Origin of the sequence: Rhodococcus spelaei (genome assembly GCF_006704125.1) — a bacterium.
Taxonomy (GTDB): Bacteria; Actinomycetota; Actinomycetes; order Mycobacteriales; family Mycobacteriaceae; genus Rhodococcus_G; species Rhodococcus_G spelaei.
Genome location: NZ_VIGH01000005.1, coordinates 280,338 through 395,680, shown reverse-complemented (window position 1 = coordinate 395,680; position 115,343 = coordinate 280,338). Strand labels below are relative to the sequence as shown.

The window sequence follows — 115,343 nt, the reverse complement described above, 5'->3', positions numbered from 1 at the left end:
AAGACGATGAGGGCGAAGTAGATGAGGATGTAGACCGGGTTGGCGGGGTTCACCAGGTACTGCTGGATGAGCCGCTGCCACCAACTCGGGTCGGTCGCGGTGCTCGCGCCGGTCAGCTGCGCGATCAGGTTCGGCAGGTACAGCAGCGAGGACGCGAAGATCACCGGGATCACGCCGGCCTGGTTGACCTTGAGCGGCAGGTACGTCGACGAACCGCCGTACATCTTCCGCCCGACCATCCGCTTGGCGTACTGCACCGGGATGCGGCGCTGACCCTGCTCGACGAACACCACGCCGGCGATGATCGCGAGCGCTGCCAGGCACACCAGGCCGAACACGAGGCCGCCGCGGCTGTCGAGGATGCCCTTGCCCTCCGACGGAATGCGGGCGGCGATGCCCGAGAAGATCAGCAGCGACATGCCGTTGCCGACGCCCCGCTCGGTGATCAGCTCGCCGAACCACATCACCAGCGCTGCACCGGCGGTCATCACCAGCACGATGATGACCAGACCGAAGATCGACTGGTCCGCGATGATCTCCTGCTGGCAGCCCTGCAGCAGCTGACCGCGAGCGGCCAGCGCCACGATGCCGGTCGACTGCAGGATGGCCAGCGCGATCGACAGGTAACGCGTGTACTGCGTCATCTTCGCCTGGCCCGACTGGCCCTCCTTCTGGAGTTCCTCGAACCTGGGGATGACCACGGTGAGCAGCTGCACGATGATGCTCGCCGTGATGTACGGCATGATGCCGATCGCGAACACCGACAGCTGCAGCAGCGCGCCACCCGAGAACAGGTTGATCAGCGAGTAGATACCCGCAGAGTCACCGCCCGAGACTTGGTCGATACACGCCTTGACGTTGGCATAGTCGACGCCCGGCGAGGGCAGGGTGGCGCCGAAGCGATACAGCGCGATGATCCCGAGAGTAAAGAGGATCTTCCGCCTCAGGTCTGGAGTCCTGAGGGCCGAGACGAAGGCGGAAAGCAAAGATCCTCCTGGGCACGACGGGGTGAGTGCGAGCGGAAATGCTCGACGGGTGCAATGAACGCTAGAACTTTAGCAGTGGCCCCCGAGCAGACAGTCGGGCAATGCCACATTGATGCTCTTGGACCGGAACTGCCACAAGACCGATGGCCGCAGCACCGCCCGCGAGGGGCTGCGCTGCGGCCATCGTGACCTTGTCAGAGCCTGATCACAGCTCGGTGGCGGTGCCACCTGCAGCGACGATCTTCTCCTTGGCGGATCCGGTGAACTTGTTCACGGTGATCTGAACGGCAACCGTGAGCTCTCCGTCGCCGAGAACCTTGACGAGCTGGTTCTTGCGAACCGCGCCGGCCTCGACGAGCTCGGCAACGCCAATCGTTCCACCGTTGGGGAACAGTCGGGCGATGTCGCCCACGTTGACGACCTGGTACTCGGTCCGGAACGGGTTGGTGAATCCCTTGAGCTTGGGCAGACGCATGTGCAGCGGCATCTGTCCACCCTCGAAGGCGGCGGACACGTTCTTGCGGGCCTTGGTGCCCTTCGTGCCACGACCGGCGGTCTTGCCCTTCGAGCCTTCACCGCGACCGACGCGAGTCTTGTCGGTCTTGGCACCCGGCGCGGGGCGGAGGTGGTGCAGCTTGATGGTCATGGTTAGACCTCCTCAACTGTGACGAGGTGGCGCACCACGTTGATCAGACCGCGGTTCTGCGCATTGTCCTCGCGGACGACGGTCTGACGGATGCCCTTGAGACCCAGCGTGCGCAGAGAATCCTTCTGGTTCTGCTTGGTCCCGATGATGCTCTTGGTCTGCGTGATCTTGAGCTCTGCCATTACTTCACGCTCCCAGCCTGTGCGCGTGCGCGCAGCATGCCGGCCGGGGCCACGTCCTCGATCGGCAGACCGCGACGAGCGGCCACCTCCTCGGGACGCTGCAGACCCTTGAGGGCGGCAACAGTTGCATGCACGACGTTGATCGCGTTGTCGCTACCGAGCGACTTGGCGAGGATGTCGTGGACACCCGCGCACTCGAGCACGGCACGCACCGCGCCACCGGCGATCACACCGGTACCCGGGCTGGCCGGACGCAGCATGACGACACCAGCCGCTGCCTCGCCCTGAACCGGGTGGGTGATGGTGTTGCCGATGAGGGGCACGCGGAAGAAGCCCTTGCGAGCCTCCTCGACACCCTTCTGGATGGCCGCGGGAACTTCCTTGGCCTTGCCGTAGCCGACGCCAACGAGTCCGTTGCCGTCGCCCACGATCACCAGGGCGGTGAAGCTGAAGCGCCGACCACCCTTGACGACCTTCGACACGCGGTTGATTGCGACAACGCGCTCGAGGTGATCCGACTTCGGGGCCGACTGGCCGCCGCGACGATCGTCACGGCCGCCGCCACGGCGGTCGCCGCCGCCGCGGTTGTCCCCGGTGTTGGGGCCATTCTGTCCGGCGGGTCCGCTGCCGCCGTCACGCCTCTGACGTCCCGGCATCAGACTGTCCTTCCATTCGTGAGCTTCATCATCAGAACTTCAACCCGCCTTCGCGAGCAGCGTCCGCCAGGGCCGCGATGCGACCGTGGTAGCCGTGTCCGCCGTGGTCGAAGACGACAGCCTCGACGCCGGCGGCCTTCGCGCGCTCGGCGATCAGCTGACCGACCTGCGCGCTGAGGGCCTTCTTGTCGCCCTCGGCCGCACGCAGGTCCGCCTCGGTGGTCGACGCCGCGGCCAGGGTGCGGCCGGCGAGGTCGTCCACGAGCTGGACGTGGATGTGGCGAGAGGACCGGTTCACGACCAGGCGCGGACGCTCGGGCGTGCCGGAGACCTTCTTGCGCAGACGGAAGTGACGACGCGTCTTCGCGAGACGACGCGTGGTGGACGCATCCTTGCCCAGCGGAATCCGCTTGGCTTTCTGGTTTGCAGTCTGGCTCATATCACTTACCCGTCTTTCCGACCTTGCGGCGGATCTGCTCACCCTCGTAGCGAACGCCCTTGCCCTTGTACGGGTCGGGACGACGCAGACGACGGATGTTGGCCGAGATCTGGCCGACCTTCTGCTTGTCGATGCCGGAGACCGAGAAGCGGGTGGGCGACTCGACCGCGAAGGTGATGCCTTCCGGCGCCTCGATCGGCACGGGGTGGCTGTAGCCCAGCGCGAACTCGAGGTCGTTGCCCTTGAGTGCGACGCGGTAGCCGACGCCGTGGATCTCCATCTTGGTGGTGTAGCCCTCGGTCACACCGGTGATGAGGTTCGCGACCAGGGTGCGCGACAGACCGTGCAGCGCACGGCTGCGACGCTCGTCGTCGGGACGGGTGACCAGGAGGGCACCGTCCTCGCCCTTGGCGATTGCGATCGGCTCGGCGATGGTCAGCGACAGGGTGCCCTTGGGACCCTTGACCGACACGTCCTGGCCGTCGATGTTGACGTCAACGCCCGCGGGGACGGTGACCGGAATCTTTCCAATACGCGACATTGTGGTGGCCTCCCTTACCAGACGTAGGCGAGGACTTCGCCGCCCACGCCCTGCTTGGCCGCCTGACGGTCGGTGAGCAGGCCGGTGGACGTGGAGATGATCGCCACGCCCAGGCCGCCCAGGACCTTGGGCAGATTGGTGGATTTCGCGTAAACCCGGAGGCCGGGCTTGGAAACACGCCGGACGCCCGCGAGGCTGCGCTCACGGCTGGGTCCGTACTTGAGGTCGACGATGAGGGTCTTGCCCACCTCGGCGTCCTCGGTGCGGAAGTCGGAGATGTAGCCCTCACGCTTGAGGATCTCGGCGATGTTCGCCTTGATCTTCGAGTGGGGAAGCTTCACCTCGTCGTGGTACGCCGAGTTGGCGTTGCGCAGACGCGTCAAGAAGTCTGCGATCGGATCGGTCATGGTCATGAGATTGACCTGTTCACCTTTCTCGCAGCGGTTCCCATACAACGCCGGTCCGCCACCGTAGCGGTGGCGGCCGGCCGTGGGCCTACAGCGAAGGGGTTTTCCTGCGGCCTGGCGCACGGATGCGCGCCAGAAGTTTCAGCTGGTGGCTTACCGAGCGAATCGTCGCTCGGCGAGCCTCGCTACCAGGAGCTCTTGCGAACGCCCGGCAGCTCACCCGCGTGCGCCATCTCGCGCACGCAGATTCGGCAGAGGCCGAACTTGCGGAACACCGAGTGCGGACGGCCGCACCGCTGGCAGCGGGTGTAGGCGCGGACCGCGAACTTCGGCTTCTTGTTGGCCTTGTTGACCAGTGCCTTCTTCGCCATGGCTCAGTTCTCCTTGAACGGGAAGCCGAGGTGCTTGAGCAGGGCACGGCCTTCTTCGTTGTTGGTCGCGGTCGTCACGACGGTGATGTCCATACCGCGCGGGCGATCGATCTTGTCCACATCGATCTCGTGGAACATCGACTGCTCGTTGAGACCGAAGGTGTAGTTGCCGTTGCCGTCGAACTGCTTGCCGGACAGGCCGCGGAAGTCCCTGATGCGGGGCAGCGCGATGCTGACCAGGCGGTCGAGGAACTCCCACATGCGGTCGCCACGGAGGGTGACGCGCGCGCCGATGGGCATGCCTTCGCGAAGCTTGAACTGCGCGATGGACTTGCGGGCCTTGCGGATCTCCGGCTTCTGGCCGGTGATCAGCGCGAGGTCGGCGACCGCGCCGTTGATCAGCTTCGCGTCGCGGGCGGCGTCACCGACACCCATGTTGACGACGACCTTGACCACGCCGGGGATCTGCATGACGTTGGCGTACTTGAACTCTTCGTTCAGCGCGTCCTTGATCTCGGCGCGGTAGCGCGCCTTGAGCCGGGGCTGAATCTTCTCGGTGCTCGTCATATCAGATGTCCTTCCCGTTCTTACGGGAGATCCGAACCCGCTTGCCGTTCTCGTCGGTGCGGTAGCCCACGCGAGTGGGGTTTCCGTCCGAGTCCACGACCGCGACGTTGGAAACGTGGATCGGGGCCTCCTGCGTGACGATGCCGCCGGAGGAGGCGCCACGCTGGTTCGCGGAGACCGCGGTGTGCTTCTTGATCCGGTTCACGCCCTCGACCAGGACCTTCTCGGTCGCCGGGTAGGCCTGAATGACCTTGCCCTTGGCGCCCTTGTCCTTGCCGGCGATGACCAGAACGGTGTCACCCTTGTGCACCTTCATCACAGCACCTCCGGGGCGAGCGAAACGATCTTCATGAACTTCTTGTCGCGCAGCTCGCGGCCCACGGGGCCGAAGATACGAGTGCCACGGGGATCGTGATCAGGCTTGATGAGAACGGCAGCGTTCTCGTCGAACTTGATGTACGAGCCGTCCGGACGGCGGCGCTCCTTGGTGGTGCGGACGATGACGGCCTTGACGACCTCGCCCTTCTTGATGTTTCCACCCGGGATGGCGTCCTTGACGGTGGCGACGATGATGTCGCCGATCCCGGCGTAGCGACGAGACGATCCACCGAGAACGCGGATGCAGAGAATCTCCTTGGCACCCGTGTTGTCGGCGACACGCAGTCGCGACTCCTGCTGAATCACTGATCTCTCCTAGACCTGGATTTACGAACGCAGCGGATTACCGACCCGATGCGCGCGGTCTGCCACCCCGCCCGCCGCCCGAATGTGGGCATGCGGAGGCAAAGGCAACCGCTCTAGTGTAGGGAATGCTCCGGGGGATTCCAAATCGCCCCGAACAGGCAAAGCGGCCCGCTCCCCATGGGGAACGGGCCGCTTCGTCATTGCGCTCTTACTTGGCCTTCTCGAGCACCTCGACCAGACGCCAGCGCTTGGTCGCCGACAGCGGTCGGGTCTCCATCAGCTGGACGCGGTCGCCGATGCCGGCGAGACCGTTCTCGTCGTGCGCCTTCACCTTGGTCGTACGGCGGATGATCTTGCCGTACAGCGGGTGCTTCACACGATCCTCGAGCTCGACGACGATCGTCTTCTCCATCTTGTCGGAGACGACGTAGCCGATGCGGACCTTGCGGGTCCCACGCTCTTCAGTCACTGCGTTGTCCTTCTCGTTCTCACTCATGCCGCGTCACCCGCATCCGGGCCGGCGGCGAGGCCGAGCTCACGCTCGCGCATGACGGTGTAGATGCGCGCGATCTCGTGACGAACGGTGCGCAGACGACGGTTGTTGTCCAACTGACCGGTCGCCATCTGGAAGCGAAGGTTGAACAGCTCTTCCTTCGACTCGCGGAGCTTGGTGACAAGCTCCTCTTCGTTGAGCTCGCGGAGCTCGGCTGCGGGGGTTCCGGTAGCCATCAGAACTGCTCCTCCCTCGTGACGATCCTGCACTTGCACGGGAGCTTGTGCATCGCGCGACGCAGGGCCTCGCGCGCAATCTCCTCATTGGGGTAGGTCATCTCGAACAGCACCCGACCGGGCTTGATGTTCGCGACCCACCACTCCGGCGAACCCTTACCGGAACCCATTCGAGTCTCGGCGGGCTTCTTGGTCAGCGGGCGATCCGGGAAGATGTTGATCCAGATCTTGCCGCCACGCTTGATGTGGCGCGTCATGGCGATACGAGCGGACTCGATCTGCCGGTTGGTGATGTAGGCAGGCTCGAGAGCCTGGATGCCGTAGTCACCGAACGTCACCTTGGTGCCGCCCTTGGCCGCACCCGAACGGCTCGGGTGGTGCTGCTTGCGGTGCTTGACCCGACGTGGGATCAACATGCGTCAGCCCTCCTGATTCGATTCGGTAGAGGCCGGGGCCTCGGCGGTGGCGGTCGCTGCGCGGCCCGCCTCGGTGCTGGTCGCGGTGGTGCCCGAAGCACCGGAACGACGCGGACGGCTCGGACGCTCGCGACGCGGGCGATCGCCGGCCGGGGCGGCGTTGGCGGTCAGCTCGCGCTTGCCACCGACGATGTCGCCCTTGTAGATCCAGACCTTCACGCCGATGCGACCGAAGGTGGTCTTGGCCTCGTAGAGCCCGTAGTCGATGTCCGCACGCAGGGTGTGCAGCGGCACGCGACCCTCGCGGTAGAACTCCGAACGGGACATCTCCGCGCCGCCGAGGCGACCGGAGCACTGGACCCGGATGCCCTTGACGTTCGGCTGACGCATCGCCGACTGGATCGCCTTACGCATGGCGCGACGGAACGCGACACGGTTCGACAGCTGCTCGGCAACACCCTGGGCCACGAGCTGGGCCTCGGCCTCAGCGTTCTTGACCTCGAGGATGTTGAGCTGAACCTGCTTGCCGGTCAGCTTCTCGAGCTCGGCGCGGATGCGATCGGCCTCGGCGCCGCGGCGACCGATGACGATGCCCGGACGCGCGGTGTGGATGTCGACGCGAACCCGGTCACGGGTGCGCTCGATCTCCACCTTCGCGATGCCGGCCCGCTCCATGCCAGTGGCGAGGAGCTTGCGGATGGCGACATCTTCCTTGACGTACTCCGCGTACTGCTTGTCTGCGTACCAGCGAGACTTCCAGTCGGTGGTGATGCCGAGGCGGAAGCCGTGCGGGTTGATTTTCTGGCCCACTATCGAGCACTTCCCTTCCGGCGATTACGGGTCGCGGCGCCGGCCTTGGGCAGGCTCTCCACGATGACCGTGATGTGGCTGGTGCGCTTGCGGATCCGGAACGCACGACCCTGTGCACGCGGCTGGAACCGCTTCAGGGTCGCACCCTCGTCCACGAACGCCGTCGCGACGACGAGCGTGCTCGGGTCCAGGTCGAGGTTGTTCTCGGCGTTCGCAGCAGCGCTGGCGATCACCTTGGCGACCGGCTCGCTGGCGGCCTGCGGCGCGAACCGCAGGATGTTCAGCGCGTCCTCGACGGAGCGCCCGCGAACCAGGTCCACGACTCGACGCGCCTTCATCGGCGTCACGCGCACGTGGCGCGCGACGGCCTTGGCGGTCGGGTTGGCGGTTTCGGTGTTACTCATCGCCTCTTCGCCTTCCGATCATCCTTGATGTGACCCTTGAACGTGCGGGTCGGTGCAAACTCTCCGAGCTTGTGTCCGACCATCGAGTCGGAGACGAACACGGGGACGTGCTTGCGGCCGTCGTGCACCGCAAACGTGTGGCCGATGAAGTCCGGAATGATCGTCGAACGACGGGACCAGGTCTTGATGACCTGCTTGGTTCCCTTTTCGTTCTGCACATCCACCTTCGCGAGGAGGTGATCATCGACGAACGGGCCCTTCTTAAGGCTGCGTGGCATCCTTCACCCCTCCTAGCGCTTGTTCTTGCCGGTACGCCGGCGACGGACGATGAGCTTGTCGCTCGGCTTGTTGGGCTTGCGGGTACGGCCCTCAGGCTGGCCCCACGGGCTGACCGGGTGGCGACCACCGGAGGTCTTGCCCTCGCCACCACCGTGCGGGTGGTCGACCGGGTTCATCACGACACCACGGACGGTCGGGCGCTTGCCCTTCCAGCGCATACGGCCGGCCTTGCCCCAGTTGATGTTCGACTGCTCGGCGTTGCCGACCTCGCCGACCGATGCGCGGCAGCGCACGTCGACGCGACGGATCTCGCCGGAGGGCATACGCAGGGTCGCGTAGGGGCCTTCCTTGCCGAGCAGCTGGATGCTGGCACCGGCCGAGCGGGCCATCTTGGCGCCGCCACCCGGACGCAGCTCCACCGCGTGGATGGTGGTACCGGTCGGGATGTTGCGCAGCGGCAGGTTGTTGCCCGGCTTGATGTCGGCACCGACACCGGACTCGACCCGTGCACCCTGCTTGAGGTCCTTCGGCGCGATGATGTAGCGCTTCTCACCGTCGGCGTAGTGCAGCAGCGCGATGTTCGCGGTGCGGTTGGGGTCGTACTCGATGTGCGCGACCTTGGCCGGCACGCCGTCCTTGTCGTTGCGACGGAAGTCGATCAACCGGTAGGCGCGCTTGTGTCCGCCGCCCTTGTGCCGGGTGGTGATACGACCGTGCGCGTTACGTCCACCGCGACCGTGCAGCGGGCGAATGAGCGACTTCTCGGGGGTCGACCGAGTGATCTCGGCGAAGTCCGAGACGCTCGAGCCACGACGGCCCGGAGTAGTCGGCTTGTACTTACGGATTCCCATGAGTCTTCTCGTCCTCTATGTCTCGTCAAGTCCCGATCGCCTAGGCGACCGGTCCTCCGAAGATCTCGATGGGCTTGCTGTCGGCCGAGAGGGTCACGAGCGCGCGCTTGGTGTCCTTGCGCTTGCCGTAGCCGAAACGGGTCCGCTTGCGCTTGCCCTGACGGTTGGCGGTGTTGACGCTGGTCACGGTGACGCCGAAGACCTTCTCGACGGCAATCTTGATCTGCGTCTTGTTCGAGTCCGGGTGCACCAGGAAGGTGTAGGTGCCTTCCTCGATCAGTCCGTAGGACTTCTCGGAGATGACCGGAGCCAGCAAGATGTCGCGGGGGTCAGCGATGGTGCTCACTTGCTCTCCTCCTTGCTTGCCTGGGCGGACTCGGCCGGCCCGTGGATGAACGCGTTGAGAGCCTCGACACTGAACACGACGTCATCGCTGTTGAGCACGTCGTAGGTGTTGAGCTGGTCGGGTGCGATGGGGTGCACGCCTTCCAGGTTCTGCACGCTCTTCCATGCCGCGATGTCCTCGCGACCGACTACGAGCAGAAGCTTCTTGCGATCCGAGATCTCGCCGAGGAACTTCTTCGCGCCCTTGGTGGACGGAGTCTGTCCGGCGACCAGCTCGGTGATCACGTGGATACGCTCGCTGCGCGCCCGGTCGGAGAGGGCTCCGCGCAGGGCGGCGGCCTTCATCTTCTTGGGGGTGCGCTGGGTGTAGTCGCGCGGCTGCGGGCCGTGCACGATGCCACCACCGGCGAACTGCGGGGCGCGGGTCGAACCCTGACGGGCGCGGCCGGTTCCCTTCTGACGGTAGGGCTTCTTGCCACCGCCGCGGACCTCGCCGCGGGTCTTGGTGGAGTGCGTGCCCTGGCGTGCCGCGGCGAGCTGCGCGACGACGACCTGGTGCATCAGAGCGATGTTGGCCGTGGCGTCGAAGATCTCGGCGGGCAGGTCGACGGTGCCGTTGGTGCCGCCGTCGGCGGTACGGACGTCGAGAGTGAGCTTGGTTGCGGTCTCGGTCATGCGGACGCACCACCCTTCACTGCGGTCTTGACGATCACGAGGCCGCCCTTGCGGCCGGGGATCGCACCCTTGATAAGCAGCAGACCGTTCTCGGCGTCCACCTTGTGGACCGAGAGGTTCTGCGTGGTGATGCGGTCGCTACCCATGCGACCCGACATGCGCATGCCCTTGAACACGCGGCCGGGGGTGGCGCAGCCACCGATCGAGCCGGGGCGACGGTGCACAGCCTGTGCGCCGTGCGAGGCGCCCTGGCCGGCGAAGCCGTGCCGCTTCATGGTGCCGGCGAAGCCCTTGCCCTTGGAGGTGCCGGTGACGTCGACGTACGCGCCGTCCTCGAAGACCTCGGCGGTGAGCTCCTGGCCGACCTCGTACTCGGAGGCGTCCGCAACGCGGAGCTCCACGACGTGGCGACGGGGGGTGACACCGGCCTTGGCGAACTGGCCGGATTCCGGCTTGTTCACCTTGCGGGGGTCGATCGCGCCGAACGCGAGCTGCACGGCGCTGTAGCCGTCGCGCTCCTCGGTGCGGATCTGGGTGACGACGTTCGGTCCGGCCTTCACGACGGTGACCGGAACGACCCGGTTGTTCTCGTCGAAGACCTGGGTCATGCCGAGCTTGGTGCCCAGGATGCCCTTGATCTTGTTCTCAGTCATTGTTTTTGTCTCCGCCGCGCTCACTGGATGTTGACATCAACGCTGGCCGGCAGATCGATGCGCATGAGGGCATCGACCGTCTTGGGCGTCGGGTCGAGGATGTCAATCAGCCGCTTGTGGGTACGCATCTCGAAGTGCTCGCGCGAGTCCTTGTACTTGTGCGGCGAGCGGATGACGCAGTACACGTTCTTTTCGGTCGGCAACGGCACCGGTCCAACGACACGGGCCCCGGTACGGGTCACCGTCTCGACGATCTTGCGCGCTGACGCATCGATCGCCTCATGGTCGTAGGCCTTGAGCCTGATGCGGATCTTCTGTCCCGCCACGCTTGTGTCCTCTTCCTTGCCGTGATTAGGCCCTTGTAGACCCGGAGGGGCTACTCGAGTTGCTGTAGTCCCTGGATGGGCTACCTCGTCTGCACAGTTCCCGCCCAGTCCGTGACGGCAAAGAACATTGGCGATCAGGAAGACCCGATCTCGATCAGGAGATACCCCGACCCGCTGCCGCTGTTCATCTGTCATGGATCTCCGGTCCACGCGGTCGGGCGTGTCGCCCTCCCACTCATTCCCCGACCCGCATTGACACACGGATCGGACTGCGGAATGTGCACCGGATGCGCTCACAAGGAGCACTGGTGGTTACTGCTTCCGTCTTGCTTCGGTTTCGGCCAGGGCAGCCCGTTTCGGGATGCCTGACTCTCGACCCTCTTCTCGCCCGACCGCAGGCCGCAACAGAGCGCGTCCCGGGCCAAGGCAACCTGAACAGTATGCCGCAGGCAGGCGGTTACTTCAAATCCACCTCGAAACACCGCCACACACCGATCTTACTTGGAAGTAAGATCGGCCTATGGCCACCCAGACCCCGACCTACCGCAGCTGGCTGCGGCTTCCGTCCAATCGCCTTGGCTCCACACTGTTCTCGGCCGGCATGTGCCTCCGAGTGCCCTACTTCGCGACCGTGCTCCCCCGCGTCACCGAGCTCGCGCCCGGACGCTGTGAGGTGCGGTCCCCGAAGTGGTGGGGCGTGCACAACCACATCGGAACTTTCCACGCGATCGCAGCCTGCAACCTCGCCGAGACCGCCATGGGCATGCTTGCCGAGGCGACGGTCCCGACCACCCATCGCTGGATCCCGAAGTCGATGACGACCCAGTACCTGGCCAAGGCGGACACCGGACTGCGCGCAGTCGCCCAACTCCCCCAGTTGCCCTCGTTCGACGACATCACCGGCGGCACCGAACTTGTCGTGCCGGTCGCGATCTACGACCGGGCCGGGACCGAGGTCGTGCATGCCGACATCACCATCTGGGTGACGCCACGCTGAACGGGCCGGCCCCGGACACCGGCCGCGCGCTCCTGCTCGGTGCCGTACACGACGGCGTATATATAGGTCATCGTCGTGCAGTGGCGATCAACCGCCCGACACGCGAAGTCATTGTGGGCGCTCCGCGGCCGGCGACCTGCAGCGGGATCGCCCGGCCACCGTGCAGTGGATGATTCCTTCGCCGACGACATCTCAGATGTTGACTGCCGCAAGCCTCATGGACCGATGGAGTACCCCCCCTTGCTTGACTCGCCGTGGGCTTCGGGAACCGAACCTTCCCACTTCCCGGCCGCGGGCACCCAGTAACTAGCGCCCCGGCTCGTCCACCGCGTCCACCAGCTGCGCGAATGACTCGCGCAGCAGGTCGGAATAGTGATCGATCTCCGGAAGCGCCCCGACATCGGCGGTGACGCCGATTGTGAGGTCCCGCCCGACCGAGGTCACGAAGTGGTTCAGGCCATTGCCGTCCGCCAGTGTGAGGAGCCCAAAGCCCCCAACCACCGGTGCGCCGCACACAGTAAGCGCCGCGTCGGAGCGGCGCACATTCGAGATCATTGTGCTGCCGCCCGCAACCATGTCAGGAATCTCGCGGGCCGAGCGCCGGTGCACGACCATCATCAGTTTCATGAGTACGAGCGGGACCGTTTCGCCCACACCCTCGACTCCGCGCACCGTTTCATCCGCGCAGCGAGCTTTCTCCGACAGCATCGCTGTGTGGATGAACTCGAGCCGCTTACGTTGATCTGTCGCGTGCGCACCCAGATCAACCGAGGCGAGCGCGAATCGGTTGTTCGCATCGGATTCTTCAACCTTGCGAAGGGAGATCGGTACTTTGGCTCCCATCGGACCCTCCGGATGCTCACCCTTCTCTTCCAAGTACGTTGACATCGCACCGGCGATCACAGTCATAACCACGTCATTCACGGTCACCCCGGGCATTCGCCGGCAGATCTGTCGGACTGCGGCAAGGTCGAAGGAAACGACATCGACAACAGACGAACCCGAGAACATGACATTGAATCGTGTCTTCGGCCATGCAGTAGGTGGCAACGCCAGTTCCCGGACGTCGACCTTGTCCCTCAACTTGCGCTGCGCGCGCCGCGAATCGCGCATTCCCATCCCGAATCGGATGATCGCGTGCGGAGCTGTGGCGATCGCGCGGACCAGTGCGACGAGCCTCGAATTGACCTGAGTCGCTGGTCCGACAGCAGGGTCGTCGGTCCCGTCGATCCGCGAACCGAACATCCGCTCGGCGAGTTCCGCCGTGGTCATCGCGTCGCCGACCGAGTGGTGAAACTTCAGGACGGCAATCGCGTCTCCCTCCGTGATGCCTAGGACTCCGCGGACGTTGGTGAACACGTACAGGTGCCAGGGTGATACGGACAGGTCCATCGGACTTGCCAGCAAACCCCCGAGTTCGTGCCTCAACGACTCCTTGCCGGGGTTCCCGACCTCGACCACGGTGACGTGCTCGGCAATCGCGAAGCCTGGGTCCGGATCCCAGGCAGGGTAGTCCAAGTCGAGGGGTACGCGACTCAAACGGGAGGTCAGTATCGGCGAACTGCGCAACCGGGGTTCGAGCCACGCACAGATCCCCGAATGACTGAGGTCATGCTCGCTCGCACCGAGGACGTAGGCATCGAGCACGCTCGCCTGATTGCGGTCGTCCTCCGCATAAATGTGCGCCGCGTCGCGCGGATGCAATGTTGCAACCATGACAACCCCCTCCGAATTGCATTGCTTAGGCAAACGAATGCTAAGGGTAGTGTCACGCTCCCTAGACGTGGCAGGGACACCCGGAGGGGACGAGAGGAAGCCGCAACCAGGACGTTTGTCCAACATCGTGTTCCACCCGCTGTGCGTTACGCTCCTGCTGGCGACCAGATCGAAGTCATCAGTTCACCCGCAGCGACCCTCGTCACAAGACGAGCCATGACATACTCGCGTGCATGCCTTCACCACACCCCGCCGTCCTGGTCGAGGGGATCCGGAAGTCCTTCGGTGACGTGAACGCGCTGCGGGGGGTCAGCTTCGAGGTACCTCGAGGCACTGTGCTCGGCATTCTCGGGCCTAACGGCGCGGGAAAGACGACCACCGTCAACGTGCTGTCGACCCTGCTGCGCCCTGACTCAGGGCGCGCGCTCGTCGCAGGCCACGACGTGGTCACCCAGTCCGCCGACGTGCGGCGGTCGATCATGATGACCGGCCAGTACGCCGCGCTCGACGAGTCCCTCACCGCCCGCGAGAACCTCATCCTCTTCGGAAGGCTGATGGGGCTGAACCGGCAGTCGGCGAAGGCCCGAGCCGAGCAGCTGCTCCGCCAGTTCGACCTGGTGTACGCCGCGGACCGCAAGGTCCGCGGATTCTCCGGCGGCATGCGCCGGCGCGTCGACATCGCCTGCGGGCTGGTGACCCGGCCGGAGGTGGTCTTCCTCGACGAGCCGACGACCGGACTCGACCCACGTAGCCGGCAGAGCGTGTGGTCGCTGGTCTCGTCACTCAAGGCCGAGGGCATCACCATCCTGCTCACGACGCAGTACCTCGAGGAAGCGGACGTCCTGAGCGACAACATCGTCGTGATCGACAAGGGCACCGTCATCGCGGAGGGCACCGCCGACCAACTCAAGGAGCGGACGGGGGGCAGCTACTGCGAGGTCGTGCCGCTTCGACTCGCCGACCTGCCGAGGGTGTTCGCCGTCCTGACCAGTCTGGTGCCGCCGGAGTACGTCTCCGAGACGGGCCACGATCGGCTCTCGATCCCTGCGCAGTACGGCGCGCAGACCCTCGCCGAGGTGTTGCGCCGGCTCGACATCTCTCGGATCCCGCTCGCCGACATCGCGCTGCGACGACCGTCGCTCGACGACGTCTTCCTCGCCCTGACCGGCGGCACCGCCACGGACAGTAGTCAGGCCGACGAGAGCCAACCGGCATGACCGCAATCGCGGCCCGGACCGCACGCACCTCCAATGGTGGCCCGCCGCCAGAACCGCAGTCGAAGACGATCGTCCGCACCGGCCGCCACCGCAAGCCGGAACTGTCCGCAGTACAGCAGTGGCTGGCACTCTCGGGACGCAGCCTGCGCGGCATGTGGACGTCCGGCCAGTTCTTCATCGCGGTGCTCGCGCCGGCCATCTTCACCATCGGCTTCTATCTGCCGCTGAGATTCGTGATGAAGTTTCAGGGCATCGACTACGCACAGTTCGTGATGCCGATCATCGCCCTGCAGGCGATGGCCTTCACCGCGATCTCGGCAGCAGGCCGGGCCGCCTTCGAGGCGTCGAACGGCATGAACGACCGGTTCCAGACCATGCCGATCTTTCCGGGCGTGCCACTCGCCTCTCGGATGACGGCCGCGATGGTTCACTGCACCGTCTCGCTGGCCGCGGCGCTCGCCTACGGCTTCATGATCGGCTTCCGATTCAGCGGCGGGGCGGTCAAGGCCACGTTGTTCATCGTGATGGCACTGGGCATCGCGATGACGTTGTCCCTGATGGGCGACCTGATCGGCACCCTGAGCAAGAGCCCCGAGATGACCAGCCAGGCCTTGACCCTGCCGCAGCTGATCCTGGGTATGTTCTCCGCGGGCTTCGTACCGGTCACCCAGTTCCCGAGCTGGTCGCAAGGTTTCGTGCGCAATCAGCCGATCTCCCAGTTCTCGATCTCGATGCGCTACATCGCAGACGGAACGATCACCATGCACATGCTGATGCCGTCGCTGCTCTGGATCGTCGGCCTCGCCGTGGTGTTCACCCCACTGACCGTCTGGGCGAATGTGAGGCGCGGATGACGAATGTCAATGCCCCGGAACGCCTGGACGAGTCAGTCTCGGCGATATCCGAGTTCCCCGAGCCGACCGAGGTTTACCCGGAGAAGTCGTGGCAGGCCCTCGCGACCCACAGCGTGGTGCAGACCCACCGACTGCTGCTCCGCGAGTTCCACGACCCCTTCACCGTCCTGCAGGCGATCATCTACCCGGCCCTGATGCTGGTGATGTTCTGGGCCGTGCTCGGCATCTCGGTGACCCGGGCGACCGGCATCAACAGCGTCTACGGGTACGTCCCGATGATCTCCCTGGTCGGCGCGATGTTCGGCTCGATCGCCAGCGGCATGGGCCTCAAGGAGGAATGGCGCAAGGGCCTGCTGGCCCGGTTCTGGATCTTGCCGATGCATCGCGCTGCCGGCATCACCAGCAGGTTGCTCGCTGAGTCGGTCCGAATCCTGATCACCACCGTCCTGCTGGTCGGCGTGGGTTTCATGCTCGGATTCCGGTTCACCCAGGGCATGTTGGCGGGGCTCGGCATGCTGCTGGTGCCGCTGTTGATGGGCGTCGGCTTCGCCACCCTGGTGACTGCGCTCGCGGTGAGTTCCGCGAAGCTTCCGCTGGTGGAGTTGCTGTCGCTGGTCTGCACCCTCCTGATGTTCTTCAACTCCGGATTCGTCCCGACGATGGCGTACCCGACCTGGCTTCAGGGCTTCGTCCAGAACCAGCCGATGTCGACCGCGATCGACGCCATGCGGGGGCTCAGTCTGGGTGGGCCGGTGGCCGAGCCGCTGATCAAGACGGCGATGTGGTCGATCGGTGCGGTTGTCGTCTTCGGGTGGCCTGCGATCAAGGGCTACCGAAAGGCAGCCGGCAACCCGATCTGACCGGGACCGGTCGGCCGTCACGGCGAATCGCCGCCGATCACCACCTGCCACCAACGAAGGCCCCGTCACACAGCGTGTGACGGGGCCTTCGCCGTACTCGGTCAGTCCCGGATGCCGCGCAGGACCGCGTCGAGCACCGGGCCGATCTCGGCGAGCGCCTCCGGTGTCGTCATCGCGTTGTGGTCGGCGTCGACGTGGTGCGTGGTGATCGACTCCACCGCACCCGCCCACTGGCCCGCTCCGTCGGTGCCGTCCCGGCTTGCGACGAAGTAGTCCACCTGCCCGTCGAATCGGCGCGGGCGGTACGCCTCGATCTGCGCTGCCGCTCGGCCTGCACTGTCGAGCACCCGGGTCAGGCGTTCCGCGGTCAGGCTCGCCGGGAAGCCCGGCACCTCGCGCAGGAGCTCGACCGCGTCCTGTGCCGACATGCCGGTGGCATTCGCCCCCAGATCGATGTCGATGCCGAGACCGCCGAGCACTCCGCGAATGTTGTCGTCGGCGGAGTCCTCGCCGTCGATGAGCTCGAGGTGACTGTCGAGCAGCGCCACCGTGTCGACCTGCTCCCCCGCCTCCCGCAACTGCACTGCCATCGCGTGTGCGACGACGCCGCCGAACGACCAGCCCAGCAGGTGGTACGGACCCTCCGGCTGCACGCCGCGGATGTGTTCGAGGTACAGGGCCGCGATCTCCTCGACCGTGTCCGGCAACTGGCCGCCGCTCAGGGCGGGCGACTGGATGCCGTAGACCGGGCGGTCGACGCCGACGTACTGCGTCAACCCGCCGTACGACCAGGACAGGCCGATGAACGGGTGGATACAGAACAGCGGAGCCTCGGCGCCGGTGCTGCGCAGCGGCAGCAGCACACCGAATGCCTCGCCACCGATATCGGCGCCCGCACGTGCGGCGTCGATCCGGGCCGCGAGCCGGCGCGGGGTCGGGTCGGTGAACATCCACTGCAGCGAGACATCGATGTCGGCGTCGTCGCGCAGCAGCGCGATCAGCCTCGTCGCCAGCAGCGAGTGTCCGCCGAGGTCGAAGAAGCTGTCGTCCACGCCGATGTCCCCGATACCGAGGATCTGCTCGAACGCCTCGACGACGGTCTGCTCGGCCTTCGTGCTCGGCGCCACGTACTCGGCCCGCTCGGTGAACTGCGGTTCCGGGAGCGCCGCACGGTCGACCTTGCCTGCGCCGGTCAGCGGGATCTCGGCGATCGGCATGATCGCAGCGGGCACCATGTACGCGGGCAGCCGCTCGCCGACGAAGTCCGCCAGCACCCGCGGCTCGACGGTCTCGCTCCCCGCAGGCAGCACGTAGGCGGCCAGTGCGGTCGCCCCGCCCGGTCCGGGTGCGCCGATCACGTACGCGAACTCGACCGACGGATGCGCCGACAGAGCCGACTCGATCTCGCCGAGCTCGATGCGGTAGCCACGAATCTTGACCTGGAAGTCGGAGCGGCCCAGGTAGTCGATGATCCACGTGTCCGCACCCGACCGGTTGCGCCCGCGGATCCACTGGACCACGTCACCGGTGCGGTACATCAGCGAGCCAGGCGCACCGTACGGGTTCGCGACGAACCGCTCGGCGGTCAATCCACTGCGCTGGTGGTAGCCGCGAGCCAGGGAGGGACCAGCGATGTACATCTCGCCGGGCACGCCTGCAGGCACAGGACGCAGCGCACCGTCGAGCACGACCACCTCGACGCCCCGCAGCGGTTCGCCGATGGTGACGTGTTCGTCCGCGGAGAGGGCCTCGGTGCAGGTGACCCAGATCGTCGTCTCGGTCGGGCCGTAGGCGTTGATGAACCGGCGTCCGGGCGCCCAGCGGGCGACGAGGTCCGGCGGGCAGGCCTCGCCGCCGACGACGACGACACCGAGGTCGTCGAGTCCGTCCGGGTCCACCGAAGCCAGTGCGCCCGGCGTCACGAACGTGTGGGTGACGCGTTGCTCGCGCATCAGGTCGGCCAGTTCGGCTCCGCCGAACACCGACCCTGGTGCGATCACCATCGTCGCCCCGGCCCCGAATGCCATCAGGTACTCGAGGACCGACGCGTCGAAGCTCGGCGAGATCACGTGCAGCACACGCGCGCCGGGCACCAGGTCGAAGCGGACCCTCGCTTCCTCGGCCGTGGTGTACACGTCACTCTGGGTGACGACGACGCCCTTCGGCAGACCCGTCGACCCGGAGGTGTAGATCATGTACGCCGCGCTGGTCGGGCGGATCGGGTGCGGCCGGTCCGCGTCGGTGACCGGTGCCGCGGACCGCTGCGCGATCACCTCGGCGACCGCGGGTTCGTCCAGCACGATCCATTCCGGTCCGGACTGCAGGGAAGCGCTGTGCGCGCCGACGGTCAGGCCGAGTCGGGTGCCCGAGTCGGTGAGCATGTGCTCGATCCGGTCGGCCGGGTAGCTCGGGTCGATCGGCAGGAAGGTCGCGCCGGCCTTCATCGCGGCCCAGATCGCGGTGACCGACTCGATCGACCGCGACAGCGCGATCGCCACGACCGTCTCCGGACCCGCACCGCGCTCGAGCAGCACCCGGGCCAGTCGGTTCGAGTACTCGTCGAGGTCCCGGTAGCTGACCACGTCGGCCCCGGCCACGAGCGCATCCGCGGACGGATCGTGCGCGACCGCCGCAGCCAGGATCTCGGGCAGCGACCGGAATCCGGCCGCCGGACCGCTGGTGGCGGGCACGAGCTCGGCGCGCTGCGCCGGGTCGAGCAGGTCGACGGCGGTGATCCGCTGGTACGGGTTGCGGGCCACTTCGGCCAGTATCCGCCCGAGCATGCCGAACACCTCTTCGGCGCGGTCACCCGTCACCGCACCATCGAGGTACTTCATCCGCACGGTCAGGGCGCTGCCGTACTCCGCGACCACGGCCAGCGGGTAGTGCGTCGAGTCCTGTCCCTCCATCCCGGCGACGCGCATGCCGTCGATGTCCGCGGCCTGCGCGACGTCGCCGGCCTCGACCGGGAAGGACTCGAACACCGCCAGGGTGTCGAAGCTCGCTCCCGGCCCCGCCACGGACTGGACGTCCGGCATGCCCAGGTAGTGGTGGTCGAGCAGGTCAGCCTGCTCGGCCTGCACCCGGACCAGCAGCTGGGTCAGCGTCTCGGACCGGTCCAACCGCACCCGCACGGGCAGGGTGTTGATGAACAGGCCGATCATCTCCTCGACACCCTCGATGTACGGCGGTCGGCCGGACACGGTGGCACCGAAGACGACGTCGTCCCGGCCGGTGAGCGTGGCCACGACCAGCGCCCACGCGGACTGCACCACGGTGTTCAGGGTGAACCCGTGCTCGCGGCCCAACGCGACCAGAGCGTCGGACGCCTCGGCGTCGAGCTCGACCGACAGCTCCCGCGACCTACCGGCATCGGCCCCGGTGTCGCCGACCACGACGGTCGGCTCGTCTACCCCGTCGAACGCCTGCTTCCAGGCGGCCAGGGACTCGCCGCGGTCCTGCTGCGACAGCCACACCAGGAACTCGCGGTACTCGTGCACCGCGGGCAGGTACGTGGTCTCACCGTGCGTGGCGTACAGCGTGAAGAGGTCCTTGAGCAGCAGCGGCGTCGACCAGCCGTCCATCAGGACGTGATGGTTGAGCATGAGCAGCGTGAACTTCTCGTCCGCGAGCTTGACCATCGTGAACCGGATCAGCGGCGCGGACTGCAGGTCGAAGCCAGCGGCCCGGTCGGCCTCCCGCAGCTCGACGAGCGCGGACTCCTGCTCGGTGGCAGTGAGACCGGTCAGGTCGACCTCGGACCACGGCAGCGTCACCTCCGACTGGATGATCTGCGCCGCGATGCCCGCCTCGTAGGTGAAGGCGGCCCGCAGGTTCGGGTGCCGGTCGAGCAGTGCCTGACCGGCCTTCCGGAACCGCTCGGCGTCGACGCGGCCCTCGAGGCTGAGGGCGATCTGGACCTGGTAGAGGTCCTCCGCGTCGCCGCTGAGCTGCGACTGGAACAGCAGGCCTTCCTGCAGCGGCGAGAGCGACCACACGTCGGTGACGGTCGGGAAGCGCCGCTCCCAGCGCGCGATCTGTGTCTGGTCCGCCGGGACGAGCGGCAGGTCGGACGGGGTGAGGCCACCGGCGGGGATGGCACGGGCGTGCTCGGCCAGTTCGGCCAGGCAGTCCCGCCACAGGCCGGCGATTTCCTCGACGTCGGCACGCGAGAGCACGCCCGTCGCGTACGACAGGGTCGCGACCAGCGAGGTGCCCGCCGTGGTCGTCACTGCGGCCGCGTTGATGTCGAGCAGCGCGGGAACGACCATGTCGTCGTTGCGTGCGCCCGCGAGGTTCACGGACTCGTCGCCCGAGCGGATCGCGGTGGCGTCCATCTCGGCGCCGCCGCGGCGACCGAGGTAGTTGAACCCGATCTGCGGGGTGCGCAGCGCCGCCAGCTCCGCCCCGGACTCGCGGTCCAGGTAGCGCAGCATGCCGAAGCCGATGCCGTGGTCGGGCACCGCGAGCATCTGCTCCTTGACCCGCTTGACCGCGTCGCCGAGTGCCCACTCCGCGCCGAGGTCGATGCCGTCGAGGTCGAGTCGCACCGGGTACTGGGTGGTGAACCAGCCGACGGTATGGCTCAGGTCGGCGCCCGGGAGCACCTCCTCCTCGCGTCCGTGGCTCTCCATCATGACGAGCGCCGACGCCGCGTCGACGCCGCGGGCGGCACGCCAGCGGGTCAGTGCCAGGACCAGTCCGGTGAGCAGTCCGTCGTGGCCGGCCGCCCGGTACTTCATGGGCAGCGTGGTGAGCACGTCCTCGACGATCGACGCGGGCATCTCGACCGTGAGGTCCTGCACCGTCGCGACCGTGTCCAGGTCGGGGTCGAAGGCCCGGGAGCCGAGGTCCGGATCGTCCGGGGTCAGCGTGGCGCGCCACAGTTCGAGTTCGGCGGCACGCTCGCCCGCCCGCGCCTGGTCCACGAGGCCGTGCACCCAGCGCCGCATCGACGTGCCACGCTCACCGAACTCGACCGGCTGGCCACTGGCGATCCGGCCCCACGCCGTGACGAGGTCCTGGAGCAGGATCGGCCAGGACACACCGTCGACAGCGAGGTGGTGGACGAGCACGAGCAGGTGCCCCTGCTCCCCCTCGTCGTCGCCGAGCATCCACACCAGTTCGACGAGTCGGCCGTCCACCGGACGGAGGCGGTCCGCAGCGGCGTCGAGTTCGACGGCCGCGGCCGCGGTGAACTCGCCCTCGTACCGCACCACGCGCACCAGCTCGGCGGCCTCGACCGCGGTGACCGCGGGGATCTCGAGGCGACGCTCGCCGTCCAGAACCAGTCGCGCCCTGAGCATGTCGTGCCGATCCAGCACCGCGGCGACCGCCGCGGTCAGGTGGTCGACGTCCAGATCCCGCGGCAGGGTGAGGATCTCGGCCTGCGAGAACCGGTCGTAGCTGCGCCCGTGCTCGACCATCCAGTGCATGATCGCGGTGAGCGGCACGGTGCCGACTCCCCCACCCGGCAGCTCGTCGAGGGTCGGTTGGTCGGCGCCGAGGGCGGCGACCCGCGCGAGCGAGGCGACGGTCTTGTGCTCGAACACCAGCTTCGGGGTGAGCACGATGCCCACTGCCTTGGCCCTCGCCACCAGCTGGATCGACATGATGCTGTCGCCGCCGAGCGCGAAGAACGAATCGTCCACGCCGACGGTGTCGAGCCCCAGCAGCTGCGCGAACAGCCCGCACAGCGCCGACTCGACTTCGGTCGCCGGCGCCCGCGAGGCGCTGACCCGAGACGAGTAGTCGGGCGCAGGCAACGCCTTCCGGTCGAGCTTGCCACTGCGGTTGAGCGGGAACGCCTCGAGCGTCACGAACACCGCCGGGACCATGTACTCCGGCAGGCGCCTGCCCAGCGCGGCCGCCAGCGCGGCCTCGTCGATCGTCGCACCGGGTACCGCGGTGACGTACCCGACCAGCACCTGCTGACCCGGCTTGTCCTCGCGCACCAGCACGGCGGCCTGTGCCACCGAATCCTGCTCGTGCAGAACGGCTTCGATCTCGCCGAGCTCGATCCGCAGCCCGCGCAGCTTGACCTGGAAGTCGGCGCGGCCTAGGTAGTCCAGCTCACCGGCGCTCGTCCAGCGCACCAGGTCGCCGGTCCGGTACATGCGGGAACCGCTGTCGCCGAACGGGTTCGCCACGAACCGGTCCGCCGTCTGCGCGAACATCGCGCCGTAGCCGCGGCCGACGCCGACACCGCCCACGTACAGCTCACCGGTCATGCCCGCGGGCACCAGCTGCATACGGTCGTCGAGGACGAACAGGTCCAGGCGCGGAATCGGCGTGCCGATCGGGACGCGGCCGTGCTCGTCGAGACCCACCTCGTGGAAGGAGACCACGTCGGACGCCTCGGTCGGGCCGTAGCTGTTGAACACCCGCAGCCCGCCGTCGATCAGCTCGCGCAGCGGCGTCAGCTTCACGGCCTCGCCGCCGAGGAACAGCATCCTCAGCCGCGACAGCACGCCGTCCGCGTCGGAGTCCACGACCGCCTCGAACGCCGACGGTGACATGTTCGCCACGACGACCGAGCCGTCGGAGACGATCGCGAGGATTGCGGCGGGGTCGAAGCCCTCCGGCGCCAACCGGACCGTAGCGCCGGACGTCAGTGCCGCCCAGACGTTCTTCTGCGTCAGGTCGAAACTCGGCGAGGAGGCCACCAGCACACCGTCGCCGGGTTCGAGCGCCAGCTCGCGGCGGTACCAGTCGACGGTGTTCGCGATGCCGGCCATCGGCACCAGCGTCGGCTTGGGTCGACCCGTCGAACCGGAGGTCGAGATCACGTAGCCGAGGCGGGCACCCGCACCCGACTCGGTCCACCGGTCCGCAGGCGCGGACGCGGACTCGCCGGTCGCCTCCACGAGCACCACGGCCGCGGTCGCCAGCGACGCGCCGAGATCGTTCGCCCGTACCCACTCGCCGGTCGCGACCAGGCAGCGCGCCTGGGTGTCTGACAGCAGCGCCGCGATCCGGTCCACCGGATGCGCGGGGTCGACCGGCGCGTAGGCGGCGCCGACCTTCCATGCCGCGAGCATGCCCACGATCCAGTCCGACGACCGGCCGAGCGCGAGCGCGACCACGTCGTCGGGACCGGCACCCGCGGAGGTCAGCTGTGCCGCAAGCGCATTCGCCCGTTCATCGAGCTCGCGGTACGAGACCGCGGCACCCTCGAACGTGACCGCGACGGCCTCCGGGGTGCGCACAGCGCACTCGGCGAACATCGCGACGAGCGACCGCTCGTCGACCGCGGCGGCCGCACCGCGCGAGAGCGTGAGCAGCTGCGCCCGCTCCGCCGCGTCGACCAGGTCGATCGCGCCGACCGGCACCGCCGGGTTCGCCGCGACCTGGGTGAGCAGCAGGGCGAACCGGTTCGCGAACCCGCGGACGGTCGCCTCGTCGAACAGGTCGGTCGCGTAGCTGAAGGACGCGGCGATCTCGGCGGGTGCGCCGTGCTCGTCGTAGCCCTCCTGCAGCCCGAGGGTGAGGTCGAACTTGGCCGCCTCGGGACCCGAGTCGACCGCACTGACCGTGAGTCCGGGCAGCTCGAAGCTGGCCTGCTCGAGGTTCTGGAAGGTCAGCATCACCTGGAACAGCGGCGAGTGGGCCGTAGAACGCTCGGGTTCGAGCACCTCGACGAGCCGCTCGAACGGGACGTCGGTGTGCCCGAACGCCTCGAGGTCGCTGCCGCGAACCGCGTCGACCAGGTCGGCGAAGGTCCGGTTCGGGTCCACCTCGGCGCGGAGCACCAGGGTGTTGACGAACATGCCGACCAGGTCGTCGAGGGCGGCGTCGCCGCGGCCGGCCGACGGGGTGCCGATTGCGATGTCGGTCGTGCCGCTGAGCTTGGCCAGCAGCACCGACAGGGCGGCGTGCATGACCATGAACACGCTGGCGCCGCGATCGCGGGCGATCGCGACCAGGTGTGCATGCGTGGCCGCGTCGATCGAGAACTCGACGGTGTCACCGCGCAGGGACTGCACCGGCGGCCGGGGCCGGTCGGTGGGCAGCTCGAGCTGGGTGGGCAGGTCCGCGAGGGCGTCACGCCAGTGCGCGATCTGCCGGGCCGCGATCGAGTCCGAGTCGGCCTCGTCACCGAGGACGGCGCGCTGCCAGATCGCGAAGTCGGCGTACTGCACCGCCAGCGGCGACCACTGCGGCACGAGACCTTCGGCGCGGGCGGCGTACGCGACCATCACGTCGCGGGCCAGCGGTGCCATCGACGAGCCGTCGCCGGCGATGTGGTGCACGACCACAACCAGGACGCGCTCGGTGTCGTCGACCTCGAACAGTCCGATCCGCACGGGCGGCGCGGCGGTGACGTCGAATCCGGTGTTGCCGAAGGAGATCGCCTCGGCGACGAGGGTCTCCTCGCTCACCCGGCTCGGCGTGAGCTCCGTGAGCACCTCGACCGCGGGCAGGACCACCTGGTAGGGCTCGCCGTCCACGGCGGGGTACACCGTGCGCAGCGACTCGTGGCGTTCGAGCACGTCCGCGACGGCCTGCCGCAGGGCCCGCACGTCCAGTTCGCCGGACAGTCGGACCGCCAGCGGGATGTTGTAGGCCGCGGACTCGGTGTCGAACTGGTTGAGGAACCACATGCGACGCTGCGCCAGCGACAACGGAATCCGCGCCGGGCGCGGCCCTGCGGTCAGCGGGATCCGCGAACCACCCTGGGCGCGAGCAGAATCCACGAACGCAGCCAACTGACCGACCGTGGACGCCTCGAACACCTCACGCACCCCGACGGACAGGCCGAGGACCGCGCCGAGCCGGGCGGTGACGCGGGTGGCGACCAGGGAGTTGCCGCCGAGGTCGAAGAAGTCGTCGGTCGAGCCCACTCGCGCGACCCCGAGAACCTCGCCGAACACGCCGGCCACGATCTCCTCGGTGGGGGTGCGCGGCGCGACGTAACCCGTGGTGACCGCGACGATCTCGGGTTCGGGGAGGGCCCGCGCGTCGAGTTTGCCCGCCGGGGTCAGCGGAATCTCGTCGAGCACGGTGACCGCCGACGGCACCATGTACGCCGGCAGCGATGCGGCGACATGCTCGAGCAGGTCGCCGACGCTGACCGTCTGGTCCTCCGCAGCGAGCACGTAGGACACCAGCGAGGTGTCCCGCGCCTCGTTCGTCCACCCGACGGTGTGCGCGAACGCGACCGACGGATGCGTGGACAGCGCGGCGCTGACCTCGCCGAGTTCGATGCGGAAGCCGCGGATCTTGACCTGGAAGTCGGAGCGGCCGCGGTACTCGAGGGTCAGCTCGCCTGCGACGCCGGGCACCCAGCGCACGACGTCACCGGTGCGGTACATCCTTGCGCCGCCGCCGCCGAACGGGTTGGCGACGAACCGGTCCGCGGTGAGCACGGTCCGGTCGTGGTAGCCGCGGGCCAGGCCGGGTCCGGAGACGTACAGCTCGCCGGGCACGCCGACGGGCACGGGCTGGAGCCGGGAGTCGAGGACGTGCGCGACGACGCCGCGGATCGGCCGGCCGATCGCGACCGGGTGACCGACCTGCAGCGGACCCTCGACAGTGACCTCGATGGTCGCTTCCGTCGGTCCGTAGGCGTTGTACATCCGCCGGCCGGGCGCCCAGCGAGCGACCAGTTCCGGCGGGCACACGTCGCCGCCGACCACGATGGTCTCGAGCGAGTCGAGGCCGTCCGAATCGACGGAGGCCAACGCCGCCGGTGTCACGAAGGCATGGGTGACCCGCTGCTCGCGGATCAGGGTGGCAAGTTCCATGCCGCCGAATACCGAGCCGGGCGCGATCACCATCGTCGCGCCCGCCCCGAACGCCATCAGGTACTCGAGCACGGACGCGTCGAAGCTCGGCGAGATCACGTGCAGCACACGGGACTCGGGCTGAGTGCGGTAGCGCTCGCGCTGCTCGTCCGCAAAGGCCTGTAGCCCACGGTGGGTGACCACGACACCCTTCGGCACACCGGTGGAGCCGGACGTGTAGATCAGGTACGCCGGGTGCGCGAGCGAGACGGGAGCGGCCCGATCGGCCGCCGTGACGGCCGCGGTGTCGGCGGCCGCGATCTGAGCCACGACTGCCGGGGCGTCCAGCACGATCCAGTCGGTCGCGGCAGGCAGGGCGGCGAGCTCGCCGCGCACTGTGATGCCGTGTGCCGCACCGGAGTCGGTGAGCATGTGCTCGATCCGGTCGGCCGGGTAGTTCGGGTCGACCGGCAGGAAGGCGGCGCCGGACTTGGCGATCGCCCACATGGCGGTCACCGAGTCGATCGACCGGGTCATCCCGAGTGCGACGTAGTCCTCCGGACCGACGCCGCGCCCGATCAGCACTCGCGCCAGGGCGTTGGACCGCTCGTCGAGGTCGCGGTAGCTGACCTCGACGCCGTTGTGGACCAACGCGACCCGGTCCGGATCCTGCTCGGCCGCGGCCGTGAGCAGCTCGGCGAGGGTGACCTCGGCGGGCGCCTGCGGGCCCGCCACCGCGACCAACTCGGCGCGTTCGGTGTCGTCGAGCAGGTCGATGTCGGACACGACGACCTCGCCGTCGGCCGCGACCGCGTCGAGGATCCGGACGAACCGGCGCGCGAACGAGTCGACGGTGTCGGCGTCGAAGATGTCGGTTGCGTAGCCGAAGGTCACGGCCAGTCCGTCGGTGTCGGGCCTGCTGCCGTAGGACACCTCGAGGTCGAACTTCTCGACGTGGCCGTCGAAGTCGACGCCGGAGACGGTGAGGCCGGGCAGTTCGAAACGAGCGTCGGCGTCGACGTCCTCGGTGGAGAGCACCACCTGGAACAGCGGCGTGTGCGAGGTGGACCGGGCGACACCGAGCAGGTCGACGAGCCGCTCGAACGGCAGGTCGGCGTGCGAGTACGCGGCCAGGTCGGTCTGCCGGGCGCGGGCCAGCAGCTCGGCGAATGTCAGGTCGGGCTCGACCTCGGTCCGCAGCACCAGGGTGCCGACGAACATGCCGATCAGGTCGCCGAGGACCTCCTCGTTGCGGCCTGCGATGGGCGTACCGACCGCGATGTCGGTGGTCGCGCTGAGTCGGGCGAGCAGCACCGCGAGCGCTGCGTGCACGACCATGAACGTGGAGGCACCGTGCGCGTTCGCCAGCCCCCGCAGCGCGGCCGCGGTCTCGGCGGAGACGGGAACCTCGACGGAGGCGCCCTGCTGGGTGCGCTGAGTCGGACGCGGGCGGTCGGTCGGCAGGTCGAGGACCTCCGCGACGCCCGCCAGCTGGCCGCGCCAGTACTCGGCCTGCGCGGCGGCGAGCGAGCTCGGATCCGATTCGTCGCCGAGCAGTTCACGCTGCCAGAGGCTGTAGTCGGCGTACTGCACCGGCAGCGGCGCCCAGCCGGGCGCCTCACCGGAGGTGCGGGCCAGGTACGCGACCATCAGGTCGCGGGCCAGCGGGGCGGTGGACGCGCCGTCGCCGGAGATGTGATGCACGGTCATGGCCAGCACGTGCTCGGTGTCGGTGACCCGAATGAGCTTGGCGCGCAACGGCAGTTCGGCGGCCACGTCGAACGGGGCGAGCGCGAACTCCTGCACCGCGGCCGGGACGTCGGCCGGCTCGACCGAGACCGGAACCAGGTCGAGGGGGACCTCGTCCGCGGACAGGATCTGCTGGTACGGGCCGGACTCCGAGTTCGGGAACAGGGTGCGCAGCGACTCGTGCCGGTTCGCCACGTCCCGCACGGCCGCGGTCATCGCGGGCAGGTCGAGCTGCCCGGTCAGCCGCACCGCGAACGGGATGTTGTAGGCGGCCGACGACGTGTCGTACTGGTTGAGGAACCACATGCGCTGCTGCGCGAGCGAGAGCGGGATCCGCTCCGGTCGCGGCTGGGCGGTCAGCGCGACCCGGTCGGTGGCTGTGCCGGACCGCTCGACGAGCACGGCCAGTTCCTCGACGGTCGGGGCGTCGAAGAGCACCCGGACACCGAGTGCGGTGCCGAACTCGTCGTTGATCCGGGACAGCACGCGCACGGCGAGCAGCGAGTGGCCGCCGAGTTCGAAGAAGCTGTCGGTGGCACCCACCCGCTCGGCGCCGACCACCTCGGCGAAAACGTCGGCGACGATCTCCTCGACCGCCGTGCGCGGCGCGACGTGCGCGGCCGTGCTCGCCTCGATCTGCGGGGCGGGCAGGGCTCGGCGGTCCAGCTTGCCGGAGCTGTTCAGCGGCATCTCGTCGAGAACCACGAACGTCGCCGGGACCATGTAGGACGGCAACCGCCCGTTGAGGTGCGACTTGACCGCGGCGATGTCGAGACCGGTGCCCACGACGTAGGCGACGAGCTGCTCACCGACGTGCGGGTCCCGATGCAGGACGACCACGCACTGGTCGAGCCCCGCGACGTCGAGCAGCGCTGCCTCGATGTCGCCGAGTTCGATGCGCAGACCGCGCAGCTTGACCTGGAAGTCGGTGCGGCCCAGGAACTCCAGCTGACCGTCGGCGTTCCACCGCACGAGGTCGCCGGTCCGGTACATGCGGTCCCCCGCGCCGCCGAACGGGTTCGCGACGAACCGGTCGGCAGTGAGGTCGGCACGACCGTGGTACCCACGGGCCAGCTGGACACCGCCGTGGTAGAGCTCGCCGGCAACGCCGGCAGGCACCGGCTGCAGTCGCGCGTCGAGCACGTACGAGGTGGTGTTCCACACCCCACGACCGATCGGGACGACCGCGCCGTCAGCGATGTCGGAGGCATCGAAGTTCGTCGTGGTGATCGCGGCCTCGGTCGGGCCGTAGGTGTTCTCGATCCGGACGCCGAGCCCGGCGACCCGCCGCGTGGTCTGCGGGGTCAGCGCCTCGCCGCCGCCGAGGACCTGCCGCATCGAGGCGGGAAGGGTGGCGTCGTCGTCGGGCAGCAGCATGTCGAGCAGCGACGGCACGAACTCGGCAACGGTCACCGAGTACTCGTCCATGACCTTGGCCATGTACGCGGGGTCGCGGTGACCGTCCGGCCGCAGGATCACGACCGAACCGCCGATTTCCAGGAGCGCGAAGCACTCCCACACCGAGACGTCGAATGTGACGGGGGCCTTCTGCATGGTCCGGTCCGCCGCGGTGAGACCGAAGTATCCGTGCATCCAGCGGGTCTGGTTGGTGATCGCACGGTGCGAGACCGCCACACCCTTGGGCCTGCCGGTCGATCCCGAGGTGTACAGGACGTACGCCGCGTTGTCCGGGCGGAGCGGGGACCGGCGCTCGGCGTCGGTCACCGACTCGTCGCCGTAAGACGACAGGTCGAGCAGGTCGAGGGCCACCACATCGGTGCCGGCAGGCAGCGCCGCACCGGTGTCGGTGCTCGTCAGGACGCACACGGGCGCCGACGAAGAGAGCACGTACGCGATGCGATCCGCCGGATGCTCCGGGTCGATCGGCACATAGGCGCCGCCGGCCTTGACGATGGCGTACATCGCGACGAGCAGCTCGAACGAGCGGTTCAGGCACAGCCCGACCAGGGTGTCCGGTCCGACTCCCAGCTCGATCAGCGCGCGAGCGAGACGGTTCGCCCGGGCGTCGAATTCGGCGTAGGTCAGCTCAGCGCCCTCGAAGACCAGCGCGACCGCGTCCGGCGTGCGCGCGACCTGCTCGTCGAACAACGCGACGAGCGTCGTGGGCTCGGTGTCGACCGCCGTGTCGTTCCACTGCCGCAGCACCAACTCCCGCTCGGCCTCGTCGAGCAGCACGATGTCGCCGACCGGTCGCGACGAGTCGTCGGCCGCGGCCTCGAGAATGCGGACGAAACGCCGCGCGAGCGAGGCAATCGTCGACTCGTCGAAAAGGTCTGTCGCGTAGACGAAGTACGCGTACATTCCGGTCGGCTCGCCCAGCTCGTCGATGCTCTCGCCGAGGGTGAGGTCGAGGTCGAACTGGGTGACGTTCGCCTCGGTGTCGAGCGCACCGACGGTCAGTCCGGGCAGTTCGAGGACCGCCCGCTCCTGGTTCTGCAGGGCGAGCGACACCTGGAAGAGCGGGTTGTGTGCCTTCGATCGCGCCGGGTTGAGGGCGTCGACGAGCTGCTCGAACGGCACGTCCATGTGCCCGAAGGCCCGAACGTCGGTCGAGCGGACCGACCCGAGCAGGTCGGCGAACGACGCGGCGGCGTCGACCTCGGTCCGCAGGACCAGGGTGTTGACGAACATGCCGACCAGGTCGTCGAGTGCGGCCTCGCCGCGACCGCCGACCGGTGTGCCGATCGCGATGTCCGACTCCCCGGACAGTCGCGCCAGCAGCACGGACAGCGCCGCATGCAACACCATGAACGGCGTCGCGCCAGCGGCGGTCGCGAGGTCGCGGATCGCGCGCGTCGTGCGCTCGTCGATCGCGAATTCGTACCGGGCACCGCGCATCGACTGCTCGGCGGGTCGCGGCCGGTCTGTCGGCAGGTCGAGCGCCGCCGGCAGTGCCGCGAGCTCGCGGGTCCAGAACGCGAGTTGCTGTGCGGCCAGGCTGGTCTCGTCCTCCGGCGAACCCAGGACCTCGTGCTGCCACAGCGTGAAGTCGGCGTACTGCACGGGCAGCGGCGCCCAGGCGGGGACTGTGCCCGCGGCACGGGAGATGTAGGCGACCATGACGTCGCGAGCGAGCGGCGCCATCGACATGCCGTCCGCACTGATGTGGTGCACGACCATCACCAGCACACGATCGGTTTCCGACACCTCGTACAGACGCGCCCGTACCGGCGGCGCGACACGTACGTCGAAGCCGGCGGACAGGAACTGCGCCGCGGTGGCGAGCAGCGCGGACTCGTCGACCGACACCGGTGCGAGATCGAGCGCGACCTCGGCGGCAGGCACGACGACCTGCGCCGGACCGTGCTCCGACTCCGGGTACATGGTGCGCAGCGATTCGTGCCGAGCCAGCACGTCTGCCACCGCAGCCTGCAGCGCCGCGACGTCGAGTTCGCCGGTCAGCCGCACGGCCATCGGGATGTTGTAGCCCGCGGAGTCGGGATCGAAGCGGTTGAGGAACCACAACCGCTGCTGGGCCAGTGAGAGCGGAACGTGCGCCGGGCGCTCACCCGCGACGAGCTCGGGGCGGGCGGCACCGGGGTCGCCGGCCCGCTCGACCCGCAGCGCGAGTTCGGCGACCGTCGGGGCCTCGAACAGTTCCCGGACGCCGACGCGCACGCCCAGCGCCGCGTTGATCCGCGCGATCACCCGGGTCGCGACGAGCGAGTTGCCGCCGAGCGCGAAGAAGCTGTCGTGCACGCCGATGCGCTCGATGCCGAGCACCTCGACGAAGACCGCCGCGATGGCCTCCTCGACCAGATTCCTCGGTGCGACGAATTCTGTTGCAGTCGAGGCGAAATCGGGTGCCGGGAGGGCACGGCGGTCGAGCTTGCCGTTCGCCGTGAGCGGGAACTCGTCGAGCACCACCAGAGTCGACGGCACCATGTAGGACGCAAGGAACTCGCCGACGTGCGCCAGCACCGCGTCCGGATCGAGGCTCGCACCCTGTTCCGGCACGACGTAACCGACGAGACGGTCGCCGGTGCGCTCGTCCGAATGCACCAGCACCGCGGACGCCGCGACACCCTCGAAGCGCAGCAATGCCGACTCGATCTCGCCGAGTTCGATCCGGAAACCGCGCAGCTGCACCTGGAAGTCACTGCGCCCCAGGTACTCCAGCTGACCGTCCGCGTTCCAGCGCGCCAGGTCGCCCGAGCGGTACATCCGGTCGCCGACCGCACCGAACGGGTCCGCCACGAACCGATCCGACGTCAGGTCCGGCCGACCCAGGTAGCCACGAGCCAACTGGCCGCCGCGGACGTACATCTCGCCGGTCACGCCGACCGGGGCCGGCTGCAGGCGGGAGTCGAGCACGTACACGCCCATGCCGGGAAGACCGCGGCCGATGACGCTGGCCTTCGACTCCCGCGCGAACTCACGATCGAGCGCCAGGTAGCTGACGTGCACGGTTGTCTCGGTGATGCCGTACATGTTCACCAACCGCGGAGCGGTCTCGTCGTGTCGCGCGTACCAGCGGTCGAGCTGGCCCAGGTCGAGCGCCTCGCCACCGAAGATCACATACCGCAGGCTCAGCGGTCCGAAGACAGAGCTCTCCCCTGTGCCGGAGACAGACCTCTCCCCTGCGACATGGCCCGAGGCTTCGCCCGGGGAGTGGACCCGATCCGCCTCGGCGAGCTGGTAGAACGCCGACGGAGTCTGGTTGAGCACCGTGACCTTCTCGGCGCGCAGCAGTTCGAGGAAGTCCTCGGGTGAGCGCGAGGTCAGGTAGTCCACGATCACCAGGCTGCCGCCGAACAGCAGCGGCCCCCACAGCTCCCACACCGAGAAGTCGAAGGCGTAACTGTGGAACATCGTCCACACGTCGGATTCGTCGAACCCGAACTCGAGCTGGGTGTTCGCCATCAGGGTGAGCACGTCCGAGTGCGGGACCACGACGCCCTTGGGCCGGCCGGTCGAACCCGACGTGTAGATCACGTACGCCGGGTGCGCAGGGGACAGCGGAGCGACCCGGTCGGCATCGGCGAGCGGCGCGTCGGACACCTCGGACAGCCGAGCCACCAGCTCCGGCGAATCCAGCAGCAACGGTCGAACGTCGTTGTCCGGCAACGCAGACACGTCGACGACGGTCGAGATCACGCACACCGGAGCCGCGTCCTCGAGCATGTACGCGAGGCGGTCCTGCGGGTAGGTGACGTCCACCGGCACGTAGGCACCACCGGCCTGCAGCACGGCGAGCAGGGCGACGACCAGGTCCACGGTCCGGGGCATCGCGACCGCGACCATCGACTCGGGGCCGACACCCTCGGCGACGAGCACCCGAGCGAGGCGGTTCACCCGCGACGACAGCTCGGCGTAGGTCAGACGCTCGCCCGCCGCGACGACCGCGGTGCGGTCGGCGTGTGTGTGCGCGCGCTCGCCGAACACGTCGATGAGCGTCCGATTCGGCACTCCCACGCCGGGGACGGTCCAGCCGGCGAGCAACTGCGCGCGTTCGTCGGCCGCGAGCAGTTCGAGCTGCGCGATGGGCGTCGAGGTATCGGCCACAACGGCGTCGAGGACGCGATGCAGACGGTTGACGAGGGTCCGTACCGCAGCACTCCCGATCAGCTGCTCCTGGAACTTCAGATCGATATGGAGTTCGCGGCCCACTGACGCGATCAACGTGAGCGGGTAGTGCGTCGAGTCGAGGCCGTCGACACCGACCACCCGCAGCCCCGCCGTTTCAGTGGTGTCGCTGAGTCCCTCCTGGTCGAAGGGATAGGACTCGAAGACAGTGAGAGTGTCGAAGAGCGCGGACAAGCCGGTGGCCGACTGGATCTCGGTCAGCCCGACGAACTGGTGATCGAGCAGTTCGGCCTGCTGAGCCTGCAGTCGGGTGAGGACGTCGACGATCGTGTCCGCCGGTTCGAGAGTGACACGGACCGGAAGCGTGTTGATGAACAGACCGATCATCTGCTCGATACCGTTGATCTGCGGCGGACGACCCGACACGGTCGCACCGAAGACCACGTCCTCAGTTGCGGTCGCCTGGCCGAGCACGACGCCCCACGCTGCCTGGACGATCGTGTTCAGCGTGACGTCGTGGTCGCGAGCGACCCCGGCAAGTGCAGCCGTGTCTGTCTCGGACAGGGTGAGCCGCAGCTCCTGCGGCACCGCCGGATCGTGCGACTGCACGTCGGGCACGAGCAAGGTCGGAGCCTCGACACCCCTCATCGCCGCAGCCCAATCAGCAAGCGAGGCAGCATGATCCTGGGAAACGAGCCATTCGAGGTAGTCCCGGTAGGACCGGACAACCGGCATCGCCGAGTCGTCACCACCGGTGATGTACAGGATCAGCAGGTCCTGGATCAGCAGTGGTGAAGACCACCCGTCGAGAAGGATGTGGTGGTGCGTGACGACCAGCCGGAACCGCTGCTCCGCGGTCTTCACCAGCAGCAGGCGGACCAGTGGCGCCTCGATCATCCGGAACTGGGTGCCCAGGTCTTGCGCGAGCACTCGGTCCAGTTCCTCACGCTGCTCGTCGCCGGCCAGACCCGACAGGTCGACCTCGCGCCATGGCAGTGTCACGTCGCCGAGCACGATCTGCGCCGGCTCGCCGTTGCCGTAGGCGAACACGGTCCGCAGGTTCGGATAGCGGTCGAGCAGTGCCTGACCGGCACCGTGCATCCGCGCCGCGTCGACTCGACCCTCGAGTTCCACCACGAACTGCCCGGTGTAGATGTCGACGGCGTCCTCGGCCATCGTGGCATGGAAGAGGAAGCCCTGCTGCAGAGGAGTCAGCGGCCAGATGTCGACCAGTGACGGGTAGGTCGCCTCCCAGCGCTGCAGGTCCTCACGACTGACCGATACGAGATCGAAGTCGGAGGACGTGAAGCCGCCGAAGTCGCGGTTCTCCGCGTGTGCAGCCAAGGCCGTTGCGGTCTCGACCCAGAGTTCCGCGAAGGCGCCCGCATCCTGGGCAGACAACACACCGGTCGGGTAGGACACCGTCACCTGGAGAGTGGGCCCGTCCGCACCGACGGTCGTGCCGGCGTTGACGTCAAGGACCGAGGTGACCGGCATGTCGTCGTTGCGGGCTCCACCGACGCTGCCGGCGTTCGCATCCGGCAGCCACCCGTAGGAGTTCTCCTCGGTGATCGACGACGTTGCGAAACGTCCCAGGTAGTTGAAGCTGATCTGCGGGGCACTGAAGGACGACAGCGTCGCGGAGGTCTCGGCGTTGAGGTGACGCAGCAGGCCGTACCCGATGCCGTGGTCCGGCACCGCACGCAAAGCCTCCTTGACCGACTTTGCCGCTGTTGCCGCGGCCGCCGGATCCGTCAGGACCGCATCGGGATCGACGCCCAGCAGCGACAGTCGCATTGGGAACTCGCTGGTGAACCAGCCGATTGTGCGGGCGAGATCCGCGCCCGGCACCGTCTCGGCCTCACGGCCATGCCCCTCGAGTACGAGGTAGGTCTCCGGCGCCTCGACGCCGCGCCGGCTACGCCACCGCGCGGTGGCAACCGCGAGGACCGTGAGCAGGATGTCGTTGACCTCACCGTGGATGCGCGCAGGCAACGCAGTGAGCAAGGTGTCGGTGACCTCGGCGGGCAGGGCGACGACGACCTCGTCGACGGTCGAAACCGTATCCAGGCCGGGGTCCAGTGCTCGATCACCGAGCAGCGGATCGACGCCGTCGACCATCGCGGTCCACAGGCCGAGTTCGGCGACGCGCTCGTCCGAATGCGCCGCCTCGACCAGTCCACGCGACCAGCGGCGCATCGAGGTGCCGATGGCCGGGAGCACGGGTTCCTCGCCGTTCTCGACCATCGACCACGCCGTGGCGAGGTCGGGAACGATGATTCGCCAAGACACACCGTCGACGGCCAGGTGATGGACGACGACAAGGACACGACCGCCGCGCTCCGGCTCGCCGTCCGCGGCCGGGTCGAACCAGACGACCTGCAGCATGGCGCCCCGTGCCGGCGACAGCCTGGCCGAGGCGAGGTCGAGCTCGCGTTCGGCGAGCGCCTTGAACTCGTCGCTGCCGTTCGCGCAGTCGAATTCGACGCGGTGGATGTGCTCGCCTACCTGGACACTGCCGACCGGGGCGACCGTGAGTTCGCCGCCGTTGTCGGTCATGAACGCAGCACGCAACATGTCGTGCCGGTCGACGAGAGCCTGCACCGTGCTGGTCAAGGACTCAGTGGTCAGGTTCCGCGGCGCGGTGAGTACCGCGGCCTGCGAGTAGCGGTCGAAGCTGCCGCCCTGCTCGAGCAGCGCATGCATGACCGGCGTCAGGTCCACCGACCCGATTCCGCCGCCCGGCAACTCGTCCAAGGTGACGGCCTCAGCCGCACCGCGCACCGCAACCTCAGCGAGCGCCGCGACAGTCTTCCGGGAGAAGACGTCCTTCGGAGCGAACACGATGCCGGAGGCCTTGGCGCGTGCCACGAGCTGGATGGAGACAATGCTGTCGCCGCCGAGCGCGAAGAACGAGTCGTCGATGCCGACCTGCTCGAGGCCGAGCACCTCGGCGAACAAGGCACAGAGCTGTTCCTCGATCTCGGTGCGCGGACCCCGGTAGGTGGACACCGGTCGAGTCAGGTCCGGTACGGGAAGTGCCCGACGATCCAGCTTGCCGTTGACTGTCAGCGGCAAGACGTCCAGCACGACGAACGCGGTCGGGACCATGTACTCCGGCAGGTGTGCCGCGACGTGGTCCTGAAGCGCTGTGACGTCGATCGTTTGCCCCTCCGTGGGGACCACGTACCCGACCAGGTACTGCTTGCCGGGGCCGTCCTCGCGGACGATGACCACCGCCTGCGCCACTGCGGCGTGAGAGGCCACCGCGGACTCGATCTCACCGAGCTCGATGCGGAATCCGCGGACCTTGACCTGGAAGTCGGTGCGGCCGAGGTAGTCGATATTGCCATCGGGCAGCCACCGGACGAGATCGCCGGTCCGGTACATCCGCTCACCGCCGGCGCCGAACGGGTTCGCCACGAAGCGGTCCGCGGTCAGGTCAGCACGGCCGTGGTATCCGCGGGCAAGCTGCAGACCCGCGAGGTACAGCTCGCCCGGGACGCCGACCGGAACCGGCTGCAGTCGTGCGTCCAGCACGTAGGCGTCGGTGTTCCACACGGGGCCACCGATCGGGACGGATGCACCGTGGTCCCCGACGCACTCGAAGTAAGTGGTCGTGACTGCTGCCTCGGTCGGGCCGTAGGTGTTGTCGAGCCGCACGCCCCGCGCGCGCAGGGTGGCAGTCAGCCGCGGCGAGATGGCCTCACCGCCGGCGAGGAGGTGCCGCAGTGAGGTCGGCAGCGACGCCGACTCGCTCGCGACGAACACCTCGAGCATCGAGGGGACGAACTCGGCAACCGTGATCCCGTGCCGGTGCATCAACGCGGACAGATAGGCCGGGTCCCGATGCCCGTCCGGTTCCGCCACGATCAGTGGGGCACCGACGAGGAAGGGCAAGAAGCATTCCCACACCGACACGTCGAACGTGAACGGCGTCTTCTGCATGATGCGGTCAGCGGCGGTGACCGCATACCGGTCGGCCATCCACTCGAGCTGGCTGACGATGGCCTGGTGGGGAACCGAGACGCCCTTCGGGTTTCCGGTCGAGCCCGACGTGTAGATCACGTACGCGACGTGATCGGGGCGCAACGGACGCACTCGGTCCGCGTCGGCGACAGGAGCGTCCGAGTACGCCACGGTGTCGAGCTCGTCGATCGTGAGCACCGTAAGAGCCACGGGAAGCGCGACGCCGTCGCGGAACGACTCGATATCGGCGGTGGTCGTGAGGACCACCGGCAGCTCCGCCTGCGTGAGGACGTATTCGATGCGATCGTGCGGGTAGTCCGGATCGATCGGAACGTACGCCGCGCCCGCCTGGGTGATGGCATGCATACCGACGAGGAGTTCGACCGAGCGCCGAGCGGCCAGGCCGACACGGTCCTCGGGTCCGACGCCCATCGCGATCAGGTGCCGCGCGAGCCGGTTGACGCGAGCGAAGAACTCGCCGGCAGTGAGCTCGACCTCGCCGAACACGAGGGCGAGCTCGTCCGGGGCGGACACCGCGCGATCGGCGACGCGCTGCGCCAGCGTACCGTCGGCGATCGCGACCTCACGCCCATTCCACCCGCGCACGAGCTGTTCCTGCTCGCCCTCGGCGAGCAGGTCGAGGTCGCCGACAATCAGCGTCGGATCGGCCGTGACCGCGTCGAGCAGCCGCATCCAGCGCGCCGCCAGGACGCGCATCGCGGACTCGTCGAACAGGTCGGTCGCGTAGACCAGTGAGGCGTCCGTACCGGACAGAACGCCGTCCACGTAGCGGTCGCTGAGCGTCAGGTCCAGATCGAACTGACTGGTCGTCGCCTTGCCGTCGAGCCCGGTGATCGTCAGGCCCGGCAGCTGCAGTTCGGCCCGCTCATTGTTCTGCAACGTCAGCGAGACCTGGAACAGCGGGTGATGCGCCATCGTGCGGACCGGATCGATGATCTCGACCAAGCGCTCGAACGGCAGGTCCGCGTGCCCGTAGGCGTCGAGATCCACGGCCCGCACATGACGCAACACGTCGGCGAACGACGCCGAGGCATCGATCTCGGTACGCAGGACGAGGGTGTTGACGAACATGCCGACGAGCGCCTCGAGCGCCTGCTCGCCCCGACCGGCGACCGGGGTACCGATCGCGAGGTCCGAGGTACCGCTCATGCGCGAGAGCAGCACTGCGAGTCCTGCGTGCACGACCATGAAGGGCGTCGCACCGCTTCTACGCGCAAGGTCGTCGATGCGGGTCCGCAGCTCGTGGTCGATGACGAAGTCCACCGAGGCCCCGCCCTGGGACTGCTCCGCCGGCCGCGGTCGATCGGTCGGCAGGTCCAGCAGGTCCGGCATTGCGGCCAGTGCGGATCGCCAGAACCCGACCTGCTCGAAGGCGACGGATGCCGGATCGCTCTCGTCGCCGAGTGCGCCGCGCTGCCAGATGGCGAAGTCCGCGTACTGCACCTCGAGCGGCGACCACATCGGGGCGATGCCGTTCGACCGTGCCGCGTAGGCCGTCATGACGTCCTTGGCGAGCGGCGCCATCGACGCACCGTCCGCGGACACATGGTGAACGATCCACAGCAGAACGTGCTCGTTCTCAGACAGCTCGAACAGCGTCGCACGCGTCGGCACTGAGTCGGTGACGTCGAAGCCGAGCGCACACCGCTGCAGGACCTCGAGCCGCAGCGCCTCCTCGTCCGCGACGGGCACCGGGGTCAGGTCGGGAACCGCGTCCTCGGCGGGCAGCACGACCTGGCACGGCCCGGTATCGGAATCCGGATACACCGTGCGCAGGGTCTCCTGCCGCTCGATGACGTCGAATGCCGCCTGCTGCAACGCTTCCCGGTCCAACGCGCCCGACAGCCGGATACCGAGCGGGATGTTGTAGGCCGCCGAGCTCGTGTCGAACTGGTTCAGGAACCACATGCGCTGCTGCGCGGGCGAGAGCGGCACACGTGCCGGACGATCGGCACGCACGAGGGGTGCCCGACCGGTTCCGGTCGTGCGCTCGACCTGCTGTGCGAGCTCGGCAACGGTCGGGTTGTCGAACAACGCGCGCACGCCGAGGTTCACGCCGAGCGCGGCGTTGACCCGCGCGACCACCTTGGTCGCGGACAGCGAGTTGCCGCCCACCTCGAAGAAGCTCTCGGCCACGCCGACCCGATCGAGCCCGAGCACCTCGGCGAAGATGCCCGCGACGAGCTCCTCGGTGAGCGACCGCGGCGCGACGTAATCGACTGTGGCGGTGGCGAAGGCGGGTGCGGGCAGGGCCCTGCGGTCCAGCTTGCCCGCGGGGGTGAGCGGTACCTCGTCAAGGGCGACCACAAACGACGGGACCATGTACGCCGGCAGGAACTCGGCCGCGAAGGACCGCAGCACCTCCTGGTCCACCTCGCGTCCGGCGGCGGGCAGCACGTACGCGACGAGGACGGTGCCGCCGTCGGGGGCGGTGACGCCCTCCGTGGTGACGAAGCCGACGCTGTCGTGGCACGCGAGGGCGCCGCTGATCTCGCCGAGTTCGATGCGGAAACCGCGCACCTTCACCTGGAAGTCGGCGCGGCCGACGTACTCGAGGTTGCCGTCGGCGGTCCACCGGACCACGTCGCCGGTGCGGTACATCCGCTCCCCCGGCGCACCGAACGGGTTGGCGACGAACCGTTCCGACGTGAGGACGCCGCGGGCGTGGTAGCCGCGTGCCAGCGCGGGCCCGGACAGGTACAGCTCACCCGCGACGCCGACCGGCGCGGGGTTCAGACGGGAGTCGAGGACCGCGACCCGGAAGCCGCGGGTCGGCGCACCGATGGTGATCGGGGCACCCGCCACCAGCGGCTCCGACACCGTCGCCCACACCGTGGTCTCGGTGGGGCCGTACAGGTTCAGCATCGTCCGGCTCGGCGCCCAGCGGGCCACGAGCTCGGGCGGGCAGACGTCACCGGCGACGGCGAGCACCCGCAGGTCGTCGAGACCCTCGGGGTTCGCGGCCGCCAGCGCGGCGGGGGTGATGCACGCATGGGTGACGCGCTGCTCGCGCAGGAAGGTCGAGAGCTCCTCGCCGCCGTACAGATCGGCGGGAGCGATCACCAGTGTCGAGGCACTGCCGAACGCCATCATCATCTCGAACACGGACGCGTCGAAGCTCGGCGAGGCGAACTGCAGTGTGCGCGAGCCCGCTTCGATCAGCAGGTGGTCGTGTTGCTCGGCGACCAGGTCGGCGAGGCCGCGGTGCGTGACCACGACGCCCTTCGGCTGGCCGGTGGAGCCGGAGGTGTAGATGACGTACGCCGCGTCGTCGACCCGGATCGGGCGGGTGAACTCGGTCAGGTCCAGTGGGTCGGCGGAGGCGCCCGCGACCAGCTCGCCCGCGTCGGCGCCGTCGAGGATCAGCCAGTCGACGTGGTCGGCCAGCGCAGGCCGATGGTCGCCGGTCGTGATGCCAACGGCCACACCGGAATCGGTGAGCATGTGCGCGATGCGGTCGGCGGGGTAACTCGGATCCACCGGCAGGAAGGCGGCACCGGTCTTGGCGATCGCCCAGACCGCGGTGACAGTGTCGATCGACCGCGGCATCGCGACCGCGACGAAGGTGCCGACGCCGACGCCGCGGTCGCGCAGCACCCGCGCGAGACGGTTCGAGCGGTCGTCGAGCTCCCGGTAGCTGACCCGGAGGCCCGCAGCGTCCACGGCCGCCAGATCGGGGTCGACGGCCACGGCCGCACCGAGGATCTGCGGCAGGGTCCGCGCCGCCAACGGCTGCGCGCCCGCCACGCCCGCGAGCGCGTGCTCCTCGGCGGGGTCGAGGATCGGCACGTCGCCGACCGGAACCGTCGGGTCGACGACGACCGTCGACAGGATCCGCACGAGACGCTCGGCGAACGTGCGGACGGTCGCGGCGTCGAACAGGTCGGTGGCGAAGTCGAACGACGCAAGCATGCCGTTCGGACGACGGTCGACGTCCACCTGCTCGGCGAGCGAGAGCTGCAGGTCGAACTTGGCGACGTCCGCCGCGATGTCCTCCGGCGTGACCGTCAGACCCGGCAGGTCCAGCCGCAGGTCCTGCGCGTCCTGGAAGGCGATCGCGACCTGGAACAGCGGGTGGTGCGACTGCGACCGGGACGGGCTCAGCACGTCGACGAGCCGCTCGAACGGAATCTCGGTGTGCGCGTACGCGCCCAGGTCGGTGGCCTGCACGTGCGCGAGCAGGGTCGCGAAGTCCGTCTCCGGCTCGACTCGGCTGCGCAGCACCAGGGTGTTGACGAACATGCCGACCAGACCGTCGAGCTCTCGCTCGCCGCGGCCCGCGATCGCGGTGCCGATCGCGATGTCGGACGTCGAGCTCAGTCGGGCCAGCAGCACCGCGAGGGTCGCGTGCATGACCATGAAGACCGTCGCGCCGTGCGCCCGGGCGATCTCGGTGACCGCGCGGTGCACCTCGGCGTCGATGGTGAACTCGACTCGGCCGCCGCGCATCGACGCCTGAGCCGGCCGCGGCCGGTCCGTGGGCAGGTCCAGCTGGTCCGGCAGCCCGGCCAGCGCGTTCGTCCAGTAGCCGAGCTGCGAGGCGGCCCGCGAGGACGGGTCACCGGCGTCGCCGAGCAGCTCGCGCTGCCAGATGGCGTAGTCCGCGTACTGCACCGGCAGCGGCGTCCACTGCGGCGCAGCACCGTTCGTGCGCGCCGAGTATGCGGTCATCAGGTCCGCGACGAGCGGCGTCAGTGAGACGCCGTCGGCCGCGATGTGGTGGAGGACGAGCACGAACACGTGCTCGGTGTCCGAGACGGTCAGCAGTGCGGCACGCACCGGCACCGCCGCGGTGACGTCGAAACCGGCCGTTGCCAGCGCGGCCACGCGCCCGTGGATCTCGGCCGCGCTCACCGCTGCGGTCTCGAGTTCGAGGCCGGCGGCGTCGACGGTGAGGACCACCTGGTGGCCCCCGTCCGCCGAGTCCGGGTAGACGGTGCGCAGGGTCTCGTGCCGGGCGACCACGTCGCTCAGCGCGGCCCGCAGCGCGTCACCGTCGAGCGTGCCCGACATCCGGACCGCCAGCGGAATGTTGTACGCGGCCGAGGTGGCGTCGAGCCGGTTGAGGAACCACATGCGCTGCTGCGCGAGCGAGAGCGGCACGACCTCGCCGCGCGACTGCGGGACCAGCGCGGGCCTGCCCTCGTCGCCGCCGCGGACGACGCGCGCCGCCAGCTCGCCGACTGTGCGGGCCTCGAACAGGTCTCGCACCCCAAGGTCCGCGCCGAAGGCCTGGTTGACCTGGCTGACGACCCGGGTCGCGATCAGCGAGTTGCCGCCCAGGTCGAAGAAGTCGTCCGTCGCGCCGACGCGCGAGGCGTCGAGGATGCGCGCGAAGACATCGGCCACACCGGACTCGATCTCGTCGCGCGGTGCGACGAACACGCCCGCCCCGCCGAACTCGGGTGCGGGCAGGGCCGCCCGGTCGAGCTTGCCCAGCGGCGTCAGCGGCACCTCGTCGAGGACCATGATCGCGGCCGGAACCATGTACGACGGGAGGGTGCCCGCGACGAACGCGGACAGCGCCTCGCTGTCGGAGGACGCGCCGTCGACCGGCTTGACGTAGGAGACGAGTACCAGGTCCCCGGCCGGGCCGGGGCGGCCGACGGTCGCGGCGAGGGCCACGTCCGGGTGGGCGTTCAGGGCCGCGTCGATCTCGCCGAGTTCGACGCGGAATCCACGCACCTGCAACTGGAAGTCGGAGCGGCCGACGTAGTCGAGCTCCCCCGCGGCCGTCCACCGCACGACGTCACCGGTGCGGTACATCCGCTCCCCGGCCGCGCCGAACGGGTTGGCGACGAACCGCTCGGCGCTCAGCGCGGGCCGTGCCAGGTAGCCGCGGGCCAGACCCTCGTTGGTGACGTACAGCTCGCCGGGCGTGCCGACCGGCACCGGCCGCAGCCGGGAGTCGAGCACCAGTGCGTGGACGCCGCGCATCGGCGCGCCGATGGTGATGTCGACGCCGGCCGCGAGCGGCTCGGTGATCGTGACGATGACGGTCGTCTCGGTCGGTCCGTAGGCGTTGCGCAGCCGGCCGCCCCACCGGGCCGCCAACTCCGGCGGGCACACGTCGCCACCGACGACGACCCGCTCGACGGTCTCGAGACCTGTGGCGTCGATCGTCTGCACCGCCGTCGGGGTGCTGACGAACATGGTGATCGACTGGTCGCGGATGAAGCCGGCCAGCTCGACTCCGCCGTACAGGTCGGTAGGTGCGATGACCATGGTGGCGCCGGCCGCGAAGGTCGACAGCATCTCGCCGACGGCAGCGTCGAAGCTGATCGCCGCGAACTGCAGGACGCGTGAGGCAGCCGTCGTTCCGTAGTACTCGAGCAGGTCCTCGGTCAGCGCGGCGATGCCGCGATGCGTCACCGCGACGCCCTTGGGCAGACCGGTGGTGCCGGACGTGTAGATGACGTACGCGAGGTGGTCCACCGCCAGCGGGGCGACCCGCTCGGCATCGGTGACCGCAGCCGCGGATCGGGACACGACGGACGCCGCGACGTCGGGGTCGTCGAGCTCGACCCACTGCGCGCCCGTTCCCGAACCCACGGGCAGGGCGTCCCGGAACTCCGAAGTGGTCAGGCCTACGAGCGCACCGGAGTCGGTGACCATGTGCGCGATGCGCTCGGCGGGCAGCTTCGGGTCGATCGGCAGGTAGGCGCCACCGGCGGCGGCGACCGCCCAGATCGCGACCATGGCGTCGATGGAACGCGGAATCGCCAGGGCGACAACCGCGTCCGGTCCGACACCACGCTCGATCAGGTACCGCGCCAGGCGGTTCGACCGATCCGTCAGCTCGCGGTAGGTGACCGTCTGGTCGCCGGCCTCGATCGCCGCGCGATCGAGGTGCGGTCGCGCGCCGTCGGCGAGAATCGCGGCCAGGGTGCGGGGCGCAGGCGCGTGCGCGCCGCGGCGGTCGACCAGGTGTGCGCGCTCCTGCGCGTCGAGGACACTCAGGTCCCCGACCGCACCCTGGGGCGCGCCGAGCGCGGTCCGCAGCAGGTGGCGCAGGTTCTGCGCGAACCGCGCCACCGTCGACGGGTCGAAAAGATCGGTGGCATAGGTGAACACGGCACTCGCGCCGCCGTCCGATCCCTCCAGGACGGTGAGCATGAGGTCGTACTTGGCGGAGTCGGTCGGCACGTCCAGTGCCGACACCTCGAGGCCCGCGAGCTCGAGCCGAGTGCTCGACTCGGACTGGAACGAGAGCGCCACCTGGAACAGCGGCGAGTGCGAGGTCGCCCGCGGCGCGCCGAGCGTGTCCACGAGCTGCTCGAAGGGGATCTCCGCGTGCTCGAACGCCGCGAGGTCCGTCGTGCGGATCCGCGCGACCAACTCGTCGAAGCTCTCCGCCCGGTCGATCACGGTGCGCAGCACGAGAGTGTTGACGAACATGCCGACCAGGTCGTCGAGCACCCGCTCGCCGCGACCGCCGACCGGCGTGCCGATCGCGATGTCGTCGGCGCCGGACAACTGCGCCAACGTCGCTGCGTACGCGGCGTGCACGACCATGAACGGGGTGGCGCCGTGGCTACGGGCGTAGTCGGCGATCGCACCGTACAGGTCGGCGTCGAGGTCGAACCGGTGGTCGGCACCGCGCATCGACTGCGAGGCGGGGCGCGATCGGTCGGTCGGCAGGTCGAGCTTGTCCGGCAACGCCGCGAGCGCGCCGCGCCAGTAGGCGATCTGCCGGGCCGCGACCGACTCCGGATCCTTCTCGTCGCCGAGCACCGCGCGCTGCCAGATGCTGTAGTCGGCGTACTGGACGGGCAGCGGGCTCCAGCTCGGGGTGTCGCCGGCGACGCGGGCACTGTAGGCGACCATCACGTCTCGGGCGAGCGGGCCCATCGACAGACCGTCGCCCGAGATGTGGTGCAGCACGAGGACGAGCACGTGCTCGCGGCCGGAGACACGGAGCAGGCGTGCGTGCAGCGGCACCTCGACCGTGACGTCGAAGCCGCGCAGCACCGTCTCCGCGATGGTGGCAGGCAGCTCGCTCTCCGCGACGTCGACCGGCGTGAGGTCCGGCACCACCTCGGCCGCGGGTACGACCACCTGGTGCGGCCCGGCGTCGGAGTCCGGGAACATCGTGCGCAGCGACTCGTGCCGCTCGATCACGTCGAGGACCGCGGCACGCATGGCGTCCACGTCGAGCGCCCCGCTCAGCCGGACCGGCAGCGGCAGGTTGTAGGCGGGCGAGGACGGGTCGTACCGGTTGAGGAACCACATCCGCTGCTGCGCGAGCGAGAGCGGGGTCCGCTCGCCGCGCTCCTGCGGGAGCAGTTCGGCGCGGTCGCGACCCTCGTCGCGGAACTCGAGACGGGTGGCCAGTTCAGCGACGGTCGGGGCGTCGAACAGGTCACGCACGCCGACCCGGACACCGAGCGCCTCGCCGACCTTGGCGGTGACGCGGGTGGCGACGAGCGAGTTGCCGCCGGCGTCGAAGAAGCTCTCCACCGCGCTGACCCGGTCCACACCGAGCACCTCGGCGAACACCCCGGCGATGATCTCCTCCACCGGGTTGCGGGGCGCGACGTACTCCGCGCCAGCGAGGTCGAACACCGGGTCCGGCAGGGCCTTACGGTCGACCTTGCCACTGCCGTTGAGCGGGAACTCGTCGAGCACCATGACCGCGGCGGGAACCATGTACGACGGCAGCGTCTGGGCGGCGTGCGCGGCGACGGTCTCGGCGGTGATCGGGTGCGCACCGCTCGGCACGACGTAGCCGACGAGCTGGTCGCCGGTGTGCGGATCGGTGCGGACCACGACGACGGCCTGGCTGACGCCGGGCGCGGTGGCCAGTGCGGACTCGATCTCGCCGAGCTCGATCCGGTTGCCGCGCACCTTGACCTGGAAGTCGGTGCGGCCGATGTACTCGACGATGCCGTCGGCACGCCTGCGCACCAGGTCGCCGGTGCGGTACATGCGGGACCCGGCAGCGACATTCCCCGTCGCTTCGCTCGCCTCGGCGACATTCCCCGTCGCTCCGCTCGCCTCGGCGACATTCCCCGTCGCTCCGCTCGCCCCGGAAAACGGGTCCGCCACGAACCGGTCGGAGGTGAGGTCGACGCGGCCGTGGTAGCCGCGGGCCAGCTGGACGCCCGACAGGTACAGCTCACCCGCGACACCGACCGGAACCGGCTGCAGACGCGAATCGAGCACGTACAGCTTGGTGTTCCACATCGGTACGCCGATCGGCACGGTGCCGCGATCGGCGTCGGTACACGGCCAGGTCGTCACCGCGAGCGACGCCTCGGCCGGACCGTAGAGGTTGTCCAGCGGCGCGGCCGCGAGGGCGCGGAACCGCTCGGCGGTCTCGATCGGCAGCGCCTCACCGATCGCGATGACCGCACGCACCGAATCCGGAATGCGCGCAGACGAACTCGAGACGAACATCGCCAGCATCGACGGCACGAACTGGACGACCGTGACCCGCTGATCAACCATCAGGGCGGACAGGTACTCCGGGTCGCGGTGCCCGTCGGCCCGCGCGATCACCAGGCGCGCACCGGTCTGCAGGGTCCAGAAGAACTCCCACACCGACACGTCGAAGGTCATCGGGGTCTTGAGCATCACCGCGTCGTCGGTGGTGAGCTCGTACTCGTCCTGCATCCACAGCAGCTGGTTGACCAGGCCCGCGTGCGGCACCGCGATGCCCTTGGGCCGGCCGGTGGAGCCGGAGGTGTACATCAGGTTCGCCGGGTGCTCCGGGCGCAACCGCGTGATCCGGTCGGCGTCGGTGACGGGGGCGCCGCTGCGCTCCGAGACGTCGAGCCGGTCGATCTCGAGCACGACGGCGGTCTCGGGCAGCGACACCCGGTCGCGCGCGGTGGTCAGCACGCAGACCGGCTCGGCACTCTCGAGCACGTAGCCGTTGCGTTCGGCAGGGTGGTCCGGGTCGAGCGGCACGTACGCGCCACCCGCCTTGAGGATGGCGTACATGCCGACGAGCAGCTCGAACGACCGGCGGATCGACAGACCGACCACCGACTCCGGGCCGACGCCGAGGTCGATGAGGTGCCGGGCGAGCCGGTTGGCGCGCGCGTCGAACTCTCCGTACGTCAGCTCCTCGCCCTCGAACACGAGGGCCACCGCATCCGGGGTGCGTGCCACCTGCGCGTCGAAAAGCGCTGCGAGCGTGTCGAATCCGGCCTCGACCTCGGCCACCGTGTGGTCGGTGGCGTTCCAGGTGTCGAGCACGAGGGTGCGCTCGTCGGCGGACACCAGCGGGATGTCTCCGACCACCACGGTCGGGTCCGCCGCGACGGCCTCGAGGATCGCGGTCAGCCTGTCGGCGAACGACTCCGCGCCGGAGCGCTCGAAGAGGTCCGTGGCGTAGGTCAGGACCATGTCCACCGGCCCGGGTGCGCCGTGGGCGTCGGTGGTGTCGGTGACCGTCAGCTGCAGGTCGAAACGGGCCACGCCCGACTCGAACTCCACCGGTGCCACCGTGAGTCCGGGCAACTCCAGGCTGGCGCGGTCGATGTTCTGGAACCACAGTGAGACCTGGAACAGCGGATGGTAGGCCGCCGACCGGGTGGGGTTGAGTGCCTCGACGAGCCGCTCGAAGGGCACGTCGGTGTGCGTGAACGCGGCCAGGTCGCGGGCGCGCACCTGGGTGAGCAGGTCCGCGAACGGAACGTTCTCGTCGACCTCGGCGCGCAGCACGAGGGTGTTGACGAACATGCCGACGACGTCGTCGAGCGCGGCCTCGCCGCGACCGGCGATCGGTGTACCGACCGCGATGTCCTCGCCGCCGCTGAGCCGCGCGAGCAGCACGGACAGTGCGGCGTGCACGACCATGAACAGGGTCGAGTTGCTCGACCGCGCGACCTCGAGCAGGCGCGCGTGCAGGGCCGCATCCATCGTGAACGCGACGTCGCCGCCGCGGAACGACTGCTGCATCGGGCGCGCGTGGTCGGTCGGCAGTTCGAGTTGGTCGGGCAGGTCCGCCAGCGCGGTCCGCCAGAAGTCGAGCTGACGGGCCGCGAGCGACTCGGCGTCACGCTCGTCGCCGAGCAGTGCGCGCTGCCAGATCGCGAAGTCTCCGTACTGCACCGGCAGCGGCGACCACGCCGGCGCCGCACCGCCGGAGCGCGCGACGTACGCGATCATCAGGTCGCGCGCGAGCGGCGCCGAGGACCAGCCGTCGAAGGCGATGTGGTGCAGGACGAACACGAGGACGAACTCGCCCTCGCCGACCGCGAACAGTCGGATGCGCAGCGGCGCCGACGCGGTGACGTCGAAGCCGGCGGTCGCGAGCCCCACGATCTCGGACTCGAGCTCGTCGCGTCCGATCCGGGTGACCGCCAGATCCGTTGCGGCGGCGATTGTCTCGACCGGCAGCAGCACCTGGTGCGGGCCGGAGGCAGAGTCCGGGTAGTAGGTCCGCAGCGCCTCGTGCCGCTCGACGACGTCACCCATCGCGGCGGTGAGCGCCGCGACGTCGAGGTCGCCGGTGAGCCGGATCGCGAACGGCATGTTGTAGGCCGCGGAGTCCCGGTCGAAGCGGTTGAGGAACCACATCCGCTGCTGCGCGAGCGAGAGCGGCACCTGGCCGGTGCGATCCTGCGCGGCCAACGCCGGCCGGTCGCGCCGCTCCGCTTGCTCGACGAGCCTGGCGAGTTCTGCGACGGAGGGCGCCTCGAACAACTCACGCACGCCCAGGGACGCACCGGTGGCCTCGTTGAGACGGGAGATCACCCGGGTGGCGACGAGCGAGTTACCGCCCAGGTCGAAGAAGCTCTCGACGACGCTCACCTGGTCCACGCCGAGGGTCTCGGCGTAGATGCCCGCGACGATCACCTCGACCGGGTCACGCGGGGCGACGTGCTCACCCGCACGCGCGTCGAACACCGGCGCAGGAAGCGCCTTGCGATCGAGTTTGCCGCTGGCATTGAGCGGCATCGCGTCCAGCACGACGATGGCCGTGGGCACCATGTAGCGGGGCAACAGATCGACGAGGTGCTCGGTCAGGACGGTTTGGTTCAGGTCGACACCGCCACGCGCGACGACGTAGCCGACGAGTTGGTCACCGGTGTGCGCATCGCTGTGCAGCACCACCACGGCCTGCTCGACATCGGGGTGGCCGACTAGTGCCGCCTCGATCTCACCGAGCTCGATTCGCTGACCACGCAGCTTGACCTGGAAGTCCGTGCGGCCCAGGTATTCCAGCTGCCCGTGGGCATTCCACCGGACCAGGTCGCCGGATCGGTACATCCGCGAGCCGGCCTCGCCATACGGATTCGCTACGAAGCGATCGGAGGTCAGATCGGCTCGCCCCTGGTAGCCACGGGCCAACTGATCGCCCGCGAGGTACAGCTCACCCGGGACACCGATCGGAACCTGATTCAGACGCCTGTCGAGCACGAGGGTCGCCGTGTTCCACACCGGACGACCGATCGGCACGATGGCGGTACCGTTCGCGTCCGCGGTGTCCCAATAGGTCACGTGCACAGCGGTTTCGGTCGGGCCGTACAGGTTGTGCAACTCGGCGCCGAACAGTTCGCGGAAACGGGTGATCGCCTCCGAGGCCAGCGCCTCACCGGCAGCGAACACCACTCGCAGCGACTTGCATTCCTGCGACGAAGCCGTGCTGGTGAACAGTGCCAGCATTGACGGCACGAAGGACGTTGCGGTGACGCCCTGTTCGGAGATGATCGCCGCCAGGTAAGCCGCATCGCGATGACCGTCGGGCGTCGCGACGACCATTCGGCCACCGGTCACCAGTGGAACGAACAGCTCCCACAGCGAGACGTCGAACGTCGTCGGAGTCTTCTGCAGGACGACGTCGTCCTGGCCGAATCCGTATTCGGCGGCCAGCCACTGGATCTGATTCGCGATCGCCGCCTGCGACACCGCGACGCCCTTCGGCCGCCCCGTCGATCCGGACGTGTAGATCACGTATGCGGAATGCTCCGAGCGCAGCGGTGCCAGGCGGTCGGCGTCCACCACGGGTGCGCCTTCGACGCAGAGCAGTTCGAGCCGGTCGACCTCGAGCGTCCGGTAACCGTCCGGTACCGCCGAGGATTCGGCGACTGTGCTCAGTACGCAGACCGGTGCGGCCGATTCGAGCACGAATGCGGTGCGCTCGGCCGGATGATCCGGATCCACCGGGACGTAGGCGCCACCGGCCTTGACGATCGCGTACATCGCAACGATCAACTCGAGCGAGCGGCTCATCGCCAGGCCCACCCGGGTCTCCGGGCCGACTCCCTCTTCGATCAGCACCCGCGCGAGCTTGTTCGACTGAATATCCAGCTCGCGGTAGGTCAGCGAAGTGCCCTCGAAGACCACCGCGACGGCATCCGGGGTTCGCGCGACCTGCGCGCCGAAGAGCTCTGCCAGCGTCTCGCCGAACACCGGGGTGGCCGTGTCGTTCCATCCAGCCAATGTGCCGAGCTCGGCCTCGTCGAGCAGCGCGAGATCCCCGACCGCGGCGGTCGGCTCCGCGAGCACCCCGTCGATCACCTTGACGTAGCGGTCCGCGAACGAGCGCACGGTCGGTTCGTCGAAGAGATCTGTGGCGTAGAGGAAGGTCACCTCGTACCCGGCTCCGCCGCGCTGCTCCGAAACGGTCACTTCGAGGTCAAACTTCGAGACGGCGACCTCGATGCCCTCGGCACCGACGGTCAGGCCGGGCAGCGTCAGGGTCGGCTCGGCAAAGTTCTCCAGCGCGAACTGGACCTGGAACAGCGGCGAATGCGCCGTGGAGCGAACCGGATTGAGCACCTCGACGAGGCGTTCGAACGGCACGTCGGCGTGCTCGAATGCCGCCAGGTCGCTGGTGCGCACCTGCGCCAGCAGGTCCTCGAAGGTGACGGCGCCGTCGACCTGCGCACGCAGCACCAGGGTGTTGACGAACATGCCGACGAGGTCGTCGAGTTCGCGTTCGCCGCGGCCGGCGACGGGCGTACCGATCGCGATGTCCTGCTCGCCGGACAGCCTGCCCAGCAACACCGCCAGCGCGGCGTGCAGCACCATGAACGGCGTCGAGCGGTTGAGCTGCGCGAGCTGGTCGACGGCGCGACGCGTGCTCGCAGGGAGCGGAACCCGCACCCGCGCACCGGCTCCCGACAGCATGGCCGGGCGCGGCCGGTCGGTCGGCAGGTTCAGCACGTCGGGCAGGCCGGCGAGCTCGCGCGACCAGAAGTCGATCTGGCGCGCCGCGAGCGACTGGCCGTCCGCGTGGTCGCCGAGCAGTTCGCGCTGCCAGATCGCGAAGTCCGGGTACTGCACCGGCAGCGGAGCCCAGGCCGGCGGCACCGATCGGGTCCGCGCGGTGTACGCGACCATCAGGTCACGGGCAAGCGGCGCCAGCGACCAGCCGTCGGTGGCGATGTGATGCATGACCAGCGCCAGCACGTGCTGATCGGGCGCGATCTCGAAAAGGTGTGCGCGCACCGGGATCTCGGTGGTGACGTCGAACCCGACCGAGCCGAGCTCGAGCGCCCGCGCGGGCAACTCCTGCTCGGTCACCGGGATCGGAGTCAGCGCGAGGTCGATCTCGGCCAGCGGCAGCACGACCTGCTCTGCGCCGGTCGCGGTCTCCGGGAACACGGTGCGCAGCGCCTCGTGCCTGCCGAGGACGTCGCGCAGCGCCGCCGCCATCGCGGTCACGTCGAGCGCACCGGACAGTCGCACGGCGAGGGGCACGTTGTAGGTGCCCGCCGACGGGTCCATCCGGTTCAGGAACCACATGCGCTGCTGCGCGAGCGAGAGCGGCAACTCCTCCGGTCGCGCGACCGCGGTGAGGGCGGGGCGGTCGGTCGACCGCGACGCCGCGTGCTCGGCACGCAGGGCCAGCGCGCCGACCGTCGGCGCCTCGAACAGGTCTCGGGCACCGATCCGGATGTCGAGGGCCGCGTTGATCCGTGCGGTCACCTTGGTGGCGACCAGCGAGTTACCGCCGAGCGCGAAGAAGTCGTCGGTCAGGCCGACCCGCTCGGCTCCGAGGACTTCCGCGAACACCTCGGCGACGATCTCCTCGACCGGGTTGCTCGGAGCCACGTATTCCGTTGCGGCAGTGACGAACACCGGCGCGGGCAGCGCAGCGCGGTCAAGCTTGCCGACCGGGGTCAGCGGGATCTCGTCGAGCACGGTCAGCGAGCCCGGCACCATGTACGCGGTCAGCGACTCGCCGACGAACGCGAGCAGGTCGGCCGGGTCCACCACGGCGCCCGGCGCCGGGCGGACATACGCCGCGAGCTGGGTGTCGCCGTGCTCGTCGGTCACGCCCAGGGTCGCCGCGAAGTCGACCGACGGGTGCGCCACCAGGGCGGCGTCGATCTCGCCGAGTTCGATGCGCAGGCCGCGCACCTTCACCTGGAAGTCCGACCGCCCGACGTACTCGAGCGTCATCTGGTCCGTCCACCGCACCAGGTCGCCGGTACGGTACATCCGCTCGCCCTGGGCGCCGTACGGGTTCGCGACGAACCGGTCCGCGGTCAGCGCGCCGCGCGCGTGGTAGCCGCGGGCAAGGCCGAGGCCGGAGATGTAGAGCTCGCCGACGGCGCCCGCCGGGACCACCCTCAGTCGCTCGTCGAGTACCAATGCCGACGTGCCGCGGATCGGGCCACCGATCGTGATCGGCTCGCCGACTGTCAGCGGGGAGCTGATCGCGACCATGATGGTCGTCTCGGTCGGGCCGTAGCCGTTGTAGAGCTTGCGACCCGGCGCCCAGCGCTCGACGATGTCGGTCGGAACCGCCTCGCCGCCCGCGACCAGGTGCGTGAAACCGTCGAGGCCGGTCGGATCCACCGAGGCCAGCGCCGACGGCGTGACGAATGCGTGCGTGACGCCCTCGCGCGCGATCAGGTCGTGCAGCTCGCTGCCACCGAAGACGGTCGGCGGCGAGACCACCAGCGTCGCACCCGCGCCGAAGGCCATCGTGTACTCGAGAATCGACGCGTCGAAGCTCGGCGAGGACACGTGCAGCACCCGCGAGGTCGCGCTCACGTCGTAGCGTTCGCGCTGCTCGACCGCGAAGTTGTGCAGACCCACGTGGGTCACGACGACGCCCTTGGGCTGGCCCGTCGAACCGGACGTGTAGATCATGTACGCCGCGGCGGACGCGCTTCCGAGTCCCGACTCGGCGACGGTCAGCGGCGCCGAGGACAGTCCGTCGACCTCCGCGGCGAACGCGGGTTCGTCGAGGACGAGCCAGCCGGTCTCGGCTGCGGGCAGCAGGTCGCGCTCGGCGGCGACCGTCACGCCGACGCGCACGGCGGAGTCCGACAGCATGAACTCGATGCGGTCGAGCGGGTAGTTCGGGTCGATCGGCACGAAGGCCGCACCGGTCTTCGCGATGGCCACCATCGCGAGCACGGACTCGAGAGAACGGGTGAGCGCGAGCGCGACGAACTGCTCCGGCCCGACGCCGCGCCCGATCAGCGCGCGGGCGAGCCGGTTCGTCCGGTCGTCGAGCTCGCGGTAGGTCAGGTTGCGACCCTCGAAGCTGACCGCGATCCCGTCCGGTGCGGTCGCCACGGCATCGGCGAACAGCGCGGGCAGCGTGTCGGGCATCTCGCCCGCGCGGCCACGTACCGGCGCCAGCCGGGCCAGTTCGTCGGCGCCGAGGATGTCGATCGCGCCGACCGGCGTCGACGCGTCAGCGGCCATGACGCCGAGTACCCGGACGAACCGGGCCGTCAACGCCTCGACCTCTGCCGTCGGCAGCAGCGGCGGCAGGTACTTGACGGTGAAGTGCAGCTCCGGATCCTGCAGTGCGACAAGGGTCAGCGGGTAGTGCGTCGCGTCCTCGACGGCGACGTCACGGACGAACATTCCGGCGATGTCGGTGTCGGCGGTCAGTCCCGCCCGGTCCACCGGGTAGGACTCGAACACGGCGAGCGTGTCGAAGAGTGCGGCGAACCCGGTCTCGCGGTGGATGTCCGGCAGTCCGAGGTAGTGGTGGTCGAGCAGGGCGGACTGCTCGACCTGCAGGCGTGCGAGCAGGCCCTCGATCGACTCGTCCTCGTCGATCTGCACTCGGACCGGCAGCGTGTTGATGAACAGGCCCACCATCGACTCGACACCGGGCAGCTGCGGCGGCCTGCCCGCGACGGTCGCGCCGAACACGACGTCGCGACGGTTCGTCAGGCGCGCGAGCATGATCGCCCAGGCCGCCTGCACGACGGTGTTGACGGTGACGCCGAGCTGCCGGGCGAGCCCGACCAGTCCGGTCTCGACCTCCGGGTCGAGCGCCAGGGCGATCTCCTCGGGCACCGGCACCACGGTCAGCTCCCGGCCGGCCGCGAGCATCGTCGGGGCCTCGAGACCGGCGAAGGCCTCGCGCCACACCGCGAGCGACTCGGAACGGTCCTGCTGCTCGAGCCATTCCAGGAAGGCCCGGTAGGACGGGGCCGTGGGCAGCGCGATGTCGTCCGATCCCGCGGCGTACAGCACGATGAGGTCGCGCAGCACCAGCGGCAGCGACCATCCGTCGATGAGGATGTGATGGTTGGTCAGCGCCAGCCGGTACTCCTCGGCACCAGTGCGCACGAGCAGGAACCGCACGAGCGGCGGCTGGGCGAGATCGAAGCGCGTGACCCGGTCGACGGCGATCAGGGCGCTCGCATCGCCGGTCGGGTCGCCGGTGGCGCCGTCATCACCCTCGGTCAGGTCGACGTACACGAACGGCACGTCGACCGCGGAGGTCACCAGCTGGGCGGGGCTGCCACCCTGGTCGTAGACGAATGCCGACCGCAGGTTCTCGTGCCGGTCCAGCAGTCGCTGCGCGGCGGTCCGCATCCGGTCGACGTCGACCCGGCCGGCGAGCTCGAGCACGATCTGCGCGGTGTAGAGGTCCACCGACGTCTCGCTCAGAGTCGCGTGGAACATCATTCCCGCCTGCAGCGGCGAGAGCGACCAGATGTCGGTCAGCGCGGGGTAGCGCTCCTCCCACCGGTCGATCTGGGACTGCGTCACCGCGGCGAGCGGGACGTCGGACGGCGTCAGGCCGCCCGCGGCCGGAGACGCGGCGTACCGGGCGAAACCGTCGAGCACCGCCACCCAGCGGCGGGCGAGGTCCGCGACGTCGGACTCGTCGAACAGTTCGGAGGCGTACCCGAAGGTCGCGGTCAGGACGGCGCCGGCGCCCGCGTCGGTGGCGATCGCATCGACGGTCAGGGCAGCGGCCAGCGGCATGCCGGGGTCACGGTGCGCGCCGGTGGAGAGGGCGTCTCCGTCGGGCATCCATCCGAGCCCGCGGAACTGCTCGGGAATGTCGCCGGCGGAGAGCCTGCCGAGGTAGTTGAACGCGATCTGGGGGGTGGACCATCCACGCAGGATCGGCGCGGTGTCCGGGTTCAGGTGCCGGAGCAGTCCGAAACCGAGACCCCTCCCCGGGACCTCGAGCAACTGCTCCTTGACCAGCTTGAGCGCCGTGCCCGCGGATTCCCCACCGAGCCGGGCGTCGTCCAGGTCCACACCCGCGACGTCGAGACGAACCGGGTGCACGCTGGTGAACCAGCCGACGGTGCGGTGCAGGTCCGCGCCGGGAACGGCGGACTCGTCACGGCCGTGACCCTCGATCGACAGCAGGGTCGAGGACTCGCTGACCCCACGCGCCTTGCGCCAGTCGGCGACCGCGACCGCGAGCGCGGCGACCATCGCGTCGTTGACCCCGCCGCGCAGCGTCGCGGGCAGGTCGGTGAGCAGTGCGGCGGTGGTGTCCGCCGACACGGTGACCTCGACGGTCCGCTCGGTGGCCGCGACATCGCGCTGCGGGTCGAAGGCGCGCGCGCCGAGCAGCGGATCGGGACCCTCGACGATCGCCCGCCACGCATCGAGCTCGGCGACCCGTTCGGGGCGCACCGCGTCGTCGGCGAGGCCCTGCGTCCAGCGTCGCACCGAGGTGACGACGTCGGGCAGCGCGACGATCGGCGCCCCGGCCAGCACCTGCGCCCAGGCGGCCGCGAAGTCGGGCACCAGCACGCGCCAGGACACGCCGTCGACGGCGAGATGGTGGATCACCACGAGGATGCGACCGTCGCCGGACTCGCCGGCCGGGAACCAGACGAACCGAGCCAGGACTCCGTCGGCAGGCGCGAGGGTGCGCGCCGCCGCGGCCGAGGTCGCCGCGACGTCGGCCCCGGGGTCCGCGACCGTGATCAGGTCGTCCGCGTCGACGGAACCGACCGGGCGAACCCGGAGCACGGGCTCGCCCGCCTCCACGGTCAGCTGCGCGCGCAACATGTCGTGCCAGTCGACGACCGACTGGATCGTCGCCGCGACCTGTTCGCGGCGTGCGTCCGCCGGGATCGTCAGCAGCAGTGCCTGCGCGAATCCGTCGTAGTGGCCGTCCTCGACCATCGCACGGACGATGGGGGCCGCGACGACGTCACCGACTCCGCCGCCGGGCAGCTCGGTGAGCGTCGGGACGGCAGCCTCCGCGCCGACCGGGTTCGCGGCGGCCGCGATCGCCGCAATCGTCTTGCGTTCGAACACGTCCCGGGCGGTGAAGGACAGTCCGGCGGTCTTCGCCCGGGAGACCAGCTGCATCGAGATGATCGAGTCGCCACCGAGCTCGAAGAAGCCGGCCGTGGCGCTGACCTCCTCGAGACCGAGCACCTCCGCGACGATCCGCGCGAGGACCTTCTCGGCGTCGGTCCTGGGTGCGACGTATTCGGCGGGTGCCGCACCGAAGTCCGGGTCCGGCAACGCCTTCCGGTCGAGCTTGCCGTTGACCGTGAGCGGCATCTCGTCCAGGACGACGATCGCGGCCGGCACCATGTACGAGGGCACGAGCTGCGCGACGTGTGAGGAGAGGTCTGCGACGTCGACGTCGGCCCCGTCCGCGGCGAGCAGGTACGACACGAGCCGGTCGTGGCCGGCCGCGCTCGTACGCGCCTCGGTGGTCGCGAAGCCGACCGCCGGGTGCGATTCGAGTGCGGCGTTGATCTCGCCGAGTTCGATGCGGTAGCCGCGGATCTTGACCTGGAAGTCGGACCGGCCGACGTACTCGAGTGCGCCCTGGGGCGTCCAGCGGACGAGATCGCCCGTACGGTAGAGCAACTCACCGGGTTCGCCGTACGGGTTCGCGACGAAGCGCTCCGCGGTCAGCGACGGGCGGCGGTGGTAGCCGCGCGCCAGGCCCGCACCGTGGACGTACAGCTCGCCGACGACGCCGATCGGGCTGGGCGCCAGCGTCGAGTCGAGGACGTACAGCGACACGCCCGCCATCGCCGAGCCGATCGTCACCGGCTCACCCGCCGGCAGCGGCTCGCTGGCGGTGACGATGACGGTCGTCTCTGTCGGGCCGTAGGCGTTGACGAGGCGACCGTCCCAGCGCGCTGCCAGCTCGGGCGGGCACACGTCGCCACCGGTGACGATGCGGCGGACACTGTCGAGCCCGGCGGGGTCGAGGGTCTGCGCGGCCGGCGGGGTCGAGACCATGGTGGTGACGCGGTGGTCGCGGATCACGGCTGCCAGCTCGTCGCCGCCGAGGACGGTCGGCGGGACGATGACGAGTGCGGCGCCGTGCGCGAACGCGGCGAGCATCTCACCGAACGCGGCGTCGAAGCTGGGCGAGGCGAAGTGCAGCTCACGCGCCTGCGGGTGCATGAGGTAGCGGTCGCGCAGGTCGGCGGCGAGGGTGCTGAAACCCCGGTGGGTGACCACGACGCCCTTGGGGCGCCCGGTCGATCCGGAGGTGTAGATCATGTAGGCCGCGTTGTCCGGGCGGACCGGACGGGTCAGCTCGTCGGCGGCCACCGGCAGCGCGGACTGTTCGCCGACGGTGGCGAGAGTGTCGGCATCGTCGAGGACCAGCCACCGCACCGAATCCGGCATCTCGCTCGCATGCGCGGTCAACGTCAGTCCGGTGTGCACGCCGGAGTCCGCGACGATGTAGTCGATGCGCTCGGCTGGGTAGCTCGGATCGATCGGCAGGTAGGCAGCGCCGGCCTTGGCGATGGCCCAGATGCCCAGGATCGACTCCAGCGACCGCGGCATGGCCAGCGCGACGAACGACTCCGGGCCCACGCCCTGATCGATCAGGACGCGGGCCAGTCGGCTGGACCGTTCGTCGAGCTCGCGGTACGACCACGTGACATCGCCGAGGACGACCGCGTCGTGGTCGGGGAAGCTCGCGGCGGTGGTCGCCAGGATGTCCCCGAGCGAGACCGCCTCGGACTGCTGCGCGCCACGGCGCTCGAGCAGCCAGTCGCGTTCGGCAGGCGCGAGGTGCTGCAGCTCGGCGATCGGGCTGTCGGGGTCGGCGCCCGCGAACTCGGCGAGGAAGTCGAAGAACCGGGTGTGGTGACGCTCGAGCTCCTCGGCGGTGTACCGGTCCGGGTTGCCGATGAAGTCCACGTGCGTGCTCTGCCCCGAGCCCGTCTCGTAGAGATTGAGCATCAGGTCGTCGACCGGGCCGGACGAGAGCACGTGCAGGCTCGAGACCATCGAGCCGAGCCGCAGGTCGCCCAGGCCCATCATGATGTTGATGATCGGTCCGAAGAAGCCCCGGTCCGCGCTGGCCTGGCCGAGCTCGCGCTTGAGGTCCTCGGCCCGGTACCGCTGGTGGCGCAGCGCGCCGACCAGCTGGGTCTGGACGCTGGCGACGAGTTCGCCGAGGGTCTCGGCCTTGTCGATCCGGACGCGCAGCGGCACGACGTTGGACACCATGCCGCCCGAGCGGCGCATCGACGCGGTGACGCGACCCGACACGGGCAGCGAGAGCAACACGTCCCGCTGGCCGGTCAGTCGGGAGAAGTACAGCGCAAACGCCGCGATGGTGGTCGGAGCGAAGGAGGCGCCGTCGCGCTCGGTGATCTTGGTGATGGTCTCCGCGGTCAGCGGCGAGCTCTCGACGCGACTGAGTGCCTGAGCGGGAGCCTGGCGTGCCGCGAACGAGGCCGCCTCGGGCAGTCCGGCTGCGACGTCGAGCCAGTGCTGTCGGTCGCTCTCGAACCGCGTCGACGCGCGGTAGGTCGTCTCGTCCTCGTAGATCTTCCGCAGGCCGTCGGTCTTCGCAGCGGGCATCTCGCGGCCGCCGAGTGCCTCGGTGTACATGTCGGCGGTGCGGGTCATCAGCGTCATCGCGCCGTGACCGTCCAGCGCGACGTGATGGATGCGCGCGTACCAGTAGTGGTGGTCCTCTGCGAGCTTGAGGACGGCGCACACGATGAGGCGGTCAGTGAGCAGGTCGAGCGGAGCCGAGTACTCGGCCTGCATCCACTCGGCGGCAGCGGCGGCGGGATCGGCCTCTTCGGAGAAGTCGAGGCGGGCGAACGACTGGTCGATGGTGCGGTCGACCATCTGGTAGGGACGTCCGTCGACGTCGATCAAGCGGAGGTAACCCGACCCGAGTTCCTTGCCGACAACGATGCTGACCCGCTCGAGAAGGTCGATGTCGAGCTGTCCACGGAGTTCGACGTACTGGGCCATGTTGACCGGGACGTCGGGGTTCAACTGCTGCGAGAGCCACAATCCGAACTGGGCGGCCGAGAGGGGGAAGGCGTCGGCGGGGACGAGCCCGCCGTCCCCTGCCCCTGCCACCTTGTTCGTCGTTCCCTCGTCCACGCGTCCTCCTCGTCGCCGCCGTCACGGCGTTTCGCCGAAGGACCCGCACACACAAGTCGAGGACCTGACATCCCCCGACCCTGCAGGTCCTCCTCGAACCATCACTCACTCCTCATCACGCACCGACCGCCTGCGGCGCGAAGAGCTGATGAGGCTTCTCTTGATTATCCTTGCTCGATCGCCGTCCGTTACCCCGGGCGCACACCCCCGATTACTATGTATAATGCCCGCACGCAGGCAAGATTTGCTGCATCATTCGCGTCCGCGCCGCCCGACTCAGTCGCCCGACCAGAAGAAACCCGGCCGGCCGGCGGCCCTGTTCCTGTACGCGCCTGACGCCCCCGGGAGAACACCACACGGGTCGACGAGACGACGCTGCTCGCGCACGGTCAATGCCACCCCCTCAGGTCGACCTGCACGCCCCGAACAAGACGCACGCGAACCCAGAGGGGTGCCGCATTTGCCCGATTTGGCGCCCACAGACGTTGCCTGCGGACCCGTATTGGTATCAGGCTGGAGCGGGCTGTCGCAAATACGACACGTCCGCGATTCGGAGGACTTCAGATCAGCATCTTCCCCCACCGCATCCGACGCCGCAGGTCGCGCAGCAGCAGCTGGTTCACCCCATGCCTGACGAAGCGCGGCAGAAACCTGTTCACGAGGGAAACGAACACGAACAAATGCTCGAACCGCCTGCGATCGGGCGGGGTCATTCCAGGCCCGACTGCTCCCGGAGCAGCGGCGGCGGGACCTGGATGACGACGGGCGGCTCTGCGTCGGTCTATTTCGTGTCCACGTTGTCGACGACCCAGCGGTCGCCGTCGCGCACGAGAGTAACGACCATCCGGTACTTCTGGGAGTTACCGTCCGGCGAGACGACGTTCTTCGCGTGCTGGTCCACGAAAGCCAGCACGACGGCGTTCGAGTCGTCGATGCTCTCGACCGCGACGTGATCGGCAGTCGCGGTCGCCTGCCCCTTGCCGTCCGTCACGATCTGCCGCAGCGCGTCGACCATCTGGTTGTACTTGTCGGCGAAGCCGGGTGTCGACATCTGCGCGATCTTGTCCCGGTTCGCATCGAGGGACTGGAAGTCGAAGGACGACAGCGCCACCGAGTAGTCACGCGCGGTGTCGACTGCCTCCGCACGCAGCCTGTCGAGGTGCCGTGCGTGCAGGACGGACGTCACCAGCGTCGCGCTGGCCGCGATCAGCGCGACGACGAGCAGCAGGGCCAGCAGCACCCGGGGGTGCCGCAACCGGCGCGCGGTCCGGCCCACGGCTCCCTGCCTCGCACCCGCGTCGGGCTGTGACTCACCTGCCGTCGTCGCTTCGGTCGGGCCGTCCGTCGACATGTCCAGCACGTCGGTCGCGGCCGGGTCGGTGCGCTCACTTGCCATGTCCGAGATCCTCCAGGAGCTTCTTCCAGTAGTTCAGTGCCTCGACCCCGGTCGGGACGAGAATCGGGTCGTCCACCACCGGAGGTCCGATGACGGTCCCCGGGGTGGTTGCATTCTGCAGCCCCAGGTCATTGGGCCGCGGGGCGTTTCGAGCACCGCGCTGCGCGATGTTCTTCCCCGGTGGGCAGTAGTAGGTCAGGTTCGGCGGGGTCGCGGGCGAAGCCTCGGGGAATGTCGGCGGGGTCGCGGGCGAAGCCTCGGGGAATGTCGGCTGGGTCGCGGGCGAAGCCTCGGGGAATGTCGTGGCGGGGCTGACGTCGCCGACCGCACGCCTCACGGTGTCGTAGTTGCACACCGGACCCTGCGTGGCCACCAGGGTGAAGTTCGCGCGGTCCCCGGTCACGATGGACCCGAGCCTGCCGAGACCCTTCGGGATGTCGGTCAGTCCCGACGCCAGGGCCCCGGTGCGATCGGAGATGATCGGCTCCACGGTGACCAGGTTCGCGAGCAGCGCGCCGAAGGTGTCGTGATAGCGGTCGAACAGTTGCTGCGCATTGCCGAGAGCCTGCGGCGAGGTGTCCGCCAGGTACACCAGCACCGGCGCACTGGTGTCGAGCTGTTCGGTGAAGTTGCGCGCCGCGGACGTCCCACGCACGAACGAATCCGACTGTCCCGCCATCGCTGACACCAGACTCGCGGTCCGGTCCAGCAGCGACTTCAGCATCGGCGTCTGCGCGGACAGTTGCGCGGACAGGGTGTCACCGTTGTCGATGATGCCGGCTATCGCCGGGCCGAGGCCGTCGAACGAGGCACCGAGTTCGGTGCCGAGGTCGCTGACCGCCGTGGGGTCGATGCCGTCGACCAGCCGGGAGGCCTGCAGCATCATCTGACTCATCTGGACGGGCTGCTTGTCCGCCGGCGCGGCGAGCTCGTCACCGTTCCCGAGGAAGGGCCCCTCCCCCGTGTTGGGGAAGATGTCGACGTTCTGGATGCCCGCGGCCGTCCCCATTCCGACCCTCGCGACGCTGTCGCGGGGAATCCGGGTCCCTGGGTCGAGGTCGAAATCCACTCGGGCGCCGCCGACGTCGGGTGCCAGCGACACGCTCGCCACCTTGCCGACGGTCACACCGCGGTAGGTGACGCTGGTCCCCGCGGTCAGTCCCAGGGCATCCGCCATCTGGGAGTGCACGCGGATCGGGTCCCCGAACGCCTGCGGACCGAGCACGTAGTTGATCCCGAACGGGATCACGATCGCGGACGTCAGCGCGAAGAGGATCAACTGGACCACCACGAGCCGCCTCACCGGGCACCTGCCGTCGCCACCGGGGCCGGGACACCCGGTGAGCCGGGCTTCACGCCGCCGCCCGCCAGTAGTGACGCGAGGGTGCCGGCGGCGGGTGTGGTCGCGGGGCCGGTCAGGTTCGGCCCACCGGTGATGAGCTTGTCGATCCCGCCGGGGATGTCCAGTGCCCCGTCGAAGTTCAGGTAGTCGCCGTGCACGGACTTGCCGAAGTTCCCGAGGAAGGTGTTCATGTTGCCGAGCGTGGTCTGGATCCGGCCGTTGAAACTGGCCAGCGCGGCGATCAACGCGGAGGCGTCGTGCAGGGTTCCGTCCAGACCCTCTGGCGACGCGGCGAGGATCGCGTTGGTGTTGGTCGCGAGGGTGGTCGTGGAGGCGAGCAGCGACGCGATCGAGTCCCGCTGCTCGCTCAGGAGTCTGACCGTCTCGGGCATGGCGTCGAGGTAGCCGTCGACCACCTTCTGCTGACCGGCCAGTTGCCGGGAGACCCGCGCCGCGAGGTCGATCGCGGTGTCGAAGTCGTTCTGGTTGGCGGTGGCGCTGCCCAGCAGGGTGGTCATCGTGTCCATCAGCCCGCGAACCTCCCCGGAGCGTCCGGCGAACGCCTTGTTGAGTTCGTCGACGACGGTGTGCAACTGACCGATCCCGCTGCCACTGACGACGGTGCCGAGCGTGGCCAGCGCGCTCTCGATCTGCGGTCCGATGGTGGTGCTGGACTCGGCGATCACGTCGCCCTGCCGCAACGGCCGACTCGACGGTTGTGCGGGCACGATCAACCTGATGAACGGATTGCCCAGTGCCGACGGCAGTTCCACGGCCGCCTGCACGTTGTCGGGCAACTCCGTCTCCCGGGCGAGGCTGAGCCGGACCTTCGCGCCGACCGTGTCGGTGGACAGGTTCGCCACCCGGCCGATCACCTTCTGCCCGGTGAGCACGTCGGCACCGAGCAGCAGTCCCTCCGCGGTGGACAGTTGCAGCGTCACCGCGTAGTCCGGACCGTCCGCGGTCCGGCCGAGCGGCAGGTCCTGCATCCCGACCCCGCAGCCGGCCAGCACCAGGCACGCCATCCCGGTCGCTCCCAGTCGAATCACTCTGTTGCGCATCAATTCCCCTTCGGCGGCATCGCGCCGCCGCTGAGCGCGGAGACGATGCCGAGCGGATCGGAGGCACTGACCGGGAACGAGATCGGGTTGGTGAACCCGGCGCCGGTGCACAGTGGAAGCGGATACTTCTCGCACAGCGGCTTCGCGACGGCGAACTGGGTGAGCGCGGTCGAGACGTTCAGTCGAATTCGCCCGCGGTTGTCCGGGCCGATGGAATTGGACAGGTTCTGCATGAGCAGCGGCACCACGTCCATGAACTCCGCGAGGCCGGCCTGATTCGCGGCCAATGTGTCGCCGACGGTGCGCAGGTTCCCCGCGACCGCGCCGACGTCGTCCCCGTGGGCGGCCATGAATCCGTTGACCTGGTCGAGCACCACCCGCAGGTCCTGCAGCGGCTGCGCGATGTCGATCTTGCCGGCCGACCACTGGTCGCCGAGGTCACCGAGCCCCTTGACCAGTTCGTCCAGGTTCACCTGCCTGGCGTCCAGGGCGCCCATCAGGGTGTTGAGGTTCGCCACGAGCGCGCCGATGTCCTCCGCGCGCGCACCCACGACCCCCGTTGCCGCACTGAGGTTCTTGACGGCGGTGTTGAACTGTTCACCGTGCCCGCGCCATTCGTCGGCGGCCTTGGTGAGAAGCTCGCCCGTCTTCGCTCCCGGGGCACCTGTCACACCCCCTGTCGTCCCGCCGCCGAGCGCCTCGGTGAGGGCGCTGACGCTGCCCATCAGCCCGTCGAAGTCGATCGGGGCATGGCTGCGCTCGGCGGGGATGTCGGCGCCGTCCCCGAGCTTCGGGCCGCCGGAGTAAGTCGGCCCCAGTTCGACGTGGCGGTCGCTGATCACAGACGGGTTGAGCACGTAGGCGCTCGCATCGGCCGGCAGATCGACATTGTCAGGCATCGTCAGCGTCACCCGTACCGTGGCGCCCTGGGGCTCGACCGCCGTCACGGACCCGACCGGGACGCCGAGAACGGTGACCTTGCTACCGGGATAGATTCCGCCCACGTAGCTGAAATTCGCGTACACGGTCTTCGTGTTGTCCGTGTGGGCGAAGACGAACCACCCCGCGACCGCGAGCGCGCTGACGAGCACGAGCGCGGTAACCATGCGCGGCCACCGCCGGCGAGCGGTCGGGATCTCGTCGTCGACGATGTCGGTCGGCGGGGGGACCGTGGCGAGGGCGGTCACTATTTGCACCCCTGCATGGCTCCGACGGCACACAGCAGGTTGTCCGGGATCACGGCGGCGGGCGCGTTGACATCGGTCCAGGCGCCGTTACCGGTCGCGTCCGCCGCCGAGCGCAGCGCGGGCGGAACCCGCTCCATCAGCAGCCCGATGTTGTCGGCATTGCGCTTGAGGGTGTCTGTGATCGACACCAGGTTCGTGACCATCTGCCCGAAGTCCTCCTGATGCTCGGTCATCGTCGTCGACAGCGTCGCCAGCACGGCACTGAGGTTGTTCACGAGTTCGGTCAGGGCCTGCTTGCGAACGGCGAGGATCCGGACCACCGTCTGCGCGTTCGCCACCGTCGTGGTGATCGATTCGCTCTGCCGGACAAGGAGATCGGAGAGCGAGCGGGACATCACGAGCAGTTGGTCGACCTGTTGGCCGTTGTGTGCGAAGGCCGCCGACGCGCCGCTCAAGCCGGCGAGGGTCTTGCCGAGCTGGTCCGAGTCCGCCGGCATCACCTGAGACAGCGTGGTCATCATCGCCTGCATCGAGTCGAGGTCGAGGCCGTGCGCGGCCGCGGTCGCGTCCCGGCTCACGTCGTCGAGGCTGTACGGAACGGTCGTGCGCGACCGGGGAATCACGTTGTCGTCGACCACGACTCCCGCGGGCACCACCTCGAGGTAGCGCTTGCCGAGCACCGTCTTGAGGCGCACGGTCGCGGTGGTCTGGTTGCCGAGCGGCTGCCCGTTGTCCAACCGGAAGTCGACCCGGACGTGATCGCCCGCCAGCTCGATTCCCTCGACCCGGCCGGCGGGCACCCCAGCCACGTACACCGGGTCCCCGCCCGACAGACCGCTGGCGTTCTCGAGTTCGGCCACGTACGGACTGGTCCGGACCTGGTACCACGCCCTCGGAGCGCCGATCGCCACCCCGAGGCCGGCCACCAACACGACGATCCCGAGGGCGCCGAGCGCCATCGGCGTACCACTGTTCGGGCGGCGGTCGCCCTTGAACAGGAACGTCATCATGCCGACGACGACGTCGATCAACTTGACCAGGAACATCATGAGCACACCTGTGAGTGGGTCGGACCGAAGATGTTCGCTTCCAGGTCGCCCGCCTTCAGCGTGAAGTTGCACAGGTACAGGTTGACGAACCCGCCGTAGCTGCCCATTCGGTTGATCGCGGCCCCGAACTCGGGCATCTTGGCGACGAACGCGTTGAACTCGTCGGTGCTCGCGATCCAGCTGTCCGTCACCGACTTCAGATCGGTGACGGTCTTTCCGAAGGCGCCGTTCGAGCGGGCCATGGACTGGGCGAGCTGCGCGACCGCCCGGTTGCCGTCGCCGAGCAGCGCGACGAGTTGGTCACTGTTGCCGGCAACACTGGTGCTCAGCCCGCTCAGGCCTGCGAGCAACTGTTCGAGCTGCGGCGCCCTCGCGTTCACAGCGCCGAGCAGCGCGGCGAGGTTGTCCACGAGTTGCTTGATCACGTCCTGCCGTCCGGCCAAACTCGTGCTCAGAGAACCGATCTGCGAGAGCAGGGTCGCGATCGTCTGTCCCTTGCCGCTGAAGGTCTCGACGAAACCACGGGTGAGGGTGTTGACCTGGTCGGGCGCCAACGCGTCGAACAGTGGCCGGAAGCCGTTCATCAGCGCGGTCAGGTCGACCGGTGGCGTCGTCTGCGAAATCGGGATCACCTCACCCGGGCTCAATGCCTCGGCGGGCCGGCCGGCGGCGGCGTACTCGATTGCAGCCCCGGCCGGTTGGGTCAGCGCAATGTAGCGCGCTCCCAGCATGTCCCCGTACCGGACGGCAGCGGTCACCTCCCGGGACAGGGTATGACCGGACTCGACCTCGATGCCGACCACGGCCTTGCTGGTCCCACCACCCGCATCGGCGAAGGCGATCGAGTCGACGCGACCCACCCGGACCCCCGCCATCGTCACCGGGTTGCCGGGGCCCAGCCCCTCCACGTCGGTGAATTCGACCGTGTACTCGTCTGTGTCGCCGCGGACCGGCACCGACAGCGTGTTCACCACGAAGGAGGCGCACAGCACCCCGGTGAGACAGAATCCGATCGCCTTCACCACGGGAACCCAGGCAATCTTCATCGCACGCTCACCTCGTTCCCCCGCACCATCGGCCCGAGCATGACGACCGTCGCCGGGTTGGGTGCTGATGCCGCGAGGTTTCCTCCGAGGGTGTCCTCGAGCTTCTTCAGCACCGGCGCCTCGCGGTCGCCGTCCACCACGTCCGACCGTCCGAACGACGCGGGTGCCGCCGCTACCGCGGGTTGCGGCGAGACGGCCTGCTGCGGCGGGACGGCCTGCTGTACCGAGGCAGATTGTCCCCCTCCGCAAGTGGCGCCGTACGCGCTGCCGTAGTGCGGGCAGTCGGCACCGGTGTACGGGAGCGGGCCCGCGAACGACGGCACGGCGGTGATGTTGAACTTGCCGGTGGCGAACACCCGCGCTCCGGCCGCCCCGAACGACTCCGCCCCGGACAGCGTGTCCACCAGACCCGACGTGTTCGCCGCGGTGGTCGCGAGGATCTTGCCGGTCGAGTCCATCACGGTGGTGATCCGGCCGCGCTGCTCACCGACGAAGGACGCCGCCACCGAGGCGAAACTCGCTGCCGCGCCGAACATCGCGGCCATCTGGTCACCGTGCTCGACGATGCTCCGCGACACCGAGGTCGCGGCCGTCAGAGTGGCCAGCACGTCCGGGGTCGCAGCGTCCAGGGCCGTCATCACCGAGCGGAACTCCGGTGCGGTGTCGAGGAATCGCTGCGCGGACGGCGTCAGCGTCGCCGACGCCGATCCGAGCCGGTCCACAATCCGGCCGATCGTCTCGCCGCGACCGTCGAGCGCCTTGCCCAGGGCGGTGAGCGCGGTCTGCATCTTCTGCGGCTGCATGCGGTCGAGGACGTCGACCATCTTCTTGTAGACCCCGTACAGCGCTACCGCGTCCGGGCCGGTGTCCACCCCGATGGTGTCCCCGTCCGCCAGCGGCGCTGACGATCCGGCATTCGGCGCGTCCACCAGTTGGATGTAGATGTCCCCGAAGAACGTTCGCGGTACGACGCGCGCGAGGACCGCCGACGGCACCTGCCCGATCGAGCCGGAGTCGATCTGAAGTCGGACGACGGAAGACTGGGCGCCGGAGTCGATTCCGGCGATCCGCCCGATGTTGACACCCGAGTAGCGCACCGGCGCCTCGCCGGCGATCAGGCCGGCGGAGGCGGGGATGGCGACGACCACCTCGGGATCGCGGTGCAGGTTGCCCGACCCGCGCAGCACCATCACCACCGCGACGACGACGCCGACCAGCACCGCCAGGGCGCCGCGGATCGCGAGCCCCACCCTCGACCGTCCTGTGAACTGGTCCATCTCAGACCCCCATTCCGGGGATCTCGGGGACCAGCCCCCACAGCGCGAAGGTCATCAGCACGTCGAGCACACCGATGGCGAGGATCGCGGTGCGCAGCGCGCGTCCGGCGGCCTGCCCGACGCCGGCTGGACCACCGGACGCGTAGTAGCCGTAGGCGCAGTGCACCAGCGAGACCACCGCAGCGAACACGACCGCCTTGAGCGCGGAGTAGACCAGGTCCTGCGGGGACAGTGCGAGGTGGAAGAAGTAGTCGTAGGTGCCCGCGGACGCTCCGTTGAAGAAGACGATGACCAACCGCGTGGACAGGTAGCTCGCGAGTAGTCCGACCATGTAGATCGGGATGACGCAGACCATCGCAGCCAGCACTCGGGTGCCGGCCAGGAAGGGGATCGAGCGGATCGCCATCGCGTCCAGCGCATCGATCTCGTCGGAGATCCGCATCGCTCCGATCTGCGCGGTGAATCCGGTTCCGACCTTGGCCGCCAAGGCGATTGCCACCACCACGGGCGCGAGCTCGCGAGTGTTGGCGATCGCCGAGAGCATGCCTGACATCGTGGTCATGCCGACGAGTTCGAGGCCGCGCTGGGTCTCGACTCCGAGCATCATGGCCGCGGCGAGCGACATGGCGAACACGATGCCGATGGTGCCGCCGCCGGAGAGCAGCGAGTTGGTGCCGAAGCTGACCTCGCTGATCTGGTTCAGCACGTGCTTGCGGTACTTGACGAGCGCGAACGGAATCGAGGCGACGGTCCGGCAGTAGAAGGTCACGTGCTTGCCGACGTCCACGAGCCCGCCGTACACCGCTCGGACCGGAGCGGCCGTGCGATACCGCACCCGGTGCATCGTGTCGTAGCCGACCATCAGTACGCACCCACCGCGGGCACGATCACCGTGTAGAGCGCGGACAGCGCGGTGTTGACGATGAACACCAGCGCGAAGGCGATGACGACCGCCTCGTTGACCGCATCGGCGACTCCGCGCGGGCCGCCCTTGGTGTGCAGTCCCTTGAACGTCGCCACCAGCGTCGAGGTGAGGCCGAACACCGCGGCCTTCACGAGCGCCATCACGAAGTCCGACATCCGCCCGTACTGACTGAATGTCGACATGAACGTTCCGGCCGGAAGATGCTGAACGTAAATGTGATAGAGGTAGCAGGCCATGACGCCGCCGAACGTCACCATCGAGCAGAGTGCGAGCGAGACGACCACCGCGGCCACGAGTCTCGGCGCGACGAGCCGCTCGACCACGTCGAGGCCCATCACCTCCATGGCGTCGATCTCTTCGCGGATCTTGCGCGAGCCCAGGTCTGTACAGATCGCCGACCCCGCAACGCCTGCCATCATCAGCGCGCACACCAGCGCCGCAGCCTGACCGACGATGATGAAGGCGACCACCGCACCGGAGTAGCCGCCGGCACCGATCCGGCCGGCGAGTTCACCGACCGAGACCGCAATGAACACTCCGATCGGGATCATCAGCAGCAGCGACGGGCCGGTACTGACCCGGCCGATGAACAGCGTCTGGTTGACCGTCTCGGTCAGCGACAGCCGACGGCGCAGCACCACCCGGATCAGGGCGACGAGCGACATCACCGCGAAGCCGATCAGATAGCCGCCCTGGTTTGCGACATCGCGAACCGGCCCCTTGGCTACCGGCAACTCGTATGTCACCTTCGGACTCCCCCCCGTTCGATACGACAACTGCCTGGCGCGATGCTCGTCGAACGCCTGAAGCGTCTCACAACGCGCAGGCCATCACAAGCACTATGTGAACGGTGATTCGCCTAGTTCCAACGCCGTGTTCACCACGGAGGAATGGAGAGTCGAACGAATTACCCACGCATTGACCAATCTTTGTCCGACCCAGCGGACCACGAAGTGAACCGAGCGTCGCGCCTCCACCATCCCTCGGTGCCGCGGCCGAGTGGCCGCGGCACCGACGCCGGACTCAACCGGCGGTGACCGTCAGCGAACCGTGACTCTTGCGCAGCTCCCACTTGACGACCTTGCCACTCGCATTGCGCGGCAATGCATCCACGACGACGAGGTCCTTCGGATGCTTGTACCGGGCGAGCCGGTCTTCGAGGAACGCCGTCAACTCCTCGAGGGTCAGATCCTCGCCCTGCAGCGCCACCACGGCCACCGGCACCTCGCCCCACTTCGGGTCCGGTCGTCCGATCACCGCCGCCTCCAACACCTTCGGGTGGCCGAAGAGTGCGTTCTCGACCTCGGCGCAGTAGATGTTCTCGCCGCCCGAGATGATCATGTCCTTCTTGCGGTCGACGACGAAGACGAACCCCTCGTCGTCCTGGCGTACCAGGTCACCGGAATGGAACCAGCCGCCCGCGAAGGCGTCGCCGGTCGCCGTGGGATTGCGCCAGTAGCCGCTCATCATCGTCGGTCCGCGGTAGACGATCTCGCCGACCGTCCCCACCGGCACGTCGTTCATCTCGTCGTCGACGATGCGCGCCTGGACGGTCGGGATCACCCTGCCGACCGAGCCCAGCTTGCGCAGCGCGTCCTCGCCGTCGAGGACGCAGGTGATCGGCGCCATCTCGGTCTGACCGAACACCGCCACGTTCAGCGCGTCGGGGAAGGTGTCGGCCATGGCGCGCAGCACCACGTCCGAGGCGGGCGCGGCGCCCCAACTGATCACACGCAGAGACAGATCACGTTGTCGCACTGCCGGTTCCGCACACACTGCCTGCCACTGCACGGGAACCAGGAAGGCAGTCGTGACCCGCTCGGCCTCCCAGACATCGAGCAGCTCGGCCGGGTTGAACGCCCCCAGCGGGTGAATCACGGTCGGAACGCCCAGTACCAGGCTCGGCGCCATGGAGCCGAGTGCGGCGATGTGGAACATCGGGGACGCACAGAAGCCGATGTCGTCGCTGCGATCCATCCGCAACGCCCGGATACAGGTCAGCGCCTGAGCCTGCATGTTGGCGTGGGACAGGACCGCCCCCTTGGGGCTCCCGGTGGTCCCCGAGGTGTACATGATCAGCGCGGGGGTTTCCTCCGGCAGGTCGACGATCGGGTGCGACACGCCCCGCTCGGCGATCAGTTCCTCGTAGCCGAGAACGCCCTCGCCGCCGGCCTGTCCGACCACGACGGCGGTGCGCAGGTCGGGCACCTGCGCGCGGACCGCAGCGACGAGCGGCGCGAGCGGGACGTCGGTGATCACGGTCTCGGCCCCACTGTCGGTGACGATGAAGGCCATCTCCGGCGGCGTGAGCCGAAAGTTGACGGGGACCGCGATGGCGCCGAGCGCGTTCACCGCGAGGACCGCCTCGAGGAACTCCGGCCGGTTGAGCATGACGAGGAGCACACGATCGCCGAACCCGACGCCGCGCCGGGCCAGGGCGTCGGCCAGCGCCTCCGATCGCGAGTGCAGCGCAGACCAGGTGGTACTCGCGCCCCGGAATCGCAGCGCAGTGGCCTCCGGACGCATGACCGCGTGCGTCGCGACCTGGTTGTTCCAGTGGTTCCGGCGAGAAAGCAGCGGCTGTGAGAGAGGATCGGGCGACATCGGTGTAGGTCCTTCCCTGTTACGGAGACTGACTGTCGGCGCGGGGGCCGCACCTTCCGGGTGCGCCAAGTATGGCAATCGAAAGGCCGATCCGCGGCAGTTTTGTTAACAAGAATTCGCATTTTTCGGACTGCACCGCACCGCCCGAACGCCGGCCGTCTGCGACCGCAGCATCGCCGCGCCACCCTCCCGAAAGTCGGCCGCCGCCAACAGTTCCACCTGCCCCTCGGTCTCGAGTTCGACCGCCTCGTCAATCCGGGCCAGGACGGAAGCATGGCCCCCCTTCGGGTTCGGCAGTCGGTCGTTCGCCGCAGCTTCCCACCGTACGAACTCCCACGCGGCGTGAATCGTGGTTAACTTTTATCGAACCGGGCTGCACCGCCAAGGGGCGAGTATCGTTGCTGGTTAACGAATTGCTGTTGGGTGACGGGACATTTGAGATCATCGAGGCTTCAACCGGAGTCGCTTTTGCGTCGGCGCAGCCTGACTCTCAGTTAAGATCTGGCTCAGTCAAGTCAGGAGAACCCGATGACCCAGTCGACCCGGAACCAGTCGGTTCCGGACTCCGTACCCACGCGGAAGCGCCCGAAGGACCGCAAGTCGCAGATCGCTCTGGTGGCAGCGCAGGCGTTCAGCGAACGCGGCTACCACGCCGTCGGCGTCGACGAGATCGCCGCAGCCCTCGGCATTTCCGGACCGGCGCTCTACCGACATTTTCCGAACAAGTACGCACTGCTGGTGCAGGCCTCGATGAGCACGGTCGGTTCGCTGCGTACGGCCGCGGAGGGCGCCGTCGACGCCACGGAGGACGCCGCACCGGACGAACGGCTGGATGCAATCCTGCGTGGCCTGATCACGACGACCGTCGAGAACCGCCGGACCGGCGGCCTCTACCGCTGGGAGGGCCGCTATCTTCAGCCCGCGGACCGCGACCGTATGCGCGGCGACTTCGCCGAACTGAACCGCCTCATCACCGTCCCGCTTCGCGAACTGCGCGCGGATCTCGACCAGTCCGACGCCCAGATCCTTGCCGCGTCCGCGCTCAGCGTCATCGGCAGCATCACCGCGCACCGCGCGCCCCTGGCGGGTCGCCGTCTCGAGAAGCTCCTCCTCGGCACCGCGCGGGGGGTGCTCCGCTGCGACCTCGGCGCCGCGCCGGCCGCTGCGTCGACCATCGAGGAGCCGGCGGCGGGGCGCGGCCTGGCCGTCACGTCCAAACGCGAACTGCTGCTCGGCGAGGCGATGAAGATCTTCAACGAGCGTGGATACCACGAGTCGAGCATCGAGGAGATCGGTGCGGCGGCAGGCATCAACGCGTCCAGCGTGTATCGGCACTTCCCCAGCAAGGCGGACCTACTCGCCGCCGCGTTCTACCGCGCGGCCGACCGACTCGCGATGGCCACCGCGACCGCGCTCGGCGCGTCCACCGAGCCCGCAGAGGCGCTCGAACGGCTGTCCGCCGCGTACATCGACCTGGCCTTCGCCCATCCCGAGGTGCTGTCGGTCTACTTCGCCGAGATCGGGAACCTCCCCGCCGGCGAACGGACGAACCTGCGCAACGTGCAACGACTGCACATCGAAGAGTGGGTGCACCTGCTCACCGGCGCCCGCCCGGAACTGGCGCCGACGGAGGCGCGGTTCCTCGTGCACGCGGCAGTCGGGCAGGCGCTCGACGTCGGGCGGCTGATGCACTTCGACACCAGCGCCGAGGCCCGCGGGCAGATGCAAGCACTGATGCTGACAGTGCTCCGCAGCTGAGCCCAGCGGCGTCGCACGACCGCGACGCCGCTCGAGTACGAATCTCAGCCGTGGCGGTAGTCCGAGTCGGCGCCCAGATCGCTCGGCCGGTAGCCGACGGGGTAGCCCGGATAGGTCCGGTTACCGGGCTCGCGCGTCGACCTGGACGTGGCTCGTCGCGGGAACAGCAGCAGCACCTTGGCCCGCCCGGCGAGCGACGCGTCCGCGACCGACCTGATCCACCCCGGAGCGGAGCGGAAGCCGAACGCCGAGAGCATCATCGGGTCGAGCATCGCATTGACTCCCACCCCCACCAACGGTCGGAGCGGGCGCGGGAACCAGGAGCAGAACAGATCTCGCGTGTAGGTCCCGATCGCGTGATTGTCGTCGGTGTACCGGAAGTGGTCGCGCTCGTAGTCCATCTTGAACCGGTGCAGTTCCTGGAAGTCGTCCGGGATCTCACGAATCCCCATGCGCAGGCCCACCCCTCGGTAGAAGTGGAACGCGGCGAGTCGCTCGTGCGGATGCAGCCGGCGCCATCCGTAGCGGTCGATCCAGTCCAGCGGCTCGTAGATGAAGGTGGTGAGCACATACAGCATGTCCGCGTTGTCGATGTCGTACTTGCCGTGCATCCGGTTGACCACCCGGAGCGACTCCCGGCCACGGGCCGAGTCGTAACCGTGCTCGACCAGTTCGGCCATCAGCAGCGCGGTGTCGTCGTACCGCTTCTGCGGCCGCTTCTCGAACTCTCCGGTCTTGCGCAGCAACGCCGAGATGGTCGGGACACAGTAGGTCCGGAACAATGCGAACTCGAGGGAACGCGTGTAGTCCCACGGGAATTCGAATCCGGCAGTGATCCGGTGGATCTCCTGGTGGTCGGCGACCGGGTCGAGCTGCTCTATCCGGCGCAGCCAGCCGTATCTGCCGCGCGGCACCGAGTTCCGGTCGGTCAGCAGCACCGTTCTCACTTCCGTCCGTGCCGGGCGCGCAACATCCAGGCCGCAATCTTCATGTCACGCGGCTTGCGCTCCATCGTGAGCAGGTTCAACGGCGCCTTGTACTTCTGGCGAGTCACCGACTTCACCCGACTGAACTCGCGCAGGCCGTCCGCTCCGTGGATGCGGCCGAAGCCGGACTCCCCCACTCCACCGAACGGCAGCGCAGGCACCCCCGCGAAGCCGAGGACGGAGTTGATGGTCACCACCCCGGAGCGCAGGCGCTCGGCCGCCGCCACCGCGCGGCCCCGATTGCGGGTGAAGACCGAGGCACCGAGGCCATATCCCGACGCGTTGGCCTTCGCCACCCCGTCGTCGAGGTCGGCCATCCGGTTGATCACGACGGTCGGGCCGAAGGTCTCCTCGGTGACCGCGATGCTGTCCTCCGGAACGTCGGCGAGGATGACCGGCTCGACGTAGGGAGCGCGCACCGACTCGGGCCCGCCCAGGACCGCGGTCGCGCCCTTGGCGAGAGCGTCCGCCACCTGCTCGGTGACCACCTCGGACTGCCTACCGAGTGTCATCGGCCCGTAGGAGTCGTGTGCCCCGCCGCCGAGGCGCAGACGCTTCGCCTTCTCCGTGACCTTCTGCACGAACGTATCGAACACCTTGTCCGCCACGTAGATTCGCTCCACTCCGACGCACGTCTGGCCGGCGTTGCCCATCGCACCGAACACGGCGAAAGTCGACGCCTCCTCGAGGTCGGCATCCGCGTCCACGAGCATCGCGTCCTTGCCACCGCACTCGGCCACGATCGGGGTGAGGGTCTCGGCGCAGGTGGCCATGACCTTCTTCGCGGTTGGGGTCGAGCCGGTGAACGCGATCTTGTCCACACCGGACCGGCAGAGCGCCGTGCCGGTTGCCCCGAAACCGGTGACCACCTGCAGCACCGGCTGGTTCGGCACGAGGTCGTTCCACTTGCCGACAATCCAGGCCGCGACGCCGGGGGTGAGTTCACTGGGCTTGAACACCACCGCATTTCCCGCGGCGAGGGCGTAGGAGATCGATCCCATCGGGGTGTAGAGCGGGTAGTTCCACGGTCCGATCACGCCGACGACGCCGAGCGGTTGGTACCGGACGGTGGCCTCCTGATTGGCGCTGACCAGGCCGGCCGACACCTTCCTGCGGCCGAGCACCTTGCCGGCCTTCTTCGACGCCCAGTCCAGGTGCTCGACAGTGAGCATCACCTCGAGCAGGGCGTCGTCGGCGGGCTTTCCGGTCTCGGCCGAGATGACCGCCGCGAGGGACTGCGCATCCGCGGCAATCGCCTTCTTCCAACTCTGCAGCCACCCCTTGCGGCCGTCGAATCCGATGTCGTACCACCACTGGGCTGCCCCGCGGGCCCGCTCGACCACCCGCGCCACCTCGGTCTCGCCTGCCACCGGATAGCTCGCGAGCAGCTCACCCGTGCGCGGATCGAGCGACTCGACGATCGACGGACCCTCGGTGTCCGCGCCCCCCTGTGGCGCGGACACCGAGCGATCGTCGGTCGCGGTCTCACTCGGCTGCTTGGTGGTCCGCTGGGGCATGGCTGGCTCCTCCGATGTCTGTGGCTCGGCTACCGACGACGGTTCGTCGACATGAACCTTTGCCGAACGACCGCAATCCGTATGCAGATCACATCAAATATATGTGATTTGCTGTAGCGTGGTGGGCATCACAGTAGGCCGCGCGGCATCGGTCGACAAGACCCCGCGCAGCCCGACCCCCGAGACGACAAGATCCGGACCGACTCGACCGACGGAGATCACCGAGATGAGCATTGAGTTCAGCACCGAACAGCGGGCGTTCGGCCAGGCCGTCGCCGACTTCTGCAAGCGAGAGGCAGGTACCCGCGAGAAGCGTGACCAGCTCACCGACCGCGGCGCCCACAATCACAATCAGGGCCTCTACGAGAAGATGGCCGACCTGGGATGGCTGGGACTGACCGTGCCCGAGGCCTACGGAGGATCCGCGGCGACCATGGTCGACATGTGCATCCTGCTCGAGGAGACCGCGCGTGGGATGGCTCCGATCGGTGCCATCGGGCCGACCCTGATCACCGGTGGGGCGTACGAGAGGTTCGGCACCGCCGAACAGAAGGACAACGTACTGCGCGGCATCGTTCGTGGTGCATCCCAGTCGATCTCGATGTCCGAGCCCGAGGCCGGTTCCGATGTAGGCAATCTGAGCACCAAGGCGGAGAAGACGTCCGACGGCTGGCTGATCAACGGCCAGAAGACCTGGTGCTCGAACGCTCACATCTCCGAGAACATCCTGCTGGTCGCGCGCACCAGTCGGGGCGAGAGCAAGCACGAGGGCCTGACGATGTTCCACGTACCCGCGGACACCGCCGGCCTCAAGATCAGCGCGATCGAACTGATGGGCGGCCAGAAGGAGACCAACGACCTCTACTTCACCGACTGCGAGTTGCCCGCTGACGCAGTGGTCGGCGAGGTCGGGGGCGGCTGGCGGCAACTGATGACCGGGCTGAACTTCGAGCGGCTGATCCTCTCGGCGATGATCCTGGGCACCGCCGAGCGGGCGTTCGAGGACACCCTCGGATTCATCACCCAACGCAAGCAGTTCGGTCGGGCCATCGGCTCTTTCCAAGCGCTGCGACACCGGATGGCCGACCTCGCCACCGAGATCGAATGCACCAAACTGCTGGTCTACAGCGTGGCCCGCGAGGCGGATGCACATCCGGACAAGATGCTGGCCCGCGAGGCGTCGATGGCCAAGCTGAAGGCGACCGAGACAGCCAAGCGCGTTGCACTCGAGGGCATGCAGATGATGGGCGGCTACGGTTACGCCGCCGAGTTCGACATGGAGAAGCACGTCCGTGCAACCCTGGTGTCCACGATCTTCGGCGGCACCAGCGAGATCCAGCGCGACATCATCGGCAAGACGTTCGGATTGTGACCGCGGCGGCCGCGTGGGCTCGGCCCGCGCGGCCGGTACCGCGACAAACCCGCGAGGGGACCGCCCGCCTGCGCCTATGCTGTCTGGCGTGAAGAAGGAGCCTCGATGACCACCTCCGCCACCTCACGCAACTCCGGGGGACGCGGGCTGCGCCGCCGGCCGCAACTGTCCGACGACGTCGCCGTGCACGTGCGGGGACTCATCATGTCGGGCGGCGTGCGGCCCGGCGAGTTCATCCGACTCGACGAGACGGCCGCCGAACTCGGGGTGAGCGTGACCCCGGTGCGCGAGGCCCTCCTGACGCTGCGTGGCGAGGGGCTGGTCGAACTGGTGCCGCACCGCGGCTACGTGGTGGCCTCGCTGACCCGCGGCGACATCAACGACCTCTTCTGGCTGCAGGGCCAGATCGCCGAGCAGCTCGCGATCCGCGCCACCCCCGAGGTGACTCCGGAGATTCTCGACGAACTGCGGTCCGTCAATGCCGATCTTGCGCAGGCGGTCTCGGAGTCCGACGCCGGCCGGATCGAAGATCTCGAGTTCAGCTTCCACCGGGTGCTCAACCACCTCGCGGGGGCCAACAAGCTGTCCTGGTTCCTGCTCAACGCCATCCGCTACACCCCCGTGCACTTCTACTCCGGCGACCGCGGGTGGGGCGAGGCGGCGACCGCCAGCCACACCCGCCTGATCGACGCGCTGGCGGCCGGTGACGCGGACAGGGCTGGCCGGGAGACCCGAGCCCACTTCACCGATGGCGCGAAACGTCTTGTCGCACACTTGGAGAAGGCCGGCATCTGGGACTGAGCGGCCGCTGCCGGATAGAGCGAGCCCCCCGCGGACCGCAAGTAGGTGTCGATTGCATGGCGTGCAGCTCACTGGGAGCCGACAACGAAGCGGGCGAGGAAGGCCCCTACGTCATCATGCAGTGATCAAAACCGGAGCAGTCTCGGATGCTCCCGGTCGCAACCAAGAGCTTGACGAGCGGCACTCCGACCACGGCATCGAGAGCGATCACGGGGAATGAAATCAACGGGTTGGCCATGGTAGGCGAGGAAAGGGCGTCAACGGATCCGCCGGCCTGGACAGATCCGGTTGGCGATGCGGACGCCAGACCCACCCCGGAGGCGACGCCACCGGCCAACACGGCCGAGACGACAACCACCGATGCAACACGACGTACGTTGAAACTACCCATTCCGCACTCCGATCAAATCGACGACCACGATGGCGCCAGTAGGCACCGGACGGCTGCAAATGCCTACGCCTGGGCATGACGATATCAGCATCGACCGAGATGAAGTACGAATATCTTTCTTGCACAATATAATTCGTCAAACACAACGCGTGCACCCTCCGACCTCCGCCAAGCGAGGTCCTTGAGCGAACCCCGACAGTCTCTCTACTGAGCCCAGTGAGGACTCCTTCACGAAGGTTGTGGGTGACGTCGCCCCGGACAGAGCCCCGCCGATAACGAATTCAACCTCGACACCAGCGGCTACCAGACGACGGCGATGATCACGTTGGCGACGGCGAGGATGCCGATGGCCTGGGCGAGGGTCACGGTGGAGGTCGCGACCGCCACACCCGACTCGCTCGCGACGGTCGCCTTCTGCTGACGCAACCCGACCACCGCCAGCACCAGGATCACCACGGCAATCACCAGTTTGACGGCGACCTTGGTGTGGTTGAGCGTCGCGTCGTTCGCCTCGTTGAGACCCACGAGCGCGAGTCCGGACACAACCTGCAGGATGGCGCCGTGCAGCATCCCCGGGATCACTCGCGGCGCCCTGAGCACGGTCATCCACGAGCCGATGATGGCCGCGAGGCCGATGAAATGCAGGATCAGGAAGATGTCGATTGCAGCGGTCATACGTGAAGTTCACCATCCGCGGGCCGGACACGCACGCTTTCGCCGCACCCAGTCTGCGGTGTCGACATCGAAGTTCCGACGTCCGGTCAGTACGAGGGGGGTCCACAGGTGATCGGGAAGTTCTCACGTGTCATGATTCGACACAGTGGGGTTTCATGGACCGAGCTCCCCGCGCCCCGAAGGAGTGCACCCACTCCGATATCAACTGCAGCAGAACCAGAATCGAGTGCCGCCGATCCGGTGTGCACTCCGTAGACTTCGAGTGCCGCGGTGGTCACCGCGATCGGCGGGGCCGTCGGGGTGGGCGACATCGGCTGCGTGCCCCACGACTCCTGGGAACCGCTGCAGGTCCATTCGACATGCCAGTTTCCCGCGCGGCCGGCGTTCAGAACGACGACACCCAGGTTCGCCCCGTAACCGGGCCGGGTTCCGCCGATCCAACTACTCGCGGGGCCCGACACCGTCTCCTGGTTCGAATCATCGTCGAGCTGAGCTGAACATGTGACCGGCTGATCGGTGTAGTTGAGGAAGGACACGTGCACGTCGTAGCCGTATCCGATCGCCTCCGCCTTGACGCCTGCGGAATCGGCGACAGCGGGAGTCGCGAGCGCGCACGCGAGCAGCGGTGCCGAAGCCACGGCGACGACCACCGCGGCGGGGATTCGCTTGTTCAATTCGGAACTGCCTTCCATTTTGCGAGGACCAGCCGGACCGAGCGAAGCAGATCATGAATCAGTCTATGCTGCACCGGTTTTCGAGCTACCACAGGACAAGCAGAAGCCGGCCCCCGAACACAACTTCCGGGGCCGGCTTCGCGTGGGACGGCTACTGCGCGACGTCGCCCGCCATCGCCTCGATCAAGCTCTTCGGGCGCATGTCGGTCCAGTTCGTCTCGACGTAGTCGATGCAGTCCTGCCGCGAGGCCGGGCCGTGTACCTCGGTCCAGCCCGCGGGGATCTCGGCAAACATGGGCCACAGTGAATGCTGACCCTCGTCGTTCACCAGGACCAGGAACTGGCCGTTCTCGTCGTCGAAGGGGTTACTCATCGATCTACCTCTCTCGTCACTGCACTTGTCGCGCCATTGTTTTCACGATCTGTTCGCTGCCACCGCTACTCCTCGACGGCGATGTCCTCGCGGCTCCACTCCGCGTTCAGCACCCCCCCGATCCGAGCGAGCGCGGCCGGCGCAGCCATCCCCCAGTGGTCTGCCTCGACACCGTGCACGAGGATTCGTCCGTCGACGACCTCCTGCCAGGTGTCGGCGCCGACGGTGCCGCTCGGGTCGTCCTCGAGTGCAGCAAAGTAGAGGACGTCGCCCTTGAACTTGGGCGGCACGTAGTCGTCGGTCATGGCGCTCGCCTGACCCACCGACTCGATGGCCGCCGAGATCCGTTCTGCGCTCATCGCATTGAACGGAGCGGGGAGATTCCCGAGGATACCCTCCAACAGGTCTTCGGACAGTTCCTCCGCGGCCAGCGTCTCCAGCGGCAGAACGGACGCCACACCGTCATCGGCCAGCAGAGCAGGGAGAAGCCCGCCGAGCAGATCGGCTGCACTCATGTCCCGCCCCTGGACGGAACCCTCGGTGGGCGAGTGCGCATAGCTGTCCATCATGGCCAGCGTCCCGATCTCCTCACCCATCGCCTGCAACTGCGACGCCATCGCATGCGCAATCATGCCGCCGAGCGACCACCCGAGCAGGTGGTAGGGACCTTCCGGTTGGACCGTTCGGATCTGCTCGACGTACACCCGCGCCCACGCCTCGATCGACTCCGGCAACGCGGCGCCCGAGAGTGCCGGCGACTGCAGCCCGTAGATCGCCCGCTCACGGTCGATGTGCGGGCCCAACCCGGCGAACGCCCACGAGACTCCGAGAACCGGATGGATGCAGAACACCGGGGGTTTCGATCCGCCCGCCCGCAGTGGGATCAGCACGTCGAGAACCGCGTCGTCGGACAGGTTCTCGAGTCCGAGTCGCGCCGACTCCACCCGCGCCGCCAACGCCGCCACCGTCGAATCGGTGAACAGCCACAGCACCGGAACCCGCAGCGCCAGTTCGGCGCCGATCCGTGCCGTCACCTGCGTCGCCAGCAACGAGTTGCCGCCGAGCTCGAAGAAGTCGTCGTCCGCACCCGCCCGTTCGACGTCGAGCACCTCCGCGAATGCCTCGGCGACGACCTCCTCTGTCCTGGTGGTCGGCGCCCGGAATTCGCGCGCCGCAAAGACCGGCTCCGGCAAGGCCTTCCGGTCCAGCTTGCCGACCGGGGTGACCGGGATCTCGTCGAGCACCATGATGGCCGCCGGCACCATGTACGCGGTCAGCGACTGGGCCGCGAACTGGGTCAGCTGCGCGGGATCGACCGTGCGGCCGGGTGCCGGCAACACGTACGAGACCAACGAGGTCGAGCCCGCCGCGTTCGTGTGCCCGATCGTGGCCGCAAACTCCACATCCTCGTGGGCCGACAACGCTGCGTCGATCTCGCCCAGCTCGATCCGGAAACCGCGCACCTTCACCTGGAAGTCCGACCTGCCGAGGTACTCGATCTCGCCACGTTCGGTCCACCGCACCACGTCACCGGTCCGGTACATCCGACCTCCGGGCTCGCCGTACGGGTTGGCCACGAACCGCTCGGCCGTGAGGTCCACCCGGCCGCGGTAGCCGCGGGCCAACGCGGGCCCAGCCAGGTACAGCTCGCCGGAAACACCGCGCGGCACCGGCTGCAGTCGGCCGTCGAGAATCAGGGTCTGCACCCCGCTGACCGGTCCACCGATGGTGACCTGCTGTCCCGGTACCAACGGTTCGCCCGAGGTCGCCATGACGGTGGCCTCGGTCGGACCGTACCCATTGACGAGCTCGTGGGAGCCTGCCCATCGCGCCACCAGCTCCGGCGGGCAGGCCTCGCCGCCGACCACGGCGACCCGCAGGTCGGGCAGTACGGACGGATCGACCGACGCCAGCACCGACGGGGTGATCACCAGGTGCGTGACGCGTTCACGCCGCATCAGCTCGGTCAGTTCTGCTCCGCCGTAGACGGTCGGAGGGACGATCACCATCGTCGCGCCCGAACCGGTCGCGAACAACAGCTCGTTGACCGAGATGTCGAAGCTGGGGGAAGCGAAGTGCAACGTCCTCGATTCGGCCGAGATCCAGTACCTCGTCCGGGCGAAGTAGCTGAGGTTCGCCAATCCGGAATGGGTGACGACCACGCCCTTCGGCTTGCCGGTCGAACCCGACGTGTAGAACACGTAGGCCGGATTCTCGATCCGCAACGGCACGACGCGGTCCGCATCGACGATCGGGGCCGGTGAGACCGCCGAGCACCTCTCGACGACGGCGTCGTCGTCGATTGCGACCCAGCGCACCTGAGCGGGCAACTCCGCCGCGAACCCGGCGGTGGTCACGCCCAGGACTGCCCTGCTGTCGGTCAGCATGTGGGCGATGCGGTCGGCCGGATACTTCGGATCCACGGGGACGAAGGCCGCGCCGGTCTTGGCGACAGCCCACACCGTCAGCACCGACTCGATCGACCGCGGCAACGCCACGGCAACCAATTCCTCGGGGCCTGCCCCGAGTTCGATCAGCACACGCGCCAGCCGTGAGGATCGTTCGTCGAGCTCGCGGTAGGTCAGCTCGCGACCACTGTCGGTCACCGCCACCCGGTCCGGATCCATGGTCGCGCCGGCGGCCAGCAGCCCGGCCAGGGTCTGCGGCTCGCCCCCGTCCGCTCCGAGTCGGGTGGTCAGCGCCAACCGTTCGGCGCTGTCCAGGGTGTCGATCTCTCCGACCGTTGCTGCCGGCTCGGCAACGACCGCGCGGAGCACCCGCAGGAATCGGTCAGCGAGATCGATCACCGTTCGCTCGTCGAACAGGTCGGTCGCGTAGTCGATTCCGCCGGTCAACCCGGCGAACTGCCCGTTCTCGTCGATCCGCTCGGCCAGGTTCAGCTGCAGATCGAACTTCGCGACCGTCGCGTCGAGATCGAGGCCCTCGGCCCGCAGTCCGGGTAGCTCGACCGCCCCGCCCTCGCTGTGGCTTCCGAAGGCCAGAGCGACCTGGAACAGGGGGTGCCGGCTCTGCGAGCGTTCCGGTGAGAGAACCTCGACCAGTCGCTCGAACGGCACATCCGCATTCGCGAAGGCCGTCAGGTCGGTCTCCCGTGCGTGGGCCAGCAACTCCTCGAAGGTCGCACCCGGGGCCACGGTCGTCCGCAGCACGAGCGTGTTGACGAACATGCCGACCAGGTCGTCGAGCGCGGCCTCGCCACGGCCCGCGACCGGCGTACCGATCGCGATGTCGCCGCTGCCGGACATCCGTGCCAGGAGCACTGCCAACGCGGAGTGCGCGACCATGAACAGAGTCGCATTGTGCCGGCGGGCCAAGTCGGTCAGCGCGCCGTGCAGATCCGCGTCCACCCCGAAGTCGACGCTCGCGCCTCGATGGGAGGCCACCGGCGGCCGGGGCCGGTCGGCGGGCAGTTCCAGCTGGTCCGGGAGCCCCGCCAGGTTCTGCGTCCAGTACGCGAGCTGGCGAGCGATCAGCGACTGCGAGTCGTCCTCGCTGCCGAGCACCTCACGCTGCCACAGCGTGTAGTCCGCGTACTGCACCGCAAGCGGGGCCCAGCCGGGCTCGTGGCCGGCGGACCGGGCAGCGTAGGCCGCCATCACGTCGCGGGCCAGCGGCCCCATCGAGAGCGCATCGCCCGCGATGTGATGCACCACGAGCACCAGCACGAACTCGCCGGTTGCGGGTGCCGCGCCGTCGTTCTCCGGCGCGACCTGCAGCAGAGCCGCACGCACCGGAACCTGCTCGGTCACGTCGAAGCCCGTCGTCACCGTCTCGATCACCCGGTCGATCAGTGCCGATTCGGGCACCGACACCAGCTCGAGCTCCGGGATCGCCTGCTCCGCGGTGAGAATCACCTGTGAGCCGGTTCCGTCCACGGACGGGTACACGGTGCGGAGCACCTCGTGCCGGTCGACCACGTCAGCCACCGCGGCCTGCAGTGCCGGGACATTCAGCGCGCCGGACAACCGCACCGCGACCGGAATGTTGTACGCCGCCGACCCGGTGTCGAATTGGTTGATGAACCACATCCGCGACTGCGCGGTCGACAGCGGAATCCGGGCCGGACGCTCCCTGGCCGTCAAGGCAATCCGGCCGTCCCCGCCCACCGCGGCGTCGAGCGTTGCGGCGAGAAGCTCGACCGTGGTGGTCTCGAACAGCTCACGCACCGCGACACGGGTGTCGAGCGCGCTGCCCAGCCGCGCGGCGACCTGCATCGCGACCAGCGAGTTGCCGCCGAGTTCGAAGAAGTCGTCATCGAGACCGACTCGCTCGACGCCGAGCACGTCGGCGAAGGTCTCGGCGACCAGTCGCTCGGACGCGGTCTCCGGCGCGCGGTACTCCCTTGCCTCGAACGTGGGCGCCGGCAACGCCTTACGGTCCAACTTGCCCGACGAGTTCAGTGGGAACTCGTCCAGCACGACGACCGCCGCCGGAATCATGTAGGTGGGCAGCGACGTCGCCGCGAAGCCGACGAGATCCGCCTGGACCACCTGCGCGCCCTGCGACGGCACCACATATGCCACCAACTGATCACCCGTCGCGGTGGAGACCACCAGCACGGCCGACTGCAGCACTGTCTCGTGCGCGAGCAACGCCGTCTCGATCTCGCCCAGCTCGATCCGCTGGCCGCGGAACTTGACCTGGAAGTCGGTGCGCCCGATGTAGCCGAGCTCCCCGTCCGCACCCCAGTACACGAGATCGCCGGTGCGATACATCCGTTCGCCGTGCTCGCCGAAGGGATTGGCCACGAACCGATCCGACGTCAGGTCGACCCGGCCGTAGTAGCCGCGGGCGAGCTGGTCGCCCGCCAGGTACAGCTCGCCCGGCACTCCCACCGGAACGGGTCGCAGCCGCGAGTCGAGGACGAACACCTGCGAGTTCCACTGCGGCCGTCCGATCGACACCGCCGCCGCGTGACCGTCACCGGTCACCTCCCGGTAGGTGATCGACACCGCTGCCTCGGTCGGCCCGTACAGGTTGTGCAGCCGAGCCGAGCTGACCGCCGCGAACGCACGCACCGTCTCCGCCGGCAGCGCCTCACCGATCACGAACACGTGCCGCAGCGAGCCCAGCGGCGCGCCGGCCGCGTACTCCGAGAACACCGTCAGCATCGACGGTACGAAGTCCGTCACGGTGACACCGTGCTCGGCGATCTTCTCACCGACGTACACCGGGTCGCGGTGGCCGTCGGGGGTCGCGACCACCAACGAGGCACCCACTCGCAGCGGCATGAACCAGCCCCACAGCGACACGTCGAACGTTGTCGCGGTCTTCTGCAGGTACACGTCGGAGCCGTCGAGCAGGTACTCACCCTGCATCCACTCCATCTGGTTCACGATCGCGCCGTGACTGACCGCGACGCCCTTCGGCTTTCCGGTCGATCCCGACGTGAAGATCACGTAGGCCGGGTGCGAGGGCATCAGGGGTGCACGACGATCCGCGTCGGTCAGCGGCGCAGCCGCGTACGCGGACAGGTCCACGGTGTCGATCCTGAGGACCGTGCGGTCGCCCGGGACCTCCACGCCGTCTCTCGCGGTGGTCAGCACGCAGGCCGGGTCGGCCGTGTCGAGGATGTGCCCGATCCGCTCCACCGGGTGGTCCGGGTCCACCGGCACGTACGCACCACCCGCTTCGAGCACCGCGTAGATGCCCACGACGAGGTCGAGCGACCGACGGATGGCCAAGGCCACCAACGACTCCGGTCCGACTCCCTCGGCCACCAGCAGCCGCGCCAGTCGGCTCACCTTGTGGGCGAACTCGGCGTAGGTCAGCATCTGGCCCTCGTACACCACGGCGGTGGCGTCCGGCGTGGCGGCGACCTGGCGACGGAACCCGTCCAGCAACAGCTGTCCGGCCGGCAATGCGTGCACCGAATCGTTCCACCGCTCGAGCAGCATCGTGCGCTCGTCCGATTCGAGCAACTCGACGTCGCCGACCACTGCCGCCGGGTCTGCGACCACCGCTCCGAGCATCCGACCGAACCGATCCCCGAACCGCACGATCGTCGCCTCGTCGAACAGGTCGGTGGCATAGGTCAGGTGCACCCGGATCCCGGCGGGCGCCCCGTCGGCGTCGTAGTTCTCCGACACGGTGACCTGCAGGTCGAACTTGGCGATCTCCTCGTCGAACTCGACGCCCGCGACACTCAGCCCGTCCAACTCGAGGCTGGGCGTTGCCAGGTTCTGGAAGAACAGCGCCACCTGGAACAGCGGGTGCCGTGCCTGCGACCGCGCGGGGTTGAGCACCTCGACCAGCCGCTCGAACGGCACCTCCGCGTGTCCGAACGCACCCAGGTCCGTCGTCCGGACCCGCCCCAGCAGCTCCGTGAACGACTCCGCCGGATCGACTTCCGCCCGCAGTACCAGCGTGTTGACGAACATGCCGACGACATCGTCGAGCGCGGCGTCGCCTCGTCCGGCGATCGGCGCACCGATCGCGATGTCGGAGGTACCCGACAACCGGGCCAGCAGTGCGGCGAGGGCGGCGTGCACCACCATGAACACGGTGGCTCCCTGTGCACGGGCGACGGCACCGAGCCCGACGTGCAGATCCGCATCCAGGTCGAATCCGACCGCCGCACCGCGGTTCGAGGCGACGGCCGGACGCGGCCGGTCGGCCGGGAGGTCCAGCTGTGCAGGCAACCCGGCGAGGGCCTGTGTCCAGTACCCGAGTTGACGCGAGATCAGGGACTCCGGGTCCTCCTCGGAACCCAGCACCGCACGCTGCCACAGGCTGTAGTCCGCGTACTGGACCGGCAGGGGCTCCCACGACGGCGCCTCGCCCGTGATCCGGGACGCGTAAGCCAGCATCAGGTCACGCACGAGCGGTCCCATCGAGAAACCGTCCGCGGAGATGTGGTGGACCACGAACACGAGTACGTGCTGATCTGCTGCCGGCGTGGTGTCCTCGACCCGCAGCAACGCGACCCGCAACGGAACATCGGCCGTCACGTCGAATCCGGTCGTGACGAAAGCCGCCGCGTGGTCGAGCAGTTCGGCTGCCGAGACCGGTACCGGCCTCAGATCGACGGCGAACTCCCCGGCCGGGTAGATCACCTGGTGCCCGGTGCCCTCGTACTCGGGGTACACCGTGCGCAGGATCTCGTGCCTGGCAACCACATCCGCGAACGCCGCCTGCAATGCCGCGACATCGAGGTCCCCGGTGAGCCGGACCGCGGCCGGAATGTTGTTGACCGCGCTCTGGTTGTCGAACCGGTTGAGGAACCACATCCGTTGCTGCGCCAGCGACAGCGGGATCCGGTCCGGCCGCGGCTGCGCGCTGAGCGCGACCCCTCGACCGCTTCCGGCGTGGGCGCCGATCGCCGCGGCAAGCGTCGCGACAGTCGATGCCTCGAACAGCACGCGAACCGGCACGGTGGTGTCGAGTGCCGCGCCGAGCCGCGCCGCCGCCTGGGTGGCGATGAGCGAGTTGCCGCCGAGCTCGAAGAAGTCGTCGTCGGCGCCGACGCGCTCGACGCCGAGGAGGTCCGCGAACGTGGCCGCGACGATCTCCTCGACCGGGGTCGCCGGGGCACGGAAGACCCGTGCCTCGAACATCGGGGCAGGCAACGCCCTGCGATCCAACTTCCCCGACGCACCCAGCGGGAACTCCTCGAGCACCACGAGCGCCGCCGGCACCATGTACGCGGGCAACGTCGCGGCCAGTGCTGACTTCACCGCACCGGACTCGATCTCGGCACCCGCGGAGGGCACCACGTAGCTGACGAGCCGCTCGCCCGCGACCGGATCGCGGTGCAGCACGACGACCGACTGCGCGATCTCCGGCAGGTTCGTCAGTGCGGCCTCGATCTCGCCGAGCTCGATCCGCAGGCCGCGCAGCTTCACCTGGAAGTCGGTGCGGCCGATGTACTCGATCTCCCCAGCGCGACTCCAGCGCACCAGGTCACCGGTGCGGTACATCCGGGCACCCGGCACGAACGGGTTCGCCACGAAACGGTCCGCCGACAGGTCCGGCCGCTCGACGTAGCCGCGGGCCAGCTGGGTGCCGGCCAGGTACAGCTCGCCGGACACCCCGACCGGGACCGGGCGCAGCCGGGCGTCGAGCACGAAGACCTGGGTGTTCCACACCGGCGCGCCGATCGGCACGCTCGTCCGATCCGCTTCGGTGACCTCGTGGAACGTGACGTCGACCGCGGCCTCGGTGGGTCCGTACAGGTTGTGCAGCCGTGCCAGCGGCAATGCCGCACGCAGCCGGTCCGCCGTCTCGGCGGGCAGGGCCTCGCCGGACGCGAACACCCGGACGAGCGAAACAGCCTGCACCGCAGATGGTTCCGCAGCGAACACCGCCAGCATCGACGGCACGAAATGCATCGTGGTCACGGACTCCGCGGCGACAGTCTCCGCAAGGTAGGCAGGATCCCGATGTCCGTCCGGAACGGCGATCACCAGGCGCGCACCAACCTGCAACGGCCAGAACAACTCCCACACCGACACGTCGAAGGTGACCGGGGTCTTCTGCAGCACCGCGTCGTCGGCGCCGAGACCGTAGTGGTCCTGCATCCACACCAGGCGGTTGACGATCGCGCCGTGCGAGACCGCCACGCCCTTCGGCCGACCCGTCGAACCGGAAGTGAAGATCACGTATGCCGTGTTCTCCTGCCGCAACGGCGACACCCGGTCCGCATCGGTGATCGGCCGACTTTCCAGACCGCTCACGTCCAGCAGGTCGATGGACAGGACAGACCTGTCCCCCGCACCGTCGAATCCGTCCCACGAGGTGGACAGGACGCACACCGGGTTCGCGGTGTCGAGAATGTGGCCGATGCGGTCGGCGGGCTGATCCGGATCCAGCGGCACGTACGCGCCGCCCGCCCGCACCACCGCGTAGATCGCCACCATCATCTCGAGTGACCGGCGGATCCCGATCGCCACCAACGCCTCCGGGCCCACCCCGAGCGCGATCAGGTGTCGTGCCAGGAGGTTCACCCGCTCGTCGAACTCCGAGTAGGTCAGCGTCGCGCCCTCGAAACTGAGTGCGATCGCGTCCGGCGTGCGGGCGACCTGCTCGTCGAACAACTCGACCAGAGTCTGCGGGGCGACCACCTCGTCCGTCGCATTCCAGTCGAACAGCACGCGCTCGCGCTCGGCGTCGCCGAGCACGTCGACGTCGCCGACGAGGACCTCGGGCGACGCGACCGCGGCGCGCAGGATCCGCACGAACCGCTGCGCGAAGGACTCGATCGTGGCCGGGTCGAACAGGTCGGTGGCGTACCGCAACGCGGCAGCCATCCCGCCGGGACGGCCGCCGACCTCGACGCCCTCCGTGACGATCAGTGTCAGGTCGAACTGCGTGGTGTCGGCCTCGTGGTCGACCCCTCGGATCGTCAGCCCGGGCAGCTCGAGGGTGGAGTCCTCGTCGACCTCGAACGTCATCGACGCCTGGAACAGCGGTGAATGCGACTGCGAACGAGCCGGGTTGAGCACCTCGACGAGTCGTTCGAAGGGGATCTCGGAATGCCCGAACGCGGCGAGGTCGGCCGCCCGAACCCTCCGGAGCAGATCTCCGAAGGACGCGGACGAGTCGACCTCGGTGCGCAGCACGAGGGTGTTGACGAACATGCCGACGAGGTCGTCGAGTGCCGCCTCGCTGCGGCCGGCGATCGGCGTGCCGACCGCGATGTCGCTGCCGCCGGACAGTCGCGCGAGCAGCACCGCATAGGCGGCGTGCACGACCATGAAGGTGGTGACGCCGTACTCGCGGGCCAGCGCCCCGATGCCGGCGACCACCTCCGGATCGATCTCGAACGGCAGTCGTGAACCGCGGCCGGAGGCAACCGCCGGACGCGGCCGGTCGGTCGGCAACTCGAGCACGTCCGGAAGGCCCGCGAGGGCGTCCTTCCAGAAGCCGATCTGCCGGGTGGCCAACGACTCCGGGTCGCTCTCGGATCCGAGGACCTCGTGCTGCCACATCGTGTAGTCCGCGTACTGCACCGGCAGGGGCGCCCAGACCGGAGGCTGCCCCGCGGTGCGGGATGCGTAGGCCAGCATCAGGTCTCGGGCCAGCGGACCCGTCGAGACACCGTCCGCACTGATGTGATGGACCGCCATCAACAGCACGTAGTCGTCGGTGCCGGTACGCAGCAGCGCTCCCCGCACCGGGACCGCGGCCGTCACGTCGAAACCGGCGCCGAGGATCTCGACCAGACGGGCCGCCAGGTCCTGGGGGTCGGTGTCCACGGGAGCCAGATCGAGCTCTACCCGGTCCGCAGGCAGGATCACCTGGACCGGCCCCTGACCGTCGTGCGGGAACACCGTCCGCAATGACTCGTGCCGTTCGATCACGTCGCGGACCGCGCGCTCGAGCGCCTCGACGTCGAGGGCGCCCTGAAGCCGGATCGCGAGCGGAATCGTGTAGGCGGACGAGGTCGGATCGAACTGGTTGAGGAACCACATCCGGTTCTGCGCCGACGACAACGGGATCCGGTTCGGACGCGGTCGGGCGATCAGCGCGGGCGCTGACGCCGACGCCACAGCCCGCTCGGCCTGCAGGGCCAGGCCCGCGACCGTCGAGGCCTCGAACACCGCACGCACGCCCAGCGCACAGCCGAGCGCGGCATCGACACGGGACACCAGGCGCATGGCCAACAGCGAGTTGCCGCCGAGGGCGAAGAAGTCGTCGTCGGCTCCGACGCGTTCGACGCCGAGCAGTTCCGCGAACACCGCCGCGACCGCGACCTCGGCCGCGGTGCCCGGCTCGCGGAACTCGACCGTCGCCGCCGCGAAGTCCGGTTCCGGCAGTGCCTTCCGGTCCACCTTGCCTGCACTGCTGAGCGGGAACTCGTCGAGCAGCAGGATCTGCGACGGCACCATGTACGCCGGCAGTTCGGCCGCAACCACTGCGCGCAGCTCAGGTCCGGTCGTCGTGACCCCGGTCCGCGTGGTCACGTAGCCGACCAGGTGCTCGCCGGCGTGTCGGCTGCGGACCACGGTCACAACAGCCTGTGCCACCGCCTCGGAGCGCATCAGAGCCGACTCGATCTCGCCGAGCTCGATCCGCAGGCCGCGCAGCTTCACCTGGAAGTCGGTGCGGCCCAGGAACTCCAGCTGACCGTCGGCATTCCAGCGCACCAGGTCTCCGGTGCGGTACATCCGCTCGCCGGACTCGCTGTACGGATCGGCCACGAACCGTTCGGCGGTGAGATCCGCGCGGCCGAGGTAGCCGCGAGCCAGCTGGACGCCCGACAGGTACAACTCACCCGCGGAACCCACCGGGACCGGATGCAACCGGGTGTCCAACACCACGGCACGCGCGTTCCAGCTCGGGCCGCCGATCGGCACGGTGGCCAGGTCTCCGGCCAGCCGCTCCACGCCCGGCTCGAAGATGATGCCGACCGTCGTCTCGGTCGGACCGTAGGTGTTGTCGATGCTCGTGCCCGTGGTCGCCGCGAAGTCTCGCAGCAGTGCGGGCGAGAGCTCCTCGCCACCGGCGATCACGAACCGCAGCGATTCCAGCGACGAGGCCGTGCCGGCCGCGAGGAACATGCCGAGCATCGAGGGAACGAACTCGGCGATGGTGATCGACTGCTCATGGATCAGTCGGGCCAGGTACTCGGGGTCACGATGCCCGTCCGGGGTCGCGAGCACCACCCGGCCGCCGACCTGAAGGGCCGCGAAGCACTCCCACAGCGACACGTCGAACGTCGCAGGCGCCTTCTGCACCACACGGTCGGCGGCGGTCATCGAGTACCGGTCGACCAGCCAGGCCAGGTAGTTCGTGATCGACAGGTGGCTGACCGCGACTCCCTTGGGTCGGCCCGTCGAGCCCGACGTGTAGATCACGTACGCGGTGTTCTGCGGGCGCAACTGCGCACGACGTTCGCCGTCCTCGACCGGCGAGGCGTCGTATCCGCTCAGGTCGATCGCGTCGATCTCGATCACGGGCAGGCCCGCGGGCAGGCAGCCCCGGTCCCGGCTCGTGGTCAGCAGGCACACCGGTGCCGCGGACTCGAGTACGTACTCGGTGCGCTCGGCCGGGTGATCGGGGTCGATCGCCACGTATCCGCCGCCCGCCTTGACGATCGCGTACATGCCGACCATCAGCTCCACCGAGCGACGCACGGCAAGTCCGACCAGCGTCTCGGGTCCGACCCCGTCGGCGATCAGCTTGCGCGCCAACCGGTTCACCCGCTCGTCGAACTCTCGATAGCTGAGTTCCTCACCCTCGAACACCAGTGCCACCGCATCCGGGGTGCGGGCGACCTGCGCGTCGAACGGGTCGGTCAGGATCGATGCGGCGACCGCGACCTCGGTCTGGTTCCACTGCTGCAGTACTCGCCGGCGCTCGGCGGCTGCGAGCATGTCGACGTCGCCGATCACGGCCCGCGGGTCCGCGGTGACCGCCTGAAGGATGCGCACGAACCGGTCCGCGAAACCTGCGACCGTCGACTCGTCGAAAAGATCTGTCGCGTAGGTGAAGTCAGCCGCCATCCCGATCGGCTCACCATCGGTCGCGATCGAGTCGCCGACCGTCAGGTCCAGATCGAACTGGGTCACCCGCACACCGGCATCGAGCGCACCGATTGTCAGTCCGGGCAGCTGGAGCTCGGTCTGCTGCTGGTTCTGCAGCGTCAGAGACACCTGGAACAACGGCGAGTACGACCGGGACCGCGTGGGGGACAGAGCGTCCACGAGCCGTTCGAACGGCACGTCGCCGTGACCGAACGCCGCGATGTCGCCGTCGCGGACCCGCCCGAGGACCTCCGCGAAGGTGTCGGACGGCTCCAGCCGGGTACGCAACACGAGGGTGTTGACGAACATGCCGACGAGGTCGTCGAGGGCGGCCTCGCCGCGGCCCGCGATCGGGGCGCCGACGGCGATGTCGGTGCTGCCGGAGAGACGCGCGAACAGCACCACGAGCGCCGCGTGCAGCACCATGAACGGCGTCGCGCCCTGCTCGCGTGCGACCCGCTCGATTCCGTCGCGCAACTCGCTGTCGATCTCGAAGGGCAGCCGCGCCCCTCGGTTGCTGGCGACTGCCGGCCGGGGCCGGTCGGTCGGCAGTTCGAGAAGCTCGGGCAGACCCGCGAGAGCACCGCGCCAGTAGTCCAACTGGGTGCTGATCAGTGATGCCGGATCGTCCTCTGTTCCGAGCACGCGCTGCTGCCACAACGCGTAATCCGCGTACTGCACGGGCAGCGGCGACCAGTCCGGTGCCTGCCCCGCACTGCGGGCGGCGTAGGCGACCATCACGTCGCGAGTCAACGGGGCGACCGACCAGCCGTCCGCGCTGATGTGGTGCACGGCAAGAACCAGGACGTGGTCGTCCGCACCCACCGCGAACAGGGACGCACGCAGCGGCACCGTGGCGGTGACGTCGAACGGCGCGGACAGCACCGCGACCACCCGCTCGAGCACCTCCGACTCGACGACGTCGACCGGACTCAGGTCCTGCACGACGTCGGCCGCGGGCACGATCAGCTGACGCGCGACCCCGTCGATCTCGGGGAAGATGGTGCGCAGCGACTCGTGGCGTTCGAGCACGTCGAACATCGCACTCTGCAGTGCGGCGAGGTCGAGAGTTCCGGTGACCCGGATCGCGACCGGAATGTTGTACGCCGCCGAATCCGGCTCGAACCGGTTGATGAACCACATCCGCTGCTGAGCCAGCGACAGCGGCAGCGCGTCCGGACGCTCATGCGCGACAAGCGGCGCCCGGCCACCGAGTCCGATCCGGGACTCGAGGGCGGCGGCGAGGTCACGCACCGTCGTGGCCTCGAACAGCACGATCACGGGAACCGACGCGTCCAGCGCGGCGCCCAATCGCGCGGAGACCTGGGTCGCGATCAGCGAGTTGCCGCCGAGTTCGAAGAAGTCGTCGTCGGCGCCGACCCGTTCGAGACCGAGCACGTCCGCGTACACGTCCGCGACAACCGCCTCGAGGGCAGTGGTCGGCGCGACGTACTCGCGAGCCGCGAACACCGGCTCCGGCAACGCCTTCCGGTCCAACTTGCCTACCGGGGTACGCGGGATCTCGTCGAGCGTCATGATCACCGCCGGCACCATGTGCGCCGCCAGCTTGCCGCCGACCGCGACCTTGAGCGCATCGATGTCGACCTCGTCGCCGTCCGTGGCCATCACATACGAGACCAGTGAGGTGACGCCGTTGGCCGCGGTGTGCCCCACCGTGAACGCGAAGTCGATCTCGGGCTGCGCGGCGAGCACCGCGTCGATCTCGCCCAGCTCGATCCGGAAGCCACGCACCTTCACCTGGAAATCGGTGCGCCCGAGGTAGTCGACCTCGCCGCCCCGGGTCCACCGAGCGACGTCGCCGGTGCGGTACATCCGCTCCCCCGGTGCGCCGTACGGGTCGGCAACGAATCGTTCCGCGCTGAGACCGGGTCGGGACCGGTAGCCGCGAGCCAACCCGAGTCCGGACAGGTACAGCTCGCCGACGGCTCCGACCGGAACCGGCCGCAGCCGGTCGTCGAGAATGATGTTCCGGATACCCGCGGTGGGGAGACCGACAGTGATCTGCTGTCCGGGCACCAACGGGCCGGTGGCAGTCGAGAGAACCGTCGTCTCGGTCGGGCCGTAGCCGTTGAAGAAGCGGCGACCCGGCGCCCACTTCGCCATCAGTTCCGGCGGGCAGGCCTCACCCGCGACGGCGATGACGCGCAGGTGGTCGAGGCCGGACGGATCGACGGATGCCAGCGCCGACGGGGTGATCATCATGTGGGTGACCCGCTGACGACGCAGCAGATCCGCGAGTTCCTCACCGCCCCACACGTCCGGCGGGGTGACCACCAGGGTGGTGCCGACCCGGACCGGCAGCACCAGTTCGTAGATGGACACGTCGAAGCTCGGGGACACGACGTGCAGGGTGCGCATGTCGGGCTCGACCGGGAAGTCGTCGACCATCTGGTCGCCGATGTTGGAGAGGCCGGCGTGGGTGACCATGACGCCCTTGGGCAGCCCGGTCGAACCCGAGGTGTAGATGACGTACGCCGGGTTCGCGATCCGCAGCGGTCGGATGCGGTCCTCGTCGGTCACCGGCGCGGATGACAGCCCCGCCGCCTGCGCCTCGATCTCGTCCAGCGTCACCCACGCGACCGAATCGGGCAGCTGCGCACGATGCTCGTCCACGGTCACGCCGATCACCGCCGCAGAGTCGGTGACCATGTGGGTGATGCGGTCGTCCGGGTAGGACGGGTCGACCGGCACGAACGCGGCACCCGTCTTCACCACCGACCACATCGCGAAGACCGACTCCACGGACCGGCGGATTGCCAGCGCCACAACGGTTTCCGGACCGGCACCGTGGGCGATCAACGCGCGGGCCAGTCGAGAGGACCGCTCGTCCAGCTCGCGGTACGTCAGCTGTCCGGTCTCGCCGGTCAGAGCGAGCACGTCGGGGTTGCGCGCCGCGGAGGTCGCGAAGATGTCCGCGAGCAGCCGCGGATCGGAGGCGCTCCGCAGGCCGTCCGGACCCACCGTCGAATCGACGCGTCGCACCAGGTCGGCACGCTCGTCGACGGCCAGGATCTCGATGTCGCCCACCGCGACCGCCGGCTCGACCAGGATCGACTCGAGGATCCGCACGAACCGCTCGGCGAAGCCGGCCACCGTCGACTCGTCGAACAGGTCTGTGGCATAGGTGAACTCGGCTGCCATCGGCTCGTCGGCCGCACCGTGCTGCAGGGTCAACTGCAGGTCGGTCTTGGAGCTGTCGAGGTTCGCCTCCTCCATGGAGACGGTCAACCCCGGCAGGTCGATGGCTGCCGGGCCCAGGTTCTGGAACGAGAGCGCGACCTGGAACAGCGGGGACCTTGCGGTGGAACGCTGCGGATTGATCACCTGCACGAGGCGTTCGAACGGCACGTCGGCGCGCCCGAACGCATCCAGGTCGCGGCGGCGCACCTGCGCCAGCAGGTCCTCGAACGACGCGTTCCCGTCGACCTCGGTGCGCAGCACCAGGGTGTTGACGAACATGCCGATCATGTCGTCGAGCGCCTGCTCGCCGCGCCCGGCGACCGGGGTGCCGATCGCGATGTCGGAGGTGCCGCTCAGCCGCGCCAGCAGCACGGCGAGCACGGCGTGCACGACCATGAACGGCGTGAGCCCACGGGCCTGGGCGAAGTCCTCGAGTGCACGCCGCGTCGCCGCCGGCACCTCGAAGGGCAGGCGTCCTCCTCCGAAGGTCTGGACTGCCGGTCGCGGACGGTCGGACGGCAGGTCGAGCTGATCCGGCAGACCTGCCAGCGTCTCTCGCCACTGCGCGATCTGACGCGAGATCACGCTGTCCGGGTCGGCCTCCGACCCGAGCACCTCACGCTGCCACAGGCTGTAGTCGGCGTACTGGACCGCCAGCGGCGCCCAGTTCGGCGCCTCGCCGGCCACCCGTGCCGTGTAGGCGAGCACGATGTCGCGGGCCAGCGGCCCCATCGAGAAGCCGTCGGCACTGATGTGGTGCACGACCATCAGCAGCACGTGCTCGGTACTGCTCAGCTCGAACAGTTGCACCCGCACCGGCGCGCTGGTGGTCACGTCGAAGCCGGTGCCCACCGACTCCGCCACCCGCGCGGCCAGGGTCTGCTCGTCGACTCGGATCGGCGCCAGGTCGAGCGTCGTCTCCGACATCGGGACGATCTGCTGGACCGGGCCGTCGGAGCCGTACGGGTACGCCGTCCGCAGCACTTCCTGGCGTTCGAACACGTCGAGCACGGCCGCTTCGAGCGCCGCGACGTCGAGTCGGCCGGAAAGCCTGATGCCGCCGGGGATGTTGTACGCGGCGGAGTCCGGTGCGATCCGGTTGAGCACCCACATCGGCTGCTGCGCCAACGACAGCGGAATCTGCTCCGGACGCGCACCGGCAACCAACGCGACGCGGTCACCGTCACCGGTGTGCGCCTGCACCCGGGTCGCGAGTTCGCCGACGGTGGGGGCCTCGAACAGCCAGGCCACCGGAATCCGGGTCTCGCGTGCGGCGCCCAGTCGGGCCGCGACCTGGGTGGCCACCAGCGAGTTGCCGCCGAGGGCGAAGAAGTCGTCGTCGAGGCCGACAGTGCCGGCGCCGAGAACGTCTGCGAAGACCTGCGCCACGAGCCTCTCGACGTCCGTGACCGGCGCCCGGAACTCAACCGCCTCGAACTCGGGATCCGGCAGGGCCTTCCGGTCGATCTTGCCGTTGATGTTCAGCGGCAGAGCTTCCAGCGCCACGAAGGCCGAGGGCACCATGTAGCTCGGCAGGGCCGCCGTCGCGGCCGCCTTCAGCTGCGCCACGTCGAGGTCGACTCCCGTCGCGGGCACCACGTACGCGACCAGCCGGTCGCCGGTGCGCTCGTCCGAACGGGCGGTCACGACCACCGCCGCGACGGACTCCTCGCGCGCGAGCGCGGCCTCGATCTCGCCGAGCTCGATGCGGAAGCCGCGGACCTTGACCTGGAAGTCGCTGCGCTCGAGGTACTCGAGCTCGCCGTCCGCGCGCCAGGTGACCAGGTCTCCGGTGCGGTACAGGCGCGCGCCCGGCGCACCGAACGGATCGGCAACGAACCGGTCCGCGGTCAGGTCGGCGCGCCCGTGGTAGCCGCGCGCCAGCTGGGCACCGGCGAGGTACAGCTCGCCTGCCACCCCGGCGGGTACCGGGTTGAGTCGACCGTCGAGGACGTAGACGCGGGTGTTCCATTCCGGTGCGCCGATCGGCACCGAGGTGACGTCGAGATCGGTGACCTCGTGCGAGGTCACCGAGACCGCGGCCTCCGTCGGGCCGTACAGGTTGAACAGGCTCGCGGCGTTCGACGCCCGGAACGCCTGCGCGGTCGCCGCGGGCAGCGCCTCGCCGATCGCGAGCACACGGCGCAGCGAATCAGACAGTGCGCCATCGGATGCGGCGACACCGAGCATCGACACCATCGACGGCACCGCGTGCAGCGTGGTGACGGCCTGCGTCCGGATCAGGCCGAGCAGGTAGTCCGGATCCTGATGGCCGCCCGGCTTCGCGATGACAAGGCGACCGCCCGAGACCACCGGAGTCCAGAACTCCCACACGGACAGGTCGAAGGTGGCGGCGGTCTTGAGAAGGGCCGCGTCGGAACCGTCGAGCCCGAACTCCGCACGCATCCACAGCAACTGGTTGACGATCGCCGAATGGCTCACGGCCACACCCTTGGGCCGGCCGGTCGAACCCGACGTGAAGATCACGTAGGCCGGGTGCTGCGGGCGCAGCGGGCGGATCCGGTCGGCGTCCGTGATCGGGGCATCCGAGTATCCGGAGAGGTCCTCGCGGTCCAGAAGAAGGACAGACCTGTCCCCTGCTCCGTCGAATTCGTCTCGCGCGGTGGACAGCACGCAGACCGGGTTCGCGGTCTCGAGAATGTGTCCGATCCGCTCGGCCGGGTGGTCCGGGTCGACGGGCACGTAGGCACCGCCCGCCACGGCGACCGCGTACATCCCGACAACCAGGTCCGTCGAGCGCCGGATGGCCAGCGCGACCAACGACTCGGGGCCGACGCCGTGCTCGATCAGCCTGCGCGCCAACCGGTTCACGCGTGCGTCGAACTCGCGGTAGCTCAGTTCGGCGCCCTCGGACCACAGAGCCAGCGCGTCCGGGGTCGCCGCGACCTGCGACGCGAACAGGTCGGCGAGGGTCCGGTCGGTGAACTGCTCGTCGGTGTCGTTCCACCGCGCCAGCAGGCACTCGCGCTCGGCAGCGTCGAGGATGTCGAGATCGCCGACGATCGCATCCGGATTCGCGACGGCCGTCTCCACGATGCGCAGGAAGCGCTCGGCGAACCGCTCGACCGAGGCCTGGTCGAACAGGTCCGTCGCGTAGTGGAACATCGCGTCCACGCCGGCAGGCGCGCCGTCGGAGTCGAAGCGCTCGGTGAGGAACAACTGCAGGTCGAACTGCGTGATCTGGTTGTCGATCTCGAGGGCCGACACCGTGAGCCCGGGCAGTTCGAGAGACTTCTGGGCCACGTTCTGGAACGAGAAACCGACCTGGAACAGCGGATGCCGCGCGGTCGACCGGGTCGGGTTCAGAACCTCGACGAGGCGCTCGAACGGCACGTCGGCGTGACCGAACGCCGCCAGGTCCGACTCGCGCACCGCCGACACCAGCTCGGCGAAGGACTTCGCCGCGTCGACGTGGGTGCGGAAGACCAACGTGTTGACGAACATGCCGATCAGGTCGTCCATCGCGGCCTCGCCGCGACCGGCGATCGGAGTGCCGACCGCGATGTCGTCGGTGCCGGACAGTCGTGCCAGCAGCAGCGCCAGCGCGGTGTGCGTGGCCATGAACACCGTCGCACCCTGTCTGCGGGCAACCTGGGTCAACCCGCGGTGCAGGCGGGCGTCGAGCTCGAAGGCCACCCGCCCACCCTGGTTGGAACGCACCGCGGGACGGGGACGATCGCTCGGCAGGTCGAGCTGATCCGGAATTCCGGCAAGTGCCTGCCGCCAGTAGTCGAGCTGCTGGCCGGCCAGCGAAGTCGGGTCCTCCTCCGAACCGAGCAGCGCACGCTGCCACAGCGCGTAGTCCGCGTACTGCACGGGCAGCTCCGACCACGCGGGTGTAGCGCCCGAGAGCCGAGCGGCGTAGGCAGTCATCACGTCGCGGACGAACGGCGTGATGGACGAGCCGTCTGCGGCGATGTGGTGCACCACGAACGCAAGAACGAACTCGGTGCTGTCCAGCTGGAACAGCCGCACCCTCAGCGGAACCTCGACCGTGACGTCGAACGGTCCGGTCGCGAACTCGAACAGGTGCTGCGGCAGCTCGTCCGCGCTCACCCGGACCGGAGTCAGGTCGCGGGTCACCGCGTAGGGCGCCTCGATCACCTGGACCGGGCCGTCAGCGGTCTCCGGGTAGAGCGTCCGTAGCGACTCGTGCCGTGCGATCACGTCGGCCAGCGCGGCCTCCAGTGCGCCCCGATCGAGCTCACCCGAGAGCCTGATCCCCATCGGGATGTTGTAGGCACTCGAGCTGGTGTCGAAACGGTTGAGGAACCACATCCGCGACTGCGCCAGCGACAGCGGAATCTGCTCCGGACGGTCCTGCGCGACCAACGCCGGCCGAGCGCCGGTGCCGGCGATAGTGCCGGCCGTGGCCGCGAGATCGGCGACGGTCGAGGCCTCGAACAGCGTCCGCACCGGGACGCGGGTGTCGAGCGCGGCACCGATCCGGGCCACCACCTGCGCCGCGATCAGGGAGTTGCCGCCGAGCTCGAAGAAGTCGTCGTCGAGTCCGACCCGGTCGAGACCGAGCACCTCGGCGAACACGCCGGCCACGATCTCCTCGGCGGGGGTCGACGGGGCGCGGTACTCCCGCGCCTGGATCACCGGTGCCGGCAACGACTTCCGGTCCAGCTTGCCGTTGGCGGTCAGCGGGATCTCGCCCAGCACCACGAACGCGGACGGCACCATGTACTCGGGCAGCCGCTCGGCGGCACCGTCGCGGACCACGCCGACCTCGAAGTCGGGACCACTCGGCACCACGTAGGCGACCAACGTCGCGTTGCCGGGCACGTCCTCGCGCACGATCACCGCGACCTGCGCGACCGAATCCTGCGCCAGCACAGCCGCTTCGATCTCGCCGAGCTCGATGCGGAATCCACGCACCTTCACCTGGTCGTCCGCGCGGCCCAGGTACTCGAGCTCGCCGTCGCGGTTCCACCGCGCCAGGTCACCGGAGCGGTAGAGCTGCCCCGACCCGAACGGATCGGCCACGAAGCGGCCGGCCGTCAGTGCCGGCTGGCCCAGGTAGCCGCGCGCCAACTGCACACCGGCGACGTACATCTCACCGGGCACGCCCACCGGCGCGGGCTGCAGACGCTTGTCGAGTACGTACACCCGCAGTCCGTCGATCGCCTGGCCGACGATGCTCGCCGACGCGGCGGCGGCGGTCTCGGCGTCGATCTTGCGGTACGACACGTGCACCGTCGTCTCGGTGATGCCGTACATGTTCACCAACGCAGGTGCGTGGTCTGGATGCCGGTCGTACCAGTCGCTCAGACGCCGCAGCTCCAGCGCCTCACCACCGAACACCACGTGCCGCAGAGCCAGCTCCGCGGGCGACTGCCGGTCGGCCTCCACCAACTGGTAGAACGCCGACGGCGTCTGGTTCAGCACCGTCACCCGCTCGCGGGCCAGCAGTTCCAGGAACTGCTCCGGCGACCGCGACGTGTAGTAGTCGACGACCACCAACGTGCCGCCGTACAGCAGCGGACCCCACAGCTCCCACACCGAGAAGTCGAACGCGTACGAGTGGAACATCGTCCACACGTCGGACTCGTCGAATCCGAACCGTCGCTCCGTGTTCGACATCAGACGGGTCACCGTCCGGTGCGGAACCTGCACGCCCTTCGGGCGACCGGTCGAACCCGACGTGTAGATCACGTAGGCCACGTTGCCGGGCCGCAACGGCGACACCCGGTCGGCGTCGGTGACCGACTCGGCCGACACCGTCGACAGGTCGACGACGTCCAGCTCGAGCACGGGAAGCGCGGCAGGCAAAGCGATCTCACGACCCGACCACGTCACCACGCAGACCGGTGCCGCGTCGGTGAGCATGTACTCGATCCGGTCTGCCGGATACGTCGGATCCACGGGCAGGTATCCGCCACCGGCCTTGAGCACCGCCAGCAGCGCCACCACCAGGTCCAGCGACCGCGGAAGCGCGACGGCCGCCAGGGTCTCCGGGCCCACACCCGACGCGATCAGGGTGCGCGCCACCGTGTTCGTGCGCTCGTCGAGCTCGCGGTAGGTCAGCTGGCCGTCACCGAACCGCACAGCGACGTGGTCGGGGAAGCTCGCGGCCGCGGCGCAGAACCGCTCGACGAGCGTGGCGTCCGCACCCGCGTCCGCACCCGCCTCCGGCCAGACCTCGAGCACATGACGACGCTCGCCGCCCGAGAGCAGGTCGATGTCGCCGACCGCGGCAATCGGATCGGCCGACACCGCATGCAGCAGTCGGACGAATCGGTCGGCGAAGGACTGCATGGTCGAATCGTCGAAGAGGTCGGTGGCGTAGGTGAGTTCGGCCGACATCCCCGCGGGCGAGCCGTCGTCGGAGAAGGTCTCCGCCATCGTCACCTGCAGGTCGAACTTGGCGACGCGGGCGTCGATCTCGACGCCGCTCACCGTCAACCCGGGCAGCTCCAGCGTCGGCACGTCCATGTTCTGGAAGGTCAACGCCACCTGGAACAGTGGGTGCCGCGCCTGCGAACGCGCCGGACTGAGCACCTCCACGAGCCGCTCGAACGGCACGTCCATGTGCGCGAAGGCCGCGACGTCGACCGCCCGGGTCTGCCCGAGAATCTCCTCGAAGCTGGTTCCGGCGTCGACCTGGGTGCGCAGCACCAATGTGCCGACGAACATGCCGACGAGGTCGTCGAGTGCGGCCTCGCCCCGCCCGGCAACCGGTGCGCCGACCGCGATGTCCGAGGTGCCCGACAGCCGCGCCAGAAGCACCGACAACGCCGCGTGCACGACCATGAACAGGGTTGCGCCCTGCGCTCGGGCCAGGCCGCGCAGTTCGCGATGCAGATCGACGTCGAGCGTGAAGCGGTGCGCCGCACCGCGATACGACGCCACCGCCGGCCGAGGCCGATCACTCGGCAAGTCGAGCTGGTCCGGCAACCCGGCCAGCGTGTCCGACCAGTGCTGCAACTGCGTCGACACCAACGAGTCGGGATCCGCTTCGGACCCGAGCACCTCACGCTGCCACAGTGCGTAATCCGCGTACTGCACCGGCAACGGCGACCACGCCGGCGCCACACCCGCGGACCGCGCCGCGTACGCGGCCATCACGTCCCGAACCAGCGGGCCCATCGACCAGCCGTCGGCACTGATGTGGTGCACCACCAACACCAGAACGAACTCGGTGGGCGAGATCTGCAGCAACGTGACCCGCAACGGAACCTGCTCTGTCACGTCGAACCCGGTCGTGGCCTCGCGGACCAGCGACTCGAACACCTCGGCCTCGTCGACCGTGACGGGGGTCAGGTCCGGCATCGCCTGCGAGACGGGCACGATCACCTGAACCGGACCGTCGGCAGTATCCGGGTACACCGTGCGCAGGACCTCGTGGCGCTCGAGCAGGTCGGCGACCGCGCCGCGCAGCGCAGCGATGTCCACCAGACCGCTCAGCCGCACCGCGACCGGAATGTTGTTCATCGCGGACGCGGTGTCGAACTGGTTCAGGAACCACATGCGTGACTGCGCCGGCGACAGCGGAATCCGCTCCGGGCGTGGCCCGGCGGTCAGCGCGATGCGACCGCCGTCGCCTTCGAGATCGCCCACTGCCGCCGCCACTGCGGCAACAGTCGAGCTCTCGAACAGCGTCCGCACCGGCACCTTGGCGTCGAGCGCGGCACCGATCCGGGCCACCACCTGCGCCGCGATCAGCGAGTTGCCGCCCAGCTCGAAGAAGTCGTCGTCGAGTCCGACCCGGTCGATCCCGAGCACCTCGGCGAACACGCCCGCCACGATCTCCTCGGCAGGGGTCGACGGCGCCCGGAACTCCCGGACATCCGCGGCCGGCACCGGCAGCGCCCGACGATCCAGCTTTCCGTTCGCCGTCAGCGGGATCTCGTCGAGCACCACGAACGCGGACGGCACCATGTAGTCGGGCAGCAGTGCTGCGGCGCCGTCGCGCACGGCCGACACGTTGACCGCCGCAGTGTCGGCAGGCACCAGGTACGCCACCAGACGCGTGCTACCCGGCACGTCCTCGCGCACGATCACCGCGACCTGCGCGACCGAATCCTGCGCCAGCACAGCCGCTTCGATCTCGCCGAGCTCGATGCGGAATCCACGCACCTTCACCTGGTCGTCCGCGCGACCGAGGTATTCCAGCTCGCCGTCACGGTTCCACCGGGCCACATCGCCCGAGCGGTACAGCGCGGAGCCGTACGCGTCGAACGGGTTCGCCACGAACCGGGCCGCGGTCAGCGCCGGCTGACCCAGGTAGCCGCGAGCCAACTGCACACCCGCGACGTACATCTCACCCGGTACCCCGACCGGGACCGGACGCAGGCGCTCGTCGAGGACGAACACCCGCAGACCCGCGATCGCCTGACCGACCACCGAGGCCGAGGCCGACGCCGCCATCGCCGCGTCGATCCTGCGGTACGACACGTGCACCGTCGTCTCGGTGATGCCGTACATGTTCACCAAAGCCGGTGCCGCGTCATCGTGCCGCGAGTACCAGTCCGACAAACGACGCAACTCCAGCGCCTCACCACCGAAGATCACGAACCGCAACGCCAACTCCGCCGGCGCCTGACGATCCGCCTCCACCAACTGGTAGAACGCCGACGGCGTCTGGTTGAGCACCGTCACCCGCTCCCGCGCCAACAGCTCCAGGAACTGCTCCGGCGACCGCGAGGTGAAGTAGTCCACCACCACCAACGTGCCGCCGTACAGCAGCGGACCCCACAGCTCCCACACCGAGAAGTCGAACGCGTACGAGTGGAACATCGTCCACACATCCGACTCACCGAACCCGAACCGCGGCTCCGTGTTCGACATCAGACGACCCACCGTCCGATGCGGAACCTGCACACCCTTCGGACGACCCGTCGAACCCGACGTGTAGATCACGTACGCGACGTTGCCCGGCCGCAACGGCGCCAGACGATCGGCATCGGCGACCGCCGCAGCCGACACACCAGCCAGGTCCACCGCGTCCAACTCGATCACGGGAAGACCGGCAGGCAAACCGATCTCACGACCCGTCCACGTCAACACACAGACCGGCGCCGCGTCAGTGAGCATGTACTCGATGCGATCCGCCGGATACGTCGGATCGACCGGCAGGTACCCGCCACCGGCCTTGAGCACAGCCAGCAGCGCCACCACCAGGTCGGCGCAGCGCGGCATGGCCACCGCCACCAACGACTCCGGCCCGACCCCGGCATCGATCAACACCCGCGCGAGGCGGTTCGACCTCTCGTCCAGCTCCCGGTAGTTCAGCGACGCACCCTCGAACCGCACCGCGACCGCGTCGGCGCGGCGCGCTGCGACTGCGCCGAACCACTCCACCAGCGTCCGCTCGACGCCGGCATCATTGCCGGACGAGTTCCACTGCGTCAGAACGGATTCGAGCTCACGCGACTCGAGTAGTTCGATGTCGCCGACCGCTGCGGCGGGATCGAGGACGACGGACTCGAGAATCCGCAGGAAGCGTCGCTCGAACTCACGCATCGTCTCCGCGTCGAACAGGTCCGTCGCGTAGGTCAGCTCCGCAGCAAGACCGGCTGCACCCGAATCACCCTTCGACTCGGTCAGATTCAGCTGCAGGTCGAACTTGGAGACCTGCTCGTCGTACTCGAGCGCGCGAATGCTCAGGCCCGGCAGCTCGAGTTCCGTGCGTGCCTGGTTCTGGAGCGAGAGCACCACCTGGAAGAGCGGGTGCCGTGCCTGTGAGCGCGCCGGGCTGAGCACCTCCACGAGCCGTTCGAACGGCACGTCCGCGTTACCGAACGCACTCAGGTCGTTCTCGCGCGTCTGCGACAGGATCTCGGTGAACGAACGCGCGGTGTCCACCTCGGTGCGCAGCACCAGGGTGTTGACGAACATTCCGACCAGGTCGTCGAGTGCGGCCTCGCCGCGGCCCGCGACGGGGGTACCGATCGCGATGTCCGAGGTGCCCGACAACCTCGCGAGCAACACCGACAACGCCGCGTGCACGACCATGAACACGGTGGTGCCCTGCGCTCGGGCCAGTTCGCCCAGCGCACCATGCAGGTCCGCACCGATCTCGAAGCGGTGCATCGCACCGCGGTACGACGCCACCGCGGGTCGCGGCCGGTCGCTCGGCAGGTCCAGCTGATCCGGCAGCCCTGCCAACGCCGCAGTCCAGTGCGCGAGCTGCGCGGCCGCGACCGAGTCCGGGTCCTGCTCGGATCCGAGCAACTCGCGCTGCCACAGTGCGTAGTCGGCGTACTGCACCGGCAACGGTGACCACGCCGGCGCCGCACCCTCGGACCGCGCCGCATATGCGACCATCACGTCGCGGGCGAGCGGCGCCATCGACCAACCGTCTGCGCTGATGTGGTGCACCACCATCGCCAGCACGAACTCGGTCTCTGACTTCCGGAGCAGCGTCACCCGTACGGGTGCCTGTGCGGTGACGTCGAATCCGGTCGAGAAGAACTCGACAAGGGCGGCCGGCAGGTCCGACTCCGCCACCACGGCGGGGGCGAGGGTGATTGCCACCTCGTCGGCAGGGAGCACGACCTGATGTGCGCCCGACTCGCCGTCCGGGAACACCGTCCGCAGCGCCTCGTGACGGCCGATCACGTCCGCCACCGCGCGCTCGAGGGCGTCGACGTCCAAATTGCCGGACATGGCGATCGCGAGCGGCAGGTTGTATGCCACCGACTCCGGATCGAAGCGGTTCAGGAACCACATGCGCTGCTGTGCCAGCGACAGCGGAAGCCGTTCCGGGCGTGCACCTGCGGTCAGGGCCGGTCGGCGAGCACCGGTGTGCGACTCGACGCGCGCCGCGAGCGCGGCGACGGTGGGCGCCTCGAAGAGGATTCGCACCGGGACGGTGGTATCGAGAGCTGCTCCCAGCCGCGCGGTCACCTGAGTGCCGATCAGCGAGTTTCCACCGAGTTCGAAGAAGTCGTCGTCGAGCCCCACCCGCTCGAGCCCGAGCACGTCGGCGAACACCTCGGCAACCGTCGACTCGAGGCGGGTCGACGGGGCACGGAAGGCGCGTGCCTCGAAAATCGGTGCCGGCAATGCCTTTCGGTCGAGCTTGCCGACCGGGGTCAACGGGATCGCGTCGAGGACCATGATCGACGCGGGCACCATGTGCGCAGGCAGGATGTCGGCCGCCGCGGCACGAACCACCGCCACGTCGAGGTCGACGCCCTCTGCCGCGCACAGGTAGGACACCAGTGCCGTGACACCGCCGACGCCCTGATGACCGAGCGTGACCGCGAAGTCGACCCCGGGCTGCGCCGCGAGCACCGCGTCGATCTCCCCGAGTTCGATTCGGAATCCGCGAACCTTCACCTGGAAATCGGACCGGCCGAGGTACTCGATCTCGCGATCCGCCGTCCACCGCGCGAGGTCACCGGTCCGGTACATCCGCTGGCCCGGCGCCCCGAACGGATCCGCCACGAACCTCTCGGACGTCATATCGGGACGCCCCACGTACGCCCGCGCCAGGCCCGCACCGACGACGTACAACTCCCCGACCACACCGGCAGGCACAGGCTGCAGCCTGGTGTCGAGCACGAGCGCGCCGATACCGGCGACGGGACCGCCGATCGTGATGGCCGTTCCTGCCGTCAACACGTCGGTGCTGGTGGCGAGCACTGTCGACTCGGTCGGACCGTAGGCGTTGATGAACCGGCGGCCCACCGACCACCGCGCCATCAGCTCGGGCGGGCACGCCTCACCCGCGACCATCAGGTGGGCGAGTTCGTCGAGCCCGGTCGGGTCGACCGTCGCAAGCGCGCCGGGCGTGATCATCGCGTGTGTGACCCGCTGTTCGCGAAGCAGGTCGGCGAGCTCGACACCGCCGAACACGCCGGGCGGCACGATCACCATGGTGGCGGCCGAGCCGAAGGCCATCAACGCCTCGTAGACCGCGACGTCGAAGCTCGGCGAGGCCACGTGCAGCGACCGTGATCCGGGTGCGAGACGGTAGTGGACCTGCTGGTGCAGGACGACATTCGCGAGACCGGCGTGGGTCACTGCAACACCCTTCGGGCGGCCCGTCGAGCCCGAGGTGTAGATGACGTAGGCCGGGTTCGCGAGCCGGAGCGGCGAGATCCGGTCGGTATCGGACACCGGGGCGGACGAGAGCCCGGCGCACCGCGACTCGACCTCGGTGGCGTCGAGAGCCAGCCAGGCCAGCTGACCGGGCAGCGCTCCCGCGAACGCCTCGAGCGTCACGCCGGTCACCGCGCCACAGTCGGACACCATGTGCGCGACCCGCTCTGCGGGGTAGTTGGGGTCGATCGGCACGAATGCGGCACCGGTCTTGGCGACCGCCCACACCGCGAGAACCGACTCGATCGACCTCGGAATCGCCACGGCAACAGCAGATTCCGGACCTGCACCCTCGGCGATCAGCACCCGTGCGAGACGAGAGGAACGCTCGTCGAGCTCGCGGTACGTCACTTCCCGACCGCCGGCGCCCACCAGGGCGACGGCATCCGGGTCCACCGAGACGGCATCGCTGAAGATCTGGTCCATCGTCCGCGGCGCGGGCAGCTCCGACGGCACGCAGGGCAGGACCCCACCCCAACGTCCGGAGAGGTCCGCGCGTTCGGCGGAGGTGAGGATCTCGACGTCACCCACCGGCGCACCCGGATCGGTGACGACGGCGTCGACAATTCGGATGAACCGCTCCGCGAAGTCGCTCACCGTCGATTCGGCGAAAAGGTCCTTCGCGTAGACGAACTCAGCCGCCACACCCTGGCCCGCGCCGGCGACGAAAGGCCGATCCGAGATGGTCAGCTGCAGGTCGAACTTGGACACGTCGACCCGGACCTCGTCGGCGGCGACCGTCAGGCCCGGCAGCTCGAGCTCGGCGCGATCCATGTTCTCGAAGGACAGCACCACCTGGAAGAGGGGATGCCGGGCGGTCGACCTGGCCGGGTTGAGCACCTGGACCAGCCGCTCGAACGGGACGTCGGCGTGCCCGAACGCGGCGAGATCGCTGTCGCGCACCTGCGCCACCAGATCGGCGAACGAGGCGTTCGGGTCCACCTCGGTGCGCAGCACCAGGGTGTTGACGAACATGCCGATGAGGTGGTCCAGGGCCTGCTCACCGCGACCGGCGACGACGGTGCCCACCGCGATGTCCGACGCGCCACTCAGACGCGACAGCAGCACCGTCAGCGCCGCATGCGTCACCATGAATGGAGTGACACCCCGAGAACGGGCGAAGCCGACGAGCGCCTCGTAGGTTCGCGCCGGAATCTCGAAGCCCAGGCGGCCGCCGTCGAACGACTGGATCGCCGGACGCGGACGGTCCGTCGGCAGGTCCAGCTGATCGGGAAGGCCCGCCAGAGTCGCCCGCCAGAAGTCGATCTGCTTGGTGGACAACGAATCACGGTCGTCCTCGGAGCCGAGGAGTTCACGCTGCCAGAGGGTGTAGTCCGCGTACTGGACTGCCAGCGGCTGCCACAGCGGCGCGATGCCTTCGACCCGGGCCGTGTAGGCCGCCATGACGTCGCGGGCGAGCACGGCGAGGGAGATTCCGTCCGCCGCGATGTGGTGCACCACCATCGCCACGGCGACCTCGGGGCGGTCCGTCGTCGCGGTGACCTCGAACACGCGGATGCGGATCGGAATCTGCGTCGTGACGTCGAACCCGCCGCCGGCGAACTCGGCCAGACGCTGGGCGAGATCCTGCTCGGCAATCGGTTCGGCCGCGTCCACCAGGTCGATCTCGTCGACCGGAACGACAACCTGCCGGGGACCGTTCGCGGAGTCGGGGAACACGGTGCGCAGCGACTCGTGCCGTTCGAGGACGTCGGTCAGCGCCGCCGCCAACGACTCCCCGTCCACCTGCCCGGCGAGCCGCACCACGAAGGGGAGGTTGTAGGTGGCCGCCGACTGGTCGAACTGGTTGAGGAACCACATTCGCTGCTGAGCCAGCGAGAGCGGCACGATGGCCGGTCGCGGGCGGGCGACCAGCGCGGGGCCGGAATCAACTGCACCGGAGAGCGATTCGATCCGTGCCGCGAGACCGGCAACGGTCGGAGCCTCGAACAGCATCCGGACGCCGATCCGGGTGCCGAACGCCGCACCGATGCGCGAGACCACCTGGTTGGCGATCAGGGAGTTGCCGCCGAGTTCGAAGAAGCTGTCGTCGGCACCGACTCGGTCGAGTCCGAGGACGTCGGCGATGATGCCGGCCACCAGCTCTTCGGACAGGCTGCGCGGCGCACGGAAGACAGTGTCGCGGTTGGCCGCCAGCGTCGGAACCGGCAGTGCCTTGCGGTCGAGCTTGCCGGAGGCGTTGAGCGGGAACTGCTCGAGGACCACCACTGCGGCGGGAACCATGTACGCGGGTAGTGATCGCATCACCGCGCCGCGGGCCTCGTCTGGCTCCACGACGGCGCCCGGCGCGGGGACCACGTACGCGATCAAGTGCTCGCCGGCCTGGGGATCGGACCGCACCACCACCACGGACTGCGCGACCTCGGCGAGGCCGAGCAGCGCGGTCTCGATCTCACCGAGCTCGATTCGCAAACCGCGCAGCTTCACCTGGAAGTCGGTGCGCCCGACGTACTCGAGCTCGCCGGACGAGTTCCAGGACACCAGGTCGCCCGTGCGGTACATCCGCTCACCGGTGTCGGAGAACGGGTTCGCCACGAACCGGTCCGCTGTCAGGTCACTGCGTCCGACGTACCCGCGAGCCAACTGAACACCGGCCAGGTACAACTCGCCCTCGACGCCGACCGGCACCGGCCGCAATCGAGAATCGAGCACGAACACCTGGGTGTTCCACACCGGCGCGCCGATCGGCACGGCGGCGGTGTCGGCCTCGGTGACCTCGTGGAACGTGACGTCGACCGCGGCTTCCGTCGGTCCGTACAGGTTGTGCAACCGCACCTGTGGCAGCACTTCGCGCAGGCGCGCAGCCGTGTCCGCGGGCAGCGCCTCACCCGAGGCGAACACCTGGCGCAGCGACGACGCCTGCGCCGCGGTCGGTTCCACCGCGAAGACCGCCAGCATCGACGGCACGAAGTGCGCCGTCGTCACGGACTCCTCCGCCATCACCTGCGCCAGATACGCCGGGTCACGATGCCCGTCAGGCACCGCGATGGCCAGTCGCGCACCAACCTGCAACGGCCAGAACAACTCCCACACCGACACGTCGAACGTCACCGGCGTCTTCTGCAACACGACGTCGTCCACGCCGAGTTCGTACTCCGCCTGCATCCAGTCCAGCCGGTTGACGATCGCGCGGTGACTGACGGCGACGCCCTTCGGCCGACCCGTCGAGCCCGATGTGAAGATGACGTACGCCGTGTTGTCCGCCGACAGCCCGGACACCCGCTCCGCATCGGCGATCGCTGCGGACGGATAGCCGGACAGATCGAGGGTGTCCACGAACAGGACAGACCTCTCCCCCGGCACCTCGAGTCCGTCACGCGAGGTGGACAGCACGCAGGCCGGGGCGGCCGTGTCGAGAATGTGCCCCACCCGCTCGGCGGGCTGATCGGGGTCGATCGGCACGTAGGCGCCGCCGGCCGCCAGCACCGCGTACACGCCGACCAGCAGGTCCAACGATCGCCGCATCCCGAGAGCCACCAGGGACTCGGGACCCACTCCCAGCGAAATCAGATGCCGTGCAAGACGATTCACCCGCTCGTCGAACTCCGAGTAGCTCAACGACTCGCCGTCGAACGACAGGGCGACCGAATCCGGGGTCCGGGCGACCTGCGACCCGAACACCGACACCAACGTGCCGTCCAGCGCGTCGTGCGCCGTGTCGTTCCAGTCGGTCAGCAGGGTCGCCAACTCGCCGTCCGAGACGGCGCCGAGCCGCCACACCTGCTCGGACTCACCGGCGGAGAGGAAGCGCTCGAAGTAGTCCAGGAACCGGGAGTGGTGCTGGTGCGCCTGGTCCTGCGTGTACAGATTCGGATTGGTCTCGAAGTCGACGTGCGTGCGTGTCCCGGCGACACTCTGGTAGAAGTTCACCGCCAGGTCCTCGACGGTGCCGGTCGACAAAATGTTGAACTCGCCGAGGACCGGCCCGAGCGTGATCTCGTTGTGGAAGAGCATGATGTTGACGAGGGGTCCGAGCAGGTCACGCGCCATCGCGGTCGACGACGCATCGCGACGGATGTCCTCGTGCCGGTACCGCTGGTGCCGCAGTGCGCCGGCAACCGCGACCTGGACGGACTTGAGCAGGTCGGCGACCGTGGTGTCCGCGCCGACGTGCAACCGGAGCGGCACCACGTTGGAGAGCATTCCGCCGGACTGGCGCATCGGGGCGGTGGTGCGCGCGGTGACCGGGAGACTCAGGATCACGTCCTCGGAGTCCGTCAACTGTGCCAGGTATCCGGCGAAGGCCGCGATGAGCATGCCCGCGGGCGATGAATCATGTTTTGCCACAGCAGAAGTCAGGAGACCATTGGCTTCGTCGGACAGTGCTGCGCTGGCCACCCCGTTGACGACGGCCGGCGGCGCCGTGCGTCCGCTTAGGCTGCTGCCCTCCTCCATGCCCGCGATCCGCTCGGCCCAGTACTCGCGGTCGGAAGCGAACCGGGAGCTCTCCCGGTAGGCGAGGTCTGCCTCGTTCAGGCTGCGCAGACTGCAGGCCTTCGACGGTGCGGGCTCCCGCCCCTCCAGCAGCGCCGAGTACAGCTCGGACACTCGCATCATGTACGCCATTGCGCCGAAGCCGTCGAGCGCGATGTGGTGGACCCGCGAGTACCAGAAGTACCGCTCGTCCTCGATGTGCAGCAGGGTGGCGCAGATCAGGCGGTCCTCGAGCAGGTCGAGCGGGGCTCCGAACTCGGCGCGCATCCACTCGTGCGCGGCCGCCTCGGGGTCCGCGTGACCGCGGAAGTCCTCGTACCCGACGTGGTCCTCGATGGACAGGTCGATGACCTGGTACGGAGTGCCGTCGACCTCGACGAGGCGAAGGAAGCCGGTGCCGAACTCCCGTGAACCGGTCAGGCTGGCCTCGTCGAGGAGATCGACGTCCAGCGGACCGCGGAGATCGACGTACTGGGCGATGTTGATCGGCACTTCGGGGTCGACGTGCTGGGCGTACCACATGCCGAGCTGCGCATGTGAGAGCGGGAAGGCCTCGTTCGCGTCACCGTGCGTGACGCGGTTCGTGCCGTCGAGTCCGTCGAACGCAGTCGGCTTCAACTGATACCCCTTATTCCGGAACAACTCATTCGTCCCTGTAAGCACCCAGGCCCGACGGCCGTCGTAACGAAAGCACCAAGGGCTACGACGGGCACGGTGGGCCGAAGACAGATTTCGACAAGAAGGAATCCGCTTCGCAGCGGGAAGTGAACGCGCCTACGGGCGCGTGATCGATCTATCGGCAGGTCATGGGGACGTCACGTACCTACACACACTCCACGCGGGGCCTGTCCATGGCTGCGCCGCGGTAACTCCATCATCGACTCCGCAGCGGGCACCTGCGTGAGATCAACGTCGATCCATCGTGTACTCACAGATCGCCCTCCCGAAGAACAATCACACCGCCGAACCGACGGCGTCCCGACCGCGACCGAGGCAGGACGCCTTCGACCGCACGAGGCAACTTACCGTGTTGCCGGGTGCGTTCGGGGCCTTTTGGACATTCAGTCGACAAGCGTCCAAGTTCGAATCGTTCGAATGACACAAGTCGCCCGCAGCCGAGCAGTCCGCCTCCGAAGCCGGACGCGTCTTCGCAGGTCAGGCATCACGGAGGGGCGAGTTGTGCGATTTGGTCGTTAGTCACAGGAAAGTTGTGATCTGATCACAGTCCGTGATGTAGCCTCACAAGATGGTCGGGTTTGCTGGCAGGCAACCCGGGCCGTTCCGGCCGACTACGCCCGCAACCGGCGGTGCGGTAGCTGCGCTACTGTGGCGCTCAGCGGACCGAAGAGACGGAACTGCATCGAACGGCCTGGTGCCGACTTCAACGGTCGAGTGCCCACCGCTCCTCTACCTTGGCGAGGTGCCAGTAGCCGATGGCGACGGCCCAGACCGCGACGAACGTCCCGACGATCAGGAACCCGACGTTGTCGAGGCTCACGTTGGTGATCGTCCCGGTGACCGGATCCGTGAGGCCGAGTCTGTCGTGCAGGATGGTCACCAGTTCGATGGTGCCGATGATCAACGCGACCGCCGCCGAGAGGCCGGTGACGGTGATGTTGTAGTACACCTTGCGGACCGGGCTCGAGAAGGCCCACCGGTAGGCGACGCTCATGAAGGCGCCGTCGAGAGTGTCGAACAACGTCATCCCGGCGGTGAAGAGCAGCGGCAGTACCATGATCGCGTACCACGGCAGACCGGACGCGGCGGTGCTGCCTGCCAGCACCAGGAGCGCGATCTCGGTCGCGGTGTCGAAGCCGAGGCCGAAGAGCAAGCCGATCGGATACATCTGCCACGGATGCCTGATCGACCGGGTCAGTGGGCCGAGGATGCGCGCGATGAACCCGCGCGAGTTCAGCTTCGCCTCGAGTTCCGCATCGTCGTAACAGCCGCGACGCATGCCCCGAAAGACCCTCACGATGCCGGCGAGCGCGATCAGGTTGATGGTGCCGACGAGAAACAGGAACAGGCCCGACACCGAAGTCCCGACCACGCCGAGGGTCTGATGGGCACCGGAGCCGTCGTCGACGAGGGTGCTCACCAGTTTGGCGCCGAACGCGATCAACATTGCCAGCACCACGACCACCGTCGAATGGCCCAGGGCGAACCAGAATCCCACCGAGACGGGACGCTTGCCAACGGCGAGCAGCGTACGAGTGGTGTTGTCCACTGCGGCAATGTGGTCAGCGTCGAACGCATGCCGGACGCCGAGGGTGTAGGCCGTGACGCCGAGACCCATCCCCAGCACCGCCGAACCGAGCGCGTAGTGCGCAGGCACCACGACGAATACCAGCACACCCCACGCCACGACATGCATGGCGACGATGACCGTCAGCAAACCCGCAAACCTGACGGTGTCCTCACGCCGCCACCTCGAGCCGGCGGACGGCTCCGCAGAACCGGTGATGTCGGAAACGCTCACGGTGTACCGCCTTTGCTGTGCCTCGACTCCGCGGCGCCACCGCGGATCACCCCGTGCTG

Annotated in this window: 49 protein-coding genes and 1 pseudogene (2 of these 50 cut by a window edge); 7 read left to right on the top strand and 43 right to left on the bottom strand. The window is 68.7% G+C overall.

Annotated features, from left to right (window positions below; translation table 11 throughout):
- The 22 genes from secY to rpsJ form a co-directional block, all read right to left on the bottom strand.
- On the bottom strand, positions 1-986 hold the 5' portion of the coding sequence (gene secY, locus FK531_RS13715) for a preprotein translocase subunit SecY (RefSeq protein WP_142100172.1). The gene continues 337 nt to the left of window position 1, outside the view; the window shows 986 of its 1,323 coding nt (coding positions 1-986); its start codon is at positions 984-986; its stop codon lies beyond the left edge, outside the window.
- A gap of 205 nt (positions 987-1,191) precedes the next feature.
- Positions 1,192-1,632: a 50S ribosomal protein L15 gene (gene rplO / locus FK531_RS13710; protein WP_142100170.1), complete on the bottom strand. Its 441-nt coding sequence runs from the start codon at positions 1,630-1,632 to the stop codon at positions 1,192-1,194.
- Between the two features lie 2 nt (positions 1,633-1,634).
- Positions 1,635-1,814, bottom strand: a complete 180-nt coding sequence (rpmD, locus tag FK531_RS13705; RefSeq protein ID WP_142100168.1) for a 50S ribosomal protein L30 — start codon at positions 1,812-1,814, stop codon at positions 1,635-1,637.
- Positions 1,814-2,470 (bottom strand): 30S ribosomal protein S5, encoded by a 657-nt coding sequence (rpsE, locus tag FK531_RS13700; RefSeq protein WP_142100165.1) that lies wholly within the window; start codon positions 2,468-2,470, stop codon positions 1,814-1,816. Before rpsE ends, rpmD begins: the two co-directional genes overlap by 1 nt.
- A 31-nt stretch (positions 2,471-2,501) precedes the next feature.
- Complete coding sequence (rplR, locus tag FK531_RS13695; RefSeq protein ID WP_142100163.1) at positions 2,502-2,909, bottom strand: 50S ribosomal protein L18; 408 nt, start codon at positions 2,907-2,909, stop codon at positions 2,502-2,504.
- A 1-nt stretch (position 2,910) separates the two neighbouring features.
- Positions 2,911-3,450, bottom strand: coding sequence for a 50S ribosomal protein L6 (gene rplF, locus FK531_RS13690; protein WP_142100161.1), 540 nt, complete (start codon positions 3,448-3,450; stop codon positions 2,911-2,913).
- Between the two features lie 14 nt (positions 3,451-3,464).
- Positions 3,465-3,863 (bottom strand): 30S ribosomal protein S8, encoded by a 399-nt coding sequence (rpsH, locus tag FK531_RS13685; RefSeq protein WP_142100159.1) that lies wholly within the window; start codon positions 3,861-3,863, stop codon positions 3,465-3,467.
- Between the two features lie 179 nt (positions 3,864-4,042).
- On the bottom strand, positions 4,043-4,228 hold the full coding sequence (locus FK531_RS13680; RefSeq protein WP_003940698.1) for a type Z 30S ribosomal protein S14: 186 nt from the start codon (positions 4,226-4,228) through the stop codon (positions 4,043-4,045).
- A 3-nt stretch (positions 4,229-4,231) separates the two neighbouring features.
- Positions 4,232-4,795 (bottom strand): 50S ribosomal protein L5, encoded by a 564-nt coding sequence (gene rplE, locus FK531_RS13675; protein WP_142100157.1) that lies wholly within the window; start codon positions 4,793-4,795, stop codon positions 4,232-4,234.
- Position 4,796: 1 nt separating this feature from the next.
- A complete protein-coding gene (gene rplX, locus FK531_RS13670) occupies positions 4,797-5,111 on the bottom strand; it encodes a 50S ribosomal protein L24 (RefSeq protein ID WP_142100155.1) in 315 nt (104 codons plus the stop codon).
- The gene (gene rplN, locus FK531_RS13665; RefSeq protein ID WP_027503159.1) at positions 5,111-5,479 is read right to left on the bottom strand and encodes a 50S ribosomal protein L14; all 369 of its coding nucleotides are present in this window, start codon (positions 5,477-5,479) and stop codon (positions 5,111-5,113) included. The genes rplX and rplN overlap by 1 nt, the downstream gene beginning before the upstream one ends.
- Positions 5,480-5,687: 208 nt before the next feature.
- On the bottom strand, positions 5,688-5,975 hold the full coding sequence (gene rpsQ / locus FK531_RS13660; protein ID WP_142100154.1) for a 30S ribosomal protein S17: 288 nt from the start codon (positions 5,973-5,975) through the stop codon (positions 5,688-5,690).
- Positions 5,972-6,208 carry a 50S ribosomal protein L29 gene (rpmC, locus tag FK531_RS13655; protein ID WP_142100152.1) on the bottom strand — a complete coding sequence of 79 codons (237 nt, stop codon included), beginning with the start codon at positions 6,206-6,208 and terminating at the stop codon, positions 5,972-5,974. The genes rpsQ and rpmC overlap by 4 nt, the downstream gene beginning before the upstream one ends.
- The gene (rplP, locus tag FK531_RS13650; RefSeq protein WP_142100151.1) at positions 6,208-6,624 is read right to left on the bottom strand and encodes a 50S ribosomal protein L16; all 417 of its coding nucleotides are present in this window, start codon (positions 6,622-6,624) and stop codon (positions 6,208-6,210) included. Before rplP ends, rpmC begins: the two co-directional genes overlap by 1 nt.
- A 3-nt stretch (positions 6,625-6,627) precedes the next feature.
- Positions 6,628-7,434, bottom strand: a complete 807-nt coding sequence (gene rpsC / locus FK531_RS13645; RefSeq protein WP_142100149.1) for a 30S ribosomal protein S3 — start codon at positions 7,432-7,434, stop codon at positions 6,628-6,630.
- Entirely contained in the window at positions 7,434-7,838 is a 405-nt protein-coding gene (gene rplV, locus FK531_RS13640) for a 50S ribosomal protein L22 (RefSeq protein WP_142100147.1), read from the bottom strand. Before rplV ends, rpsC begins: the two co-directional genes overlap by 1 nt.
- Entirely contained in the window at positions 7,835-8,116 is a 282-nt protein-coding gene (gene rpsS / locus FK531_RS13635; protein ID WP_003940820.1) for a 30S ribosomal protein S19, read from the bottom strand. The genes rplV and rpsS overlap by 4 nt, the downstream gene beginning before the upstream one ends.
- A 12-nt stretch (positions 8,117-8,128) precedes the next feature.
- Positions 8,129-8,968 carry a 50S ribosomal protein L2 gene (gene rplB, locus FK531_RS13630; RefSeq protein ID WP_142100145.1) on the bottom strand — a complete coding sequence of 280 codons (840 nt, stop codon included), beginning with the start codon at positions 8,966-8,968 and terminating at the stop codon, positions 8,129-8,131.
- A gap of 40 nt (positions 8,969-9,008) precedes the next feature.
- The gene (gene rplW / locus FK531_RS13625; protein ID WP_027503152.1) at positions 9,009-9,314 is read right to left on the bottom strand and encodes a 50S ribosomal protein L23; all 306 of its coding nucleotides are present in this window, start codon (positions 9,312-9,314) and stop codon (positions 9,009-9,011) included.
- A complete protein-coding gene (rplD, locus tag FK531_RS13620; protein WP_142100144.1) occupies positions 9,311-9,988 on the bottom strand; it encodes a 50S ribosomal protein L4 in 678 nt (225 codons plus the stop codon). The genes rplW and rplD overlap by 4 nt, the downstream gene beginning before the upstream one ends.
- Positions 9,985-10,641, bottom strand: coding sequence for a 50S ribosomal protein L3 (gene rplC / locus FK531_RS13615; RefSeq protein ID WP_097211071.1), 657 nt, complete (start codon positions 10,639-10,641; stop codon positions 9,985-9,987). Before rplC ends, rplD begins: the two co-directional genes overlap by 4 nt.
- A 20-nt stretch (positions 10,642-10,661) precedes the next feature.
- Positions 10,662-10,967, bottom strand: a complete 306-nt coding sequence (rpsJ, locus tag FK531_RS13610; RefSeq protein WP_003938093.1) for a 30S ribosomal protein S10 — start codon at positions 10,965-10,967, stop codon at positions 10,662-10,664.
- A 520-nt stretch (positions 10,968-11,487) separates the two neighbouring features.
- Between rpsJ and FK531_RS13605 the strand changes: the two genes are divergently transcribed.
- Entirely contained in the window at positions 11,488-11,964 is a 477-nt protein-coding gene (locus FK531_RS13605) for a hotdog fold domain-containing protein (protein WP_142100142.1), read from the top strand.
- 306 nt (positions 11,965-12,270) lie between these two features.
- Here FK531_RS13605 and FK531_RS13600 read toward each other — a convergent pair whose 3' ends face one another.
- Complete coding sequence (locus FK531_RS13600; protein WP_181762945.1) at positions 12,271-13,680, bottom strand: wax ester/triacylglycerol synthase domain-containing protein; 1,410 nt, start codon at positions 13,678-13,680, stop codon at positions 12,271-12,273.
- Positions 13,681-13,913: 233 nt separating this feature from the next.
- Between FK531_RS13600 and FK531_RS13595 the strand changes: the two genes are divergently transcribed.
- Genes FK531_RS13595 through FK531_RS13585 form a run of 3 tightly spaced genes read left to right on the top strand, consistent with a single transcriptional unit; the run spans position 13,914 to position 16,611 of the window.
- Positions 13,914-14,897: an ATP-binding cassette domain-containing protein gene (locus tag FK531_RS13595; RefSeq protein WP_142100138.1), complete on the top strand. Its 984-nt coding sequence runs from the start codon at positions 13,914-13,916 to the stop codon at positions 14,895-14,897.
- Positions 14,894-15,751: an ABC transporter permease gene (locus FK531_RS13590; RefSeq protein WP_142100136.1), complete on the top strand. Its 858-nt coding sequence runs from the start codon at positions 14,894-14,896 to the stop codon at positions 15,749-15,751. The genes FK531_RS13595 and FK531_RS13590 overlap by 4 nt, the downstream gene beginning before the upstream one ends.
- Entirely contained in the window at positions 15,748-16,611 is an 864-nt protein-coding gene (locus FK531_RS13585) for an ABC transporter permease (RefSeq protein ID WP_142100134.1), read from the top strand. The genes FK531_RS13590 and FK531_RS13585 overlap by 4 nt, the downstream gene beginning before the upstream one ends.
- A gap of 101 nt (positions 16,612-16,712) precedes the next feature.
- Here the strand turns inward: FK531_RS13585 and FK531_RS13580 are convergent, their stop codons facing one another.
- The 12 genes and pseudogenes from FK531_RS13580 to fadD5 all read right to left on the bottom strand — a co-directional run bounded on the left by FK531_RS13580 (position 16,713) and on the right by fadD5 (position 72,036).
- Positions 16,713-60,149, bottom strand: a complete 43,437-nt coding sequence (locus FK531_RS13580) for a non-ribosomal peptide synthase/polyketide synthase (RefSeq protein WP_142100132.1) — start codon at positions 60,147-60,149, stop codon at positions 16,713-16,715.
- A 560-nt stretch (positions 60,150-60,709) separates the two neighbouring features.
- Positions 60,710-60,891 (bottom strand): annotated as a pseudogene (locus FK531_RS22710) (oxygenase MpaB family protein); the annotation flags it as partial.
- A 39-nt stretch (positions 60,892-60,930) separates the two neighbouring features.
- A complete protein-coding gene (locus FK531_RS22705; protein WP_246098139.1) occupies positions 60,931-61,545 on the bottom strand; it encodes an Rv1363c family protein in 615 nt (204 codons plus the stop codon).
- Positions 61,535-62,848, bottom strand: coding sequence for an MCE family protein (locus FK531_RS13565; RefSeq protein WP_142100130.1), 1,314 nt, complete (start codon positions 62,846-62,848; stop codon positions 61,535-61,537). Before FK531_RS13565 ends, FK531_RS22705 begins: the two co-directional genes overlap by 11 nt.
- Positions 62,845-63,948 carry an MCE family protein gene (locus FK531_RS13560; protein WP_142100129.1) on the bottom strand — a complete coding sequence of 368 codons (1,104 nt, stop codon included), beginning with the start codon at positions 63,946-63,948 and terminating at the stop codon, positions 62,845-62,847. The genes FK531_RS13565 and FK531_RS13560 overlap by 4 nt, the downstream gene beginning before the upstream one ends.
- A complete protein-coding gene (locus FK531_RS13555; protein ID WP_142100282.1) occupies positions 63,948-65,054 on the bottom strand; it encodes an MCE family protein in 1,107 nt (368 codons plus the stop codon). Before FK531_RS13555 ends, FK531_RS13560 begins: the two co-directional genes overlap by 1 nt.
- 80 nt (positions 65,055-65,134) lie before the next feature.
- On the bottom strand, positions 65,135-66,181 hold the full coding sequence (locus FK531_RS13550; protein ID WP_142100280.1) for an MCE family protein: 1,047 nt from the start codon (positions 66,179-66,181) through the stop codon (positions 65,135-65,137).
- Positions 66,181-67,230, bottom strand: coding sequence for an MCE family protein (locus FK531_RS13545; RefSeq protein ID WP_142100127.1), 1,050 nt, complete (start codon positions 67,228-67,230; stop codon positions 66,181-66,183). Before FK531_RS13545 ends, FK531_RS13550 begins: the two co-directional genes overlap by 1 nt.
- Positions 67,227-68,507, bottom strand: coding sequence for an MCE family protein (locus FK531_RS13540; protein WP_142100125.1), 1,281 nt, complete (start codon positions 68,505-68,507; stop codon positions 67,227-67,229). The genes FK531_RS13545 and FK531_RS13540 overlap by 4 nt, the downstream gene beginning before the upstream one ends.
- Before the next feature lies 1 nt (position 68,508).
- Positions 68,509-69,369 (bottom strand): MlaE family ABC transporter permease, encoded by an 861-nt coding sequence (locus FK531_RS13535; protein ID WP_142100123.1) that lies wholly within the window; start codon positions 69,367-69,369, stop codon positions 68,509-68,511.
- Positions 69,369-70,178, bottom strand: a complete 810-nt coding sequence (locus tag FK531_RS13530) for an MlaE family ABC transporter permease (RefSeq protein WP_142100121.1) — start codon at positions 70,176-70,178, stop codon at positions 69,369-69,371. The genes FK531_RS13535 and FK531_RS13530 overlap by 1 nt, the downstream gene beginning before the upstream one ends.
- A 277-nt stretch (positions 70,179-70,455) precedes the next feature.
- Entirely contained in the window at positions 70,456-72,036 is a 1,581-nt protein-coding gene (fadD5, locus tag FK531_RS13525; RefSeq protein ID WP_142100120.1) for a fatty-acid--CoA ligase FadD5, read from the bottom strand.
- A gap of 528 nt (positions 72,037-72,564) precedes the next feature.
- Between fadD5 and FK531_RS13520 the strand changes: the two genes are divergently transcribed.
- Positions 72,565-73,794 (top strand): TetR/AcrR family transcriptional regulator, encoded by a 1,230-nt coding sequence (locus FK531_RS13520; RefSeq protein WP_142100118.1) that lies wholly within the window; start codon positions 72,565-72,567, stop codon positions 73,792-73,794.
- Between the two features lie 44 nt (positions 73,795-73,838).
- Here FK531_RS13520 and FK531_RS13515 read toward each other — a convergent pair whose 3' ends face one another.
- Positions 73,839-74,741, bottom strand: a complete 903-nt coding sequence (locus tag FK531_RS13515; protein WP_181762944.1) for an oxygenase MpaB family protein — start codon at positions 74,739-74,741, stop codon at positions 73,839-73,841.
- Positions 74,738-76,297, bottom strand: a complete 1,560-nt coding sequence (locus FK531_RS13510; RefSeq protein ID WP_142100114.1) for an aldehyde dehydrogenase family protein — start codon at positions 76,295-76,297, stop codon at positions 74,738-74,740. Before FK531_RS13510 ends, FK531_RS13515 begins: the two co-directional genes overlap by 4 nt.
- Positions 76,298-76,523: 226 nt before the next feature.
- Here FK531_RS13510 and FK531_RS13505 point away from each other — a divergent pair, with 226 nt between their 5' ends.
- On the top strand, positions 76,524-77,669 hold the full coding sequence (locus FK531_RS13505; RefSeq protein ID WP_142100112.1) for an acyl-CoA dehydrogenase family protein: 1,146 nt from the start codon (positions 76,524-76,526) through the stop codon (positions 77,667-77,669).
- 105 nt (positions 77,670-77,774) lie between these two features.
- Entirely contained in the window at positions 77,775-78,470 is a 696-nt protein-coding gene (locus FK531_RS13500) for a GntR family transcriptional regulator (RefSeq protein WP_142100110.1), read from the top strand.
- A gap of 691 nt (positions 78,471-79,161) precedes the next feature.
- On the opposite strand, the gene FK531_RS13495 is transcribed toward FK531_RS13500, so the two are convergent.
- From FK531_RS13495 to FK531_RS13470, 6 genes are all read right to left on the bottom strand, one after another.
- Positions 79,162-79,536 (bottom strand): hypothetical protein, encoded by a 375-nt coding sequence (locus tag FK531_RS13495; RefSeq protein WP_142100109.1) that lies wholly within the window; start codon positions 79,534-79,536, stop codon positions 79,162-79,164.
- An 86-nt stretch (positions 79,537-79,622) separates the two neighbouring features.
- On the bottom strand, positions 79,623-80,210 hold the full coding sequence (locus FK531_RS13490) for a hypothetical protein (RefSeq protein WP_142100107.1): 588 nt from the start codon (positions 80,208-80,210) through the stop codon (positions 79,623-79,625).
- Positions 80,211-80,361: 151 nt separating this feature from the next.
- Positions 80,362-80,583: an MbtH family protein gene (locus tag FK531_RS13485; protein ID WP_142100105.1), complete on the bottom strand. Its 222-nt coding sequence runs from the start codon at positions 80,581-80,583 to the stop codon at positions 80,362-80,364.
- 65 nt (positions 80,584-80,648) lie between these two features.
- Entirely contained in the window at positions 80,649-113,423 is a 32,775-nt protein-coding gene (locus FK531_RS13480) for a non-ribosomal peptide synthase/polyketide synthase (RefSeq protein WP_142100103.1), read from the bottom strand.
- Between the two features lie 763 nt (positions 113,424-114,186).
- Positions 114,187-115,284 (bottom strand): Nickel transporter NicT, encoded by a 1,098-nt coding sequence (gene nicT, locus FK531_RS13475; RefSeq protein WP_246098138.1) that lies wholly within the window; start codon positions 115,282-115,284, stop codon positions 114,187-114,189.
- A protein-coding gene (locus tag FK531_RS13470) for an urea transporter (protein WP_142100101.1) crosses the window boundary here: on the bottom strand, positions 115,281-115,343 show its 3' portion. It continues 975 nt past the right edge of the window; the window shows 63 of its 1,038 coding nt (coding positions 976-1,038); its start codon lies off the right edge, out of view; its stop codon occupies positions 115,281-115,283. The genes nicT and FK531_RS13470 overlap by 4 nt, the downstream gene beginning before the upstream one ends.

Bases quoted from the DNA above. Each gene is read 5' to 3' on its own strand.
- rpmC (WP_142100152.1), bottom strand. From the start codon at position 6,208: ATGGCTACCGGAACCCCCGCAGCCGAGCTCCGCGAGCTCAACGAAGAG.
- FK531_RS22705 (WP_246098139.1), bottom strand. From the start codon at position 61,545: ATGGCAAGTGAGCGCACCGACCCGGCCGCGACCGACGTGCTGGACATG.
- rplF (WP_142100161.1), bottom strand. From the start codon at position 3,450: ATGTCGCGTATTGGAAAGATTCCGGTCACCGTCCCCGCGGGCGTTGAC.
- rplB (WP_142100145.1), bottom strand. From the start codon at position 8,968: ATGGGAATCCGTAAGTACAAGCCGACTACTCCGGGCCGTCGTGGCTCG.
- FK531_RS13500 (WP_142100110.1), top strand. From the start codon at position 77,775: ATGACCACCTCCGCCACCTCACGCAACTCCGGGGGACGCGGGCTGCGC.
- rplR (WP_142100163.1), bottom strand. From the start codon at position 2,909: ATGAGCCAGACTGCAAACCAGAAAGCCAAGCGGATTCCGCTGGGCAAG.
- FK531_RS13595 (WP_142100138.1), top strand. From the start codon at position 13,914: ATGCCTTCACCACACCCCGCCGTCCTGGTCGAGGGGATCCGGAAGTCC.
- rpsH (WP_142100159.1), bottom strand. From the start codon at position 3,863: ATGACCATGACCGATCCGATCGCAGACTTCTTGACGCGTCTGCGCAAC.
- FK531_RS13605 (WP_142100142.1), top strand. From the start codon at position 11,488: ATGGCCACCCAGACCCCGACCTACCGCAGCTGGCTGCGGCTTCCGTCC.
- rpsS (WP_003940820.1), bottom strand. From the start codon at position 8,116: ATGCCACGCAGCCTTAAGAAGGGCCCGTTCGTCGATGATCACCTCCTC.
- FK531_RS13590 (WP_142100136.1), top strand. From the start codon at position 14,894: ATGACCGCAATCGCGGCCCGGACCGCACGCACCTCCAATGGTGGCCCG.
- FK531_RS13510 (WP_142100114.1), bottom strand. From the start codon at position 76,297: ATGCCCCAGCGGACCACCAAGCAGCCGAGTGAGACCGCGACCGACGAT.
- FK531_RS13535 (WP_142100123.1), bottom strand. From the start codon at position 69,369: ATGGTCGGCTACGACACGATGCACCGGGTGCGGTATCGCACGGCCGCT.
- FK531_RS13540 (WP_142100125.1), bottom strand. From the start codon at position 68,507: ATGGACCAGTTCACAGGACGGTCGAGGGTGGGGCTCGCGATCCGCGGC.
- rplX (WP_142100155.1), bottom strand. From the start codon at position 5,111: ATGAAGGTGCACAAGGGTGACACCGTTCTGGTCATCGCCGGCAAGGAC.
- rpsE (WP_142100165.1), bottom strand. From the start codon at position 2,470: ATGCCGGGACGTCAGAGGCGTGACGGCGGCAGCGGACCCGCCGGACAG.
- fadD5 (WP_142100120.1), bottom strand. From the start codon at position 72,036: ATGTCGCCCGATCCTCTCTCACAGCCGCTGCTTTCTCGCCGGAACCAC.
- rpsQ (WP_142100154.1), bottom strand. From the start codon at position 5,975: ATGAGTGAGAACGAGAAGGACAACGCAGTGACTGAAGAGCGTGGGACC.
- FK531_RS13550 (WP_142100280.1), bottom strand. From the start codon at position 66,181: ATGTTCCTGGTCAAGTTGATCGACGTCGTCGTCGGCATGATGACGTTC.
- rplO (WP_142100170.1), bottom strand. From the start codon at position 1,632: ATGACCATCAAGCTGCACCACCTCCGCCCCGCGCCGGGTGCCAAGACC.
- FK531_RS13680 (WP_003940698.1), bottom strand. From the start codon at position 4,228: ATGGCGAAGAAGGCACTGGTCAACAAGGCCAACAAGAAGCCGAAGTTC.
- rplP (WP_142100151.1), bottom strand. From the start codon at position 6,624: ATGTTGATCCCACGTCGGGTCAAGCACCGCAAGCAGCACCACCCGAGC.
- rpmD (WP_142100168.1), bottom strand. From the start codon at position 1,814: ATGGCAGAGCTCAAGATCACGCAGACCAAGAGCATCATCGGGACCAAG.
- FK531_RS13505 (WP_142100112.1), top strand. From the start codon at position 76,524: ATGAGCATTGAGTTCAGCACCGAACAGCGGGCGTTCGGCCAGGCCGTC.
- FK531_RS13485 (WP_142100105.1), bottom strand. From the start codon at position 80,583: ATGAGTAACCCCTTCGACGACGAGAACGGCCAGTTCCTGGTCCTGGTG.
- rplC (WP_097211071.1), bottom strand. From the start codon at position 10,641: ATGACTGAGAACAAGATCAAGGGCATCCTGGGCACCAAGCTCGGCATG.
- FK531_RS13520 (WP_142100118.1), top strand. From the start codon at position 72,565: ATGACCCAGTCGACCCGGAACCAGTCGGTTCCGGACTCCGTACCCACG.
- FK531_RS13545 (WP_142100127.1), bottom strand. From the start codon at position 67,230: ATGAAGATTGCCTGGGTTCCCGTGGTGAAGGCGATCGGATTCTGTCTC.
- FK531_RS13495 (WP_142100109.1), bottom strand. From the start codon at position 79,536: ATGACCGCTGCAATCGACATCTTCCTGATCCTGCATTTCATCGGCCTC.
- FK531_RS13555 (WP_142100282.1), bottom strand. From the start codon at position 65,054: ATGGTTACCGCGCTCGTGCTCGTCAGCGCGCTCGCGGTCGCGGGGTGG.
- FK531_RS13560 (WP_142100129.1), bottom strand. From the start codon at position 63,948: ATGCGCAACAGAGTGATTCGACTGGGAGCGACCGGGATGGCGTGCCTG.
- rplD (WP_142100144.1), bottom strand. From the start codon at position 9,988: ATGACCGAGACCGCAACCAAGCTCACTCTCGACGTCCGTACCGCCGAC.
- rplE (WP_142100157.1), bottom strand. From the start codon at position 4,795: ATGACGAGCACCGAGAAGATTCAGCCCCGGCTCAAGGCGCGCTACCGC.
- FK531_RS13600 (WP_181762945.1), bottom strand. From the start codon at position 13,680: ATGGTTGCAACATTGCATCCGCGCGACGCGGCGCACATTTATGCGGAG.
- FK531_RS13585 (WP_142100134.1), top strand. From the start codon at position 15,748: ATGACGAATGTCAATGCCCCGGAACGCCTGGACGAGTCAGTCTCGGCG.
- rplV (WP_142100147.1), bottom strand. From the start codon at position 7,838: ATGAGTAACACCGAAACCGCCAACCCGACCGCCAAGGCCGTCGCGCGC.